This is a genomic window from Endozoicomonas sp. (assembly GCF_965196975.1).
Taxonomy (GTDB): domain Bacteria; phylum Pseudomonadota; class Gammaproteobacteria; order Pseudomonadales; family Endozoicomonadaceae; genus Endozoicomonas.
This window is the reverse complement of the sequence record NZ_OZ239981.1, coordinates 5549216-5664558: the sequence shown is the minus strand read 5'-3', so window position 1 is coordinate 5664558 and position 115343 is coordinate 5549216. Positions and strand designations below refer to the sequence as shown.

Below are 115343 nucleotides of genomic sequence, written 5' to 3'. Positions count from 1 at the left end.
TGCAAATTGAAGTTTCTATAGATTCAGGCAACATGCTGAATCTTGAAGATAGTTTACAGCGTGCACTCAATGAAGCCGGGCAGCTTGGAACAAAAGAGTTATTGGGGCTATTTGAATCACCCAATAAAGAACCTATCGTCGTTAATCAGCAGAAGTGGAACTACAAAGGAAAGGTTCTTAAGCACTATGAAACCTTATACGGTCGTATACCTTTGGAGCGCTCCGTATATCAGGGTGTCAGAGGTGGCAGTACTCTGGCAGCACTTGATCTTCGTGCCGGTATTATTGGTTCAGCTACCCCCAAATTTGCCAAGTCTATCGCCTGGAAATACAGCCAGATGCCAGCGCCTGCGGTAAAAGAAGATTTTGAGACCAACCATCAAAGGACGCTTTCAAATTCTTATATCAAGCATTTATCGGACAGAGTAGGTGCATTAATTGAAGACCAGCAAGACACTCACTACCACCTTCCTCCACTAAAAGAGCCTGTTGAAACAATAGCCATTGGTCTGGATGGAACCTGCATGCTGCTTTGTGAAGAAGGCTGGAGGGAAGCCATGTGTGGGACATTGAGCCTATATTCTGCAGATGGAGACAGGCTCCACACGATATATACAGCCAGTTCGCCAGAGTATGGTAAACAAAGCTTTATGAGCAAGCTCGACGAGGAGATTGCAGATCTAAAACGACTCTACCCAAATGCCACATACATCGGGGTAGCTGACGGGGCTAGAGAAAACTGGAGTTATTTGAAACAACATACCTCTGGGCAGATACTCGATTTTTATCATGCATCTGAATATTTAGCTGGAGCAGCGGAAGCACTGTTTCCAACCAGTAAGGCGAAGCGACACCAGTGGCTTGAAGACAGGCTACATAGTTTGAAAAACAAGCGTGGAGCAGCCAAAAAAATCCTTCAGGAAATTGAATCAGCCGAGCTCCCGAAAAAGACAATCGCACTGACAGAGAAGCGCTACAAAGCTGTGAGCTATTTTACAAACAATCACCAGTTAATGAATTATCATCAGGCGCTTAAACGCCATTGGCCAATAGGTTCAGGAGTTACTGAAGCGGCTTGTAAGACTCTGGTAAAGCAACGATTATGTGGTTCTGGAATGAGGTGGAAAGCAACAGGAGCGGAAGTGCTTTTGACAACAAGAGCACTGATCCAGAGTAAGGGGCGCTGGGAACAACTTTGGTCTGAGTTCATGACTGGAAAGGTTGAAGCTAACCTATGAGTCAGTTATCAAATTGAGAGAGCACCCCATAGGAATGATATTTAATTATTAGCCTTTGCTTGCTTGCTTTATTTATTTAACGGCTCTTTTTTGTATGACCAGCTAATTAAAAACTCCCCATGCTGACCGGGTACCCACAAAGGAACCCACAACATGGCCAGCAATAACAGTGTACTCAATATCGTTATCCGGGCTCGGGATTTAGCCAAAGGAGCCCTGACTAAAGTCACTACCCGTTTACGCTCTATGGGTAGAGCCAGCCAGCAGACCGAACACCGCTTTGCCAGCTTAGGTCGCAGCATCCGCAACCTGGTACTCACCAGCGTGGGCTTTTACGCCATCAAAAAAGCCATGCAGGGGGTATTGAATACCGGGGATCAGTTTGAACGGCTGGAAGTGCAGCTGAACGCCATCATGGGCAGCATGGTCGAAGGCGAGCAGGCAATGGCGTGGATAAAGGAGTTTACCAAGAACACCCCATTGGAGCTGCAGGAAGTCGCTGACGCCTTTACCGCTTTGAAAAACTTCGGGCTAGACCCGATGGATGGCACCTTGCAGGCCATTGTTGACCAGACCTCCAAGCTCGGTGGCGGCATGGAGCGTTTGAAAGGGATCAGCCTGGCATTAGGGCAGGCCTGGGCAAAGCAGAAGCTCCAGGGCGAAGAAATCCTGCAGCTGGTCGAGCGAGGGGTGCCCGTTTGGTCGTTATTGGAAAAGGTCACCGGCAAGAATACCCAAGAGCTACAGAAGCTATCCAGCGCCGGCAAGCTGGGCAGAGAAGCCATCAAGGGACTGATCGACGAGATCGGGAAAAGCAGTGCGGGAGCCGCCAAGGCCAATATGGGGCTGCTGAGTGGTCTGATGTCGAATATGGCCGACCGCTGGACAGAGTTTAAAGACAGTATCGCCGATGCCGGATGGCTTGCTTACGTTAAGACGCAGCTGACCGCATTCGGTAACAAACTGGATGAGCTGGGGAAAAACGGCAAGCTGCAGGAACTCGCGCAAAAAATCAGCGACGGGTTTATCAGCATGGCGGAGTCAGTACGGTTGTCTTTGTCTTCTATTTCCTTTGAACAATTCGTCCAGGGAGCCACAGAAGCCTTTAACAGCGTCAGCACCGTCCTCGGCAAGATGCGCTCTGCTTTTCAATTCACCAGTAACACCATTAAATTTTTCTTTAATAGTTTTCTGGTTGCGGTCAAAGGGTTTGCGTCAGCCTATACCGGCATCTTATACGGGGTCGTGAAAGTTTGGCAGGAAGTCACCGACGCCCTGGGACTGGATAGCATTGCTGAAAAATTGAAAGGAACAACGGACTACCTTAAGTCGCTGACGAAAGAGTTTGCCTCACAGGCCGCCGACGATGCCAACGACGTTAAGGACTCGCTGACCGGAATATGGGACACCTTTGCAGAAGAAAGCGAAGCCGCTATATCCAAAAGCACCGACACGGTTAAGACGATGACCGATAGCCAGAAAGTGCTCTGGCAAAATTACGCCGATGAATTAATCGCAAAACAAAAAGACATCCAGGAGGAGGTGACCAAAACCGCTGACACCGCCAAACAGTCGTTCAAGGACGCCGCCGATGCGATGGCACAGATCAGCAACGCCGACACCCGCACCGAGCTGGCCAGCCTGGGTGTGGCATTGGCCGAAGCCTTTAGTCGGGGAGAACTCTCCCTCGAGGAGTACACCGCCGCCACCGAAGCGAGCCGCCAGAAATTACAGCAGCTGAAAGATCAGGCAGAGATGACCGGTGACGCCTTAAGTCAGGTGGGCAAAACCACCGCAGAGATGAGCCAGCAGCACAACGCCGCCATGGGTGAGAGCGCCACCATAGCAGGAGCGATGGCAGGTCACTATAACAACCTGAACGCCGAATTGCAGGGGATGAGTAGCAGCGCCCGGGAAGCTTTCGAGAAGATGAACAGTGTCGGGGATATCGACACCAGCGAAAGCCAAGACAGCGTGGCAGCATTAAAAGAGCAGCTACAGGGAACCAATGAGGAACTCAACAAGCTCCAGCATAACTATTCCTTTGACATTACCGGCATCGATGACTGGATGACCGTCACCGCCCAGAACGCCGCCTATGTGAAAAAGCAGTTTTTGGAGCAGAAGATCGCTCTGGAGGAGTTACTGACCGGGTACGACAACGGCGAAGTGTCCGCACGACGGATGGCCAGAGAAGGCCAGAGTGCTGCCTATTCTATGCAGCTATTGAACGAGCAAGACCTGAGCCAGCTGGACAGCGCCATCCAGCAGGCCGAGTCGAGCATGGAGTCACTGAACGACAGCGCCAGAAGCACCCTCGAAGGCCTACAGAACGAATTAGACCGCCTCCAGGGTAAGCAAGAGCAGATCGAAAAGCGCCAGTATCAGAGCCGCCAGCGAGACCTGAAAAGCCAGCTGGAAGAAGCCAAGGCCGGTGGCGACCAGCAGAGTATTCAGGATTTGAACAAAGCCCTGCGAGTGAACGAGGCCATCTACCGGGAGAAACGTAACCAACTGGCCGAAGAACAGAGAGCCGAGCAGCGGCAGAAACTGCCCAGTCAGCGGGAAAATTCACGCATTAACCCGCCACAACAAAGCGCACACAGTAAACAGGCCGAAAAGATTATCCGTCTTGAGTACCCCGGCGGCAGCGTCAACGTGGGCATCAACCGAAGCGATGAACGCAAATTGCTGGACGCCCTGAGAAACGCCGGATTGAGATCCGTGTAAGGAAGGCCTATGCAACTGGATAGCATCACACTGCCCGATGATTTGCTGTGGATAAACGAATTTGACTGGAACCCGGTGGAGCAGAGCCAGGAACGCACCTTAACCGGTGCTTTATTGGTTCAGGAGCAAAGCAAACAGTATGGTCGATCCATAGAGCTCTCTGGCGGACAGGATGCCGGATGGGTGACCCGCAGCACCGTGGCCAGCCTGCTCACCTTGAGCGAAACCGCCAATAACGTCATGACTCTGACCCTGCCCGACCTGCGGCAGTTTTCGGTAATTTTTGATCGAACCTCGGGCAGCCCGGTGGAAGCGCAACAGATACTGCCCTTTGCGTTTCCCGATGACGACTACCAATACAGCTTGACCCTGCGGCTGCTGACAGTCGAAACGCCTGCAGCATAAAACCCGTTCAGAAAAAAAAGGTGACATGGATGGCCATCAATAACAATGACGTGAAACTTTTTGAAAGCCAGCGCCTGACCGATGAGGAGGACGGTGGCGGACGGGTGACCGGCAACGAAGTGATCGACGGGAACGTGAATAATTTATTCAGGGACATTTCACGATTAGACAGAACCATCGGTGACGTGGCACTGCGTAAAGCGTTTATTGGGATCAGTACCGACAACAGCGATGCCTATTTAGGCAGCCACCTGATCCTCACCGAACCGCCCAAAGACCCCAACGTCAGCGTCCTCCTATTCAATACCGACGACCAGACCGATGAGCGAGCCGACGCCCGCAACCGGATCGAGAGCTATGTGGTGCCGGGCATTGAAGCCAGCTGGCTCCCCATTGGTGACCAGCTGCAGGGACAGCGAACCATCGTCGGCTATCAGCGGGAGGAGCTGGCCATTCCCGAGATCGGCGAAGTGTACAAGATCACCACACCGGATGAGCAGGTCAGCCAGTTTGTTCGGATTACCGGCCTTACTCACCAAGTGGCCACGTTTACCTATAACCAGGGCGGCAAGTTTGTGGACTTTACCCGGCGAAAGCTGGAGATGGACACCAGCGTCCCATTGATCACCACGTTTATCGGAGCGCAGCCTTTCCCCGGTGTCCCTGAAGAACCGACCAGCAGTGTCCACACCACCCAGATCGCCGACACCTCCCGCTATTACGGCATTCAGTCGGTAAGTGCTAACATCACCGCTGGTGACCTGACCATCAAGGCGGCGAGTGTTTACAACGCACTGGTGCCCAGCGCCAAAGTGGAAAGCCCGCTATTGGATCAGTATGGCGGTTACACCGGCAAAACGATGGTGGCGACTTCAGCCAACAGCAGAAGTGTCTCCTGCCGCTTTGTTCATATCAGCGGAAACCAGAGCCGAACGTATCTACAGCGAGGCGTCATGCCCAAAACTCTAAGTCTTTCATTGGAGGGTGGCACCTTTGAAGATGACGGAGCTGGCAACTTAACGCACAAAAGTGGCAACAACAGTTACAGCCAACTAACCATTGATTACGAGCTGGGCGAGATCAACGTATGGCGTACTAGCAGTTACACGACGGCCACCAGTTCAGCCAACTACCAGCCTGCAGTGGCCATTACCGGGGCTGCTGTCAGTGGAGCCATACCCATCACCAACCAGAACCGGGGCTTTAACTACACCCTGAACATGGCAGATGCGAAACCAAGACCGGGCACCTTAGTGGTGAGCTATATCGCCCTGGGCAAGTGGCAGGATATACGGGATACAGGAGCAGGCCAGCTTTCTGGCTCTGGCTCAGGAAGCATTATTTTTGCAACCGGATCCGCAGCCATAACCCTGGATGCCATGCCCGACCCGGACAGCGCCATCGTATACAGCTATGTGGCGCAGAACGATGACGAGGTGACCATTCGCACCGGCAGTGTGTCAGCAGATGATATGACCTTCAGGCACACGGTGGAGAAACCCGGCATCAAGCCCGGCAGTCTGACCGTGACTTATATATCCAACAGCCAGAATAAAACCCTTACCGACCAAGGCAACGGCCTGCTGACCGGCGACGGCAATGGCGCTATCCACTATGCCCCGGGAGAATTGAGCTTTCAGCTGGACAACCTGCCTGACACTGGTACCGAGATACAAGTGGATTATCAGGAAGGCACCAGCGCCGGTGGTCAGGTAAATGTTGCCATCGATGGCCAGGGCGTGATGAGTGGCACAATTCCCGGTGCTCCATTACTTCCCGGTTCCATACAGCTGCAGTTTCTGGTGGAGCAGCTATCCAACGTGCCAAGCGATGCCGGGGGGGAAAATTTCGAGACTTATGAAACCACCACCACCGTGACAAAGCAGCTTGATGACGATACCACTGGCGGCTGGCGTGGTGTTACGGGCACGATTGATTATCAGACCGGTGCTTTTACGATTCTGGCGTTGCAGGATTACACCTATACAGAGTTCACCAACATCCGGCAGACCTCAGGTGGCGCTACCTTCTATCGAGTGGAAACCACTAATACAACCCTAAAGCAGACCTTTAACGGCAGCAGCATCACCGCCATCGCCCAGGCCAGCAACCTGAGCCATGCCCCCTACAGCGAGACATTACCATCGCCAGAGCTGACCCTGGATTTATTGCCTTTAATCAGCGATACCCTACTGCCGGGGAGCGTGGTTTTTACTTGGAACGGCGAGACCTACTATGACCGGGATGGCCAGGTTTTCACCGATATCAGCACCGAAACCAACGCAGGCCTGCAGGTAGGCAGCATTGACTACAGCGGTGGCGTGGTTACGTTAGCCACTTATCCACAGGGCGGCTTTACCAGCGCCACCATCGAAGCAGCCGCCACCATCGGCCCGGGTTTCAAAGTAGACGCCGTCGCATTTCGCACACCGGGCTCGCCGGTCAGATTGGGCAGTTTGCAGCTAACTGCAGTGCGAGTGGATAACGGCGATATTATCACCGCCAGCGCCGACTTTAACGGCGAGATTAACACCAGCGAAGTGCAGGGGAAGATCGACACCACCACCGGCTGGTGTGAGATTCAATTTACCGACGGCGGCGCTCCTGAAAAGAAGCCAATTTTCGTGATACCGCAGAGCATACGATATAACTGCATTGTGGAAACCAGCCTGCCGCTGGACGCCGAACTGATCGGGCTAGACCCGGTGCGTTTGCCACCAGATGGCAAGGTGCCCATCTTCAGAGCAGGCGACATCGTGGTGATCAGCCACACCAGCAGCACCGATGCCGCTACCCCCACCGCAGGCCAGGTGATCAACCTGGCTCGTGACCATCAGGCCGACATTGTTGTGGAAGACAGCAGCGGGGCTCTGCTGGCCAGCGATCAATACACCGTCGATAGAGAGGCGGGTTCTATTACCTTTGCTGACCCACTGAGCCTGATCGACGACCAGAGCAACCCACTGACCGCCCCCTTTACCATTAAAGACCGGGTGGAACACATGAGCGTCCTCAGCGACGTTCAGATCAACGGTGATCTTTCTATTATTTCGCCTGTCCCTTGGGATTTACCCGCAACCGAAACCACAGTAAGCAGTGCGGTCGTGTATGGCGATCTTCAGGCCAGAGTGAAAAACTTTTTCAGCCAGAAGGTATGGGATAACGGCGACCCGAACTGGACAGACAACCGGATCGGTGACCAGACCACCGCCCAATACAACACCATCAACTATCCAGTGGAGGTGACCAACAAGGGAGCCATCTATGGCAAGTGGGCGATCATCTTCACCAGTGGTTCAGCATTCCAGATCGTAGAGGAAAAGCTAGGGATCATAGCAACCGGCAACATCATTGCTGATGTAGCACCGCTGAACCCGGAAACAGGCGTGCCCTTCTTCACTATCCGGGCTGATGGTTGGGGAACTGGCTGGGCAGCAGGGAACGCTATTCGATTTAATACCGATGGTTGCCTTGCACCTATCTGGATTTGTCGGACGGTTCTCGCTGGTCAGGGAACGGAAACCAATGATGATTTTACGCTTCAGATCAGGGGGGATGCTGACTAATGGCTGGAATATGGTTTCCCGAAGATAACGTTGCAGGAAAGCTATCTACGCCTCGAATTTATGCTGCAGATAATGAGGCGTTTAATTCGTCTGTTTCAGAACTTCATTTTGTAATGACGTTGATTTTGCATGAGTCAACGGCGACAAAAAGTGTTCCGCTTTTAAATGTATAGAACTTACGCATTGACAGCTCTGATAAAAGATGGTCTCAGCCAGTCTTTACCATCAGAGAAGCTCTTAATGAAGTCCCAAATAGCATCCTTGAGCGCATCATTCTTAACGCGATAGATGCTACTGAGAGATTCAGATACTTTCTTGGCCTGAAGGCAGGCATACCCAAAGATAGAGGCAAAAATATGGTTCCTGACCTGCTGCTTTCCTCTCACCTGAAAGCGCTCAATACTGCAGAGTTGTTTCAGCGCCCGGTGATACTCTTCGATCGCCCAATGGTGCAGGTGAAGTTCATTAAAGCCTACCTGTGGTGATACCTCTGATCCAGCATGGGGTGTGTAGACGACGTAATGGCGCAGCTCGTTTTTTAGCCGCGTCCGGTACAAACGCACAGAACCAAAATTACGTAGCCAAACGGTTATTCCCTCTTCAGGAATCTCCAGGCTCTGCACTTGTTGGTAGTCACCCTTTTGGATAGAAACAGTACGGTTGCTTTTAACGGCAAACATAAAACCCAGACCGTTGTTTTTCACAGTCTTCAGGTTTGCGGCACTGCTATACCAGGAATCCCCCGTAACAAATGCAGGTCGTAAGCCCCATACAAGTACTTCTTTCAGCATCTCGAGAAAATAATCATTTTTGGACTTTCCGTCCGCAGAGTCATAGATACGGAAATTGACAGGAAGGCTATAGCCTTTGATATCGGTGTAATAGAGCGTTATGAGATTAATGCCCTTGACGGCTTTATGATGCTTGCCCGAGTAATGATAGCCGATGAATGCCGTGTAGTTACTGTACGGCTTATCCAGCACCGTATCATCAACCGATAGCGTGCCCCCATCAAGAATCAGCCTTGCGGCTACTTCCATGAAAAGGTCATTGGGAGCAAAGTCTTCACGTTGTAGAAAACGGTTAACGCTGTGGTGTGACATATCTCCGATCTCACTAAGGCGAGTACAGGTTGCTGATTTCGGCTCACACAATAGAAACCCTGTATATTTCGGCAAATCACACCCAGCTGTTGTAGGTCTTGTTATCTTTCTACGCACGACGACATCCGCTATTTTTTGCTGATCTAGCAATTTTTACAGCTGCCTGTCAATGCGAAAGTCCTAATGTAGATGGCTTCGCAACGTCAAATGGCAGTTCTGTGTATCGGACAGATATATGGGTTGAAAATGGGGTTTTACATTATCGAACGGAAAGGTCTAGTGATGGCCGTGTAGGAACAAAGGGAGAATCAACTACCCTATTGCCGACAGGTGTGCCTGTTGAAATCGTAATCACTATGAATGCGAGCCGGAGTTATACGCCTGATAAGTTGGTAATGCACATCAATGGCACACGAGATACTGTTGTTAATTTGCAATCGAGCAAAAACTATACCTTTCCCTGGTATAGTTATCAGGAGGTTTCACTGGGCTACGCGTCTAAGACGAATACCTTTGCAGCAGGTCTATTAATTACAGACTTTCACCTATCCAACATTTATAACGCATCGCCACAAAAAAATACGTCAGCAATTAGTACCTATCAGACGATATGGAACTCTGATTTTGAGAATGTGGCTGAACCTCTAAAAATCGCTACCCGGCGCAATAACATAGACAGCAGCCTAAGTTGGGCTAATAGCGATGATACAAAGGTCATCTGGACAGATGGAAATACCATCCCGACGACAGGTGGCGGTGGTGATGCCGGAGCCGGGGGAATTATTATTCCCGGCAATGGGAACACCACACAGGTTCAGGGCGTCATTACAGAGAATGACCTTTTTGTTGCCCGGAGAGTCATGGCTATTACCGAGGCGCAGCTGGCAGTGACCGATAGCGAACTGACCAAACATGCTGTTCTCGATAGCACTGTCAGCAGCGATGTTGATGGAACCTATACCCTGGATACCAGCCCCTATGAAGGCACCGTCTTTGTTATCGCCGCCGATGATTACGGCACCGTCTGGCAACCTGACACTGCTTATGCCGTAGGCGACGTGATCAGGCCGCCGACCTTTCAGGGCTATGTCTATCTTTGCACCCTGGCAGGGACCACCAGCAGCACCGAACCCGTGTGGTGGCTGGATACCGATGGCAGCCAGAGCATCGGCACCGCCCAATTTCAGGCGAAGCCATTTAGCCGACCGTTAGCCCACGGCCCGATCCTGCCGACCATTCTCCCCAGTGCATAACGATGGCTTACGACCCCTCCGCAAGCACCGATTTTATATTCAGCGAACAGGCCTACCAGCCTGCGGTGGATTTCGCTTTTTATCCACAGAAGACATACGCCTTTACCACACCGCCCTCCGTTGTCCGTTTTTGCCAGAGTCACTGGCAGACCAGCCAGCCACAGCAGCGTGACCAAAGCGCCGCTTATGGCAGCAGCCTGACGATAGATGCCACCAGAGCGCAAAGCAGTCATCAGGCCACACCGCTGGAAGCCCATGCCGTCGGGCTTTTCTGGGGCGAGGTGGCGAGTTTGCACGAAACCGTACAAATTAGTCATGGCCAGAGCCAGGGCAAAGAGAACCGCATTAGTGGACACTGGCAGCAGTCGCCCACCAAGCAGAGCCACCAGCGCCAGGGATGGGACAACAGCCTCCAGCCCCAAGACCAGCGCACCGAGCATGACTGGCAGACGCCAGCCGAGAAAGACGCTCTGCGGCTGGCCAGCTTTCACCGTGTGGATGAATTCAGCCCACCTCACCAGCAGGAAAACCTCGGCTACCGGATCCCCGAAGCCAGCCTGCTGAATTTCCAGTTTGCCGGGCAGAGCTACACACCGGCCACCAGCCCTGACGTGTTTTTCAGGATGGGCAGAGCCATCGAGCAAAAAGTTATCCAGCCAAGGGACAGTCGAACCGGTTTCAGCTTTCAAAGTAATCGAGACCTGGACGAACCGGTGGTGATTCCCTGGGGCTTAGGACAGAAAGCCAGGGATGAAAGTGTTACCGGCAACTATGGCGGCGAAACCGACCCGAACGTGGTCGAGAAACCACAACCCGAGCAGCCAGAGATCAGGGAGAGCTATTTACTTATGAACGTTATCAGCGTGGTCACCTTACCAGAGCGCACCCCCATCGAGCTGAACGATGTAGAAATAGAACTGGATATAGACAGCTTCAGCTGGAGCCTGACCGGACAGCTATGGGGAGCGTCCAGCCTGGCCATGATAGAACCGGATGCCAGTGGGCCGAAGCAGGTAGAGATAAACATCAATGGCTGGGTTTGGGTATTCATTATTGAGCGATACAGCACAGATCGCCGATTTGGGCATGAACGATACACCGTGACCGGCAGCAGTCGAAGCCAGCTGCTCGCCGCCCCGTATGCACCGAAGCGCAGCAAAAGCAGCGCCAGTGACATCAACGCCAAACAGGCCATCACTGAGGAGCTGGCCAATACCGGCTTTACCGCCAGCTATCCCGACCTGAACGACTACAGTACCCCTGACTGGATCATTCCCGGCGGCACCTTCAGCTATCAGCACCAGACGCCCATGGAGGTTATTGCACGACTCACCACCAGCGCCGGATCGGTGGTGATTCCAGCCCGAGATAGCGACCAGCTGAACATCCAGCCCCGTTATCCCGCCAGCCCATGGAACTGGGGCACCGCCACGATGGACAGGATTATTCCCGCCAGTATGGTCATCAGCCTGAGCGCCAGCTGGCGACCCGAACCACAATACAACGCCGTCTATGTTTCAGGCACCCATGCGGGCGTAGCGGTCAACGTGAAACGCAGCGGAACGGCAGGGGATGAACCTGCGCCAGATATTTTGGAAGACTGGCTGACAGAGACCCAGGTCAACACCGAGCGAGGCCGGAACGAACTGGCCAAAGGCGGTCACCAGAGCATCACCACCATCGAACTGCCGCTGACCGACACCAACACCGCCCCCGGACTCATTGAGCCAGGGATGCTGGTCGAGGTTCAGGATATAACCGGTGACTGGCAAGGGCTCTGCTTGCGAACCCATATCAGCGCCTCAGGGGGATTAAACGCCGTTATCCAGAGCGTAGAACTTGAAAGGCATTATTAGAGAAAGAGGATGCCCGGCCTAAGGAGTAGAGCCGGGACTTAGGTGCCTGCTGGATATCGGACAGTCACAGTAAACAGCATAGGACGCAGAATGAAGGCCTTCACAACAAAACGATATGTGGTCAAACAGAAAGTACAGACGTGCAACAGAGCATGGCTGGAGGAGGTATTCAGCAGCCCCTGCAAACGAACCGCCGTACAAAGCTATCACCAGCTGTGCGATGAATGGCCTGATAGTTACTTTGAATTGACGGAAACAATAGACACCGAAACCTGCCTGGCTTTCACCCCTCACAAAGGATAACAACATGGCCACCACCAACATCTGGCAGCAATTCAAATCCCTGATACCCGAAGGAGCCAGAACCGTCGTCACCATCACCAGCAACAACGGCGACGGAACCAGCAGCGCAACATTGAGAGATGGAACGAGTATCAGGGTTCAGGGAGAAAATGTCGAGCCGGGTGGAAAGGCATTAATTAAGCAGGGAATAATTAGTAGTCAAGTGCCTGATATACCAACATATGAGGCTGAAATTTAGAGACTAAAAACGAAAAATATCTGTTTGCTTATCAATTAGTTAAAGTATTCGGTTTCCTAAAAAAAGTGACAGTAACTATTTGATATTAATATAGATGTCACTGCCTTGAGGGGGCAGTGCCTGTATGGGCGTACGAGTTCGAGTCTCGTCTTCGGCACCAAATAAAAGCTGTGAGAATTATTCTCACGGCTTTTTTTGTATCTGGAATAAATGTCCAGTATTGCTTTCCCCTTTTTTGTTCTGAATATGACCTTCAATCAAAACTCGAAAGTTTGAACTTTTGAGCAGTTTCTTTTTTTGCTTACCTCTCCTCAGCTTGGTTAAGCATCAATTTTACTCTTCAGGTATATCATCATTTAACTGGATATTTTGGAAATCTAGTTTTTAATTCAAGTAATGATAGATAGCCGATATGTATATCCAAATAACAAACTGTCATTATCCTTATTGGCCGAGGCTGCATGTTACGTTGAGTCATGCTGCCGATATAACACAATACCCGGCAGATGGTTTAGCTTCAGTGCAGTGTGTGGATAGTGCTTGTTATGAAAGTGTTAGTGTTCAATCTGTAACTTTACCGATGCGAATCTGTGGTTACATCTGCTTATCTGACAACTGGCTAAGTCGACCTGACATTTGTGAGGAAATCTGTCCTGAGGGTTCTGTTGACAGCGTAGCCTCTGCTTTAACTCCAAGTCCTCCTGCCGCGACTTTTCCCCAGAACCTTTTTGACCGGCCTGGCAGGCAAGATAAGAACGGTTATTCATGTAGTGTGTGTAATCGCCATTTAAAGTCTTTAAAGGGGGGTTAAGGGGCATATGATGATACATACTGGAGAAAAGCCATTCGCTTGCAACGATTGTGATAAACGGTTCAGGCAACAGATTCATTTGAAAAATCACTTTCGTTCTCAGCACAGCGAGTTAAAAGAGTATAAGTGTGAAATATGTGAGTATACGCTTTCGCCCCGTCCCGCGCTCTGTATGCATATGAAAAGCAAACATCCTAAGTAATGCTTTAGATTATCAGTCAGAGTTGCTACTAAGGTCTTTATTGATTTTGTGAATCATCCCCTGTGTAACCTGCTCTTCACCAAACATAACACAGGCTGCAAGGCAGCAAGCTGTGGATAACCGGAAGCCACCGGCCTGTTGGGTTTTGTAGTGCCAGCCATAGCGCGTAAGCGATTTATAATTACAGTTAATCAGATATGTGCTGCTTTTATCGTGTGATTCGGGTGTTACGTGAATAATGCCGAAATTGCCCTGTAGAGAAAATGTTTGTCTGTCCTGACGGGAAAAAAACTGAATCAGATCGCTGAGATTCATGCTCAAGTCTCTTTTTATTACCTAATGTTCTCAGCGTATTTATTAAGCATCACTCATGCCATTATGACCTATTGCCTTATTTCCCACGGTATTCATCAGGTTTTTTCTTTCTGGTTATAACCTTTTTTATGGGTAAGGGATGGGGTTATGTAACGTAGAGAAACAACGGGTGAATATGGGCAGAGTCTCTTTTATCTTAAATAGATATAAAGCTTATATTTTTTATAAAAATATAAGCTTTATTCAGTGGGGTGACCGGTTGTTTTGCTGAAATAACGTACGCTTTTAATCCGTGCTCAGATTTCCACTATTCAGCATACTGTTGATGATCTCTGCATCGGTACTGCCCAACAGTGAAAGATCTACGCCCTGCAGAGTGATTTTCTGGGTGATATCACCGCCAGCCGTGTCGCGAACTTCAACAATGGGGTTGGCTGGGTCAGCCTGATCAAATGAAAGGTATTGGGTCAGGTCATTATTTTCTTCATCAACCAGAATGCTACTCAGATCCAGGCTATCGCCTTCGGACATATTGAAATCAGTAATAGTATCTTGAGCCGGGATGGCTGCAGTACCAATATCGCCAATATTAAACTTGAAGTAACTATTCAGCACCCTTCATATAAATCTGGAATTTTCTGATTTTTCGACCATCATCTTATACTCAATTTTTCTAACAAATCTCCAGTATGGAACCAGACTTCCCAGCTACTCCGTTTACCGAAGCTCTCCTTAAAGAGAATGAAGAGCTTCGGACCGAGAATGCGCTTTTACGGGAACGTTGCAGCGAACTGGAAGAAAGGGTTAATAAAAACAGTCAAAACAGTAGTAAGCCACCATCGTCAGATGGTTATCAAAAGCCCAGTAAAAAAGGGAGTGATAAAGGTGATACATCTTCCAAAGAAGCCCCCTGCTCCTCACAGGAAACACCGAACCCCAAAAGCCTTAGACCATCTTCAGGCAATAAACCAGGTGGCCAGAAAGGTCATCAAGGCTCTTGTTTGAGACGTGTCGCCTTACCCGATTATGTCAGGCATCTGAAGGTTGAAAAATGTTGCTGTTGCCAGTCTTCGCTTATCGATATTAAACCCACCAAATACATTGAGCGACAGGTTTTTGATCCAGGTAGACCCGGAGAATTTGAAGTTACCGCGTACTGGGCAGACGTTAAAGTATGTCCTTGTGGTAAACGGAACACCGCTGAGTTTCCCCAAGGAGTGAAAGCCGCTGCTCAATACGGAGAAGTGACTCAGGCAATGGCTGTTCATTTAAACCAGTATCACTTCATCCCATATCACCGGGTGTCTGAGTATTTCAATACTATTTATTGCATGAGTGTCAGCGCAGGCTCTGTTGCCAATTTTGTTGCCTATACCCATGAGAACCTGGCCTCTACTGAGCAGAGTATCCGCGATGCTTTACAAGAAAGTCCGGTTGCAGGAGCGGATGAAACTGGCATGCGGGTTGACGGTTCACTGTGGTGGTTACACATTATGCGAGATGACCAATGGACGCTTTACTACCTCTCAGAAAGGCGAGGTTGTGAAGCAATGGATGCAATGGGCATCCTGCTGACTTTTGCAGGCATTCTGGTTCACGATCATTGGAAGTCCTACTTTGCCTATGCGGCAGTGCATGTGCTTTGTAATGCCCATCATCTGAGAGAGCTTCAGGGAGTTGTCGATAGGGATGCGAATAAGCTGGCTCTGCGGCTGATGAAATTGCTTACGCTCTCCTGGCACTTCTGCAAGAAATACAAAGCAGCCGGTCTGACTCAAATGCCTGGTGCAATACAGCTTCGCATTGAGACGATATACGACCAAATCCTTCAAAGGGCTCTCACGAAGGAAACCGCTTATATGGAAAAACAACGACAGGTGCTTGGACGTAAGAAGGTCAGGAATACCAAGGCCTACAACCTGTTCAAAAGGCTTATTGAGTTTAAGGTTGAAACGTTGCGCTTCATGTCGGACTTTTCAATTCCCTTCGATAACAATGGCAGTGAACGTGATGCCAGGATGGCCAAACTTAAGCAGAAGATCTCAGGCTGCTTCAGAAGCGAAGACGGAGGTACCATGTTTACCCGAATCCGAAGCTATTTATCATCTGCTAAAAAGCAGGGGTTGAACATATTTCAGGCGCTTCTTAAAGCGGTTCGAAATTACAACAATACGCCTTTGCTGGGTGCTGAATAGTTACAGACAAACTTGAGCTTCTTATTGGGAGAAAAGCGAATTTTTCCGGCAAATATATCCTGGCAGCGTTTGGTTGTGGTACGGCATGTCAGGTGATAACAATTGTTGATGTTGATACTGGTAAAATTGCGATGCCGGTAAGTTCATCGGATGGCTCATGCTATTTGAAAGACAGTAGTCTATTGATTATTAATCCCTACATATCAAAAACATATGACGAAGATCTGCCAGACTGGGCTTTTACCTACTACTACATCTTTGAGGGTGGTCATTTAAAGCTACTGCATCAAACAAAAGAACCGTTTAATGGCGAATGCCAAACAAGTTAGAGGTTATCTCTAAAGGTTTAAATCCCATGGATAACACGGTGAACAGCCCATGGGATAGTTAGAGAAATGCTGGGAAATGCGGCCTAAGAAAGTGTGGTTACTTTGTTAATTATTTAAGCGCTTGTTTGATTCTTAACTATCGCTCTTAATAGTCATCATGTATTCAGGGTGTTTTCATGTAGGTAAAGAGGCTGGCGATATTCCCGTTTTTCTTAAATGCTCAGATTTCTGCAGCTGGCAGGTAGATATTCCACATACTGTCCAATTGAGAGCATCGTCAAAAATAAACTGAAGGGAAAATAAAAGGCCCCTGAGTTCAGGGGCTGATTCTTAGTGAAGGGAGCTGGAGATCAGGAAGTCATGTCGTCAAAGAACTTTTTCACGCCATCGAAGAAGGACTGCTTTTTAGGCGACTGGTGACCGGCACCTTCTTTTTTGAAGGTTTCATCCAGCTCCTTGAGCAGCTCTTTCTGACGCTCGGTCAGTTTTACTGGCGTTTCAACCACAACGCGGCACATGAGATCACCGGCACTGCCACCACGCACTGGTACAACGCCCTTGCCGCGCAGACGGAACAACTTGCCGGTCTGCGTTTCTTCAGGAATCTTCAGTTTCACTCGACCTTCAAGGGTCGGAACTTCCAATTCGCCACCCAGTGCTGCGTCCACAAAGGTAATGGGTACTTCGCAGTACAGATGCTTGCCATCACGCTGGAAGATCGGATGATCGGCAACACTGACCTGAACATAAAGGTCACCGGCTGGGCCACCATTGCTGCCGGCTTCGCCTTCACCCGCGAGGCGGATGCGGTCGCCGGTATCAACACCCGGTGGGATTTTAACAGACAGTGTCTTGTATTCCTGAACGCGGCCTTCACCGTGACAGGCATGGCAGGGATCTTTGATCATTTTGCCCGTGCCACGGCAGTCAGGGCAGGTTTGCTGAACAGAGAAGAAGCCCTGTTGCATACGCACCTGACCAATGCCCCCACAGGTGGTACAACCAACAGGCTGGGTGCCTTTTTTCGCGCCGGAGCCGTCACATTCAGTACAGCTGACCAGAGTAGGAATACGAATTTTCTTGGTGACACCGCGAACGGCCTCTTCCAGGCTCAGTTCCAGCTGATAGCGGAGGTCTGCACCTCTTTGTACAGAGCTGCGACTGCGGCCACCACCTGCACCGAAAATGTCACCAAAGACATCGCCAAAAATATCACCAAAGTTACCACCGGCAAAACCGCCAGCCCCGCCCATGCCACCCATGCTTGGGTCAACACCAGCATGGCCATACTGGTCGTAGGCGGCTTTTTTCTGGCCGTCGGAAAGAACTTCGAAAGCTTCATTAATTTCCTTAAAGCTCTCTTCAGCCTCTTTATCACCAGGATTTCGGTCCGGATGATGCTTCATGGCCATACGACGATAGGCCTTTTTGATGTCCTTGTCCGAAGCGCTCCTGTCTACACCCAGCACTTCGTAATAGTCGCGTTTTGCCATCAGTAAAACCCTGAGCTAACTGCATTCACCAGTCGAGCATGAAAACACAGAACTCACTGGATTCATGGTCAAGTCTGACAAAGCCTTCATTTTTGATATATACGACAACGCGGGAGTTAAACCCATCGTGTCTTCTGGAACCGTATTGCACTGGTAACCAGGACTGAAATCCATCGTTAATGCTACTTACCATAGTGACGACTATGGCTCGTTGCTTCGTTGTCTTTCAGTTCAGCTAACCGTATACGAGGTTAGAAGACTTGATCGGTATTAATCCCGCGTTGTGGCCAATCCAATCATCAGTCATTGATGATTGCTATGGTCTTACTTCTTATCATCCTTTACTTCTTCAAACTCAGCATCAACGGCGTCGTCTGCAGCGGAGTCGCCTTTGCTGCCTTCGCCACCTTCAGCCTGGGCTCCACCCTGTTGTTGCTGAGCTTCCGCATACATCTTCTGAGTCAGGCCAGCAGACGCTTCAGACAGAGCCTTGGTCTTGGCTTCGATCTCTTCTTTATCGTCACCTTTGGCGGCTACTTCCAGCTCTTCAACGGCTTTGTTGATAGCTGCTTTCTCTTCTTCAGTCGCCTTGTCGCCCGCTTCTTCAAGCATTTTGCGAGTAGCGTGTGCAAGGCCGTCGGCCTGGTTACGGGCAGCTGCCAGCTCTTCAAACTTCTTATCGTCTGCTGCGTTGGCTTCTGCATCCTTAACCATTTGATCGATTTCTTCGTCAGACAGACCAGAAGATGCCTTGATGACAATAGACTGTTCTTTGCCAGTTGCCTTGTCTTTTGCAGAAACATTCAGAATACCGTTGGCATCCAGGTCGAAGCTGACTTCGATCTGTGGCATACCACGCGGTGCTGGAGGAATGTCTGCCAGGTCAAAACGGCCCAGGGACTTGTTATGAGTAGCCTGCTTACGTTCACCCTGCAGAACGTGAATGGTTACTGCACCCTGGTTGTCATCAGCCGTAGAGAACACCTGAGACTTTTTGGTCGGGATGGTGGTGTTCTTTTCGATCAGCGGAGTCATGACACCGCCCATGGTTTCAATACCCAGGGTCAGCGGAGTTACGTCCAGCAGCAGAACGTCTTTAACGTCACCGGCCAGAACCGCTGCCTGAATGGAAGCACCCATGGCAACCGCTTCGTCAGGGTTAACGTCCTTGCGAGGCTCTTTACCAAAGAACTCGGCCACTTTCTGTTGAACCAGTGGCATACGGGTCTGACCACCCACCAGGATAACCTCGTCGATGTCAGACAGGTCGAGGTCAGAGTCTTTCACCGCGATACGACATGGCTCCAGGGAGCGGGCAACCAGGTCTTCTACCAGAGATTCCAGCTTGGCACGGCTGACTTTCACGTTCAGGTGCTTAGGACCGGTCGCATCGGCAGTGATGTAAGGCAGGTTGACGTCAGTCTGCTGAGTAGAAGACAGTTCAATCTTGGCTTTTTCAGCGGCTTCTTTCAGACGCTGCATGGCCAGTGGGTCACCTTTCAGATCGATGCCCTGGTCTTTCTTGAATTCGTCAGCAAGGTATTCGATCAGACGCAGGTCGAAGTCTTCACCACCCAGGAAGGTATCACCGTTGGTGGCCAGTACTTCAAACTGGTGCTCGCCGTCTACGTCTGCGATTTCGATGATGGATACGTCGAAGGTACCGCCACCCAGGTCATAAACCGCGATGGTCTGGTCGCCTTTCTTCTTGTCCATGCCGTAAGCCAGGGCAGCAGCCGTTGGCTCGTTAATAATACGCTTAACGTCCAGACCAGCAATACGGCCAGCGTCTTTGGTCGCCTGACGCTGAGAGTCGTTGAAGTAGGCAGGAACGGTGATAACGGCTTCTGTTACTGACTCACCCAGGTAGTCTTCAGCCGTTTTCTTCATCTTCTTGAGGATTTCAGCAGAGATCTGAGGTGGGGCTTTCTTGTCGCTCTTAACCTCAACCCAGGCGTCGCCATTGTCCGCTTCGATGATCTTGTACGGAACCATCTTGATGTCTTTCTGAACCACTTCGTCTTTGAAACGGCGGCCAATCAGACGCTTGATGGCAAACAGGGTGTTGTTAGGGTTGGTAACGGCCTGACGTTTTGCTGGCTGGCCTACCAGAATTTCACCATCGTCGGTGTAAGCGATGATGGAAGGTGTGGTACGTGCACCTTCAGCGTTTTCAATAACCTTTGCTTTTTCGCCATCCAGGATCGCCACACAGGAGTTGGTGGTGCCCAGATCAATACCAATGATTTTACCCATTTTGTCTTTCTCCATTGCTCTGAAGCCAGAGCGGAATTCTTTGAAATCAGTGATCGCTTCCCAGTGGTTTCAGCAGAGGCGGTGTCTGGTGAAACAGCGTCTATGTGGTGATTACCACGATCTTGGTTTGCTATATGGGAGCGGCATTTTCTTTTTCAAGGGGCTCTTTCAAGATTCTCGTCCTTGAAACAACCCGACAGTGAAATTTACTTAAGCTGCTTTGGAAACCACAACCATGGCAGGGCGGATAACTCGACCGTGCAGTGTGTAGCCCTTCTGGAAGACGTTCATCACGGTGTTTGGCTCCATGTCTGGGTTTGGCACCATGGAGATGGCCTGATGGAAATTCGGGTCGAACGGCTGACCTTCAGGGTTAACCTGCTCAACATTGAATTTTGCCAGGGCATCCAGCAGCTGTTTGTGGGTCAGGCGCATGCCTTCGAGCATGGTCTCATGCTGACCTTCACCCTGTTCTGCGCTCTCAATGCCTTTTTCCAGACTGTCGACCACAGGAATCAGTTCATTGACGAACTTCTCCAGTGCGAATTTGTGCGCTTTCTCGACGTCCTGCTCTGCGCGTCGCTTGGTGTTCATGGCTTCGGCATGGGCACGCAGAGTCTGATCCTTGGACTGAGCAAGCTGCTCTTCGAGTTCTTCAATACATCTGGCGGTATCGTCGATGGCCTGTTCTTCAATTTCCGGAGCTTCCTCCAGAATAGGGTCAACGACGGCTGCTTCAACATCTGCAGAGCTTTCAGCCTCAGTGGCTTCAGGCTTCTCGACCTGATCTTCTGCCTTGGTGTTTTCTACAGTCATTCCAACGTTTCTCCGGATTTCAATCCAGCCTGATATGCTGGCTGGAACGTGTCTTCGTGTTTTGAGCCGTGGCGCTTCTGTATGGCCCCAGGGCGAAAGTAAATATCAACTGATAGCCTAATATGGGGGTCATGGCAGCTTATTCAAGGGGAAATTTTCTTTACCAATTCGGGTTTTAAGTTTACTGTATAAATAAACAGTAACCCGATATTCAATTGGGATCGTGAGAGCTGCCATGCTGAACCAAATTTCCATCAGCAACTACGCCATCGTTGACCACCTGAACCTGGACATTAACCCCGGGATGACCGCCATTACCGGCGAAACCGGTGCCGGTAAATCCATTATGCTGGATGCACTTGGGCTGGCCCTAGGAGGCCGGGCTGACAGCGACTGTGTGCGGGATGGTGCTGACCGGGCCGATATCCGAGTCTGTTTTGACCTTCAGCGCATACCTGCCGCCAGAGAGTGGTTGCAGGAGCGGGATTACGATGGTGAGAGTGGCCGTAATGAATCACCCTCTACGGAATGTATTCTTCGTCGGGTTGTCACTCGCGAAGGTCGTTCCCGCGGTTATATCAATGGCATACCTGTCACGCTTTCCGAGTTGAAGGGGCTGGGGGAGTTGTTAATTGATATTCACAGTCAGCATGCCCACCAGTCACTCTTGAAAAAGAGCAATCACGCCGAGCTGCTGGATGAATTTGCCGGCTCGTTGGCACTCTCTCGAGAAGTTTCAGGCATCGCTGCGGATTATCGCCAGACCCGTGAACAGCTTCATGCATTATTATCGGACCAGCAGGACAGGGAAGAGCGGGTTCAACTGCTGAGCTATCAGTTGAATGAGCTGGAGCAGTTAAGCCTTCAGCCCGGTGAAGTTGAGCAATTGGAGCAGGAGCATCGCCAGCAGTCTCAGGCCGATGCAACCTTATCGGCTTGTCATCAGGTTACCCAGGTCTGTACCAGTGATGATGGTGATAACCTGCTGCAGCAGCTCTCTTTCTGTCTGCATCGCCTCAGTGAATTGCAGATTGAACATGCGGCCATCAATAACTCTCTGGATATGCTGTCATCTGCTCAGATCCAGGTAGAAGAAGCGGTTGGCGAGCTGAATCATTTTATTGATCACTTTGATGCCGATCCGGAAAGAGCCCGTGAAATTGAAGACCGGCTCAGTGCTATTTTTGATCTGGCCCGGAAGCATCGTGTCCAGCCAGAAGAGCTGCTGGAAAAACAGCAGCAGATCAGCGAAGAACTGGAAAAAGTTCAGTGTCATGACGAGCAGGTAGCCGGTCTGGAACTTTCCCTGGAACAGCTGCAGAAAAAACACAACCAGTTGGCAGAAAAACTGTCGGCCAAGCGCAGAGCTGCTGCGAGAAAACTGGAAAAGCAGGTGTCTGAACGGATCGCATTGTTGGGCATGCCCAAGGGTAAATTCTGCGTTGAGCTGACAGAAATTCCTGATCGTACCGTTGCTTCTCAGGGTTTTGAATCCATTGAGTTTCTGGTAACTACGAACCCGGGGCAGTCTCCGCGCCCTCTGGGAAAAGTGGCTTCCGGTGGTGAGCTTTCCCGTATCAGTCTGGCGATTCAGGTGATTATTGCGCAAACCGCGTCAACCCCAACGCTGGTATTTGATGAGGTGGATGTAGGTATCGGGGGTGGCACTGCAGAGATCGTGGGCAGTATGTTGAGAGAAGTGGGTAAAAGCGGACAGGTGTTGTGTGTTACCCATCAGCCTCAAGTGGCCTCCCAGGCTCATCAGCACCTTCACGTCAGCAAAAAAGTCAGCCGTAAAGCGTCCAGTACCCGTATTCTCAAACTGGATGGCGAGCATCGTGTCCATGAAATTGCCCGAATGCTGGGTGGTGTGGAACTGACCGCGCCGACGTTGAGTCACGCCCAGGAAATGCTGTTTCAGGCTCAGGCATAAAAGAAACCCCCGGCAAATGTCGGGGGTAATCTCAAAGGTTAGAAAGCCTGGTTACTTCTAGTCTTCTTATTCTGATGTTTATTTTTTCTTCTTTGGTCGTACATAGATCACTAAATTGTGATCCACGATTTCAAAACCGTGTTCTTCAGCAATGGCGTGCTGACGCTTTTCAATCTCTTCGTCAATAAACTCGATAACGTCTCCGGTTTCCATGCACACCATATGGTCATGGTGCTCTCCGCGGGAGAGCTCAAACACGGAGTGACCGCCATCAAAGTTATGGCGAACCACCAGACCGGCACTCTCAAACTGGGTCAGCACCCGGTAGACTGTTGCCAGACCCACATCCTCTTCTGCTTCCAGCAGAGCCTTGTACACATCTTCCGCCGACATATGCTTGTCTTCGGCGCCTTCAAGGATCTGCAGAATCTTCACTCGAGGCAGGGTGACTTTAAGTCCTGCTTTGCGCAACTCTTGATTTTCCAACACGTTTCCCTAACCCTTTGCAAGATAATCCTGCTATTATCACATTTTCGTGCAGCTTTTTCATTTTGCTCTGCGAGCAGGCTGCTAGTCATTTTTGAGCAAGATAGTGGAAGTCTGAAACCGATGCAAAAAACCACGATCGCCCTGGCCGCCTCACTTTTTTCAATCACCCTTCTGACAGGGTGTGCCAGCTCCACGGACAGTGGTTCAAAGCTTATCAGTTTCCCCGGTGCCTATAAAATTGATATTCAGCAGGGAAATGTCATTACCCAGGAAATGGTTGACCAGCTCCGTCCGGGTATGACTCGTGCTCAGGTGCAGTATGTTATGGGTACCCCCCTGCTGGAAGACACCTTTAACAGCCATCGCTGGGATTACGTCTACAGCCTGCAGCCCGGTGGCAAGAGCCGTGAACAGAAAACGGTAACGCTGTTTTTTGAAAACGACCAGCTCCGTTCTATTCAGGGTGACCTCAGACCCGGGAGTAATCAGCAGTAATCACTGCTGATACTATTTAATCCGGAAGAACACTCTCAGTTCTTACCTTCCTAAGTTGACTTCTTCTGTTTTGCCTGTTCAGCCCTGCGTTTGCGAACCTCTTTGGGGTCGGCAATCAAGGGGCGGTAAATCTCTACCCGTTCGCCTTCTCTCAGTGCCTGCTCTTCGGGCTTTAATACAGCCTTGCCAAAGATGCCAAGCTTCGCCTCATCCAGGTTAATCTCCGGAAAGTAATCGATGATGCCTGACGCTCTGGCTGCTTCGAGGACAGTCGTTCCCTCTTTGACCTTCAGCGCAATAATCTTTTGCTCATGGGCTCTGGCATAGGCCACTTCCACGTGGATAGTGGGTTCATCCATTAACATCTTAGCCATAAATCTGCTTCGCTCTCTTGCCAAAGGCATCCACCATGGCGTTCATCATCTGGCCGATCAGCCCTCCCAGCGTTGCCTGAGTCAGCTTATTGCTCATCTCAAACTCAAGCTCCAGAGATACCTTGCTTCCATCGTCGCCCAGGGGCTGAAATGTCCAGACACCGGATAAGTGTTTAAATGGCCCTTCCAGCAGCTGCATCTCAATAGACTTCCCGGGGATCATTTTGTTCCTTGTGGAAAAGCTATGACGCAGACCCGCCTTGGCCACTTCCAGGGTGGCTTCCAGCTGCTCACCTTCCTGACGGTCAATGCGGCCACCGGCACAACCCGGCAGAAACTCTGCATACGACTCAATATCACTGACCAGATCATACATCTGTTCAGCGGAATACATGACCAGTGCGGAACGGGAAATCCTTGGCATAGAAAGAGCCTTTCATAAAAAAGGCCGGATAGGATAACCCATTCCGGCCCTCGGATTAATAGACAGTATTTAGAACAGGGTAGTAATCAACACCGTCAACACACACAGCGGTACGATCACACGAATCATGGCGCGCCACAGGTTGAAGACGCCCACACTCAGGCCCAGCTCTTTCATCAGTGTAGAGCGCTTCATTACCCAGCCTGCAAAGATAGAGATCAGCAGGCCACCTACAGGCAGCAGGATATTACTGGTGAAGTAATCCAGCAGATCAAAGAAGTTCTTGTCGAACAGTGTGAAGGTCAGGTCACCGCTCATGGAGAACACGGTACCCAGGCCAACAAACCAGATGGCCGCACAGAGAATCACCGTCGCAACGGTACGGCTGAGCGGTGTGCGCTCGATCAGCCAGGCCAGAGCCGGTTCAACCAGGGAGATAGCAGAGCTCAGTGCAGCGATACCTACCAGAACAAAGAACAGGAAGCCAAACAACTCACCCATGGGCATGTGAACAAAGGCAGCCGTCAGGGAGACAAACAGCAGGCCAGGGCCAGCAGAGGGCTCCAGACCGTAAGCAAAGACGATTGGGAATACAATCAGGCCGGAGATAATGGCCATCAACGTATCCAGGGCAGCAACGTTAATCGCGGTTCTTGGAATCGAGTTATTGGCTGGCATATAGGCGCCATACGCCATCAGGCAGCACATGCCCAGGCTCAGGGTAAAGAACGCCTGACCTAATGCAGCAACAAAGGCTTCACCGGTAACCTTGGAGAAATCCACGGAGAACATAAAGTCAAAGCCGCGCATAAACTGTCCGGTTTCCAGCATGCTGTAGCCCAGCATGACCAGCAGCAATGCAAACAGGGCGGGCATCATCACCTGCAGACCTTTCTCAAGACCTTTGTGAATGCCGCGGGCGGTAATCACCAAGGTGATCACCATAAAGGCGGTGTGCCAGAAGATCTGACGAGATGCAGACGACACAAGTCCACCAAAGGCATCGCCAACCTGATCGGTGGTCATGCCGCTGAACGCACCGGTCACAATGTCCCAGGCATAAGAAAGGGACCAGCCAGCGATCACACTGTAGAAAGAGAGAATCAGGAAGCCGGCGAGCATGCCCATCCAGCCGATAATGCCCCACAGTTTGGAAGCGCCCAGGTCACTGGTCAGCTTGCGAATGGCGTTAAGGGGGCTAAGCCGGGTATGACGACCAATAGCTGTTTCCGCCATCAGCAGTGGGACACCCATAATGGCGATGCACAGCAGGTAAAGCATAACGAAGGCACCACCACCGTATTGTCCGGCGATGTATGGAAATTTCCAGATATTGCCCAGGCCGATGGCAGAGCCTGCCGCGGCGAGCAGAAAGGTCCAGCGATTAGCCCAGGTTTTTTTCGATGTCGTTGGATTTTGTCCAGACATGAGTTCCCCAATGAGTCGAATTATTTTACTCAGAGGCCGTTTGAAAGGCAGGTATGGTTAGACAACACAGAATAATAATTATTATGGATAACCCGCTGTGATACAGCAGAGATCATCTTTATCAATCATGGCCAGTTGTCGAAAACCAGAACAGTCACACTGCATTTCAGACGGCTTCTTGCTTCTTGAACAATTGCCACGCGAGATTTTCACGGGAACAGCACAATCCCGGCAAACCTCCAAACCGAACAATCAGCGATAAAGACTACCTTCAGGGCCTGTTGATGTTTCGTTGCGTGCTCAGCGAAACAGGGCGTTCCTATGACTAGACGCTGCATTGCAGTAATACCCTAAAGGCCAGTTGCCTTTCAAAATGTCGCAACGACGTCATAGGGGCGCCCTGATTCGTCCTCCGGATGGCCCAGAAAAGTGCCATCTGCTATGTCAGACTTGCTTGATGTAGCGTAACTACGGTCTGCGCAAGTCTTTCGCGCATGTGACACTTTTCTGAGCCACTGAGTCTCGTAACGAAACGTCAACAGGCCCTGATAAAACAGCCTGCTGATGGAAGAGCGGAGAAGATCAGACAGGTTTGGTCGCCATTGTACCGGTTAGGCACTACATCTCAACCGTTTTTGCCGTCTAACCGGTCAAAATAGAGTTTTTTGAATATTGTGGTTATTAAATGCAGAAATATTCACTATGCTAAACATTCGTTGATCCGGCGCTATTGTCGAAACCGGTCCGGATCCCCCAGAATTAGTGACTTTACGATAAGCTGCTCCTATAATCCGCGCCATGGCAAAAAGTTCAAAGAAAGGCAAACAGGGCGACTCATCCATCGTCGTCAACAAGAAAGCCCGTCACGATTTTCACATCGACGAGACTTTCGAAGCAGGTATTTCCCTCGCAGGATGGGAAGTGAAAAGTCTCCGGCAGGGCAAAGTCCAGCTGATAGACAGTTACGTCCTGCTGAAAGATGGCGAAGCCTGGTTGATTGGCGCCCAGATCACACCGTTGATCACCGCATCCACTCATGTTGTGGCGGATCCTCTGCGTGACCGTAAACTGCTGCTGAACCGCAGAGAGCTGGCAAACCTGTTCTCGGTCACTCAGCAGAAAGGTCATGCCTGTATCGCGACCAAACTCTACTGGAAAGGCCACCTGGTCAAATGCCAGATCGCGCTTGCCCGCGGTAAGAAGGAGTTTGATAAGCGTGCAGCCACCAAAGAGCGCGAGTGGAACATTGAAAAGCAGCGGGTCATGCACCGCGGCTGATAACCCCATCAGGCACACAGCTTCACTGTGTGCCGCTAATCTACCTCCTTTCTTCCTCTTCCTCCTGGCATTACGGTTTCTTAAGACTTCCTTCCCATAACCATTCGACACTCTCAAAATCAGCAGATGCCCTGGAGCTACAACGAAGTCTTATAAACGCTTAGTGCTCTTCGTGTTCTTTGTGGTTAAAAAATACTTTCGAGATAATCATCTCTCTCTTTGGGCTCCGTCCTGGTTCAGAAGCTTTTATAGAAGTCATTTTTAGTCTTTTTCCAGAAAAATTTAACGACAATGGCATTTTTTGCAGTGTAAAAGTACTTATGTACTAAACACAGTTGCTTTTGTTATTCGCTTTTGGCATAAATACGACAGAGTTTTGTTACTGGGGGCGATCAGGATTCGACGACGGTTACGAAACCTAAGGTGCATGTCGAGGGCGTAGCGGCTCTCGTAAATCAAAACGCTACAAACGTAGAGTTGCTAACGATAATAGCTTCAACGGAGCAATGGCTGCCTAATAACAGCCTTCTCCCGATCACTCTGTCTTGTCTGTTGGGTGGAAATTGATCGTTACCGAAAATAGAATCGCCACATCGGTCTTCCTGGAACCGGTGGGTTAAATCCACAGGATCGCGCAGTGTCACCCTGACCGTTGGGTCGTTCTGCGTTAACTTAATAACGGAAACTAAGCATGTAGAGCCGAAGGCGTAGAGCTGGCGGACGCGGGTTCAAGTCCCGCCGCCTCCACCAAATATAAACCCCGTAGATCATTGATTTACGGGGTTTTTCTTTTTGTGCTGTTTGCTTAGATTGGTGAAGTGTCGAAAAAGTGTCCAGATTATTTTAATTCCAGTCAGTGGATGTATGAACTGGTGACCAGCCAGCACAATAGACTTTATCGTTTTGGATAATTGATAAGTATTTCTTTTGGGCAGAGCGTTCGTTTTCGAATATCTCATACTGATCATAAAGGTTTGTGTCGCCCTCATACAGTTTGGTTGACCAGTACACGACGTATGTTTGCTCTATCAATGGCTCGAGTTTTCTGAGTAAGCGTATATCTGTTGAAAGAGCATATTGATAGACAGCTTCTTCGGGAGAGGTACGTTGTCTCCAAAGTTCCAATGACTCACGGTTGAAGTCAGGGAAAATGAACTCATGATCAAAATCATACTCATCACAGTATTCCTTGAGTAGGTTTCGGTAATGATTTAGTGTCATAAAGGAGTGTATGAGTTTACGAATTTTCATGTTTTTCTCTTATTTGTAGAGTGTACTCCAGAATAGAAGCCATAAAGCCCCAACAAAGGGCTAGGATGTTTAAGTTCGATTTGACCAGAATCAAAATGTCGCTCTCTTGGCTTAAGTAAAAGTATTTGAGTTCATTTGTGTTATAGCCAGCTAGTTATCTTGATATCTATACTTGTATTTTGAATAACTAAGGAGTTTATGAGTGAAGAAAACCATTAAAGTGGTTGGAGCAATTATTCGAGATGATAGTAATAGAGTTCTTTGTGCCCTACGCTCATCACAGATGAGCTTGCCCAACCTTTGGGAATTTCCTGGTGGAAAAATTGAGGAAGGTGAACAACCAGAAGAAACCCTTTGTCGAGAGATTCGTGAAGAGCTTTCCTGTGATATAGAGGTGGCGGGTATGGTCGAAAATACCACACACGATTATGGTGGTTTCATCATTAATCTACGTACATTTCATGCCAAAGTGGTTGGTGGTGAGCCGGTTGCCAGCGAACACGCTGCATTATTGTGGCTGCCAGTGAGTAGCTTGCAAAGTTTAGTTTGGGCTCCAGCTGATATCCCAGCTGTTGACCGGTTGGTCGTTCAGCAACAGGAAGCTGTAACCCGTTCTTGAAGAATGGCCTGAGATCTCAGGCCAGATGCCTACTCAGTAAGGTCTTCAAAAATACTCAGCGGTACGGCGTGCTGTAATTTCCAGACGATGCTCATGGGTTTGTCTCCCGAGCTGCTGACATAATCAACCTGTCCAAGATACATAAAAGGTAAGGTTATGTTGTACTGCTTGACTTGCTTTCGAACAAAAAGGTGGATCTGGTAGTTTTCCTGTTTATGGTGGATGAAGTGCTGACCAACGCTTGAGCTGTGCGATGTCTGGTTCTGGCTTTGCCAGTGGAAGGTCCTGGGATCCATAAAGTAATCTTTATAATGAAGATGGGCATCGACATCTTCGTCTTTATTTAAATTAATAAACAGAAAGTAGTTCTGGCCTATCCGTTTTACGCCTTCACGCCAAGTTCCCCGTTTTGCAGTGTCGCCAGAAAGGAACTGAATATCGTTCCGAGTATAGTTCTGGTAGCGAATAAAGCGCTCACCCTCAGCCAGGAACGCTTCAGGTTTAAAGTGACGCCTGAAGAATTTTAAACCATACCTTATACGCTCCCGGATATAGCTTTGTGTAAATTGGGTGCTATGAATCAAAGCAATGATCTGGCTGTCTATTTCCAGGGCACCATTATTTATGGAGCCAATAGCCCATGTCATTTTTCCATGACATAGAGTCAGGGACTTCATTGCTGACGTGATCAACGCTTCATGCTGCTCGGTGCGTATACTTTGGTTAAAATAACGAGTTAGCTCATGAATAATGTCATCAGTATTAATTATCGCGCGTTTTTCTTCCGTGGCTAGGTGCAGGGCAATAAATTCATAAGGCCACTTCAATGGGCACATAGCTTCCAGTCGTTCAGCGACCTCTTGGAGAAGTTGGTTTTCCTGAAGCTCAGGCGGGTTACCTTCTTTATCATGACACTGATTTTTCGTATTAAAGAGCGAGCCAAACTTTGAAAAGAAGAAGTTTGGGTTTGGGGCATTTTCAGATGTGTAGAAGTCCATTAATTCTGGTGAGATGCCCAGATCCTTTTTGAACTGGATATACAATTTTTTTAGATATTCAATTTTGTCCAGACGAATACTATCCAGTTTGGAAATTATTTTCTCTTTGGCAACTTCATCCAGCTCTACGTAGCAGCCTGCTGGTAAGTCGGCAAATTCATTGGTAACTGCTCTTTTTAGTGTTTCTTTATCGAAATCCCTTCGACCACTTTCCCCACTCAGAGCCAGAGGTACCATGTAAGAGTTCTGATAATTTCCAATGAAATCCAGAACGGTAACGTACTCCTTTCCTTCTGCTTTCCGTAGTCCTCGTCCAAGTTGTTGAATAAAAATGGTGGATGATTCAGTTGGTCTCAAGAACAACAATAAATTCACCTGAGGAATATCGATACCTTCATTGAAGATATCAACGGTAAAGATTGCTTCTAAGGGGTGGGTAATATCTTGTAAATTTCTGATTTCTCTCTGGCGCTCCTGAGGATCAGAGAGACCGGTTAAAACGGTGCTATTTATACCTCGCTCATTGAATGAACGACTCATAAACTCCGCATGGGCTCGATTTACACAGAATCCAAGCATGCATCGACGTTGGCCATGAAAGCTGAATTTGCGAATCTGCTCGATAATGTAATTAACTCGCTCTGGAGTGTTGAGTTTATTGACCAGCTTAGCTTCAACAAACTGGCCGCCTGCTTGCTTTTCTATCTGGTCGTAGTCAACGGTTTCATCCGCCACTCCGAAATAGTGGAAGGGGGCTAGCAAGTCGAGCGATAGAGCTTCTTTCAAGCGAATATCACAGACAATATTATAGTTGCATAGCTTGAGAACATCTCTACCGTCCATACGTTCGGGTGTGGCTGTCATTCCGAGCAGGAATCTGGGCGTAAAATAGTTGATAATTTTTTGGTAGGTATCAGCTTGCGCATGGTGAAACTCATCAACGACCATGTAGTCAAACGTATCTGGTGAGAACTGTTGCAGATTGCTGTCTCTGAATAAGGTTTGCACGGTACTGAAGATAAATTGTTTGTCGGTTTCTTTACTTTTTCCCGTAAACTTGCCGCAGAGAGCCCTTGTGCCAAATACGGTGGAGAAGGCCTCGATTGCACCTTCCAAAAGTTCATCCCGATGGGCAATAAACAGAACCTGCTTCGCATTGCATTGGTGAGCATCAAATGCTGCGAGAAACGTTTTTCCAGTACCAGTTGCGGCGATAGCGACCGCACGACTTTCACCTTTTTGGCGAGACAGAGCCAAGTTATCAAGCGCCTGCAGCTGCATTTTATTTGGGCTGATGCTCAGTGGAGTATGGTGTTTTTTTGGCAACTGGCTTTGCTTGAGAAAATCAAATGTGCTTTTGGTTTTGACTTCCTCTGCTGCGTGTCCTGAAAGGTACGCTTCATATTGCTCAATAAAGCTCTCAGTTAGAGGAATAGACTCTTCTGAATCCCAGAGGGATTCAAAACGGGTAATGGCTTGATCATAGATATCAGAAGAGCTGGAGCGAGGGATTTTTACATTCCATTCTTCACCACTTTTAAGTGCAGCATGGGAGATATTTGATGACCCTATCAGTGCGCAGCTATTAATGTGTGTTTGCCGCTCAAAAAGATAGGCCTTTGTATGAAAAGACTCTCTGCCTGCAGAGTATACTCTGGTTTCTATGTGCGGTTGCTCAAGGAGCTTTCTGAGTGCAGAGGGCTCAGTGATGTTCATATAAACCGAGGTTAGAATTCGTCCCTTTTTTTCCCGCTGACGAAAGTATTCTAGAGGGCTTAGTAGTAGCTGAAGGCCAGATGAACGAATGAAGCTCACCATGAAATTAAAGTTGTCTGAGGTTTGCAGCTCGAACTTGAGATTCTTAAAAAAATTGGTTTTTGCCGTTTTGTCGTTTGTTATCAAAGAGGGAGAAATTAAGGAAAAGTCATCATAGAGTGGTAGCTGAATGCTCTCATCTTCTGAAAAAAGTACACGGCGTAACGGTAGGCTTAAGTTCTTTGAACCAGAATCAATCGTTGTGGCAATAAGTTGTGCCAACTGGATGCTATCTTCAAACTGGTCTGAATTGGCAAAATGAGACAACTTATCTGAGAGTTGGGTGCTGATGTATTGGGTAAGGGCCGTCACATAAGCATTAGCAGGGACTTTAAAAGTTCGCTGGTTCTCAGGATACGCTTTGCTGTCAGACTGAAGCTCTTCGGAAATGGACATTGGACACTGAGATGTTGAATGCAAAGCATTATGGTACCAGGAATAAATTTATATGGTATTCGTTTGGACGAACCAAAAATGCTGACCTAATTTAATAGCTCGAATAAAAACTCTAAGTTCAGGATTAGGCTCGTGTTGTTGTATCAGCAAGCATTTGGTCGTGGCTTTAACCTTGGGTAACTATTCAGCACCCTTCATATAAATCTGGAATTTTCTGATTTTTCGACCATCATCTTATACTCAATTTTTCTAACAAATCTCCAGTATGGAACCAGACTTCCCAGCTACTCCGTTTACCGAAGCTCTCCTTAAAGAGAATGAAGAGCTTCGGACCGAGAATGCGCTTTTACGGGAACGTTGCAGCGAACTGGAAGAAAGGGTTAATAAAAACAGTCAAAACAGTAGTAAGCCACCATCGTCAGATGGTTATCAAAAGCCCAGTAAAAAAGGGAGTGATAAAGGTGATACATCTTCCAAAGAAGCCCCCTGCTCCTCACAGGAAACACCGAACCCCAAAAGCCTTAGACCATCTTCAGGCAATAAACCAGGTGGCCAGAAAGGTCATCAAGGCTCTTGTTTGAGACGTGTCGCCTTACCCGATTATGTCAGGCATCTGAAGGTTGAAAAATGTTGCTGTTGCCAGTCTTCGCTTATCGATATTAAACCCACCAAATACATTGAGCGACAGGTTTTTGATCCAGGTAGACCCGGAGAATTTGAAGTTACCGCGTACTGGGCAGACGTTAAAGTATGTCCTTGTGGTAAACGGAACACCGCTGAGTTTCCCCAAGGAGTGAAAGCCGCTGCTCAATACGGAGAAGTGACTCAGGCAATGGCTGTTCATTTAAACCAGTATCACTTCATCCCATATCACCGGGTGTCTGAGTATTTCAATACTATTTATTGCATGAGTGTCAGCGCAGGCTCTGTTGCCAATTTTGTTGCCTATACCCATGAGAACCTGGCCTCTACTGAGCAGAGTATCCGCGATGCTTTACAAGAAAGTCCGGTTGCAGGAGCGGATGAAACTGGCATGCGGGTTGACGGTTCACTGTGGTGGTTACACATTATGCGAGATGACCAATGGACGCTTTACTACCTCTCAGAAAGGCGAGGTTGTGAAGCAATGGATGCAATGGGCATCCTGCTGACTTTTGCAGGCATTCTGGTTCACGATCATTGGAAGTCCTACTTTGCCTATGCGGCAGTGCATGTGCTTTGTAATGCCCATCATCTGAGAGAGCTTCAGGGAGTTGTCGATAGGGATGCGAATAAGCTGGCTCTGCGGCTGATGAAATTGCTTACGCTCTCCTGGCACTTCTGCAAGAAATACAAAGCAGCCGGTCTGACTCAAATGCCTGGTGCAATACAGCTTCGCATTGAGACGATATACGACCAAATCCTTCAAAGGGCTCTCACGAAGGAAACCGCTTATATGGAAAAACAACGACAGGTGCTTTGACGTAAGAAGGTCAGGAATACCAAGGCCTACAACCTGTTCAAAAGGCTTATTGAGTTTAAGGTTGAAACGTTGCGCTTCATGTCGGACTTTTCAATTCCCTTCGATAACAATGGCAGTGAACGTGATGCCAGGATGGCCAAACTTAAGCAGAAGATCTCAGGCTGTTTCAGAAGCGAAGACGGAGGTACCATGTTTACCCGAATCCGAAGCTATTTATCATCTGCTAAAAAGCAGGGGTTGAACATATTTCAGGCGCTTCTTAAAGCGGTTCGAAATTACAACAATACGCCTTTGCTGGGTGCTGAATAGTTACAACCTTGGAATAGATTTGCCAGGCTCATTTATTGATCAAAGTTACAAGAATGATGAGTGCCCATGCTTTGTTTGCCGCTTAGGTGAGGAGTCATTTTTTTTATGGGTGGATTTTGAGATGCCTGAAAAGCGAGAGGATCCAAAGAACCAACGGTATACCCTTGACTTGCATATTAAGGGGCAGTTTTATCGAAGAATATTGCAAACTGATTGTCAGGAAGAGGTTGCTGGATTCCTTAAGCGGTATAGCTCTTGTGAATAAGCAATTTACAAGTCAGGCATGCAAATAGGTTTTCCATGTTTGTTGGCGAGATTTGAAGGTGGCTGTGCCTATTTTAATCTTGTAACCCTGTTCCCAACCGGTCAACACGATCACTACAATCCCTCCTTTTGACCATTTAGTTCATCAGGCAGGCTTTTGTCATTGAAACTTAGTAAACGACTCAAACAGATCGATTCCATGGTGGAACCGGGTTATACGCATATCTGGGACTGCTGCTGTGACCATGGCTTGCTTGGGGCTGCATTGTTATCAAGGCAGGCTGCTGAGTGTATTCATTTTGTGGATATTGTGCCTGAGTTGATGGCGGAGCTGGATCGTAAGCTGGAGCGTTTTTTCCCCCATAGTGCTTCAGCCTGGGAAACCCATTGTCTGGATGTGAAAGCCTTACCTGTGGATCAGTATCAGGGGCGGCACCTGGTGATTATTGCCGGTGTGGGTGGTGATTTGATGGTTCAGTTTATCCATGCGCTGGTTCAGCGGTATCCGGGTCATTCAATGGATTTCCTGCTTTGCCCTGTCTATCACCAGTTTATGGTACGACAGCAGTTGATCGAACTCGACTTCAGCCTGAAGCAGGAAGTACTGGTGGAAGACAACCAGCGGTTCTATGAGATTTTTCTGGTGTCTTCGGTCAGTGATGGACAATCAACAATCAGTCCCTTTGGTGATGACATATGGAAGGCCGATACCGCAGGGCAGGCTGAAGTGGGCAGACGGTATCTCAACAAAACGATCGCTCATTACCAGAGGATCCAACGAGGCAGTGTCGATAACGTCCAGCCCATTATTGATGGGTATCAGCGTGTGATGATTGCAGAGCCGTGAACTGTTTTCATACCCATCGTCTTTCAAAGAACGATTTTGCTGGCATCGCTCTCTCTTTTGCCGCCGTGTAGCGACTTGAAATCCTTTGGGTATATTCTTTAGCGGTCTATTCTGATCTTTATCGATAATTTGTGAACCCGATCCTTTTATTACTATTGCCCTGTTAATCAATAGATTATAAAAAGCGCGGGCAAATGAAATGTGTAAGGAACAGAAATTTGTTCAAGCGTAAATTATTACAACTGGCTACTTCCGCCGTACTGGTAGCAATGGGTGCGACGGCACAGGGCTCTACTTTACAGGCCAGTGGTTCGGCCATGGTCAATCCCGACAGTGGCGTGGTTGTGGGCTACTGGCATAACTGGTGCGATGGCTCGGGCTATCAGGGTGGTAATGCTCCCTGTGTGAAGCTGGACCAGATTGACCCCATGTACAATGTGGTCAACGTCTCGTTTATGAAAGTGTACGACACGGCGGCAGGTCGTATTCCAACGTTCCATCTGGATCCAGCTGTTGGTCTTTCTGAGCAGCAGTTTATTAACCAGATTGCTGAACTGAATAATCAGGGCCGCTCTGTGCTGATTGCCCTGGGCGGTGCTGATGCCCATGTTGAATTGCAGGCGGGTGATGAACAGCCTTTTGCGGATGAGATCATCCGGCTGACTGACTACTATGGCTTTGACGGTTTGGATATCGACCTGGAGCAGGCTGCTGTTACCGCGGCAGATAATCAGACAGTAATTCCAGCAGCGCTGCGCATTGTGAAAGACCATTACAAAGCGCAGGGTAAAAACTTCCTGATCACCATGGCGCCGGAGTTTCCTTACCTGATCGATAGTGGCAAGTACGTTCCCTATCTTGAAAATCTCGAAGGTTATTACGACTGGATCAACCCTCAGTTTTACAACCAGGGTGGCGATGGTATCTGGATTGATGGGATTGGCTGGATTGGTCAGAACAACGACGCATTAAAAGAAGAGTTTATTTATTACATCTCAGACTCTCTGGTAAACGGCACCCGTGGTTTTCATAAGATTCCACACTCCAGACTGGTTTTCGGTATTCCAACCAGTAATGATGCCGCTGCTACTGGTTTTGTGAAAGACCCTCAGGATCTTTACAACGCCTTCAAGCGACTGGAATCACAGGGGCAGGGGCTGCGTGGTGTGATGACCTGGTCGATCAACTGGGATATGGGCACCGACGCCTCCGGTAACGCTTACAATGAGCAGTTTATTAAAGACTACGGTCCATTTATCCACAGCAACTCACCAACGCCACCGCCGGTTGAGGGTAAGCCGGTATTGAAAGGTGTTCAGAATGTCCGTGTTCTGCATCGCAGTGATTTTGATGCCATGGCCGGAGTCTCTGCCATTGATAATGAAGATGGTGACCTGACGGGGGAAATTCGCATTGATGGTTATGTCGATACCCACGAGATTGGCACCTATGCTCTCACTTATCGTGTAACGGACAGTGACGGTAATGCAACGTCTGTCGTTCGATCTGTTGAAGTCTACAGTCTGAAGCCCGTTTTCTCTGGGGTAGACAACACAATTATCCAGCTCAATACCCCATTTGATGAAATGGCGGGTGTTACGGCTACCGATGCTGAAGACGGTGATCTGACATCGTCAATCCGTGTGTCAGGTTCTGTAAATACGTCCGTTGTTGGTGTTTATAGCGTGAACTATTCCGTGACCGACAGTGCGGGCCAGACGGTTTCTGCTGAGCGGAAAGTCACCGTATCGGATGGCACCAGCTGCGCGAACCCCTGGGATGCAGGTTCCATCTATTTGAAAGGCGATGAGGCTTCTCATAACGGAAGTCTGTGGCAGGCTGGCTGGTGGACCCAGGGTGAAGAGCCTGGTACGACTGGAGAGTGGGGCGTATGGCGTAAAGTCTCTGACAGTTCCTGCGGTGGCGGCGGTCAGCCAGATCCCGAAGCTGAAATCACCGTTTCCGGCGTTGCTGCTGAATACTCGGCGGTTGATGGTCTGGTGAACCTCTCGCTGCAGATTGCTGTCAATGAAGCTATGGATCTGCATGCGGTGATCACAGACTCGAGCGGCAATGTGGTCAGCAATGCCAGTCTTTCCGTAACGGGCAACAGCAACCTTGCGATGAGCATCAGCAATGCGGAAGCGGGTCGTTATACCCTGAAGGTAAACGGAACCACTGCAGACGGTGAAACGGCAAGCTATGAGGCTGGATTTACGGTGAAGGTCGAAGGCGGTGTAACACCGCCTCCGGGTGAGTACCCACTGTACGATGCCAATACCAGCTATGCAGCGGGCGATATTGTGGTTGGCAGTGATAATGCCCTCTACGAGTGTAAGCCCTGGCCTTACACGGCGTGGTGTTCCAGCCCGGCCTATGCACCAGGCAGCAGCCAGTACTGGCAGGATGCCTGGATCAGGTTGTAATTTTTGGTCAATAGAAAGCGGTGAGTGATTACCGCTTTTCTTTCTTGTAAGAAAGTTTCAGGATAGCTGATTTGTATAAAGTACTATGCTGCTTCGTTTTACCCAGTTAAATATAAGATGATATGAAAAGCACTATTGAGAATGGCGCAGAATACCTGTCCACAACCTTCAGCGATGGTGACTTTGCCCATGGGAAATTCCAGGGGGGCGAGTTCGATGCCTGTACCTTTGTGAACTGTGATTTCAGCGAGGCGGTGTTTGAAAAGTGCCGCTTTATTGATTGTGAATTTGAAAAGTGCAATCTCAGTCTGGTTAAGCTGAACTACAGCCGTTTTTCTGATGTTGCTTTCAAAAGCAGCAAACTGGTTGGTGTTGATTGGACTAAAGCGGCCTGGCCCAATATCTCCGTGGCCTCACCCATCGCGTTTTTCCAGTGCATTCTGAATGATTCATCCTTCTTTGGTCTGGATCTGGCCGAGATCAGAATGGAAGCGTGTAAGGCACATGACGTTGATTTCAGGGAGGGCGATTTCCGTGATGGCGTATTTGATTATACCGACTTTACCCATAGCCTGTTCAGTAACACTAATCTGACGTCTGCCAGCTTCGCCGAGTCGACCAGTTACGATATCGATATCCATATAAATAAGATAAAGAATGCCCGATTTTCCCGTCATGAGGCGATCCGGTTGCTGGCCAGTCTGGATATTGAGTTGCTGGATTGAGATGCATATGTCTGAGGTCTACCTCACAACCTTGACTGTGTTGTTTTGTCAATGCAGAGTGGGTGAGGTGTGCAATGTGGCATTTAAGCCATGTTGAGTTATCCAAATGATAACAAAAGGACTTTATGTATATTTATAACATCAAAAAATATTCATGGTTTTTAATTCTTGTTTTAGGTGTTGCCCTTTATTTTGTGGAGCCAGCTATTCGTGGGGAGGTAAGGCAGGGGACTCCGGGAGCTACATCCCGTGGATCTTTTTCTATCACTTTGAAAGTAGAGCCCTGTGTTCAGGAGATTGTTAAGCCCGATCCTGATAATCCAGAGAAACGCTGTTTTTCATCCCCTGGTATTCACTCCGTTGTGATTAGTTGTGAAAGTGATCCTGCTACGAGCTTTGTAGTCTATCCAGAGGAGGATCAGTTCTGTCTTAGTGAAGAGCTTCAGGATGCTTTTATCAAAAGCTTTAAGCAGCAAAAGTATCCTGGCAATGAGCCTATCATTATTGCTCCTGAATGATGATCAGATATGTTCCTGAACTAAGAGTAATTTAATACGGCGCCCGAAGTAACGGGTGATCAGGTATGTTTATAACTCAATGCAGTAGGAAGGCCTTTTTGGGGATGGTCTATAGTACATGACACCTGTTTGGTAAAAATATCCACATTAAGCACGATCCCTAGAGGAATTCGTCTCGATGAGCGTATTAGATATTGCAAAAGAAACTGGTGTTACCACTGCTGTATTGAATAACCCGCCTGCCAATGTGCTCACCATTGACCTGATCAATGAGATCAACCAGTTCCTTGCTTCTGTGGATAAGGATCCGGACACAAAAGTCGTGATCTTCAAATCTGCAAACCCCCTGTTCTTCTCTGCCCATTTTGACTTGAATCTTATTAATGGTACTTCGGATGGGCAGGCAGGCTGCATGGCATTCAGCCAGATGATCAAGAGACTGAAACAGCTTAAGCCGCTTTCCATTGCCATTGTGGATGGGTGTGCACGCGGTGGTGGCGATGAGTTTGTTATGGCCTGTGACCTGTCGTTTGGTACTGAGAATGCCGTCTTTGCCCAGCCGGAAATCGGCGTCAATATTCCCACCGGCGGGCAGGGTGGTGTGCAATACGCCCGTCGTATGGGGCGCAGTAAAGCGCTGCAGTCATTATTAACCGGGCGTGATCACTCTGCTCAGGAAGCTGAGCGTTTAAATATTATTACCAAATATGTACCCAAAGCGGAGATGGATCGTTTTCTTAATGATCAGCTTGCCATCATTAATGGCCTCGATCTTCGTGATATCGCCATGTATAAGGCTATTGTGGCGACGTCTATTCTTGATGAAGAGGCGGGTGTGGAGCTGGAGCTTAAATACTTTCTGGATCGTGCCAGAGAGGAAAAGTCGCAGACCATTTTCAAGGCATTCCTGAACAATGGCGGACAGACGGAGCGGGAAGCGACTGACTTTATGGGTATCTTTGCCGATACGGTGGCTGAGTTGAGCCGATAGTCTCAGGGCAGATATTAAGGGCTCCCATAAATGCTTATGAAGGGGCAATGCCAGTAGAGTCAATACTTGCCTCTGACCCATTAATCCATTCTGGGAGCCTGAGCATGCTGTGGGGATTCTTTTTTGAACCACAGAGCTCACAAAGAGCACAAAGGAATAGAAAAGCTCTTCTTCGTAGTATTTGTGGCTCCATCGATTACTCATGCAAACAGGGCGTCAGTGCTTAATGTTTACATCCCCCAACGCTTTACTCTCCATTGTATTTGCTGTTCTTCCGATAGAAATGTCCATGCCACAATACGAGTCAGCTTTTGCCCCTGCACCATTTTAATCGTTCGGACATCAACGGCATTCACTTGCCTGAGAGATTTATACAGTGCTGGCAAGTTTTCCTGCTTAAACACAAGAGTTGAAAACCAGAAGCAATTTTCAGGCTTTGCTGAGCTTTCGGCAATCATTCGCTGAATAAATTCAGCCTCACCACCAGGGCACCAGAGCTCTGCTTTTTGACCACCGAAGTTCAAAACGGGCTTAATGGCATGATTTTTTGAGGAAAGACCTCTATTCCTGCCGCTGCCTTTTTTACTGGCATTGGCCCTTAGATTGTGAACCTTGCGTTCAGATCCTGCAGTTGCCTCTTCTAATGACGCATGGAATGGAGGGTTACATAGGGTGAAATCAAAGACATCGTGATCGCTTATTATCCCGATAAAAATATTATCTGGGTTTTTCTGCAGTCGGCACTGAATAGCGCCGGTCAATGAACGGTTAGACTCAACAATCAGTGTTGATGACTTTACTGATAATGCATCAATATCTGAGCCTGTAAAACGCCAGCCATAAGTTCGATGACCAATGATCGGATAAACGCAATTAGCACCCATGCCAATGTCCAGGCCACGAATATGCTTGCCTTGAGGAATAACCCCTTTGTTAGAGGCGGCTAATAAATCAGCCATATAGTGAATATAGTCAGCGCGACCGGGAATCGGTGGGCACAAGTAACCTGGTGGAATATCCCAGTTCTCGACCTTATAAAAATGGTGTAATAAGGCTTTATTCAGCATTTTTACCGCAGCAGGATCGGAAAAATCAACCGACAGATCACCAAATTGATTGTTGGCCACAAATGGGGATAAGCCGGGGCAGCTTACTATCAACGCATCAAAATCATAACGCTGATTATGAAGGTTACGAGGGTGTAGGCCTTCTTTCTTCTGCACTGGCTGATTTTTCTTTGGGGCCATTACACATTACCAATGGGGTGTGATTTCATAGAGCTGGATAGTTGACAGCGATTGGGGGGCGGATATCGTGCAGGTGCTGAGCACGTTAATCTCAACGCTGCTTATAACAGCAGAAGGCTATCTTTAGTCTTGCATTTCATCAAAAATTAAGACTATCCAACCCTGGTTTTGTGATCAACAGGCATAACTCCACTTTATAACAACTCACTTATCCACCCACGCCCGGTTTCTGTTAACACATATCGCTCCTGTGCAACTGGCTTGTGGATAAAGCCTATGGCTTTCTTGTTCTTTCCTGAGGGAAGAACCAGCATCCTCAGTAAGTCCCTTACCTTATCCGGACCAAAACCGGTTCGTTCACACAGCTCCTCCAGACGCATGGGGGAATCTTTTAAAATCAAGAGGATAACCAGTTGTCCCATGGTAATGTTGTAGTTGTGGGAAATACTGATGTATTTTTCCAGCCTGGCTAGATTGTCAATCAACTGTGCGGTCATTGCATAAAATACCTGAAGAAAAGCTGCCTGTTGTCGTGTTGCTTTGCTGATTATCCATAACAAACCATCCAGAATTTATGTGGACAATCTTGTGGATAAACCGTTAGGTGATCATTGAGAGCATGAATTCATGTGGCGCTGTTAAAATTGATTATTTTTTGATCAAATTTCGAGTTTATGCTCTGATGCAGGCCTCACACTATACCAGTCTCTGCTCAAGGAATGATCGGTATATGTACTAAGATAGAACTTACGCATTGACAGCTCTGATAAAAGATGGTCTCAGCCAGTCTTTACCATCAGAGAAGCTCTTAATGAAGTCCCAAATAGCATCCTTGAGCGCATCATTCTTAACGCGATAGATGCTACTGAGAGATTCAGATACTTTCTTGGCCTGAAGGCAGGCATACCCAAAGATAGAGGCAAAAATATGGTTCCTGACCTGCTGCTTTCCTCTCACCTGAAAGCGCTCAATACTGCAGAGTTGTTTCAGCGCCCGGTGATACTCTTCGATCGCCCAATGGTGCAGGTGAAGTTCATTAAAGCCTACCTGTGGTGATACCTCTGATCCAGCATGGGGTGTGTAGACGACGTAATGGCGCAGCTCGTTTTTTAGCCGCGTCCGGTACAAACGCACAGAACCAAAATTACGTAGCCAAACGGTTATTCCCTCTTCAGGAATCTCCAGGCTCTGCACTTGTTGGTAGTCACCCTTTTGGATAGAAACAGTACGGTTGCTTTTAACGGCAAACATAAAACCCAGACCGTTGTTTTTCACAGTCTTCAGGTTTGCGGCACTGCTATACCAGGAATCCCCCGTAACAAATGCAGGTCGTAAGCCCCATACAAGTACTTCTTTCAGCATCTCGAGAAAATAATCATTTTTGGACTTTCCGTCCGCAGAGTCATAGATACGGAAATTGACAGGAAGGCTATAGCCTTTGATATCGGTGTAATAGAGCGTTATGAGATTAATGCCCTTGACGGCTTTATGATGCTTGCCCGAGTAATGATAGCCGATGAATGCCGTGTAGTTACTGTACGGCTTATCCAGCACCGTATCATCAACCGATAGCGTGCCCCCATCAAGAATCAGCCTTGCGGCTACTTCCATGAAAAGGTCATTGGGAGCAAAGTCTTCACGTTGTAGAAAACGGTTAACGCTGTGGTGTGACATATCTCCGATCTCACTAAGGCGAGTACAGGTTGCTGATTTCGGCTCACACAATAGAAACCCTGTATATTTCGGCAAATCACACCCAGCTGTTGTAGGTCTTGTTATCTTTCTACGCACGACGACATCCGCTATTTTTTGCTGATCTAGCAATTTTTACAGCTGCCTGTCAATGCGAAAGTCCTATAAGAGACAATGTCTGAAAAATAGTGAGCGCAGATCGGGAATAGATAAACGACTGTGGTATGTACGCTCCCTGAACAACGTTGACTGTTGGGAGCGTGTATTAAAGAAGTTCAGCGGTTAAGAAAAGCCCAGATTCTGGGAAGGGATTCGGAACCAATGAGTTTGATCACTTTATCAATGATAACCCTTTCAGCGTCGGTAGCGTTTTGGTAGAGGGTATTCAAGTCTTCTGCTCTTTCAAATTGATCCTTGTAGTTATTGATAGCCAGCTCAAGCATTATTCTTATTTCGTTCATTGTGCTACTCCATAGCGATAGAGGTATCCGCATTTCTTACGCAACAGGCCTGTAGAAGGTAATGATTAAGGGTAATCTTCTCAGAGCCTGCTCATCTCTGTTTTACCGTTCAAGTTACCCGCAGTAAATACGGTATTAGGAAAGAATCTATAAGGTTTTTCGAATATTATAAAAAGATATAAAAAGTTTGTTTTCTTAACCTTTATTGATTTCTCTTTCTGTTTTGAAGTCAAATTATCCACTTTTATAGTGGAGCGGTTTCACCACTGAATTTCTTTTTTACCAGAGATTCGACAGTTCCATGAAACTGACTAGTTGCGATGGCGACTTCCGGGTGCTGTAGGTATTGTTTTTTTCGATGATAGTCATGGGCAGGATCAATAATATGCACTTTGCAATGACTGGCTTTGGTTGAGTCTGTCAAAATTAGTATGCTTGGGCCTATAAGCTCTCTGGGATAGCTGTGTAGCTTCTCAGTTATTTCTTTGATCTTTAGTAGAATTAGCTTTTGCTTTTCAGGTGATAATTTACTCATGAACAATTGAAGAAAGTGTTTTGATCTATGAGAAAGAAGCAGTTTGGAATGCGTTAGTTTATTCCCTGCTATGGTCATACTCTCAATTCGCCAACCCTGTATGTTGGATCTGTATAAATAATCAAGAAATCTATGTTTTTCCCTTTTTAGCCAGGGGAATGGGTGGCTTTGCATCATTAACTCTTTTCTGGATGCGGTTCTAAACCCAACCTTAATATCCAGTTCAAGCAGCATGTCCTGCCTGAGTCCCTGCCTGAGGTTTTCCAGAATGACAAAGGGTTTCTGTGATGACGATATAAAGGTATTAAACCGTTCTCTTTCCATGGGCTCCAGAGACTCTATGCTGTCATGGGGCAAATACGGAGGAAGAACATCATTCAGACCATTCGAACGTCGACCTGAATAATTGACCAGTTCCCGTGGCTTGCACGTTTTTAAGATGTAATTTTCTGAAAGCATTATAAAAGTATCAGGGTGCCCTGCTGCTGTCTGGAGCAGAAATGGGGTACAGTTAACTCTTCTTACTTCTTTGTCTTTGAACACCCCGGAGGAGTCTTCGGTCAATGGCGGATAACTTTCACTGGCCGGCTTAAAGCAATTAAGGCAACTCAGGCAATTTAGATAGTGCATTGTATTTGAGTTTTATGGATGTGATCGCGCTCGAATTATATTGGATGCAGTAGTAGCCTGCTTGAAACTTATCGAACATTTTTCTTGGCTGGCTATCCAGAAAAGCAATGATATGTTGAAGGTTGTCCATCAGACAAAAGAGCTGTTGGTTATCATGCTGGTGGAACGAGGAAGTCTGTTGAGTGGTGGATAGAGAACTCTAATGCATCAGCTAGTGGTCATGAGAGTTGAAGGTGGAAGGTGCTTTCGATGAGGTCTTGTCAGGCTCAGGGAAACAGAAGATCAGCTGTATCTGAAATCCCTTAGGTTCATGCTATGAATACGCACTATTACTTAGGTCATGAAGGCATGAAATATTTCAAGATAAGGTAATCACTGATGAGTTTTCCTGCAGGAGTCTGTATGATAGGCATCGTTAAAAGTGATATTAGTTTTTTTATGAAAAGATTTGATGTTCCGAGCGTAGTCTCCCTACATATCCTTCATAAACAAAAATAAAACTTCTAGCTAAACGGCTTTGCCTGCAGAGCCACCCATGTTATTTGAATATCAGGATATGAGTATGTCTACCTCTAAAGGAACCGTTAAGTGGTTTAACGACGAGAAAGGTTTTGGTTTTATCAGTCAGGAAAACGGTGGACCAGACGTGTTTGCCCACTTCCGTCAGATCGCTACTGAAGGCTTCAAAACTCTGACTGAAGGTCAGCGTGTTGAGTTTCGTGTAACTCAGGGCCAGAAAGGCCTGCAGGCTGAAGAAATTCGTCCTCTGTAAGACGATTCTACTCAGTTTCAGTCTGTGACCTTTAAAAAAAGGCAGTGCTTTACAGCACTGCCTTTTTTATTGGTTGGCAATTTGTCTCTGAATATTTATTGCAGGTACTGTTTCAGTAACTGCATCAACTTATCCCGATCGATAGGTTTGGTCAGATAATCATCCATGCCACTCGTGATGGCTTCATTTGTTGATCCGGTAAAAGCGTTGGCACTGAGCCCGACGATAATGCCTTTATCTAGCCCGTTATCCTGCTCAAACTGACGGATAGTTTCTGTGGCCTCATAGCCATCGATTACGGGCATTTTACAGTCCATAAATACCAGGTCCCATTCTGAGTGTTTGCTTTTATACATATCAATGGCTTCCTGACCATTTTTAGCAAACTCGGGGGTGATGTCGATTTTTTTCAACAGTTGCTTGATGACAAACTGGTTGGCCATATTGTCTTCAGCTATCAGTATCTGTTTACCGGAAAACTCCATAGGTAACCTCAGGTTGTGGGACCCAGGGCAACAGCTAAACCCTTTCAGCCGTTAATCATTAAGCCATCTACGACATATCTTCTTTTAAGTTCGGGCTCTCGCCCACATAGAAAAGGTAAAAAAAGGCTGTCCTAACCTAAGACTAGCAAAAGGCACAGTACCCCCTCCATAAGAGGGGATAAGTCGATGATAGAGTAATAAAAAGGCACGATTTTCTGAAATTATGCCTTTTTTCTTCGGTTCGGTTTGGTAAGCAATGGGCTTAATACCTGTTCTGGCCCCTGTTCATCATAACCTGCGTTATTCAATGGCTGGCACAGTAAGGTGTGAGGGTCTTCCCATGGGCTGGTTTTTTTCTTTCCTGGGCGGGGGGAGCGGGTGATGTAGAACTCGTTGGTACCAAGCAGGCGGGCGTGTTCCTCGTTCTCCGCTCTGACAATAGCCTCTCCGCGATAGCGGCTGCTTTGCCACTTCATGGGGGCGTGATCCACAGGATATAACTTATAAATAGCCATAACGACCTCCCTGTCAGATATATTGCACTTTTTATTAATCTAGCAATGGTTTTGACGATACGTTTTTTTTTTAGGGAAAAAGTTAGAGCGGAGCAGCATTGGTAGTTTCTTAAATAGTGACTTTTACCAGAATAAACAGATGGTTATTTGTTTTACTGGCAGCGGGTCATTTTTTCAAAGATGTGTCAGGGAAGCTTTGCTGTTGATATGCTTAACTCCGCACTTTTATTAAGGGCTGATTATGATAAGAAAAACTACCTGGGCTGGTACGTCTAGCCTGATGGGAATAGTTATTATGGGTATGTTTTTGGTCGCATGCTCATCGGGAGGCTACAACGGCCCAGAGTCTGACCACTTTGATGGTGAACAATTCCATAATCAGGTCAGAACCCACGATAAAACGGTGATGGATCTTTTGAAATGGCGTTTTAATCGTGACCAGCCTGAGGATGCCTGGCAGCAGATAGAGCAGAAAGCCTCAGTTCAGGTGCCTGTTCGAAACAATCATGGTGTTCTGGCAACATTCATCAATCACGCGACGGTTCTTGTCCAGATTGGCGGGAAGAATATTCTGACCGATCCGGTATGGTCGGAACGTGTCAGTCCTGTCTCATTTATAGGGCCAAAGCGCTACCACCCGCCTGCTATAAATATGGATGAGTTACCACCTATTGATGCTGTAGTGATATCTCATAATCATTATGATCACTTGGATCTGGCAACGCTGAAGCAACTGGAAACGCACTCTCAACCCGTATTTATTGTGGGACTGGGTAATCGGAAGCTATTAGAGAGTGAAGGGCTGACTCAGGTTGTTGAGCTGGATTGGTGGCAGGATTATACCCTTGAAGGCGGTGTTGTTATTACTGGTACCCCCGCACAGCACTGGTCGACACGTACCCGTATTGATCATAATCGAACGCTCTGGCAGGGATATCTGATTGCTGATCAGCATTCCCGGGTTTTCTTTGCCGGTGATACTGGCATGGGGCCACACTTTGCGCAGATTCAGAAGCGTTTCGGCTCTGTTGATCTTGCGCTTTTACCCATTGGAGCCTATCTGCCTCGCTGGTTTATGAAAGATAACCATCTGTCACCGGATGACGCATTAGAGGCACATTATGCTCTCCAGCCACGCCAGAGTATGGCCATCCATTTTGGTACATTTAATTTGGGGGATGATGGACAGGATACAGCCAGTAATCGCTTAAAGGCACTTCTGGGAGAAGACCAGCATAAAAAGGTCAATTTCATGGTTCCTGAGCCAGGGGGGCAGATTCATCAGAAGAGTGGGTGATTTACACCTTGAGTTATAAGGCTTGGTTAAACGGCGAATTAACTGACTACTGTCGATGAAAGGGCTGTAGTCAGTTAACTTATCGCCATTGGCTAAATTAGAGACTCCCTTGCAGGAAGTATTCTGGAGACTTCTGGCAGAACAACAAAAGATCTATAGCCTTCTTTTTCCCGCTTTTTTCTCTGTTCATGGCTGGCGATTCGTTGTTGGAAACGTATCAGCACTCGTTTGGACTCCTCTAAAGTCATGGCTGAATACTCGTCTTTACCATCAAGAAAGCTTTTAAGGTCTCTTTTGGTGACTTCATCCAGATCAGAAGAGCGGAGTAACTGCTTTGCCTTTCGGGTGTAGCTGGTAAGAAAAGCCTCGTTTAACTCCCTGCGTATATCACCCATGGGCTTTTCGAGCTCAGCTTTCTTATTACGTAATTTTTCCCAGTTAGGTGCCCGTTTTAGTCCGTTGATTACTTGCGAGCGCTCATTGAGTTTCTCTTCATTCTCCCTGTGGTATTGGGCTTTGGATAGAGCAAAAGGCAGATCTTTTGTCTCACCGACAAAGCTCTTTACCTGCTGGATGGTTTTGTCATCGGGTATACGGTCACCGTCTTCGTTGATTTTTGAAACAGATTGCAGCTGGACTGTCTGTGTCGTTGGATTTTTTTGAAGATCTCTGTGACGCATTCGGATCCGGAAAATTGAACCGATTTTCTTAAGGATGTGCAGTAATTTTCCCACGTGAGTTTTTACGACTTTTCTCAGTTTGAATTTTCCACTTTTTTTCAATTTGCTACTTTTGGATTTGTATCGGTGTCCTCCGCCAATATCCGTGATGGGGGAGGTAGTAAAGTGAGTCATTTGTCCACCCTCCTTGGTTGAATGACAGTTACATTATGCGCCCCTGTTGTTGGCATTGCTAAACAGGATTGTTAGGAATACTGACATTTCCAGTGGTTGACTTGTTGTTATAGGTGACAGAGGGGTGCTCTCTCTGAATGATTGAAACAATAGTGCTCTATTTTCACAGCTACTATGGGAACACCACTCATAATAGTTAACTGTCATGCCCGCTTCTGTTATTTCCAGCTCTACCAAAAGCATCGTTTTGCAAATTGAAGTTTCTATAGATTCAGGCAACATGCTGAATCTTGAAGATAGTTTACAGCGTGCACTCAATGAAGCCGGGCAGCTTGGAACAAAAGAGTTATTGGGGCTATTTGAATCACCCAATAAAGAACCTATCGTCGTTAATCAGCAGAAGTGGAACTACAAAGGAAAGGTTCTTAAGCACTATGAAACCTTATACGGTCGTATACCTTTGGAGCGCTCCGTATATCAGGGTGTCAGAGGTGGCAGTACTCTGGCAGCACTTGATCTTCGTGCCGGTATTATTGGTTCAGCTACCCCCAAATTTGCCAAGTCTATCGCCTGGAAATACAGCCAGATGCCAGCGCCTGCGGTAAAAGAAGATTTTGAGACCAACCATCAAAGGACGCTTTCAAATTCTTATATCAAGCATTTATCGGACAGAGTAGGTGCATTAATTGAAGACCAGCAAGACACTCACTACCACCTTCCTCCACTAAAAGAGCCTGTTGAAACAATAGCCATTGGTCTGGATGGAACCTGCATGCTGCTTTGTGAAGAAGGCTGGAGGGAAGCCATGTGTGGGACATTGAGCCTATATTCTGCAGATGGAGACAGGCTCCACACGATATATACAGCCAGTTCGCCAGAGTATGGTAAACAAAGCTTTATGAGCAAGCTCGACGAGGAGATTGCAGATCTAAAACGACTCTACCCAAATGCCACATACATCGGGGTAGCTGACGGGGCTAGAGAAAACTGGAGTTATTTGAAACAACATACCTCTGGGCAGATACTCGATTTTTATCATGCATCTGAATATTTAGCTGGAGCAGCGGAAGCACTGTTTCCAACCAGTAAGGCGAAGCGACACCAGTGGCTTGAAGACAGGCTACATAGTTTGAAAAACAAGCGTGGAGCAGCCAAAAAAATCCTTCAGGAAATTGAATCAGCCGAGCTCCCGAAAAAGACAATCGCACTGACAGAGAAGCGCTACAAAGCTGTGAGCTATTTTACAAACAATCACCAGTTAATGAATTATCATCAGGCGCTTAAACGCCATTGGCCAATAGGTTCAGGAGTTACTGAAGCGGCTTGTAAGACTCTGGTAAAGCAACGATTATGTGGTTCTGGAATGAGGTGGAAAGCAACAGGAGCGGAAGTGCTTTTGACAACAAGAGCACTGATCCAGAGTAAGGGGCGCTGGGAACAACTTTGGTCTGAGTTCATGACTGGAAAGGTTGAAGCTAACCTATGAGTCAGTTATCAAATTGAGAGAGCACCCTGACAGAGTAGATAGCTATATTTGCAACTCATTCTTTGATTTGTAACCGGAGATTGGTACGGTTTGTTGATAAATTACGCTTTTATGGCGGCGCTGAATCCGTCATTATAGTGCTCCCGTTGGTTGAGGCCGATGGTATGTTGGTTTTCAAGGGTGTCACAGAAAAACTATTGCTCTGCGTATTTTTTCTGAGGTGCCCAGAGTTATTTGGGCAAGGCAGTCGATGACAGCAGAAAAAAGTAATATTTCTGACCAGAGCATCCAGGAACAGGAAAAGCAACTGGCACCTGAACAGGATGGTTCCGCTATGAGTCAAGAGCTTCCGGAAGAGGCCAGGAAAATTCTTGAAAGGCTGCATAACCGGCCTGAAAGCGACGTGATGAATTCAGAAGCACTCCGACTGGTAAGAATTCTCTGGCCGAGTGCTTTTAATGTGTCGGACCCCAGACCTCTCAAGATCGGAATTCACAAAGAGATGGCAGAGGAAAATCTGCTCCCTGAGCATATTATTCCAGTTGCGCTTCGATTTTTTACATCTATGGAGCGTTATCTTGAGAAGATCAAGCCCGGTGCTACCCGCATTAATCTTCAGGGGCAGGCGGCAGGTCGGGTGAAACTTCGTGAAGCCGTTGATGCGGAAATCAAACTCTATACTCAGAGCAGTGACTTTATCACAACGAGAGACCGGGTCATTATCAAGAAGATTCGCTTACTTTCTGTGAACAAGCATGCTTGAGCAATCCTCCCTGCTTTGTAAGTGTAAAAACTGCTTTTCTCCCTCTCTGTAATGGCTATAATCCGGCTTATATTGAGGGAGTAGCCTGCCTTAGTCAGTTTTGACTGACAGGTGTATACATCAACATGCATTGACCGTTCGGTCATGGTGTATACGATGCTTGCTAAACAGCAGCATTTGGCCAGACTCAGATGATGGATGCCAGCAAGAGGGCCTGGTGCCTGTCGTCTGGTTGGCATGCCCTCAGTGATTCCTACTCATGATTTCCATCCTTCAGTTTGTTCTGGCAGTTGCCGTTGGTTTCACTCTGCTGTGCTGGAGTGCAAATCGCCTCGTTGAAGTTGCATCTACTCTGGCATTTCGTCTGGGTATGCCTCTGCTGACCATCGGCGTTACGGTGGTTGCTTTTGGTACTTCTGCTCCTGAGTTAATGGTCTCTTCTGTTGCTGCATTTAATGGCTCAGGAGGTATCGCCATTGGTAATGTGGTTGGTTCTAATATCGTCAATATCGGTCTGATTCTGGCGATTGGTGGACTGATTGCTCCTTTGGTCGTCAAGGCACGGATTGTCTACCGCGAACTTACTATCCTGTTGATTACGACGGTAGCTGCTGCTCTGATGTTAATGGACGGTACGCTGAGCCTGTGGGATGGGATTATTTTTTCGGTTGCCTTTTTTGCCTATAGTTTCTATCTGCTGAAGTCTTCAACTGGGCAGGAAGCCGAGCAGGATATACCCGTGCTTCCAATCAGTACTCCCAGGGCTTTTGCAGAGTCTCTGGTTATGCTGGTGATTCTTGTGCTGGGTTCTCAGCTTCTGGTTTGGGGCGCTAAAGGTATTGCCCTGGCGATGGGAGTTAACGAGCTGATTATTGGCCTGACTCTGGTGGCTTTTGGTACCAGTCTTCCTGAACTGGCGGCAGTGGTCGTCAGTGCTCGCAAGGGACTTCATGATATGACGGCAGCTACCGTTATTGGCTCCAATATCTTTAATATCCTTGCTGTGCTTGGGCTGTCGGGGATTATTGGGCAGGATATAGTTGTGGACGCTTCAGCTCTGCGGATTGATATTCTGACCATGGTGGTGATAACGGTGCTGTTGGCTGTTGTTGTCTACTTGAGCAAAGCCACTTTTGATGCTGAAAAAGAACATGGAAACTCGCCTGCCAGCATCTGGAAAGTTTCTGGATATAAGTGCCTGCTACTTTTGTTTACTTTTGTAGCTTATACAAGCTGGCTGATCATCAAATCTATATAAGTGTTCAGAAGCTTGAGAAGTATGTTTTGAGCAGCAGGTATTGCCAGAAAATACCTGCTATTTATATGTGGTTGTATTTTGATCAGTGTGCAAAGGTGGCCTGAATTGAAAGGCCTTTGTGAACTATCCCGAGTGTTGTCACAAGTTTATCCACAGTTGCTGTGGATAAACTGTTTTCGGAAATCTCATCGGGCAATAATCATCAGATAACGCAGTTGTTCCCGGTGAAGCATCCAGCGAATAAACCAGACCTGCAGGCGAAGCCTGATCCACATTTTTGAACGTGTGAAGGATGAAAGGTTTTGATAATGCTGACCAAACCAGAAGCAGAAACCGGAGAGAACATCATCCGTAATATCCATGATCTCAACTTGCTCGAACTCATGTTGTTTAAGGAGGTTTGCATAGGTCTCTTTGATGGGCATATCTTCAACAAGAAGACCTGATATGCGACCAAGCTTGTTTATCAGCCGCTGTTCCCGGCGATCCTGAAATGGACGGGCCAGTACCATATCAGTGAAGGCCAGCGTGCCTCCTGACTTAAGTGCTTTTCTGGCATGGCTGAAGAAATGAGCACGGGACTCAAGATGGTAAGCACAGTCCAGAGCAACTAATTTGTCACAGCTATTTTCCGGCCTTTCTGCCAGTGCTTTTTCACCACCTCTAACCAGTTTCAGTGAATTGAAGTGCCCACAATGCTCCAGTGCCTGCACCATATGCTGTTCATCACTGGCAATCGCCGTCAGGTGCTGTACCTGGTAGTAATCCAGCCAGACCAGTAATTGATCATGGCTGGTGAAACCAACATCAAGGATTTCATCCTGACTGGATAGGCACGCTTTATCGGCAAGCAATCCGGCCATTTCAGAACATGCCTGACGGTATTGGGAAGTATCTCTCCAGTAACCCAGCAGGCGCCAGCCTGAAGAGGGATGTATCGGGTTGTTCAGCAGCCACTGGTCAACCTTCAGTTCACGTTCACGGCTTGAGGATGGCCACCAGATTCTTATAAAAAGCGCCAGTGCTTGTGCCATGAGACCTGACATGAATAACCATGTCAGCAGCACTCCGAGAAGAAAAGAAAGAATTGGCATAAGTTAAATTTTCATTATTTCCATGTTTTTCTACTTTAAGTGCGGATGATAGATAGAACATCCAGTATTTGCCAGAGTTGTGTGTTATCAGCTATTCATCCTTTTTATGTTGAAGTTAGAGCGTATTGAAGAAATACGTTTTCTTTCGGGAGGATATTTCTGCAGATTCCCTGCTAGCCGTTGATTAGCAAAGGAATTTTTTATTTTTTTGCTTTTGGCCAGTCTTTGTTCTGCAAAAGCGCGCTTTCTGTTAAAAATCCTCTGCTATCCTTGTGTGATGTAAAAAATCATCGGGGTTTAAATGAGTACGATTGTTTCAGAAATTACTACAGTCATATGGGAGTACTTACTGATCTATTTACTGCTGGGTGCAGGTATCTATTTCACTGTCAGAAGCCGTTTTGTTCAGTTACGTTATTTTTTTCATGCCTGGAAGCTGATGCTGGGGTCGCGCAAGACATCCAGGAATGAAATTTCCTCATTTCAGGCTCTTTGTACCAGTCTTGCAGCGCATGTAGGCACAGGTAATCTGGCAGGTGTCGCCATTGCAATTTTTATTGGCGGACCCGGTGCCGTTTTCTGGATGTGGATCGTTGCTCTTTTGGGGATGGCGTCCAGTTTCGTCGAAAACACGCTGGCACAACTCTATAAAACCAACAACAAAGACGGAACTTTTCGTGGAGGCCCTGCCTACTACATAGAAAAAGCACTGGGTTTGCGCTGGCTGGGCATCCTTTTTTCAGTGCTGTTGTTAACGACCTTTGGCTTTGTCTTTAATGCGGTGCATGCCAACTCGGTATCTCAGGCCGTGTCTGGTCATATGGCGATAAGCCCTCTATTTGTCGGTCTGGTCATTGCCGGTGTTACTGCCTTTATTATTTTCCGAGGGATCCACTCCATTGTTCGTTTTGCTGAGTTAGTGGTTCCTGTCATGGCCTTGGCTTATCTACTGATTGCGTTTGGTGTTGTGGCTTTTCGTTTTGATGAGATGCCTGCCGTTATTACGCTGATTTTTGAAAGTGCATTTGGTCTGCATTCAGCTGCCGGTGGCGCGATTGGTTATTCCGTGGCGCAGGCGATGATGCAGGGTATCAAGCGTGGTCTCTTTTCCAATGAAGCCGGTATGGGCAGTGGCCCTAATGCTGCAGCAACCGCAACACCCAAGCCTAATCATCCGGCGACTCAGGGTATTGTATCGATGGTCAGTGTCTTTATTGATACGATTGTGATCTGTACAGCGACTGCAGCCATTGTGTTGTTATCCGGCCAGCTTGACGCGGGAAGTACTCTGAATGGTATCCAACTGACTCAGGCTGCGTTGGGCGGTATTGTTGGTGGTTGGGGACAGTGGTTTATTTCTGTTGCCGTTATCTTTTTTGGCTTTACTTCCGTTATTGCTAACTACTATTACGGTGAATCAAACCTTCTGTTCATCCGTAATGATGCCCGTTTATTACTGGCTTATCGTGCTACGGTCGTATTTCTGGTTTTTCTTGGGTCGATCGCTTCTCTTGAGATGGTGTGGATGGTCGCAGACCTTGCCATGGGGCTTATGGCACTGATCAACCTTGTGATCATCGTGTTGCTCAGTGGTCCGGTTATGCAGGTATTGAGGGATTACGATTTACAGACAAGATCAGGTATTTCTCCCGAGTTTAACCGCAGTCGTTTTCCTTTTCTGGACCGGACTATTGATAAGGACGTCTGGGTTAATAAATCTGAGTCTGGAGACTCTCTCGATGGTATTGGTAATGGCGATTTTCAGGAGTCAAAATCCTGTTAGCAATGTTTGAGTTTGCTGTACTGGAAAGCCGAACCTGATTATGCAGTGTTCGGTTTTTTTTTCGGTTTATCCTCTGATGTTGATTGATCTTTCTCAGGGATTGCTTATTTGAGGAATGGGGTTGAAACGGTAATCTTTGCTCCCATCTTTTATTTCGGCTGAAAATAAGCAATGAAATATTTTTACAAATAATGTTATTTAACTGATATCCGATTTATTCATTCTTTGTTTCTTACTGAAAAACTTGTTTTATAGTTTGTTATTCTGAAATAGTTGTTTTTTTTAGTTTTTTTTAAGGAATGTTCCATTTTACCGTAAAGATATTCTAAAGATTTGTTCAGGCTTTCAATGGCATTGATTGCTGTTTGTGCGTATTAGCTTTTCGGCTTGTGCGTATTTTTGTGTTTGATAGTTTGAGTCGGATTAGGTGTCTGAAGGCTTGTTTTTAAAAGGGTTCAGAGTGTTTTTAGAGTATTTTTATCATCTGTCTCTTAGGTGTTTGTCCTTATTACCTAAGGTTTATTCCCTAATGTTATAAATTTTAATTTGAAATAAAAATCGGGAATACACAATGCGCCGGAAATTTTATGAATAACTTAATAGACTCCATCAATGGTCTGCTATGGGGCAGCATTCTCATGTACCTGCTTTTGGGTGCAGGCCTGCTTTTCACGGTAAAAACCCGCTTTGTCCAAATTCGCCGGTTTACCCTGGCAATGAAAACCATGCTGGGAAGTCGTGCGACTGATTGTTCTACTCACGTTTCTCCGTTTCAGGCGTTTTGTACAAGTCTTGCCGCACGAATCGGTACTGGCAACATGGCCGGTGTTGCGGTCGCCATTACCATGGGGGGACCAGGTGCTGTTTTCTGGATGTGGCTGATTGCGGTTCTGGGGATGTCTACCAGTCTTGCAGAGAATATTCTTGCCCAGCTCTACAAGACCAATAACGGTGATGGTACGTATCGTGGTGGTCCGGCTTATTACATTGAGAAAGCCCTGGGGCAGCGCTGGTTAGGTATTATCTTCTCCATTTCCCTGATTATCGCGTTTGGATTTGCTTTTAACAGTGTGCAGTCTAACTCCATTGCTGCAGCATTCACCGGATACGGTATTCCTGCTGAAGCAATCGGTATCGGCCTGGCGATGGTCAGTGCCCTGATCATCTTTGGTGGTATTCGTTCCATTGCCAAAGTCGCTGAGATGATTGTACCGATCATGGCTTTTGGTTATCTGGGGGTAGCTCTGGTCGTGGTGTTTATGAACATCGGTGAGCTGCCTGCAGTATTTACTCTGATCATCAAGAGTGCCTTTGGGCTTGAAAGTGCTGTCGGTGGTGGTGCTGGCTATGCGGTATCCCAGGCAATGCAGCAGGGCATCAAGCGAGGCCTGTTCTCTAACGAGGCTGGTATGGGGAGTGCCCCTAACGCAGCCGCGACAGCCCATTCAAATCATCCCGCTAATCAAGGTCTTATGGGGATGCTGGGTGTTTTCATGGACACCATCATCGTATGTACAGCAACCGCTTCCATCATTTTGATGTCCGGCGCAATGGATGGCACTACCGTTACCGGTATTGAGCTGACCCAGCTGGCTCTGGTCAGTCAGGTTGGCCCAGTTGGAAAGCACCTCGTAGCTGCGGCTATTCTGTTGTTTGCTTTCAGTTCGATCATTGCCAACTACTATTATGGTGAATCAAACCTGCGCTTCATCATGGACAATAACTGGCTGGTGAATGTATACCGTATGGCGGTTCTGGGTATGGTGATCTGGGGAGCAACCAGCAACCTGCCAACCGTATGGGCATTTGCCGACGCTTCCATGGGGGTCATGGCGCTGATTAACCTGACGGCTATTCTGGTGCTGTCTGGTATTGTTGTTCAGGTTCTTAAGGACTTTGATGAGCAGGTGACATCCGGTGTGACGCCTGTATTCAATCGTCGCAAGTTCCCATTCCTTGATAAAACCATGGATGCAGACGTATGGACCGAGCACAGCTCTGGTCCAGTAGAGAGTACGGATAAGGCTAAGGTTAAACGTACTGCAGTTGCAGATGTTTAATGCTGATCTAAATAGTTAGAACCATACAGGCCGTTTTTTAACGGCCTTTTTTGTGTTTAAGGCAAAGCTGGAGCAGGATTGCTGTGGATTGTCCGGATAAATAACCGGGTCTCAGTAAGTTCAATATCTGCAATAGACAGGTCCTGATAGTTTATTGTTTCATCCTTTTTGAGTCGAAGACCGTCGAAGCTCAGTTCTCCCAGTGAACTTGGAACACGGAGCCGAATCAGGCCGTTTTGATTGATTTCAACGGTCGAAAATTTAGGATCGAATTCAAATGTGGAAGCAGAGGCTGCTACCAGGAGAGGCTTAAGCAGTATTTCCAGAGTGCTATCAACTGGCTCAGAGCATTCTTCCGAAAGCAGTTTGTAAACCGGAGTGAGCAGAACCATTGACAGGGACACGGATAAACGAAGCTGGCTCTGGCTGGAAAGTGCTCTGCGTAACTGCCAGCGGGATATCATGCGGTGTTCTATCAGGTACTCACCAAGACGCTTGTCATCGCTTTGTGAAAAATGAATAGCCTCATCAAGCTGCTCAGGGGATAGATATCCTTTTTTTATCAGAATCTGGCCCAGCCTTGAGTTGTGGTATGCTTCTTTCCGCTTCTGATCTTCCATCGTAAAAGTCCATCATCTTGCTGAGGCATTGCTTTCAATATCGGCCAACGGGATAATGGTTTTATCATTGCGGATGGTCGCAAAATTGCAGCGCGAAAATTACTTTTGCCAACTACTATCGTCGTGACTCGTAGAGAACGGGTTGTGAATGTTTTCTTCAACAGGCTCATTCATGTCAAAAAATACAGAGAGTTTTGCTTTTGAGCAGTCATTGGCTGAACTGGAGACATTGGTGCAGAAAATGGAGTCCGGGGATATGAGCCTGGAAGACTCTCTGAAAGCCTTTGAACAGGGTATTAAATTGACTCGGGACTGCCAGAAAGCATTGACAGATGCAGAACAAAAAGTCCACAAGCTGCTTGAGCAAAATGGCGAACTGACCACTGAGCCGTTTGATGCAGCAGGTGGCGAACCTTCTGCGGATAGAGGTTAGTGAAGATGGTAAGCCCTGTACCGCTTTCAATATTTATCGATCAGTGTCGTCTGCAGGTTGATGATGCACTGTCTTCGGTTCTACCTGATGAAAGCAATGTTAGCCCCCGCTTGCTGGAAGCCATGCGATACAGTGTCTTTAACGGCGGTAAAAGAGTCCGGCCGACACTTGTCTATGCCGCCTGTCATGCCTTCGGTGGAGATGTTAAGCAGGCAAACCCTTCGGCCTGTGCTGTTGAATTGATTCACGCCTACTCACTGGTTCATGATGACCTGCCTGCAATGGATGATGATGACCTGCGCAGAGGGAAGCCAACCTGCCACAAGGCATATGATGAGGCGACCGCTATTCTTGTGGGGGATACGCTTCAGAGCCTGGCTTTTGAAGTACTTGGTAACGGCCAATTGTTTCCTGAATCGAAGCTGGCTGACAGTGTTCGATTGCAGCTGGTTAATATCCTTAGCCAGGCGTCGGGATTGGCTGGTATGGCTGGTGGCCAGGCTATGGACCAGTGTGCAACCGGTAGCGCTCTGAATCAGCAACAGCTTGAGCTCATGCACAGTCACAAAACAGGTGCTCTGATTCGGGCCAGTGTCCGTATGGGGGCATTGTGTGCCAGACCGTTGAAAGGCGATGAGCTGAAGTCGCTGGACCGCTATGCGAGGGCTATTGGTCTGGCTTTCCAGGTTCGGGACGATATCCTGGACGTTATTGCTGATACTGATACGTTGGGTAAGCATCAGGGGGCGGACATGGCTCTGGGTAAACCGACTTACGTTTCTTTGATGGGGCTCGAGCAGGCCAGAGCTTATGCTGAAGAACTTCATCATACTGCAATCAGTGCCCTTTTCGGGTTTGACCATTCCGCTGATTTTCTTCGTCAGATTGCCGATTACATTGTTCGAAGAAGCTATTAAAACCACTGTTGGCTTCTTCACATGGCCAACCTGTCTCTTTGTCAAATCAACGGGCTAGGCGGCACAATAAGACTGTGCGATGCTATTCCTGTCAGGTTGGGTGTACAATGCCAGCCGGCAGATTAGCCCAGACGTTATTACGAGCACATGTTTCACGAGATACCCAAGACACTGCCTGATACTCCTTTGCTGGATCAGGTAAATAATCCGGAACAACTTCGCGCACTTGAAGAATCCCAGCTGCCACAACTGGCCAGGGAGCTGCGGGAGTTTTTATTGTATTCCGTTGGGCAGACAGGGGGGCATTTTGGTGCCGGACTTGGCGTTGTGGAGCTGACCATTGCGCTTCACTACATGTTCAATACGCCAGAAGACCGACTGGTCTGGGATGTCGGCCATCAAGCATATCCTCATAAAATTCTGACGGGCCGTCGGGATAGAATGTCCTCCCTTAGACAAAAAGATGGCCTCGCCGCCTTTCCAAAAAGAGAAGAAAGTGAGTTTGATACTTTTGGTGTAGGGCATTCCAGCACCTCTATCAGTGCTGCCCTGGGGATGGCAATTGCAGCCCGGGCCAAAGGTGAAAACCGACGTGCTGTTGCGGTTATCGGTGATGGCGCCATGACGGCGGGTATGGCCTATGAAGCCATGAATCACGCAGCGGATGTAAAGGCCAATATGCTGGTGGTTCTTAATGATAACGATATGTCCATCTCCAGAAGTGTGGGTGGTCTTTCCAATTATCTGGCTAAAGTACTTTCCAGTCGGACTTACCATCACATTCGTGAAGGCAGTAAAAAGGTTCTGAATGTCATTCCTCATGCCTGGGAGCTGGCAAGACGAACCGAAGAACACGTTAAAGGGATGGTCATTCCCGGAACGCTGTTTGAAGAGATGGGCTTCAACTATATTGGTCCTATTGATGGCCATGATCTGCCCATGCTGATTCACACTTTGAAAAATATGAGAGACCTCGACGGACCTCAGTTTTTACATGTAGTGACCCAGAAGGGAAAGGGGTTCAACCCGGCCGAGCAGGATCCTATTGGCTACCATGCCATTACCAAGCTGGAGCCCCAGACAACAGAGACCCCGAAAGTGGTTGCTCCCAAGAAGCCCAAGTACGCCAATGTTTTTGGACAGTGGTTGTATGATATGGCAGCGGCGGATGAGCGGTTGATGGGCATCACGCCAGCAATGAAAGAAGGCTCTGACCTGATCCGTTTTGCGGATCACTTTCCGGAGCGTTATTTTGATGCAGCGATTGCTGAACAGCACTCTGTCACACTGGCGGCGGGAATGGCCTGTGAAGGCCTCAAACCAGTGGTTGCTATCTACTCTACTTTCCTGCAGCGTGCTTATGATCAGCTGATTCATGATGTAGCTGTTCAGAACCTGGATGTACTATTTGCGATCGACCGTGCGGGAATGGTGGGTGAAGATGGTCCAACCCATGGTGGATGCTATGACATTGCCTATCTGCGCTGTATTCCCGATATGCTGGTGATGACGCCGGGTGATGAAAATGAAACCCGACAGTTACTGTCTACTGGTTTTCTTTATAACGGACCAGCATCGGTTCGTTACCCTCGTGGAACAGGGCCTGGTGCTGAAATTTGCTCTGATCTAGAGCCTTTGCCTATTGGTAAAGGTGAAATTCGCCGTAAGGGAAGTCGAGTAGCGCTTCTTGTGTTTGGAACATTACTGGGGAACGCCCTGGCTGCTGCTGAGTCGCTGGATGCAACGGTTGCGAATATGCGCTTTGTTAAACCTCTGGACGAAGCGCTGATCAAAGAGCTTGCTGCTAACCATGAGCTGTTGGTTACCATCGAGGAAGGGTGTGTTGCCGGTGGTGCAGGCTCAGGAGTGATCGAATATCTTCAGAAGCAGGAAATTAATGTGCCTGTTCTGAATCTTGGTATTCCTGATACCTACATTGAAGCGGCAAGCCATAAGGAACAGCTTGCTCAGTGTGGACTGGACAAAGAGGGTATTATTTGTTCGGTTCGTGACCGGATGGAGCGGATAAAGCTGACGTCATTTCATCTTGGCAAGACAGCAACTTCAGCTTTGGGATAGTTTGTCCTGAACAACTGTCCTTTTCATGGCAAAGGCAAAGAGGTATCAGAAGCTTATTGAAAAGCGTTTTCTAATCACCTCTCTGCCGTGCCAGTGAAAAAATATGGAAAAAAGGGAGCCATCTGGCTCCCTTTTTATTTGTTTGTTCAGGCCATGTTGTACATGTGCCCCAGTTTCCACACCTTGGTGGCCAGGTAACGCTCATTATGAGGGTTTTGGCCTGTCTGGTGAGGAATTCTTTCGGCAACCTGAATGCCCAGGTTGGTGAGAGATTCAACTTTGCGTGGATTGTTGGTCATCAGTTTCAGGCTGGAAACACCAAGATGATCAAGCATGGTTTTGCACATGTCATACTTGCGCATATCCGGCTCAAAACCCAGTTCTTCGTTAGCCTGAACCGTATCCATGCCACTGTCCTGAAGGTGGTACGCACGAACCTTGTTCAACAGACCAATGCCGCGGCCTTCCTGGCGCAGATAAAGCAATACACCTCGACCTTCTTCAGCAATACGCTCCAGGGCTGCTTGAAGTTGTGGACCACAGTCACAGCGCATGCTGAACAGTGCATCCCCGGTCAGACATTCGGAATGAACCCTGGCAAGTACCGGTTCCCCCTGACTGACATCCCCCATGGTTAATGCCAGATGCTCCTTGCCCGTACCACTGTCTTCGAAGCCATACATGATGAATTCGCCATAGGGCGTGGGTAAGCGAGACTCTGCAACAAAACTAACAGACACTCACTGCTCCTTAAGTAATTCGTGACCGGATTGTATCAGTCTGTGAGGCTTCTAGCGAGTATGGTAATAAGGCATAGAGATAGAGAGAACTACAGGCTGACCTGGGTCAATAGACTAATAATTCGCCTCAATTTGCATCACTCCGCGATGTTCTGACAATTTGACGTGTTTCAGGAAGCTCGTGCCTAATAATACGATGTCAGGGTAGGAGCCTTCGATAATGGTTGCTTCTGCGTGGTTTACCCGGATGCTTCCCAGGGAAACGCTCTGTAAAGTCACCTGATAACCATCAACAAGATCGCTGGCGGTTTCCACTTTAATGGGATTTCCTGCTTGAAAATTAATGCCCAGACGTTTGGCGTCCTGGGAGTTGATGGCCAGGACATTAGCACCAGTGTCCACCAGAACATCAATAGGGTGATTATTAATCCGCCCGCGGGTGATGTACTGCCCGCGGTTATTTCGGGATATTTGGATGATGGCTTTTTCTGGTTCTTGAATGCCTCCGTTCATATCCCGGCTGAGCTGATAGGTTATGGCTTTGTCATTAACTTCCAGAATTGCGCTGGTGCTGGTGGCTTTCAGAAGCTTTACTCCTGCCACCGATTTTCCATTGGTAGTCAGCAAATGTCGCTGACCATCAATCATGACCAGAGCTTTATTTGAAAAAAGGCCAACAACGCGAATATTGTTGGCATAACTGTAGCTAGCTATGATTAGGGCTAGCAGAAAGGCTGAAAATCTCATTATCGATTCTTTTTTGTAATTCTTGCTTTTAATGATAACAGAGGCTTAAGCCAGATTGTGGTCTCAGGTTATGTGAGAACTTCCTTCAGGTAGAAATAGTGAATGGCCTGCAGGGATATAAATGCAAAGACACCGGCCACCAAGTCATCCACCATAATACCAACACCGCCATGAACTTTTTTATCCAGCCAGCTGATAGGCCAGGGCTTCCAGATATCAAACAGCCTGAATAGAACAAAACCCAATAGAATCCAAAGCCATCCTGCTGGAGCGGCAATCATGGTTATCCAGAAGCCGCAGAATTCATCCCAGACGATAGCGGGATGATCGTGAACTCCCAGATCTTTTGCCGTACGTCCACATAGCCAGAAGCCGATCAGTGTCGCGACGACCAGCACTCCAAGATAGACCCATAAAGTCAGTCCCTGCAGTAACAGGTAAAAAGCCACTGCTGCAACGGTACCGAAGGTACCAGGTGCTTTGGGTGCCAGCCCGCTACCGCAGCCAAAGGCAAGAAAGTGAACAGGGTTTTTCCAACAGGTCTCTCTTGGTGTTATGGGGCTAGTCATGGACTTTATATTCTTTCGGCATTCAAAAGTGAGAGTAGGCGGTTTCCGTTAGCAGGTTACCCTGAGGGTCCCTGATAACCCCAGACTCATCGTTAATCTGGCCAATGCAGGTAATGCGACAGTCATCTGACAGCTTGGACGGCAGAGTCTGAGCCAACGTGCGAGGGATTGTGAAGCAGAGCTCATAATCGTCACCACCAGTCAGGGACAGGCTAAGAGCGGTATCTTGATCGTGGAACTGACCAAGGGCTGCAGATCTGGGGACCAGCTCAGGCGCGATTTCTGCCCCCACGTTGCTGGCTTCAAGGATATGCCTGAGATCACCCAGCAGCCCATCTGAAATATCCAGAGCTGAGGTAGCACCTGCCTGACGCAGCCATTGCCCGGCAAATAGACGGGGGGATGGGTACCAATAGCGATTTAACAGGTATTTAAGGCTTTCGTCACCACAGGTCTCCGGAGTATCGCCGTTCAGAACCGAGGGCAGAGCCCCTGCTGCATCACCCAGTGTGCCAGTAATGCAGATAAGGTCACCAGGTTGGGCACCGCTTCGTAATAACGCCTGCCCTTTGGGGATAAGGCCCTGAACCTGCAGAGAGATTGTCAGAGGCCCTTTCGTGGTATCTCCACCAATCAGTGGAACTTTAAATCGCTGGGCAAGCTGAGCCAGGCCTTCAGAGAACTCTTTCAGCCAGAGTTCAGAAACCCGGGGCAGGGTCAGACCGAGGGTAAAACTGTGCGGCTCTGCCCCCATGGCTGCAAGGTCACTGAGGTTGACTGCCAGAGCTCGGAAACCAAGGGCAAAAGGATCGCATTCCCTGGGAAAGTGAACTCCTTCAACCAATGTGTCCAGGGATTGGGCAAGCTGCATACCTGAGGGGATGTCAAAGAGCGCGCAGTCATCACCAATGCCAAGAATACTGCTGGTATATTGCCCTTGAATCTGTGAGATCTCAGGGCGAGCAAAGTAGCGTTTTATCAGCTCAAATTCACCCATTACACCAGTGGCCATAAATCCCCGTTAAATGGTCAAGTCGTCTTCAGTGCCTAACGTCAGTCATAGCGTAAGCAGCTTATCAAAACGGATAATCTGTCTATTTTTTACGGTAGGCTTGCACTTCCTCAGAACGCAGGCGTGGTGCCAGCTTGTCGAGGATGCCGTTAATATAGCGATGGGAGTCCTGGGCACCAAAGCGCTTAACCAGTTCAATGGCTTCGTTGATCACAACCCGGTAAGGAACATCCTTCCGATTGATCAATTCAAAGCAACCAATACGCAGGGCTGAAAGCTCTACTGGATCCAGTTGACTCAATGGGCGGTCAAGTACGGCTGCCATCGCTTCATCAAGCTGGTTGGCCTGGTTGGGAACACCATGAATGATGGCACTGAAATAGCCGTCATCCACTTTACTGAAATCATTGTCAGTGCGGAATTGCGCTTCAATCTGGTTCAGTGGTGATTTGGCAATTTGCCACTGATACAGAGCCTGAAGGGCCAGCTGTCGTGCTCTTCTGCGAGCCGATGGGTTGAGCCGGTCTGCGCTCTTCTTTTGAAAGGGGGTGCCTTGTGGGTTATTCATTGGCGAGGTGCTCACCTCAAGCCTCCAGTTTCTATAAAAGGGATACCATTTGAAAGGCGTAGGCCTTTCTACCCTTGCTGCCAGATTTTGTGTATGGCCACCGATTGGCTTTTACAGTCAGAGCATCAAAGGGGAGAATTTCATCTTCCAGATTAACCCGAGACCGCTTTTTAACACATTCGTTAGCAACGCAGTCAAAGTGCGGTGTACCACCAAAAACTGCAATAGCAAAGGCAATTATTGCATTAAATACAGATGGGCGATATCTGATCAGTTTATATGATCAGATATCGCCCATTGTGATTTCTTTACTCTGTTGTGAGGGCCTTCCTATCAGATGAGCCTTTACTCACCGAAAGGAAGGTACTCCACAACTTCCAGATCAAATCCGGAAAGTGCTGCAAAGCGGATTGGCGAGCTTAGCAGGCGCATCTTGCCAACGCCCAGGTCCCGAAGAATCTGAGAGCCGGTACCAATAGCCTGATAGGCTCTGGACATGCCATCAGAAGAGGTGCGTTCATTGGCGTCAATAAAGCGCTCCAGGGCCATCCCCAGGTCCTGATGACTGCCGGAATCCAGGAGTACAACTACTCCAGCGCCTTCTTCTGCGACTCTGGCCATGGCTTTATGAAGGGACCAGCTTGGGCGAGCGCCCTCACTATGGGCTGCCAGAAGGTCACGGAACGGTTCCATGGCGTGGACACGGACCAGTGCAGGGGAGTCTGGAGTAATATAGCCTTTGCTGAGCGCCAGATGTTTGCAGTCGCTGATGCTGTCCTGATAAACCGAAAGATCAAACTGGCCAAAGTCTGTGTTAATGACGCGCTGCTCAACCTTCTCTACGGTTTTTTCATGGAGGATCCGGTAGTGGATCAGGTCGGCAATGGTGCCAATTTTCAGGTCGTGCTTTTCTGCAAACGCTTCCAGGTCAGGACGGCGAGCCATTGAGCCATCTTCGTTCATGATCTCAATAATGGCTGCTGCAGGCGTCAGTCCAGCCAGACGGGAAAGATCACAACCGGCTTCAGTGTGACCTGCGCGGCTCAATACACCACCAGGTCTGGCGCGAAGTGGGAAGATATGGCCTGGCTGAACAATGTCTTCCGGGCGTGAAAGTGGGTCAACAGCGGTTAAAATGGTCTTGGCTCGATCCTGTGCGGAAATACCAGTGGTAACGCCTTCAGCCGCCTCAATAGATACGGTGAATGGTGTGCCATATCCAGACTGGTTGTCAGATGCTCCCACCATTTGAGGCAGACCAAGGAAATCACAGCGATCTCCGGTCAGTGTCAGGCACAGAAGCCCCCTTGCCTCACGGGTCATGAAATTAACAATTTCCGGGGTGATTTTCTCCGCAGCGATGATCAAATCACCTTCGTTCTCACGGTCTTCATCATCCATCAGTATGACAGGCTTACCGAGGCGAATGTCCTCTAGAAGTTCTTCGATGGAGTTCAGCTGCATAATGTCCCTCTGATACCCGGTGGTTTCCGGCGCAATTTTTTTCAGCCCAGGCGTGAATCGGCTCGTGGCTAACGATTAGCACAAGGCTGTGTAATGGCCTAAGGCTGTTGACAGTCATATGGCTGTGAGTGCGCTATTCTACCTTTTTCATCATGTGTTAACAGCTGTTTCCAGCAACGTTTCCACTTTTTTACGGCTATTAACGTTCAAGTGAAAAAAATGGGTCATAAAGGGGCTTGTGATCGCTATTTTGAGATGGGTCGTACTGTGATTTTCCAGTCATCACCAACGGCTCGAATATCTTTAATAACAACCTTCTTTTTTTCAGCCATGCTGTGCAGTGGCAAATTAAATAGAGGCCTTGCTTCTGAGCCCATCAGAACCGGTGCCATGAAAACGACCAGCTCATCAATCAGGTTTTCAGCCATCATACTGCCAGCAAGTTGAGCTCCGGTTTCCAATAGCACTTCGTTACACTCTCTGCGCCCCAGTTCTGCTAATAGTGCTGGGAGGCATACTCTGCCATCCGTTATGCCTTCAGCTTTGTCTAAAACCAGCACTTCTGCGCCAGCCTGTTCCAACAGGGCTTTTTTCGCAGGGCAGAATTGTGAGGTGGTTACGATCAGGCAATTTCCAGGGCCTGAAACGACGTTGGCATCAACGGGTGTTTGCAGTGTTGAGTCCAGAACCACTCGCAGGGGCTGGCGTTTGCAGATCTCTTCTGCATTGGCTAAACCCAGTTCACTGGGGCGAACCGTCAGAGAAGAGTTATCTTTAAGAATCGAGCCTACACCAGTGATAATTGCACAGCTCTGTGCTCGGAGTTTCTGCACTTCGCTGCGTGCCACGGGGCCAGTAATCCATTGGGATTCACCACTGGCCATGGCGGTTCTTCCATCCAGACTCATGGCCAGCTTGGCTCTGACCAGAGGCATGCCAGTTGACATGCGTTTGAAAAAACCTTCATTCAGGGTTCGTGCTTCATCTTCAAGAACGCCGGATCGGGTTTCTATTCCCGCTTTCTGAAGCATGGCCATGCCTTTACCGGATACTGAAGGGTTTACATCCTGTATTGCCGCAACAACCCGAGTGATACCCGCAGCCTTGAGTGCCTCTGCGCAAGGTGGTGTTCTGCCAAAATGGCTGCAGGGTTCCAGAGTTACATACGCTGTGGCCCCTCTGGCTTGTGTTCCTGCCATACGAAGTGCATGCACTTCAGCGTGAGGCTCTCCTGCACGCTCATGCCAGCCTTCACCGACAATCTGACCGTTAGCATTGACTATTACACAGCCAACTCTTGGGTTTGGCATGGTCGTATACCAGCCTGAGCGGGCCAGCTGAATAGCTTTGGCCATAAAGCGACTGTCATTAGCTTCTAGTGACATTCATACCTCTTGGTGCTTAAGCACACAGAAATGATATTCGTTACTACTTTATCTATTAGACCGTTTTATAAAACTTTTGTGCTAATTGTTAGCCGCTGGCATGGAAATTTCTGGATGATACCTGTTCCGGACTTTACTGAATATCAGGTTGTCAGAATAAGGAGCAAATGATTCAGCCTTTCTAGGCTTTTTTGTCAACTAAGATTAGCCCACCATTTGTCCGGACTTAGGCATGAATCATGATCAGTCTCAGATTATTATGGCTTTTTACTGCTGCGTTGTTTTTTATAATCCCAATAAATTTAAAAGCAGAAGAACTTTACTCTGTAGACAGTACTATTGATCAAATGTGTCCTCACTTGGAGGAGACTCCGATGGGTATGTATATTCAACATCAGGAAAGCCCCAGAACGTTTCGGGTTCTAACAAGGGACATCTTTTCACGACTTGCTTCACATGCACCCGGTCTTCTACTTGCATCCTCTCAAGGTAGTTGGCTCTTTCTACTCTCGCTCGCGGCACTCTGGGATACTGGAATTTCAGTAGACAGTTATGTAAAGCCTGATAACACTCCCCCCCGGTCGGCTACACAAGGGTTTGTTGTTGACTTTATAAGTAGCGCAGGTGCAGTTGCAGTAAATCCTGGATGGGGGACAGGTGTCATTTTTCCTGCGCTTTTGATATGGAAATACCTTACAAGAACAGCAACCATCAATACGGCAGATATTGCTGAGTATAAAAAACAGGTAGCCTTTAAAATCACTCAAACCACTCCTTTGATAAATAATATCAATCAATATAACGGGCGGTTGAGAATGTGCTCTAAGGTTAGTTTTGATGATGACCCTGCCTCTTTTCCACTTGCAAAATTTGTTTCAGGCCACAGGCAAAATGATTTGCCGTTAATGGCGTATGTTTATCCTCATCTTGATCCTTGTCGAAATATTGATACAAAGAATGCACAAGGCCATAGAAAGTGTCAGCACTTTCGAAAAGTACGGAATCTTTATGAAAAGGTCAGCAAACTTAGCATAAAGTCCCGCTTCAAATTCCATCATAAGTTCACGAGAGGAGTGGTTTCCAGTTTGGTTAATGAAGAACTGGGCTTAACGATGACATTGCTCAGACCTCAGGCCAATTTAGATAAAATCACCTTTGATGAAGAGATGCTGATTCCAGAGGATGGCTGGAGGTTGGTAGAGTTTAGTGATTATGATGACTATGAGGAGATGCTTAATGCTTCAAATGATAATTTCCAGTATTTTGTTACCGTAGTCGGTAGAAAAAAGTTGTAACTATTCAGCACCCTTCATATAAATCTGGAATTTTCTGATTTTTCGACCATCATCTTATACTCAATTTTTCTAACAAATCTCCAGTATGGAACCAGACTTCCCAGCTACTCCGTTTACCGAAGCTCTCCTTAAAGAGAATGAAGAGCTTCGGACCGAGAATGCGCTTTTACGGGAACGTTGCAGCGAACTGGAAGAAAGGGTTAATAAAAACAGTCAAAACAGTAGTAAGCCACCATCGTCAGATGGTTATCAAAAGCCCAGTAAAAAAGGGAGTGATAAAGGTGATACATCTTCCAAAGAAGCCCCCTGCTCCTCACAGGAAACACCGAACCCCAAAAGCCTTAGACCATCTTCAGGCAATAAACCAGGTGGCCAGAAAGGTCATCAAGGCTCTTGTTTGAGACGTGTCGCCTTACCCGATTATGTCAGGCATCTGAAGGTTGAAAAATGTTGCTGTTGCCAGTCTTCGCTTATCGATATTAAACCCACCAAATACATTGAGCGACAGGTTTTTGATCCAGGTAGACCCGGAGAATTTGAAGTTACCGCGTACTGGGCAGACGTTAAAGTATGTCCTTGTGGTAAACGGAACACCGCTGAGTTTCCCCAAGGAGTGAAAGCCGCTGCTCAATACGGAGAAGTGACTCAGGCAATGGCTGTTCATTTAAACCAGTATCACTTCATCCCATATCACCGGGTGTCTGAGTATTTCAATACTATTTATTGCATGAGTGTCAGCGCAGGCTCTGTTGCCAATTTTGTTGCCTATACCCATGAGAACCTGGCCTCTACTGAGCAGAGTATCCGCGATGCTTTACAAGAAAGTCCGGTTGCAGGAGCGGATGAAACTGGCATGCGGGTTGACGGTTCACTGTGGTGGTTACACATTATGCGAGATGACCAATGGACGCTTTACTACCTCTCAGAAAGGCGAGGTTGTGAAGCAATGGATGCAATGGGCATCCTGCTGACTTTTGCAGGCATTCTGGTTCACGATCATTGGAAGTCCTACTTTGCCTATGCGGCAGTGCATGTGCTTTGTAATGCCCATCATCTGAGAGAGCTTCAGGGAGTTGTCGATAGGGATGCGAATAAGCTGGCTCTGCGGCTGATGAAATTGCTTACGCTCTCCTGGCACTTCTGCAAGAAATACAAAGCAGCCGGTCTGACTCAAATGCCTGGTGCAATACAGCTTCGCATTGAGACGATATACGACCAAATCCTTCAAAGGGCTCTCACGAAGGAAACCGCTTATATGGAAAAACAACGACAGGTGCTTGGACGTAAGAAGGTCAGGAATACCAAGGCCTACAACCTGTTCAAAAGGCTTATTGAGTTTAAGGTTGAAACGTTGCGCTTCATGTCGGACTTTTCAATTCCCTTCGATAACAATGGCAGTGAACGTGATGCCAGGATGGCCAAACTTAAGCAGAAGATCTCAGGCTGCTTCAGAAGCGAAGACGGAGGTACCATGTTTACCCGAATCCGAAGCTATTTATCATCTGCTAAAAAGCAGGGGTTGAACATATTTCAGGCGCTTCTTAAAGCGGTTCGAAATTACAACAATACGCCTTTGCTGGGTGCTGAATAGTTACAAAAAGTTTTATGTTTTTCTGGGAATTGAAATTGAACCTGCAGCAGATAGATATGGGATGATGGCATCTACATTGGTTTATTTATCTCCTTTTGCCTCAGCCAGTGAACATCCTTCAGTGGCGACAGTATCTATTGAGTTTGACAGCCGTAAGGATGCATTGCGCTTCACCGAGGACCTTGTAGGCGTTTTGGGTAATACCAGGCAAAGAGCGCTTTTGTTTAAGATTGAGCCGACTCAACAAGTAACCGGTTCAGAAAGGTGATCTGGCTTGGTATAGAGTGAAAGTGTCTGATTGAGACACTTTCATCATGCGTTTTATTTTTTCGTAACTATTCAGCACCCAGCAAAGGCGTATTGTTGTAATTTCGAACCGCTTTAAGAAGCGCCTGAAATATGTTCAACCCCTGCTTTTTAGCAGATGATAAATAGCTTCGGATTCGGGTAAACATGGTACCTCCGTCTTCGCTTCTGAAGCAGCCTGAGATCTTCTGCTTAAGTTTGGCCATCCTGGCATCACGTTCACTGCCATTGTTATCGAAGGGAATTGAAAAGTCCGACATGAAGCGCAACGTTTCAACCTTAAACTCAATAAGCCTTTTGAACAGGTTGTAGGCCTTGGTATTCCTGACCTTCTTACGTCCAAGCACCTGTCGTTGTTTTTCCATATAAGCGGTTTCCTTCGTGAGAGCCCTTTGAAGGATTTGGTCGTATATCGTCTCAATGCGAAGCTGTATTGCACCAGGCATTTGAGTCAGACCGGCTGCTTTGTATTTCTTGCAGAAGTGCCAGGAGAGCGTAAGCAATTTCATCAGCCGCAGAGCCAGCTTATTCGCATCCCTATCGACAACTCCCTGAAGCTCTCTCAGATGATGGGCATTACAAAGCACATGCACTGCCGCATAGGCAAAGTAGGACTTCCAATGATCGTGAACCAGAATGCCTGCAAAAGTCAGCAGGATGCCCATTGCATCCATTGCTTCACAACCTCGCCTTTCTGAGAGGTAGTAAAGCGTCCATTGGTCATCTCGCATAATGTGTAACCACCACAGTGAACCGTCAACCCGCATGCCAGTTTCATCCGCTCCTGCAACCGGACTTTCTTGTAAAGCATCGCGGATACTCTGCTCAGTAGAGGCCAGGTTCTCATGGGTATAGGCAACAAAATTGGCAACAGAGCCTGCGCTGACACTCATGCAATAAATAGTATTGAAATACTCAGACACCCGGTGATATGGGATGAAGTGATACTGGTTTAAATGAACAGCCATTGCCTGAGTCACTTCTCCGTATTGAGCAGCGGCTTTCACTCCTTGGGGAAACTCAGCGGTGTTCCGTTTACCACAAGGACATACTTTAACGTCTGCCCAGTACGCGGTAACTTCAAATTCTCCGGGTCTACCTGGATCAAAAACCTGTCGCTCAATGTATTTGGTGGGTTTAATATCGATAAGCGAAGACTGGCAACAGCAACATTTTTCAACCTTCAGATGCCTGACATAATCGGGTAAGGCGACACGTCTCAAACAAGAGCCTTGATGACCTTTCTGGCCACCTGGTTTATTGCCTGAAGATGGTCTAAGGCTTTTGGGGTTCGGTGTTTCCTGTGAGGAGCAGGGGGCTTCTTTGGAAGATGTATCACCTTTATCACTCCCTTTTTTACTGGGCTTTTGATAACCATCTGACGATGGTGGCTTACTACTGTTTTGACTGTTTTTATTAACCCTTTCTTCCAGTTCGCTGCAACGTTCCCGTAAAAGCGCATTCTCGGTCCGAAGCTCTTCATTCTCTTTAAGGAGAGCTTCGGTAAACGGAGTAGCTGGGAAGTCTGGTTCCATACTGGAGATTTGTTAGAAAAATTGAGTATAAGATGATGGTCGAAAAATCAGAAAATTCCAGATTTATATGAAGGGTGCTGAATAGTTACATTTTTTCTTATCGATAACAATATGACTGAATGAGCCATCTGCATTAATTTTGAAGGCTTTGCCAAAACCAACAGTGTATTGCCCATTTTGGGGCTTCAGGGCAAAGAGGTGGAAGTCTGGCAGGTTACGCAACACTTCAACCGTATTACCAAATTTTTCCTGAATCAGGTCCAGCCAGTGATCACATCTCTCGGTTCCTCGTGGCAGCTCTTCGGCCTGACAGTGGAAAAAGACGCGCTCGCGGGCAAACAGGTTTTTGGTTTCTGACTCTGGGGCTGCAAACAGGATTGAACAGACAGGATTGGCCTGAAGATTGGGAGTGTGATGCGCCAGCTCACTGATGAATATATAAAAAGTGCCATCTTCCCCGCGAAGGTACGGGGTGTAGCTGATTTCCGGCTTTCCATCCGGTGACAAGGTTGAGAGAGTTAACGTTTTATGGCTATTGACCAGCTTCTGACAGCTCTCAGCAATGGCCACAAGCTCTTCTCCTTCGATTACTGCTACTTTCTTACTCATGATTACCTTAAATGAGAATCAACATCATTAGCGGCGTACTATAACCTATTGTTATCTCTATTGCTTCTTCATTAATGAATAGTGGGGAATGGCGGAGAGAGTAGGTTAAGTTATCAATATTCTGCTCCCTTCCAGTACTATATAGGTATTAGAGCAAAGTGCTTGATGCCAACTGTACTCATTCAGGCTATCACCTGATGTAATAAAACTGCTTATTAATCAAATGGATGACTTTGACCCGCCTGAGCATTCTCCTATTGTCTAAGATTAACTAGATAAGACCAAAATAGTAGAGCCTTTAAGAACAAGCTTTGGCAATGAGTGGTGGATGTAAAGGAGTACACCGGGCCATGAATTCTGAGAATAATAACAACTTCCATACCCTTGATGACTCTGAAGTCATACCAAAACTGGAATTCCGCTCAGATGACTCCCTGCAGGATGTGTTGGACATCAGCCAGCTTCTTCCAGAGAGCGGGGTCAATTCCTCTAACCTCAAACAGTTTGTCAAAATCAGCTCATCAGGGGTTTTCGTAGACTCATCCGGTGCCGGGCAGTTTTCCGCAGATAATCAGGTGGCTCGGTTTGCTGCAGGTAATCCACCTCTCAATGCCATGGTCGCTGTTCAGATCGCCGACACGTCAGTCATTCATTTTGATCGCTCCGTTACTGCCAACGATCCCCTGGCGGATGATCTATCTCTTGAAGACATTGATCTGAATGAGCTGAATGAAGTTACTGGTACTGCTCAGCAGGATATGCTGGTCGGCTCTGCTTCTGCTGATGTTTTATATGGGGCCAAGGGAGATGACGTACTGGAAGGTGGAGCGGGTAACGATGTGTATATTGGTGGAGCGGGTGCTGACCGATATGTGCTGAATGACCCAGACTCTGTTGAAATTCTGGACTTCAAATCTACCCGCTTTGAAAAAGATGTGTTGGATGTAAGCCAGTTACTTCCGGAGGGAGTTGATGCCAGTAACCTCAGCACCTTTTTAAAGATCACTGAAAACGGCGTCTTTATTGATGAGTCAGGTCTTGGGGATTTCAGCGAAGACAACTTGGTTGCCCGTTTCACTGAAGAAAGTATTTTTTCCCGAAACGTGATCATTGTTGATATCGGTAATAATATTCAGGTGGTTTTCAATGTGTTTGCGCAGGCTGGTGTCCGCTTAGAGGAAGGAGAGTCATTCCAGAGTTCAGAAGTCTTGGCCAGCCGAACCGATAAATACAACCCAAGAGCTTCCAGTTTTGAGCCGGACAGTGGTCCAGATGGTAATACCAATACTGCATTTCTCCGAAGCCGTGAAGGAGAACTGTTTAATTTCCGCCTGGATGAGCAGCAGATAGAAGAAGCCCATGGTTATGATGGCGACGAAATTCTGGATGCGACTCAGGTTGCTGAAAGCTCTCAGGCTAAAAACGATGATGTAGCTGATCATAAACTCTGGACCTATGGTCGTTCAGGCAGTGACACGCTTCAGGGTAATGCGGATGGCGTTTACCTGGATGGTGGCCTCGGCAATGACCTGATTGATGCAGGCCGAGGGCGTAACTTTGTCACTGGTGGTGCGGGACAGGATGAATACGTGCTTCAACTGGAAACCACAACCGATGACGATTTAAGGTCAGACCTTTTATACGACTACACAAGTATAGAGGGGCATCGTGATCTGATTGACTTGCAGCATATTCTGCCGTTAGAGGCGACAGCCGAGAACATCCACTCTTATGTCAAGGTAACTGATGTTGGTATCTATGTAGATGTCACTGGTGCAGCAAGGTTTGATAAGTCGAATGAGCTGGGTCGCTGGGGTGAACGCGTTGATATCGATAACCTGATCACTCTGAGGCTGGCAGATGGTTCCAATATTGAACTAAACCGTGATGATGCGCTGTCTGAGTTTATTGCTGATGAGAATGGCGGCCTGCTGCGAGGTGGGCAGGGAAGCGATATTCTCCGAGGGCAATCCGGTGATGACATTATGGACGGCGATGGTCTGTCGCAGGAAAAAAGTGCAGACCATCTCTATGGTGGCGCAGGAAACGATCAGCTAACGGTTGATGGTCTGGATTTAGCTTCAGGAACCGTAGAAGGGGGAACTGGATACGATACCGCCAGACTTCAGGGCGCAACCGGAGACACTCTCGATCTTGACTTGAAAGCCAGAGGAATAGAAAGGGCCTTTGGTGGTTTCAGTGATGATGTGTTGGATGGTTCCGGGTATACCGAGCAGTCTGGTTACAACAGAAATACCGGGGAATTTGAAGGTGACAGTGCGCAGCGTCTTGGCCTCTATGGAAAATATGGTGATGACACCCTGAAAGGCGGTGTGGGGAATGATTACCTGGATGGTGGTCAGGGCGATGATGTGATTGCAGGAGGCCTGGGAAAGGACTTTCTTGCCGGTGGGGCTGGCAGCGATACATTTATCCTCAGTGATGATGGTGAAGTTGACACTATTTGGGATTTTTCCTCGGGTGGTGGACAAAGGGACGTTCTGGATATCAGTGCATTTGTGCCTGAAGGCTTTGAACTGGTGGATCTGGATCAATACTTCAACTTTGATAACCAGTTTGTGTACTTTGATCAAACCGGTCAGGGGCGATTCACGTACGATCAGGCCATTGCCAAATTTGGTGGTGCATCTGCACTAGGCTCTCCAGTTTCTATCATCCTTGGGGATGATATGACCATTGTCCGGGATCTCAATGGTCGGCTTCATGCAACCACGTTGCGCGATACGGTCGAAGAAGATGGCAGTTACACCATTACCGAAGCGAGTTTGTTCGGTGCGGTTTATGGAAATGGTAACCCGGATTTAAGTCTTTCCGGTCTTGAGGTCACCAATGGTTCCGGTGAGTTGGTGAACAACCAGGATGGCACCTATACCTTTACACCCACTCCGGACCTTGGTGGTGTGGATGCCGAATTTGGTTACACCGTGTCCGATGGAGAATCTGACATTGATGTCGTGTTCTCTCTCGGGATTACCGCTGTCGCCGATGCACCAATACTGTCAATCACTGACAGTGATGGCAATGATATGGCGGGACAGGCTTATTACACAGAAGCTGGTGGCAGTGTTGAACTTAACATTGCGGCAGAAACGCTGGATCAGGACAACTCTGAAAGTGTGACCGTGACGGTTGATGGGTTGCCAGAGTCGTCAGTTATACACTTCGATGGTCAGGCTATTTTCGAGGAACAGAGCAATGGTTTGACCAGCTATGCGGAAACTGAAGTAACCGTCACATTTCAGGGAGAGTCTGCTGGTTTTCAGAATGCTGCTGGCTATTACATGGTTAATGCTGATGGTTCCATTGGTGACGTTCATCTGGTTTATGAAAATGCCTCTCAGCAGGGGGGGGGAGGCAATCTGGTTCCTGGTCAGGAATCATTCAGCTTTAATGTTGGAGAAGGTGAGAGCTTCAACCTGTTTATTGTTCCCAATGGCTACAACTACAACGACTTTTCTCAGCTTCAGGACGGTACCTTTGAATTGAGGTCTTCTGATGGCTCACCTGTCACCATGCAGACGAATGATCCGCAGTTGGTATTTGTGGGTAATGATGGCTCAGAAACGGTCATTCAAAGTCAATTTGGAGATGCTGTCTTCCATGGTAGTGCCAGTAACAACCTTAATGAAGATGGTATTGTGCATGTTCAAACAACGTTAAACAGTGATGGAGACATTGTTTATGGCTTTGAAGATTTATACGGTGGTGGTGATAATGACTTTGCAGATTTTAATTACACCATTGATATGGGAGCTGCCAACAAGCAAATATATGCCGGCTCCGTAGTTGTTGGAAATGATGGGCCTGCAGTCATTCCAACCCCAGCTTTGCAGCAAACCATGCAAATCGATCTGGCAGAGGGGCATAATGGTCAGTTGGATGTAGTCGTAACCGCAACTTCTTCTGAGCCCTCGGCAGAAGGAGAGGCATCAGTCTCTCAAACCATTCATATCAATGCTGGCGCAGAACTGCAGGCTTCGGATCTGGAAGCATCAACCTCAGAAGACAGCAGCTTAACCATTCTTGAAGCTGACCTGGTGAACACGGTTACCGGCTGGGGGTACTCAGATCTCAGTGTGTCCAATGTGCAGGTGATCAATGGTGCTGGTGATGTGATCAACAATCAGGATGGGACCTTTACATTCAGGCCGGGTTATAACCTGGGTGGAACAACGGCCCAGTTAAGTTTCACGGTGACTGATGGAACCTATCAGACCAGCGGAAGCTACGCTATCGAGATTGCGGCTGTTGCAGATGCACCAAAACTGTTAATTAAGGCGCAGAGCGTTGATGAAGTGATTGTGCCTCTAACAGATGCGGATTTCTCCAATGCCACTGGAGGCGTTGTTTTTGATGCAACTGTTAGTGACTATCAGTCAGTGGGTGGTGGTGTCATTCGCAATGTATGGGATGTTAATGAGATGGGTGCTCTCTCAATTTGATAACTGACTCATAGGTTAGCTTCAACCTTTCCAGTCATGAACTCAGACCAAAGTTGTTCCCAGCGCCCCTTACTCTGGATCAGTGCTCTTGTTGTCAAAAGCACTTCCGCTCCTGTTGCTTTCCACCTCATTCCAGAACCACATAATCGTTGCTTTACCAGAGTCTTACAAGCCGCTTCAGTAACTCCTGAACCTATTGGCCAATGGCGTTTAAGCGCCTGATGATAATTCATTAACTGGTGATTGTTTGTAAAATAGCTCACAGCTTTGTAGCGCTTCTCTGTCAGTGCGATTGTCTTTTTCGGGAGCTCGGCTGATTCAATTTCCTGAAGGATTTTTTTGGCTGCTCCACGCTTGTTTTTCAAACTATGTAGCCTGTCTTCAAGCCACTGGTGTCGCTTCGCCTTACTGGTTGGAAACAGTGCTTCCGCTGCTCCAGCTAAATATTCAGATGCATGATAAAAATCGAGTATCTGCCCAGAGGTATGTTGTTTCAAATAACTCCAGTTTTCTCTAGCCCCGTCAGCTACCCCGATGTATGTGGCATTTGGGTAGAGTCGTTTTAGATCTGCAATCTCCTCGTCGAGCTTGCTCATAAAGCTTTGTTTACCATACTCTGGCGAACTGGCTGTATATATCGTGTGGAGCCTGTCTCCATCTGCAGAATATAGGCTCAATGCCCCACACATGGCTTCCCTCCAGCCTTCTTCACAAAGCAGCATGCAGGTTCCATCCAGACCAATGGCTATTGTTTCAACAGGCTCTTTTAGTGGAGGAAGGTGGTAGTGAGTGTCTTGCTGGTCTTCAATTAATGCACCTACTCTGTCCGATAAATGCTTGATATAAGAATTTGAAAGCGTCCTTTGATGGTTGGTCTCAAAATCTTCTTTTACCGCAGGCGCTGGCATCTGGCTGTATTTCCAGGCGATAGACTTGGCAAATTTGGGGGTAGCTGAACCAATAATACCGGCACGAAGATCAAGTGCTGCCAGAGTACTGCCACCTCTGACACCCTGATATACGGAGCGCTCCAAAGGTATACGACCGTATAAGGTTTCATAGTGCTTAAGAACCTTTCCTTTGTAGTTCCACTTCTGCTGATTAACGACGATAGGTTCTTTATTGGGTGATTCAAATAGCCCCAATAACTCTTTTGTTCCAAGCTGCCCGGCTTCATTGAGTGCACGCTGTAAACTATCTTCAAGATTCAGCATGTTGCCTGAATCTATAGAAACTTCAATTTGCAAAACGATGCTTTTGGTAGAGCTGGAAATAACAGAAGCGGGCATGACAGTTAACTATTATGAGTGGTGTTCCCATAGTAGCTGTGAAAATAGAGCACTATTGTTTCAATCATTCAGAGAGAGCACCCGTTCAACAAACATCTGCCCCAACCTTTAGAATAAGCAACCCACACCTTCACAGAAATCCTGGCACTTAATTCATATCAGTAAACTTCAGAAACCTTCTAAATCCCAAGCTATAGAAAACAACTGCCCCCTCGTTACGTTAAGAATACGCAGCTCATACTTGGCTGAATATGAAAAAGAAAATGGTTAAGTTATGTAAATAATCAGGTAAGCTATGGCCGATCATAAAATTAAAGTACTTTAGTACCACCAAAAAGAGCCCAGCCTAAAAAGAAAAACGCCGGCTCAAAGGACTGCTCAAATGCTTTGTGGATATTTTTTGAGAAAAAGAGTTTTACTCCCTTTATTCTCAATAACGCTGTACACAGCCTCAGCTACCGCCGAAGAAAAACCTCCTGTTGCTGTTCAAATACAACCGGTTCAATATCAGGAGTATTCTCAACCCATCCAGACCAGTGGAATACTGTCGTACAAGTCCCAGCAGACGCTCTCGTTTAAGACCTCTGGCCCAGTGACGCAAATACGGGTCGAAGCGGGAAACACCGTCACCAAAGGACAACTGCTGGCCAGTCTTGCACTGGATGAAATCAACGCTCAGGTCGATGAAGCGGAAGCCAGAGTGTCACTGGCCAAAAAAAACCTGGAGCGTTTCCAGCAGCTCCATAAAACCAATGTGCTTTCTCTTGAGAAACTCCAGTCCGCTGAAACCGAACTGACCATTGCTGAAAGTAAATTGCTCATTGCCAAGTTCAACCGTGCCTATTCAAGCATCCATGCATCTGCAGCAGGCCTGGTATTGCAGCGCCATGTAGAACCCAATGAGCTGGTATCACCTTACCAGCCTATCCTGGTGGTTGCTGATGAAAGCAAAGGATGGGTTATCCGAAGCAGTGTTACGGACCGGGATATTGTTCGTATAGCTATCGGCGACACAGCATCTATTTATTTTGATGCCCTGCCGGCTCAGGCTTTCGAAGGAACCGTCACTCAAATGACACCTCTGGCAACGAGCACAGGTACTTTCGAGATTGAAATCAGTCTACCTGTCGGTAACTCACAGCTTCGCTCCGGCTTTGTTGGGCAAATTGATATACAACCCTCCTCAGGTACAAAGGTTGCCCTGATTCCTGTAGCTGCAATTATTCAGAGTGAAGTAAACGACCTGAAACAAACCGCAAAAGTCTTTCTTCTGGATCAGCAACAACAGACTGCGGAGCAACGTACCGTCTCCCTCGCTTATCTTGACGGACGTATGGCTGCAATCAGCGATGGTATTCAACAGGGCGAACCCCTGATTACCACAGGAGCTGGATTGCTCAGGCATGGCGAAAAGGTCAACGTCATTGCCAGTGATAAAGCCTATGTAGATACACTTTTAGATAAAAAAGCACAGCAGGAGCAGTAACACCATGAAACTGCCCGCTATCGCCATTGCTCATCACCGCTTTACCCTGGTGATCATTCTGCTGATGGTTGCCCTGGGTGTGGTATCCCTGAACTCCATGCCCCGCTCGGAAGACCCTCAGTTCAAATTTTCGGCAGCCATGGTCCGGGTTGTTTATCCCGGCACCAGCCCACTGGATATGGAGAAACTGATCGTTGATCCTGTCGAAGAGGCCATTAACGAGCTGGATGACATAAAAGTCCTCAAATCGAATATTGAAGATGGGCTGGCCGTTATCCAGGTCGAGTTTCTGTACGGCACCGATCCACAGGATAAATACGACGATGTTGTTGCAGAAGTGTCTCGCATCAGAGACTCGCTGCCAGACGACATCGCCGTGCTTGCCATTGACCGAATCTCACCGATTGATGTTAATGTTCTTCAGGTGGCAATGACCACCGCGAACGGAAAAGCTGAACACGATTATCTCACATTAAAATTCCTCGCAGAAAAGCTGGAAAAGCAGTTTGAACGAGTACCTGGCGTCAAACGTGCGACTGTTGAAGCACTGCCTGAGCAACAGATTCATGTCAAAGCCAACCTGATCAAAATGAAAGAGCTGGGTATTGGTCTGGAAGATCTGGTTCAGTCTATCCAACGCTCTGGCACCAACCTGCCTGGCGGACACTTACTGGCTGGAGAGCGTCGCTTTACTGTCCGTACCAGTGGTGATTTCCGTACTATCGAGCAGATCAACAGAACGGCTGTTCATTCCGCTCCCGGCAAGATTATCTATGTTGAGGATATTGCAGAGATTGAACTGACCAGCTCACTTCCGACCTATGAGGCTCGATACAATGACTCAAGGGCTGTTTTTATCAGCGTGGTTCAGCGGGAAGGCAGCAATATTTTTGATGTCATGTCAGGTCTGAATGCAGTACTGGATAACTTTCGCAAAGATTTACCTGAAGGTATTGATGTAGTACTTGCCCATGATCAGGCGGAGTCTGTTGATGAACGGGTTTCGCAGTTTTTTGACAGTTTGCTGCAGGGCCTTGTACTGGTTGGCCTGCTCACGCTTTTCCTGCTGGGTGCACGTTCAGCCATTGTCGTTATTCTGGCCATCCCCATTTCCGTGCTGATTGGTCTGGCCTGGTTGGATATTGCCGGTTTTGGCTTACAGCAGATGTCCATTGCCGGACTGGTCATCGCCCTTGGCCTTCTGGTCGATAATGCGATTGTGGTCACCGAAAACGTCAGCCGTTTTCTCAGGGAAGGCCTAAGCCCAAGAGAAGCAGCAGCCAAAGGTGCCAGTCAGGTTGGCTGGGCTGTTGTCAGCGGCACATTGACCACGGTACTGGCCTTTGTCCCGATACTGGGGCTACAGACCGGAGCGGGCATATTCCTCCGGTCCATGCCGGTTACCGTTATCCTGACCCTGATTGCTTCTCTGCTGGTTGCGCTGATGCTGACGCCGCTGCTCGCCAGCCTTTTCCTGAAAAGACATGCAGGCAAACAAACCGAAGATACGACAAATAAAGATCCGGTCTTGCTGCGACTGGTTCAATCATTTGCTCGTAATGGTTACCGGACAGCGCTTGTTTACTCTCTGAAGCACCCGTGGCAGATATTGACCATTGCCATTATGGTGCTCGTTGGCTCGATACTGCTGGCAGGTCAGCTGGGAGTCAGTATGTTTCCAAAAGCAGAAAAGCCCATGTTCCTGGTGAATATTGAGCTGCCGGAAGGTTCAGGTTTTGATCAGACGCGGGACATGTCGATTCGGGTTGAAGAAATCCTGAAACCATACCCACTGGTTCGCTCCATTGCCACCAATATTGGCAAAGATAACCCACGTATTTACTACAACATTTTCCCTAAACGACAAGTACCGAATTACGCTCAACTGGTAGTGCGGCTTCATACCGGAAAGCTCAGTGAAGTTGAACCATTTGTGGATGATCTGAGAACTCAGTTTGCCCTGATCCCCGGTGCCCGAATTACTGTTAAGGAACTGCTTCAGGGGCCTCCCTATGAAGCGCCGGTTTCCATACGGGTTGTGGGTGATGATCTCAGCAAAGTACTCATTGCTTCACGGGAAGTTGAGCAGATCATGCTCGACACGCCTGGCACTGTGAATGTTGACAATCCGATCGATAAACCAAAAATTGATCTGCACGTGAATATCAACCGGGAGAAGGCGGCCATGTACGGCGTGGCCATTCAGTCTATTGATGAAGTCATCCGGGCCAGCCTGGTTGGGATGACGGTCAGCCAGTTCCGGGATGAAGCGGGAGAAGATTATCCAATTATTGTGCGCTATCAAGGCCATCAAACAAGGGCTAGCAGTAATGACTCGGGATACCGTCCCAGAATAGAAGACTTCAACTATATGGTTGTGAAGTCTGCCTCTGGGCAGCTGATTCCCATTCGACAGCTGGTCACTCTGGAAATGAGAAGCGCCCTGCCCCGTTTTCAACACCATATGACAGAACGTATGGCCAGGGTAACAGCAGACCTGAAAGGTGATTATCAGGCTGACCCGGTGACTAACACCATTGTCGAAAAGCTGGACCAATACGACTGGCCGGAAGGTGTGAGCTATCAGGTAGGCGGGGAACAGGAGCAGCGAAAAGAGTCCTTTGCCGGCATGACCAAAGTATTGCTGATTGCCATGCTGGGCATCTTTGCTGTACTGGTCTTACAGTTTAACTCCTTCTCACAGCCTGCCGTGGTGTTTACTGCCATTCCTTTTGCCGTGACCGGAATGGTCCTTGCTCTCTGGCTGGCAGGATACACTTTCTCGTTTACGGCCTTTATAGGTCTGACCTCTCTGGTGGGTATCGTGGTCAATAACTCCATTATTCTGGTGGATTATGCCAACCTGCTTCGTAAGGGCGGACATAGCCTGAAGGACGCAATCATTGAGTCAGGGCAAACCCGCATGCTCCCAATATTGCTCACCACCATGACGACGATTGGTGGCCTGTTGCCATTGACGCTGTCTAACTCGGTCATGTGGTCCCCCATGGGCTGGACAATTATCGGTGGACTGATGGTATCCACACTACTGACCCTGGTCGTAGTACCGGTACTTTACTACCTGTTCAGCAAAATGCAGGGGAAAACCGTATAAGAACCGTAAATATACCCGTACAAACTCTTAAGGCTTGTGTAGAATTATTCTTATAAATGATAAAAACGGGCTTTAGCTATTTGAGCAGCCATAAGCAGTTCAAACGACAGGAAATCGCCGAATTGGTGAGATTTCTATACCCAAAGGATTTCAAGTTGCTACGCGGCGACAAGTAAGTGAAGCCCCGTGAGCTTACGAAGAGTAAGTGATCGGGTAGAGCGAACGCAGCCAACAAAGTAGCAGCTTGAAAGGCGAAGGGTATAAAGTAGATAGCAGCCCCATATAGCCAAGAGGTAACAGTATGTCAGAGCACCCCGTCGATCGCTCAACCTTTGATCAGGTCATGGTTCCCAATTATGCGCCCCAGGCCATGGTGCCAGTGCGAGGGAAGGGGTCACGAGTTTGGGACCAGGAAGGGAAAGAATATCTGGACTTTGCAGGCGGCATCGCCGTCAATGCCCTGGGGCATTGTCACCCGGCACTGATTGATGCCCTGAAAAAGCAAGGTGAAGAACTGTGGCATCTGAGTAATATTTATACCAATGAACCAGCTCTTGAACTGGCTCAACAGTTAATCAACAACACCTTTGCTGACAAAGTCTTCTTCTGTAATTCCGGCGCAGAAGCCAACGAAGCCGCTTTTAAACTGGCCAGAAAGTACGCCTATGATAACTTTGGTCCGGAAAAGCATGAGATCATCTCCTTCTACCAATCGTTCCATGGCCGAACGCTCTTTACGGTGACCGTAGGCGGTCAAAAGAAATACTGTGAAGGTTTTGAGCCTGTTCCTGGCGGTGTTCTGCACACGACCTATAACGACCTTGATGCACTGAAAGCCCTCATTTCTGACCGCACCTGTGCCGTTGTCGCTGAGCCCATTCAGGGGGAAGGAGGAGTTATTCCTGCCGACCCTGAATTTATGAAAGGCGTCAGAGAACTCTGTGACCAGCATAATGCTCTGCTGGTTTTTGACGAAGTTCAGTCCGGCATGGGCAGAACCGGTGAGCTGTTTGCCTATATGGGGCTTGGTGTAATACCTGACATTCTGACCAGCGCCAAGTCCCTTGGCGGTGGCTTCCCTATTGGCGCCATGCTAACCAATGACAAGGTGGCAGAAAGTTTTGGTTTTGGTACGCACGGCAGCACATACGGCGGCAACCCACTGGCCTGTGCAGTAGCGCTGGAAGTGATCAAAATCATTAATGATCCACAGCTACTGGATAACGTCAGTAAAAAGCATGACCGCTTCCGGAAACATCTTGAATCCATAAACAGCAAATACGGTATTTTTGCCGACATCCGTGGTAAAGGCATGCTGATTGGTGCTGAGCTGGTTGAGAAGTATCATGGTAAAGGCAAAGATTTTCTTGCTGCTGCCGCAAATGAAGGGTTGATGATGCTGGTTGCCGGGCCAAATGTTCTTCGCTTTGCACCATCACTCATTATTCCTGATGAAGACATTGATGAGGGTATGGCACGTCTGGAAAGAGCGGTTGCTCAAGTAGTTTCCGCCTGAGAGCCCTGAACACCTCTGCCCTTCAGCAGAGGTGTTTTAGCCATACATAGACCCAAAGAATTTCAGGTTGCTACACGTTGGCAAGTAAGTGAAGCTCCGTGAGCTTACAAAGAGTAAGTCATCGGGCCAAGCTGGCGTCCCAGTGAGCGCAGTCAACAGTGTAGTAGCTTGAAAAGCGATGGGTATAGACCTCAGAATAAATAAAACGAGGCATACCAATATGGTTAAGCCGACAAGTAACACGCTTCCTCAAGAGATTCTCCCCTGGCTGGATTTACTGAATGATCAGCATGATGAAATGCTGGCCAGAGCCATCGAACTGGCTGAAATCAACTCTGGCAGTCTGAACCAGAAAGGCGTTAATCAGGTTCTGGAAAAACTGCAGGAGTTCACCACTCATCTATCAAAAGACCATGAACGCATACCTGTCGCCCCGTGGGAGGTCGTAAACGACAGTGGAGAGATCATTCAACACCCGCTGGGTGATGCCTTAAGAATTCGCAAACGTCCTGAAGCCCCCCTGCAGGTCTTTCTGTGCGGTCATATGGATACCGTTTTCCCGAAAGACAGCCCTTTTCAAAAGGTTCGCTGGCTGGACGATGACACCATCAATGGTCCCGGGGTTACTGACTTAAAAGGCGGCATTCTGGTGATGCTCAAGGCACTGGAAGTGCTTGAGCAAAGCCCATGGGCTGATCAGATCGGCTGGGAGATATTATTTAACCCCGATGAAGAGATTGGTTCACCTGGTTCAGCCACCTTGATTCAAGAGGCTGCGCAACGCGTCCATCTGGGCATGATATTCGAACCCTGCTTTCCTGATGGCAACCTTGCCGGTCAGCGTAAAGGCAGTGGCAACTTTACCGTTGTCAGTCACGGGAAAGCGGCTCACGCCGGTCGTGAACACCATCTGGGCCGAAACGCCATCCGAGCCCTCTGCGATTTTGTGTCTGCCATGGACGATCTGAATGGTCAGCGGCTAGGGATCACCTTTAACCCCGGCTACATTCATGGTGGTGGCCCGACCAACATTGTCCCCGACCGCTGTATTCACAAGTTCAATATTCGCCTGGAACAACCGGAAGATGAACAGTGGTGCCTGCAAAAGCTTGAAGAAATCATTGAAGGTATCAACAGGCGTGATGGCATTCAGCTGGAACTGCACGGTGGATTTACCCGCAAACCCAAAGTGCTTAGCCCTGCCAACGAACAGCTGCTCTCCCTAGCCAAAAACATCGGGTATGAGCTGGGTATTCCACTAGACATTAAACCTACAGGGGGGTGTTGTGATGGTAATAACCTTGCCTCAGCAGGTATCCCCAATATCGATACTCTTGGGGTTCAGGGTGGGGCCATCCATAGTGATCAGGAATATTTAAACGTTAAAAGTCTGGTACCGAGAGCACGCCTCAGTGCCGCCCTGTTACTGACATTGGCCTATAACAGCGCAAATGGAGATCAGCTGGATTGGCTAACAGGAGGTGAAAAATGAAACTTACCATTGAGCAGTTACTGGATGCCATGTGGCAGGATTATCTGGCACTGACTCCGGATGCCAAACCTATCCACCAGCTATTTGCCAACCTAAACCAAGGTATGGTGGTCAATGACCATATTGCCCTTCGCACCTTCAATCTCGACAAAGTATCCCTGGATAAAATAGCAAAACCATTTCTTGATGCTGGCTACCAGGCCGTTGATGACTATCAGTTCCCGGCTAAAAAGCTCTATGCCAAATACTACCAGCATACCAATGACACTCTGCCCAAGGTTTTTATCAGTGAGCTGAAGGTTGAGGAGCTCCCTAAGCACTGTCAGGAGATTATCAAAGACTTGGTATCCCAGGTTTCAGAAGACTCGGTAAGCCAACAGGGCTTCTGCTATTCCGGTCGCCCCTGGAATATCAGTGAAGAACAGTATCAGAAACTCGCCAGTGAAAGTGAGTATGCCTCCTGGGTTGCTGCCCATGGCTTTCGCCCCAATCACTTTACGGTATCCATTAATCATTTGAGCTCACACCCAGATATTCAAAGTGTCAATCAACTGTTGCAGGACAATGGTTATGCCATGAATACCAGTGGAGGTCTGATTAAAGGGTCACCGGATGTTTTACTCGAACAGTCCTCAACACTGGCTAAAGAGATCGAAGTCAGCTTTACCGATGGTATTTTGAAAATACCCGGTTGCTATTACGAGTTTGCCCTGCGATACCCAATGCCCGATGGTCAGCTTTACCAGGGGTTTGTGGCAGCGTCTGCGGATAAGATTTTTGAAAGTACCGATGTCAGCCCGAAATCCTGAGCTGACCCTGGCAGCTTACTGAATGAATGGCTTTCAGGAGGTTGAATCCTTATCTTTCGTTTACTGAATCTTGAAACAATACCAGTTACACTACGCTGTTTTTTAGAGAAGACAGTGTAGTTGCTGGCCAACGTTGCCCAGCCTCCCTCCTTCAATCACCAGATTACCAGCCAGATCAATGATTTAGGCCTAAACAAAGTTAAAGGTAACCTAACTTATGCGAGCCATATCGAAGCCAGAGCTATTTCTGTTGGTGGCTTTCTTTTTTGTGCTGCCAATCTATGAAGGCCCAAAAAACCTGCTGTTAGTGATTTATATCATTACCTGGTGTGTACAAAGCTGGAGAGCAAAGGATTTTGGCGGAAAGCTTCGCTCCTGGGAATGGGTTCTTGCTCTGTTTCTAGCAACAGGCTTTATCTCAGCCTACACCAATCCATTTGGTTGGGAGAAGCCAATAAGCGGAGCCCTGACGTTCACCAAATTGATTTTACCAGCAATACTGATTTCAAGAACCTCAATACCAACCCCAAAAGTCGCCCTTTTGGGTTCATCAGTCATTCTGGGAACTTTAATCGCTGTTCTTGAGTCCTGGTATGTCTGGATTCGTGATGGAGCAGAACACTCTGAGCTCAACTCCGTAGGCCACGTAAATCAGTCGGCACTTTACATTGCTATTGCCTTTGGCGTTTCACTTGCACTATTTATGATGAACAAGGGGTGGAAAAAGGCCCTGCCTCTATTGCTGACTTTTTTCTTTGCAGCAGCATTAATCATTTCGAAGTCCATGACCGCATTTGGTGTGGCTCTTGTTATGAGTGTTGCAGCTATCTGCATACAGCTCAAACCCAATGTGAAAAATGCTGTCACACTGGCACTATCTGTTATAGCAATGGGCGCGTTAGTGTTTATTGCCAGTGATCATATTTCAGCGTTGAAAAAGTTTGAGTCTAAAGCAACATACCACGCTCAAGGTGGTGATACTGGCAGCTCATTTTTAAGCAAAAGAGATGTTATTTTTAACTCCGTAATTTTTGTGCTCCCCGATTTCCCGGTGTTTGGTGCTGGCGATCGCCATTTTGATATTGCCACCAGTGAAGAGTATATGCAGTCTGTAGCTGCTCAACGGGGAATTCCATACGAAGCTGAACGCTTTTTCCATACAAACCATGGCCACAACATGGTCTCTTCGGTTCTGCTGAATAGAGGTTATATTGGATTACTGCTGATTCTAAGCTTTATCTTTATTGCAGCATGGAAGCACTTGCAGTGGCTTAAGCAATACTACTCTGACCGAAAGCTGGAGCTGGAACCAGTTATCGGAGTCATGACAGGTATTTACATCATTGTTGGAGGTATGGGTAACTCAACCCTCTATGTCGAACATGGACAACTGGCTTTCTGTTTGATTGGCCTTTCCCTGGGATACCTTCAGAGACAATCCGATAGAAAAATCATCACCTCTCAGACCTATAATATTGCTGAGCACTCAATGAAAAAATCCAGCCAAAACTCTGAGGATCATGCTCTCTAGCCGGAATGAATACAATAAGCCAGCAGCGAGTAGTCTACCTTCTGCTGGCATTACAACGTTTATTAACCATTATTCTGGCATGAGTGCCGTCGTATCTATGAAGACAGCAAGGGCTTGTTTATAAGCTGCTTCATGGTAAAAACAGCAAGGCTTTGCTTATGAAAATTCTTGTGACCAAGTTTCGTAATCTCGGTGATGTTTTACTATCAACACCACTGTTTGCCAGCTTGAAAGCCATCTATCCAGACTCTGAGCTGCATGTATCCGTTAACGATTTCTGCACTCAGGTAGTAGCCGATAATCCCCATGTGGATAAGGTGATTCCATACTCCCGAGGCAAGAAAAGCAAACAAACTTTCTGGCAGCGTATTCGTGCTGAACTAGAATTTTACCGGCAGTTCAAAGGACAGTACGACCTCGTTATTAATCTTACTGAAGGTGATCGTGGTTGTATCATCAGTGCTCTATCAGGAGCATCGCGACGGATGGGCTATATCAAAAAGCCAACATTGATCAGCCGGCTTGCTCGTTTTGATACCACCTTTGAGTTTGAGTCTTCTGCACATACTGTAGAAAAAGATCTTAACTTTGCTAGAGTCCTGAGTCCTACAAAAGTTCAATGTAAAGTAACTCTAGGATGGAACACAAATCACGAAAGACACCTTGACCAGCTACTAGCTTCAATAAACCTTAAAAAAGGATATGTAATTGTTCATCCTGTATCCAGATGGATGTTTAAATGTTGGGCACCTGAAAGGGTTGCAGAATGTATTGACTTCATTCAGGAAAAGCATATGAAACAAGTACTCTTGACAACATCGCCTGACTCCACAGAAAAAGCAATGGCAAATGAAATTATTAGATTCTGCCGCCACCCACCCAAGCAGTTACCTGAACATATTACACTACAGTCTTATGCATATCTTGCTTCTAAAGCCTGTTTATTTTTTGGCATTGATTCTGCTCCAATGCATATTGCTGCTGCAACAGACACACCTGTATTAGCACTATTTGGAGCAAGCAAACCCAACCATTGGGGCCCTTGGGATAACCAAGCTGGCAGTAACTATCAGTCTATATCAGGCGTTCAGCGTAACGGCATTCATTGCATTATCTCGAACAAAAACCTAGAGGTTTATCTTAAAAAAGGTAGAAAAATATCCAAAGGAATGATGGCTATAAGTACTAATTCTGTAATACAAGAAATTAATAAGACCCTATCAAGAATAGACGAAACTGACAAAGCAGTTCAAAGCAGATAAACTACGCGATGACCTCAAATATACAGACATCCATTAGCCGCCCATTTTTGAATGGGCTCAGTTCCAGATAATTGTTGGAACTTTTCCACAGCACCACTAAGTGCCTGCTTTAATGAGGATAGGTGTAATTTCTGGAATATCCTGATTTTCTGGCTTCGAGAGAGTGTACCAACGCTTAACCAGAACTGAGCCGTTTGAATGGGTGGTATATTGGAGTGTTCTATTGTTGACTAATTAGCTATTACTCAGTGGCTACTTTTTTTATAGGCAATATAGTGGACTCGACTATTCATATATTCATCATCAATCTGCAACGTTCAGAACAACGCAGAACTCATATGCAAAAAATGTTGGCTGAAAAAAATATTAGCGCCCATTTCTTTACAGCTATAGATTACCAACAGCCAGATTTTTCTGAAATTTGTTTTCAGTATAATGACAAGAAAAGAAAAAAAATCTGGGGGAATTCACTTGCTCCGGGAGAAATAGCTTGCTATGCAAGCCACTATAAGCTTTGGGAAAAATGCATTGAGTTAGATAGGCCGATTATAGTGCTTGAGGATGATATCATTTTATCGGAGGATTTTAGCAGTGCTGTTAATGTTATTGAAAAAACAATTGAAAGATATGAATACATAAGGCTTGCAGCCACGTTTAAAAAGCCTTTTGTAAACATAACTGCACTAAAAGAACCGCATATGCTAGTAAGATACCTTAAAGGCCCAAGAGGTACCCAAGCGTATGCTCTTTCACCATGCGGTGCTAAAAAGCTCTTGAATAATTCAAAAGACTGGGTCATGGCAGTAGATCATTATATTGACATGTCTTGGTTTCATAGACTGCCATCGTATGCTCTTCACCCCTTATGCGTGAAAAATGGCAGCTATCCAACAGATACAGGCTCCAAGGAACAGAAAAAGCCCAAATTATGGCAAAAACTCATTAGAGAATGCTACGCCGCATACACCAATATAAGAAGACTATTTTTTAATTTAAAGCTAAAAATCAATCATCAGTAAGTAAGAAATACCTGAATAAAAATCACGGCTTGGCAGATTATATCAATATTTACCAAGCCGGATATAAAATCCTATTATAAGCACTCCTTAATGCTTATAGTTAATAATCAATCACCCCGCCCCAAGGGGCGGGGTATGACGTTAGTTCTTTAAGCCGTTCGCCGCAAGCGGCGGGGAATATGACCCAAAGAGATTTAATACTCGCCCCTAAATATCATCTCCATATCATCAACCATCTTTTTCTTAGTGCAATTAGTTAGTGCAAACTCGCAGCTGAACGTTGCATATTTTTTCCTCATTTCAGAATCAGCAATTAATGTTTCAAGAGCCTCACGCACAGTGTCAACATCTCTGGTCTTCACCTGTAAGCCATTCTTCCCGGGATGAAGAACCTCAAGAATGCTGCCAACATCGGTGGATATGATGGGGAGCTTGCACAGCATAGCCTGCATGATTCCCTGAGGCACCCCTTCATTACCATAAGAAGGAAGACAGAAAATATCCATCGACTGTAGCCAGGGCACTACATTATCCTGGTTACCAGGCATCGTCACCTGGTCTGAAATACCAAGTTCTGCAACCTGCTGTTGAACATTGTCAAACTGTGGGCCATCACCAACAATCAACAAATGTATATCCTCTCTGGACAACTGCGCAAAAGCATTGATCAAGTATTCATGGCCTTTCCAGGAGCGCAGGGTTGCAAGAATACCGACTATGGTTTTATCCACAGGTAAACCCATAGTCTGGCGAATTTCATTTTTGTTATCTGCTGGTACAAAGCGTGATTGATCAATACCGGTAGGAATCGATTTCATCTTTTCCAGCGGAATACCATTATGGTTGTGCAATGTCTGGCGCAGCTGCTCTCCTGTAGTGACAATAAAGTCATTCCCTTTATTGTATAGCCACAATGTACTTCGGTTGTTGTGTACTGCTGTCGATAAATGGCGGGTTCGTACAATTCTTGGTCGATGTTTTTTCCAGGCAAGACAGAGTGAAACCAGCCAGCTATCGGTAGAACTGTGGGTGTTAATAACGTCAAAGTTATTCGCTGACAGATACTGATGCATCGCCCACAGAGAAGATAGCTTCTTTTTCTGAATAGGAAGAGCTACCGCCGGGATACCTCTTTTCAGAGCGGCCTCATAAATTTTTGAATGCTCAGGACAGGCGATGGTCACATGATGGCCACGCTCAATCATCCCTTCAGACTCAGTCAAGGTTCTGATTTCCTGACCACCCCATCCACAGGATGACTCTGTATGTAAAATTTTCATGCTTTTTCTCAAGTATTCAATATCTGGCTATACAGAGATAACAGCTGGTTTGTAAGCCGCTCTGAAGTGAATGGTTTAATGGTCTCCCGAGCCATCATGCCCAGGCTCTCGGCATGACCTTTATCAGAAAAGGCGTTGATGGCAGAGGATAAAGCGGGGATATCCAGTGCATCACAGCAGTAGCCATTCTGTCCTTCCTCAATAATCTCAGCCCCACCACAGCTGGTACTGGTGATCACTCCAATCCCTGATGCCATCGCCTCCAGAATAACGTTCGGAAAAGGATCATAGATTGTTGGCAGAATAAAGCCGTCAGCAGCCCCATAAAAGCGGCTGCTGTCACTTTGCATACCCATAAAATGAACACGGTCAGCACACCCCAGATCACGGGCCTTCTGCTGATATTTTCCTTCCTTCTTATCCTGGCCAACAACAATCAGGTGCGCGCTTGTTGCAGCAACGGCCTCGAGTGAAGCTGCCAGTCCTTTCCGTTCAAACCCAGACCCAACAAACAACATCACCGTTGCGCCAGCCTCAATGCCCAGTTCTTCCCGAACTTTCACACCTTCAGCCTGTTTCAGAGTTGGATTAAATTTTTCCTGATTAACACTGTTGTAGATAACGTGAACGGACTCTGGATCGATGGCAAACTCCCGGCACACTTCCTCTTTCACCATATGGGAGTTACAAATCACCGCTTTCAACTGTGGATGCTCAAACATCTGCTTCTCTGCATCCATCACATAACGGTGAAAGCGATCACTTTTCATTCGCTTCGACTGGGCGTCAGAAATGATTCTTGAGCGATGCTCAAGCCAGCATTTATGAACACCATCCCCGGCACGATAAATGGTGCAACCCGGGATGCGCTCATGGCTCTGTACAAGATCAAAACTGGAGAAGTGCTTTTGTGCTGCCCTGGCAAAACCCCGTTCACGGCTGACTCTTCCCCATTTAAACGGGTTGCAAACCTCAACGTGAAAAGAAGGGTTCTGTGCCCCCTGCCACTGTCGGGTTAATACGGTAATATCCAGCTTCTGCTGCTCTGCTTTTTGTTGAGAGAGTGCAGACAAGGCAGATGCCACAAAACGTTCAGCACCGCCATCGGGTCGATACTTCTGTCTGACAATCGCTAGCTTGATCATAAACTCAGGAGCCCCATCATTCACCGGTCTGCTTTCGGGTCTTACCCATTGCCCACAGTGCGGCATATTTATTGAACGTATACTGGGTAACTACCAATGAAAGGAGGAGTCCGTGCCCGCCATCAAGGAAGCCTTTTCTCAGTAAAAAGGTTTTGATAAAAGCCCCCAGCGCATGGCCAAAAGCAGACCCCAGACCGACTTTCTTACCTTTCAGGAAACGCTCTTCAGCCCAGCTTCGAGCATAAGCCAGTTGCTTCTGCTGAAACTGCATGTAGTCATCACAGGTACGGTGCAGAAGGTCACCCTTGAGATTGATCACTTCTGCTCCGGCAGTATCAACGGATTCGTGCACTAGGTTGCTGTTATAGGTTCTCTCGTTATTGAGATAGAGGCGAAGGACTCGATCCGGATACCAGCCACAATGCATCATATAACGACCCAGAAACCAGTTACGGCGGGCACAGGAATAGACTTTATTGGTTTGAAGCGGTTTTGACAGCACATCCAAGAGACTGAGCTTGAGTTCATCGGTTACCTGCTCATCCGTATCAAGCATGAACACATAGTTCGATGTTGCATACTGCTGGGCAATCTGACGCTGCCTGCCATACCCCTGCCAATCAGTGTGCTGATATACCTTGGCACCACAACGAGTGGCGATCTCAACCGTGTCATCGGTACTGCCAGCATCGAGAAGGATGATTTCATCCGCCCATTGCACGGAACTCAGGCTACTCTCCAGAGTAGCACTGCTGTTTTTGGCAATCAGGACAATAGAAAGGGTATTCGACTGAGACATGAGTGGCCCGGTTCGCTTTGTCAGAAGCTGTCTCGAAGATCCAGCCAGCAAAATAGACGAATCATATCGGCTTTGTGGAACCCAGTAAACGAGACGCTTTACCAGCCTGACATTTCCGCCCAATCCGCTTTCAGTTAGAATAATCCCAATTAATTTTCCATGGTAACCATTCGGTATGAAAGTCACGGTTTTCGGTATCGGCTATGTTGGTCTGGTACAGGCTGCGGTTCTGGCAGAAGTGGGTCACGATGTTGTCTGCGTCGACATTGATCAAAACAAGGTTGCTAACCTTAAGCGCGGCATCATTCCTATCTACGAGCCTGGGCTCGAGCCTATTGTAAAGGAGAACAGTCAGGCTGGACGGCTGCACTTCACTACGGATGCTGCTGAAGGTATAGCCCATGGCACATTACAGTTTATTGCGGTGGGAACCCCACCGGATGAAGATGGTTCTGCTGATTTGCAATATGTCCTCGCCGTGGCCAGTACCATTGCCGAGCACATGAATGACCGGAAAATCATTGTTAACAAGTCCACTGTCCCTGTCGGCACCGCAGATAAAGTGGCTACAAAGGTGACAGAGGTCCTGCAGAAACGAGGCGTTCAACTTGAGTTTTCGGTTGCGTCCAACCCTGAGTTCCTCAAAGAAGGGGCTGCCGTTAATGACTGCATGAGACCGGATCGAATCGTGGTCGGTACCGACAGAGACTATGTTGTTGATACCATGAAAGAGCTTTATGCCCCTTTCAATCGCAACCATGACCGTATGATTTTTATGGATGTTCGTAGCGCTGAACTGACCAAGTATGCAGCGAACTGTATGCTGGCTACCAAAATCAGCTTTATGAATGAGATGGCTGGTCTGGCTGAGCGATTGGGTGCCGACATTGAGATGGTTCGTCAGGGAATCGGTTCTGACCCCCGTATTGGTTTTCACTTTATCTACCCAGGCTGTGGCTACGGTGGCTCCTGCTTTCCGAAAGACGTTCAGGCCCTGAAAAGAACTGCAGAAGAAATTGATTTTGAACCGCTGATTCTGCGAGCAGTTGAAGAGCGAAACGCCCAGCAGAAAAATGTTCTGTTCACCAAGCTGAGTACTCACTTTAACGGTCAGCTCAAGGGTAAAACCATCGCGCTCTGGGGTTTAGCATTCAAACCCAATACGGACGATATGCGCGACGCTCCGAGCCGTGTGCTGATGGAAGCGCTCTGGAAAGCCGGAGCAACTGTTCAGGCGTATGACCCAGAGGCTATGGAAGAAGCGCAACGCATTTACGGTCTTCGGGATGATCTGACACTGTCTGGTACACCACAAGCGGCAATAAAGGGCGCTGATGCCCTGGTTATCTGCACCGAGTGGCGCCAGTTCCGTGCTCCCGACTTTGACCAGATATCAGCGTTATTAAAAGAGCCTGTGATTTTTGATGGCCGTAACATGTACGAACCAGAACGAATGAAACAGAAAGGCTTCACTTACTACGCTATTGGCCGCTAATGCGGGGCTTCTACTCAGTAAAGTGTCTTTTTTAAATAACTTTTGTAATCACAACACCCTCAGGACAAAAATGCCAGACAGCAGAGAAAAAACGTCATGGCCTTCGTGTCCTTTGTGGTTCCACCACAGGTAAACCACGATGAAATATCTGGTCACCGGAGCCGCGGGCTTTATTGGCTTCTTTACCACCAAGCGTCTCTGTGAAATGGGGCACGAAGTCGTTGGCATCGATAATCTTAATGACTATTACGATGTCAGCCTGAAGCATGGCCGGCTCAATGAACTCGCACCTCTGAAAAACTTCCGCTTTGTTGAACTCGACCTTGCTGATCGTGAGGGTATTGCAGCACTGTTCAAGCAGGAGAAGTTCAACCGGGTGATTCATCTGGCCGCTCAGGCAGGTGTCCGTTACTCCATCGACAACCCAATGGCCTATATCGACAGCAACCTTGTCGGCCATGCCACCATTCTTGAAGGTTGCCGCAATAACGACGTAGAACACCTTGTCTACGCCTCATCCAGTTCTGTGTATGGCATGAATACCAAAATGCCATTCTCAACCACTGATGCGGTTGACCACCCGGTTTCACTCTACGCTGCGACCAAAAAATCCAATGAGTTGATGTCCCACACTTACTCGCACCTCTATGGTATACCGACCACTGGCCTGAGGTTTTTCACAGTGTATGGACCTTGGGGGCGCCCCGACATGGCTTACTTCAAGTTCACCCAGATGATCAACCGTGGAGAAGCAATCCCCGTTTTTAATGAGGGCAAGCTGAAAAGAGATTTCACCTACATTGATGATATTGTGGAAGGTATCGTACGAATTCAGGATGTGATTCCGACAACGTCAGATCATTTTGACAGCACTGACCCAAGCCGCAGCTCAGCGCCCTACCGGGTTTACAATATCGGTAATAACCAGCCAGTTGAGCTGATGACCTTTATCACTGCGTTGGAAAATGCGATTGGCAAACAGGCAGAGAAACAGTATTTGCCAATGCAGCCCGGGGATGTCTATGCAACTTATGCCGACGTGAGTGATTTAATGGAAACGGTCGGTTTTAAACCATCGACGTCTATTGAAGAAGGGTTGCAAAAGTTTGCTCAGTGGTATATGAAGCAGGGGAAATAAATGATTAGTGGCTGAGCTCTCCTCTTGTGCTTAGCCACTAAGGTTGGAGAAATCACACTTGTGGCTGACAATGGTCAAGACTAGGGGATATTAATGCGTATCAAGGAACTCGTTCCCTCAAACGGCGTTGCGCCTGATCAAGTTGAGCAGAGTTCTTGAGAAACTTAAACTGGTTTTCCCATAGATTTGCAGCCTCAGCATAACCCGCATCAATCATTTCTCTTTGTAGCACCCCATCTTCAGGAAGCCCCAAAAGATTACGATCACTTCGATCCTGAGCCCTCTGCCGCTCGTCTTCGATGGCTCTATCTCTACGCTCTTTGTCAGCCTTCCTCTGTTTAAATTCTATTTCACACGAAAGTACTCTCCATGCCTCCACATAAAGCCCGCGGAATCGGTCGAATGAATCAACATCACCAGGAAATAACTCTTTAGCCCGTCTAATCCGGAGGAGAGTCGCATTATTGATGTCTTTTTTAGTGACCCCCCACTCATCTCTTGATACCCGAAAGCGGGGAATACCCAACAGTGTCGCAGCGGCTTCTACAGTCTTTGGTGAGGACCAATAGTCTCTACCTTCAGGCTGAATATTCAATAGCACAGACTTAACATTCTCAACTATTCTTTCGCCGATTGGTTTGTTGAATAACCTATTAAATTCTCGATAGTTCTCCTTCATTTCAAAATTCGTCAAAATGAGAGAATTCAGCATCACACCAGCAACGTTGATAACGACCGCGATTGAGAATGCTGCCAGCGCCGTAAAGGCTGCTGCGGCCAGAATGCTGGATGGGTTAATATTCACTAAAGCGGCAACTGAACCAAGCCCGAAACCAACCGTTGCACCGGAAGAAACTCTACTACCCACAAAGGTAAATACGCTGTTATTGACATTTTCGCCCTGATACGGCAGATGCTTCATCCATCCAAAGCTAATAAAGTCACCAACAACAGGTAGATTCTCTATGGGGATGTTACCAAGCAGCAATGGACACTGGTCTCTGGGAAAATCGCGATGTTCGGCATAATACACACCTCCTTCTACGACGGATTCACCAAACCCAACTGCGCCACCAAGCAAGGCTCCAAGTAGAGAAGAGGGTAGTGACATCAAAGAGACCATTCCCGTTGCAATCATCCCCCCCCAGACGCCAGCATAGGCTCCCCATTTACAAGCATCAGCAATTCCCAAACATAGTGTGTCAAAAGAGCATACTGCGCGTTCTTTTATGGTCTTCAGGAGGCTTGGGTTAATGGCATCCATCAGAAGCTGGGGATCCGCTGGCTCAGCAAGAAAGACATCACGAGGCCCCATTCGCCGTAAATTAGGCTCACCTCCCTCTCCAGCTGCAGGATGTAAATCCGCCACCTGAGGCATGGGTACCGCTTCGATAACTGCTTCCATATACACTTCTTAGCTACTATTTTCATCAGCCTCGTGAGGCTATAATTGTCTTAAGTACCAACACTTACTATAGAACTCCTTTTTCCGCTTGCATGATCTTACAATTCACAAAGATTGAGGTAACATCCCAAAATCTATTTGCACCAAAATAGCTAACCGATTATTAAAACAAAGGCAGTGTCTGACTATGATTGTTATTCGCCCCATACATGAGCGGGACCGTGAGGCTCTCTGGCAAATTGCTAATCAGACCGGCGCTGGATTCACCTCCCTGCAGCCCAACCGTCCCATGATTGATAATAAACTGGCATGGGCACTCACCTCCTTTAAGGAAGCCTCCCGGGAAACATCGCACAAGAAAAGTGCTTCCGAAGCAGAGCAGAAAAATGATCTCTATCTGTTTGTGATGGAAGATACCGAAACCGGTCAGGTTGTTGGTACAGCGGGTATAGAGTCCGCCGTAGGGCTTGATGCTCCCTGGTATAACTATAAGGTGAGTAAACAGGTTCATGCCTCACAGCAACTGAATGTCTACACCATGGTAGACACCCTGATGCTCTGTAGCGACCACACGGGCTTTTCAGAACTGTGTACCCTATTTTTGCACCCAGATTACCGCCACTCAAAAAACGGCGCCTTTCTTTCGAAAAGTCGCATGCTGTTTATGTCGGCATTTCCAGAACTGTTTGCTGAAGATCTTTTTGCAGAAATGCGTGGCTACTGCGATGATCAGGAAGTTTCTCCTTTTTGGGAAGCCTTGGGCCGACACTTTTTTGCCGTTGATTTTGCAGAAGCTGACCGGCAATCCACCGTCGATAAAGCCTTTATTGCCGAACTCATGCCACGTCACCCTATCTACACCAATTTATTACCAGATAATGCCAGAGAGGTCATTGGCATTACCCATGAAAGTACTACACCGGCCCGTCATCTGCTGGAATCAGAGGGGTTCCATTACACCGGTTATGTAGACATTTTTGACGCTGGGCCGCTGCTGGAAGCCCGAGTCAAAGATGTACGCTCAGTGAGGGACTCCCGACAGTACAAAGTTAAAATTGTTGACAGCAATACAACGGATGAACGCCGCTGGCTGATGGCCAATAATGAGTTAACCAATTTTCGTTGCATCATGGGCAATCTCTCTTACGAAGGGCTGGAGTTCGTCAAAATTACGAAAGAGCAGGCTTCAGCGCTTAACCTTGAAGAAGGTCAGTTACTGCGCGTAGTGCCTTTATCCAGTTAGCCCAGGGCAAACGCGTAATAGCCAACGAATAAGAGGATGAAAACCATGTCAGAAACAAAAGAACAACAATGCCTCTTCATCAATGGAGAGTGGCTTACAGCTAATGGTAAATCCTTTTCATCCGAAAACCCGGGGACAGGCAATGTGCTCTGGCAAGGCGCCAGTGCAACAGCAGAACAAGTAGATCAGGCGATACGTGCCGCTCGGGAAGCCAGTCATCACTGGGCATTTCGCTCTTTTTCAGAACGAGAATCCATAGTAAAGGCTTTTGCCAATGAACTTGAGCAGAATAAAGATGCTCTGGCAGAAATCATTGCCAGAGAAACCGGTAAGCCTCTCTGGGAAGCAAAAACCGAAGCCACCGCTATGGCTGGTAAAATCGCGATATCGATAAAAGCCTACCATGAACGTACTGGTACTGTTGAAAACGCAATGCCTGTTGGCAAAGTCATCATACGCCATAAACCTCACGGCGTTGTCGCCGTGTTTGGCCCCTACAACTTTCCGGGTCACCTTCCCAATGGGCATATTGTTCCTGCCCTACTAGCGGGCAACACAGTGGTTTTCAAACCCAGCGAGTTAACACCCGCCGTTGCTGAATACACGGTACAACTGTGGCAAAAGGCAGGGCTTCCTGAAGGGGTTCTTAACCTGATTCAGGGAGAGAAAGAGACCGGTATCGCACTGGCTGGACATCCTGAGCTTGATGGCCTGTTTTTCACAGGCAGTTCAAACACCGGCAAGATGATCCACCAGCAATACGGTGGCCAGCCCGGAAAAATACTTGCCCTGGAAATGGGCGGTAACAATCCACTGATTGTCACAGAGATGGCAGATACCAAAGCTGCAGTACACGACACCATCCATTCAGCATTTATTACCGCGGGTCAGCGCTGCACCTGCGCCCGCCGCCTTTTTGTTCCTGCTACTTCCTGGGGGGATCAGTTTGTTGATGCACTCACGGCAGCCACAGCCAAAATCAAAATAGGCCAATGGGATGATCACGAAGCGCCGTTTATGGGAGCCCTGATCTCTGAAACAGCTGCTAAACAGATACTGGCAGCCCAGGAAACTCTGCAAAACCTGGGAGGCAAAAGCCTGCTTTTATCAACACACCTTCAAGCCGGAACAGGGCTGGTATCTCCAGGCATTATTGACGTGACTGAGATCAAAGACCGCCCTGATGAAGAGTACTTTGGCCCACTGCTACAAATTATTCGCTACGATAGTTTTGAAGATGCCGTTGCAGAAGCCAATAACACACGTTTTGGCCTCTCTGCCGGATTGTTCAGTGAAGCGCCAGAGCAGTATCAGTACTTTTTGCAGAGAATACGCGCGGGTATCGTTAACTGGAACCGCCCAATTACGGGTGCCAGCAGTGCCGCTCCGTTTGGTGGCCCCGGTGACAGCGGAAACCACCGCCCCAGTGCCTACTTTGCTGCAGACTACTGCGCCTACCCGGTGGCCAGCGTAGAGTCGGAGTCACTGTGTATGCCAAAAGACCTCGCTCCCGGGCTCGATTTATAAAAAGCCCCAATGAGTTGAACCGATGATGAAGAAGTAAATAATGAAAACAATAGAAGCAAACTTTGATGGGCTGGTCGGCCCTACTCACAACTATGCCGGTTTATCCAGGGGCAACAAGGCCTCAATAAACCATGCAGGCAATGTAGCAAACCCAAAGCAGGCTGCTCTCCAGGGGCTTGAGAAAATGAAAGCCCTCAGTGAACTGGGCTTTGTCCAAGGCGTATTGGCTCCTCAGGAGCGTCCGGACATTACCACACTGAGAAGGCTGGGCTTCACGGGCAGTGACTCACGAATCCTTTCCGATGCGACTCAACAGATGCCTGCCGTTCTGGCAGCCTGCTGCTCGGCTTCCAGTATGTGGACCGCTAATGCCGCGACGGTTTCTCCCAGTGCTGACTGCGTTGATGGCAAAGTACATTTCACTCCTGCCAACTTAATCAATAAATTCCACCGGTCCATTGAGCACGAAGTCACGGGAAATATACTTAAAGCAACGTTTAACAGCCCTGAGCATTTTGTTCACCATCAGTCCCTGCCATCCACTGAATACTTTGGCGATGAAGGTGCCGCAAACCACACCCGTTTTTGCCATGAATACGGCCAGCAGGGTGTTGAGTTTTTCGTTTACGGCAAAGAGGCATTTAACCCGGAAAGTGCATCACCACAGAAATACCCTGCCCGCCAGAGTCTTGAAGCCAGTCAGGCCATCGCCCGCTTACATCAGCTTGATCCAGACAAGGTGGTCTTTGCACAGCAAAATCCTGCGGTCATCGATCAGGGTGTTTTTCATAATGATGTCATCGCCGTTGGCAACCGCAACCTACTGTTCTGCCATGAACAGGCATTTGTTGATCAGGCTGCTGTCTATGAGTCATTAAGAAAGGCTTATGGGCCACAGGACTTCCATATCGTTGAAGTGGCTGATCAACAGGTTTCAGTAGCTCAGGCGGTAGGCACCTACCTGTTCAATAGCCAACTGCTATCGCTTGGCAATGGCGGCACAATGATTATTGTTCCATCAGAGTGTGAAAATGACCCTGCTGCCTGGAACTACCTGCAAAGCCTGGTTAATAACTCAAGCTGCCCTATTACGGATCTGAAGGTCTTTGATCTTCGCCAGAGTATGAATAACGGTGGAGGCCCTGCCTGCCTGCGACTCAGAGTGGTATTAAATGAGCAGGAACTGGCAGCGACTAATCAGAACTGCCTGATAAACGACCAACTCTTTTCAACCCTCAGTAGCTGGGTCAAAAAGCACTACCGTGATCAGCTGTCTGAAAAAGATTTGGCAGACCCCCTGTTACTGGCTGAATCCCGGACAGCCCTGGACGAACTGACCGGCATTCTTAATCTGGGTTCGGTCTACCCATTCCAGAATTAATATCCATCAGCGTATTTAAGTAAAGTTTAATTTTCTACCACAAAGACACCAAGGTACGGAGAAGATCTTTCTTTGTGCCTTGGTGTCTTTGTGTTGAAAAAATGAAACTGTTAAATTCCGTGATTATTTCCCGCCAAATACCTTTTTATCTTCTGCAATCCTGTATGCCACTGCCGGATGCTGGAAAAGCCGATCAATATAAGCCGCCAGCCGGGGGTACTCTGCAGGCTCAACCTGGACTCGAGCATGGGAGAGATTAATAAAATGAGTGGCCAGTGCGATATCTGCCAACTGAAGATCAGCCCCAAATAGAAAATCCGTTTCCGGCACCTCAGATTCCAGGTAAGCACAGGTCTTTGGCAGCTTGGTTTGTAGAATTTCCTGCACTTTGACTTCGTCAGCAGGCTGATTCACCAGTTTCCTGGCAACACGTTCAAAAAAGACCGTTCCCAATACTGGCAACATCACCGTATCGGCATACTCTTCAAACCAGCGGGCCTTCGCCTTTTCTTCGGGAGCTTGTGGGTAGAGAGCACGTTCTGGATAACGGTCCTCAAGGTACTCGCAAATCACCGTTGAGTCTGCAAGCGTCACCTTGTCATCTTCCCAGGCTGGTATTTTTTTCAAGGGACTGATCTTCTCAAAGCCTTCCGGCTTTCTGAAAGGAGTAACCGGCACCAGTTCATGATCAATTTGTTTTAATTCCAGAGCCAACAGCACTTTTCGCACCATGGGCGATAGTGGCACCCCATAAAGCTTACTCATGGTCACATCCTCTATGATTCGTTTTTTCTTCAGCCAAACGCTATCCTACCGTTCACGGCAGCCTTTGCAATATTCACAAAACCAGAGCATGATCTCCCTGCCCTTATCAAGCGAGCCACTGCGCAATGAGCAAAGCACTAAAACATCTCATTCCAGACAACTTTCTCAATGAGTACTGGCAAAAAAAGCCTTTACTGATCCGGCAGGCCATTCCTGATTTCGTCTCCCCCCTTTCTGCCAATGAACTGGCCGGACTGTCTCTGGAAGAAGAGGTTGAATCACGGCTGATCCTTGAAAAAGGAGAAACGCCCTGGGAGCTTCGTCATGGGCCGTTTACTGAAGAAACCTTCAGCTCGTTACCAGAAAGTCACTGGACGCTATTGGTTCAGGCGGTCGATCACTGGGTACCGGAAGTTCACGAATTGCTGGAGTACTTTCGCTTTCTGCCCAGCTGGCGTCTGGAAGATATTATGATTAGTTATGCTGTCAATGGCGGTAACACTGGTCAACACTATGATAACTTTGACGTTTTTTTACTTCAGGCATCAGGCAAGAGGCGATGGCAGATCGGCCCCCTATACGATGACCAGTCACCAACGATTGAAAACACATCGCTGCATATCCTTTCCGAGTTTAACGTTCTTGAAGACTATGTGCTTGAGCCTGGTGATATGCTTTATCTTCCACCGGGTGTAGGTCACCATGGTGTCGCAGAGGGTGAATGCATGACCATCTCGGTCGGCTTTCGGGCTCCCAGCCATCGGGATATTCTGATGCAGTTTACCGATTTTGTATCTGATCAGCTGAGTGAAAGCCTGCGCTACGCAGACCCTGACCAGAGACTCTTAAAAAACCCCGGCGAAATCGACCGGGAGGCTGTCAATCGCGTACAGGCTATCCTTAAAAGCTATGCTGAGGATAAGCACCTCATTGCACAATGGTTTGGCCAGGCCATGACCGAACCAAAACATCCACAATCCGCAGAAGAAGAAATTGAGAATTGGGAGAGCCTGATCTCATTGTATGGGAACTCAAACCTTAGGCTCAGTGAAGGCTCCAGAATTGCTTACTGTGAAATCTCGCAACCAATGGTGTTTGCTGATGGGGTTTCACAGCATTGTAAAAATGACGAGTTACTCAGCTTGGTAAGATCACTTTGCTGCAAAGAGACTTTAGTTCCAGATACGTGGACTCAATGCATTAATGAAGAGTCCCAACTTTGGCTAATAACGCTCATAAACTCTGGAATTCTCTTTCCTGAAGAAACTTCAAAAAACTGATTTTATCAAATGCAAAAGGAGAAACATCAAATTCTGTTACCTGCTTTTTAAAAACCACTATTGCCAAATTAGCAATAGTGGTTCTTGAAGGTGCTTTTGTAATTGGATTATTTAGATATTGTCAGGTTGCATAATCCTAGTAAGGTTAATCAGCATTAATGTTGGCTGATGATCTTTATCTACTCCTTCTGTGTCACGGTTTATACCATTTAGATAATCACTTGTTGGTTGTACAAGATTATCAATGCTTGAAACCTTGCCTTTCATCTCATTCAGAACTTCATGGGTAAGTTCTGGCATACTTCTACGCAGCTCTTGATAATTTCTGTCAAACTCTTCACGTTGCTCAATTTCCTTATCGATCTGGTCAAACCCTGCAGTAATGAAGCAGTCACTCTCAGGATCCCACACGGTATAATGGCCAGAACCATTTTGACTTTTTAATGCCAGTACTGGCTTTTCATAACCATAGCCGGCCTTTAACCATTGGGTTAGTTCCTGTTTATCTTCTGAAGAAGCATTACCTATACAACGAATTTCGACACCGAGTGTTCCATCCTTTCCCCTTGTAATTACTTCGATGTCACCAAATTTGATAGGCTCGTTTCGAGTATCAAAATTATCATCATATTGACTAGGAGCTATGCCTTGGATCAGTGCATCTGGACTTAATTGTTGAGCCCAGTCATGCTCTTCAAAATACCGCCTAACGTTATCCGGTAACTGGTCAAAAAAATAGCCCGCACCAGCCAGTGCATCAATTACACAGGTTTGAGGGATAGCTACACCCTGCCAGAGATGACTGGCTTTTAATCGGCCCTCCGTAATATTTTGCAGGAATCTGACTTTTTTGTGTGTTTCTGAAATTTCATCAAACGCTTTTTGCCGCTTTTCTAAAATCTCTCGATCATGGTCTGATAAAGTGAATTCGTCAGTTTCATCTTTCCTTTCCTCTGTCATTGTTACACTTGTTATGGAGGGGTGGGATTTTACTGAGCTGGAGCTGGATGCTGTTAAGAGACTGGGAGACATCATTACCCTTGCTGGGGATTGCTCCTCCATTGACAGCGCTAACAACGTTTGTTGGATTCTTTGAGATTGAGATGTTGAAAGAAAACCTTCACCGCCACCAATTGCAAATGGGCTTTCTTCTCTGACGACACTGTCCTGATTCTGCCAAGCAAATACTTGCCAACCATCTTTAATGAGTGCTTCAAGATTATTCAGACAAAGATCTACTTCTTCATCGGTGATCACACCAACATTTCCTGCCTGCTTCATCGTAGAAATTGGTGCTATTCGAACTTTTTCCTGCAACGACTGATAATCCTCCGTCTCCAATAATGCTTCCATCTCAGCCATCACACTTCCCTGATTACTTCCACCAGTCCCTGTTTTCCATTGATCACTATCATAAGTTTGAAAAATTTTTAACGTCTGGTCATGATTAGCTGAATAAGTAATTGCAACTCCCTTGAGCTGAGGCATTTCATCAAGAACCGTTTTTGCATGATCCAAAATGGCCCTTGCCTGCTTTTGCGAATCCCCAGGAACATCCTTTTCATAATCAAGCCTGAATGGATGCAGTTGCCCCCTAGGCAAAGATAGTTCTTCCCAATCTTCATCTACTGAAGAAACGGAGCTTCGTGGGGTAGTACTGGAGCTACTGAAGCCACGATTATCATGACTGGTCAGGTCTTCTCTAGCAGTTTGCTGGTTCTCATCAAGAGGCAAAGACGTTTCATATGGACCGGATGGCCGTCTGGTGCGTATAGCACTGGCAAGAGCACCTTCCACAGCAGGAGGAAACCTGAAATACTCGCCATCACGGCCTCCAGGAGGAGGTGGTGGTCCCCTGAAAACCGGACTTTTTGGTGTGTCATCATCCCCCGAGCTTCTGCGTAATCGGCCGGGCGTGTAAGTTTGGTTGGGACCAAAAACATCATCATCTTCGTCTTCAACATCTCTTGGTAGCCCAGAATCACCTAAGGTCCGCTCGTATTCCTCATCGCCAGCCCGAGGTTTTTTGCCAGATCGACTGAGGTCTTCTCGACGAGCCATTTCCTCAGACGATTCAGGTCCGCGCTGCTTAGCCGGAGCATGAGTTGATGATGGATCACCATTATCTTGAAGCTTTGGGGGCTGAAGACCTTCTGCCGAGTTAAACATAAACATACCAGGGATATGGTGCTCAGTATGCATTAACTCTTTAGCTGTTTTTCCCATACCAGCAATATTTGCCTCCGTTGCAGCAAGCTGAGTCTCAGTTAAATCCCCACCTGCTTTAAGTGCTTCGGATCTAAGTTGAGCTTGAAGCTGGTCAAGCCGTTCATCAACGAATGGTGCTTCAAAATCAGGCTCACTTGTTAAGTCAAACTCAGCTTCCTTAGGCTTAAGATGAGGGGGACATCTCGATAAATCCGGTGGTTGCCAAGCTGAATTATTGGAAAGATCAGACCAATTCACACCTATCTCAACTCGTGGATTTTGAAATGCTCTGAACTGATTGAAAGCATCCTGCCGAGAGTCCGGATCCAGGTGTTTCAAGATGGACTCAAAACTCTGCACCCCCTCTTCCATAACTCTCTTATCATCATTATCCGTGATTTCTGCTTGGTTTTTTACACCCAGCCCATCGGCCATCTGTTTTGCAATATTCAGAATCTGTTCTAAGTCTCCCTCACAGCGCTCCAGATCATCACCAGGGGGAACTAAATGAACATCCCGATATTGAGGAGGGATATTCATAACAATGCTTAATTTCTCTAATTTTGGCTTTCTAGCCATCATTTCAGATACAACAGATCGAAAGTTCTCAGCAGCATTGCCTGAATACCAATCAATTGCTCCTGAAACATCCTTTAGTAAGTCCTTAACTGAATCTATTTGTTTGGATTCTGCATGCCTACGATAGCTATTCGATAATGCACTATTGTTCAATAACTCCTGTAGTTTCTCTTTACTCTGAGCAGCCAGTTCCTCTCCTGATTTCATCTGAGGGTGAATATTTTCAGACTGTTCTACATTTCTTTCACTCAAAGCTGAGGATTGGAAACTTGGAGAACCTTTTGATGTTTGCGGTTGAACATCAGCACCGTTATCAGTTTCCGGTGTATTTGCCGCATCAGCACCAGTCGAACTAATCGGACCAGGGGGTCGATCAGGAGGCAAAGTAGACGCCATATCAAAATCCTTTTCAAAAAAACCTTTTAAATAATTAATATTTAAGCAGATTAATAAACACAGACATTTAAATAAATATAATATCTAAATGACTATCTATCCTTACCTTCCAGCCTTTCACTAGCAAACATAATAAAATCAACAAATTAAAATTGATATTTTTTTGTCGCCATCAAAATCAAAAATACAAAAAAAATAAAAATGACAATAAAACAGCAATAAAAAACCAAGCACCTTGAATAAAAACAAAAAAAATACATATTTTTATAAGATAGTGAAACATCATTAGATAATAAAAATTATCAAACAATGAGTGTTTATCGTACTGAAGATGTGACGTATTCAGGTGACCTAATGATTACTTTATTAATAAGAAGACTACTTGCTCTTGCCATTTTTCTTTCAGCTGGCTGGTTTGGTTTTAAGTTCTATGCTGAATATCAAATAACGGACAAGTTAAATCAATTAGCATTCCTTGCATCCTCTCAAGCAATCATACGATTTGAAGATATCACAGTTCATGCAACGGGTAAGGTTTCCATTTCAAATTTTGAAATCACTCCAGTCAGCATTTCAGAAGATCCATTCCATGCAGAAAAAATAGCATTAATTTTTCCAAACACATTTGAAATGATCAAGTTGATGTACAACATTGGAATGGAAAATGATGTTGAAATGCCTGAATCATTACGAGTTCAATTCAACGGAATTAATGACCCATTTATTGATAATCAAAGTATTTATTCTGGAATAACAGATGAACGAAATAACTTCCTTAGAGAAGAGCTAAAAACAATTAGTGAACCCATCTGTGGAGATGATTATGTGCTAGGCCCTGAAGAGTTTAAAGAAATGGGCATTACCAACTTAGTAACAGGTTTTTATTGGGAGTATAATTACAATGAAGATAGTCAGAAGTTAGTAGCCAGCTTTGGATTCAGTGCTACAGATCTATACACGGCATCATTGAAAATCAATATCTCAAACCAGAAGTCTGTTGGTTTCCAAGACCTCATGCAAATGCCCCAAATCTCCAGCGTAGAAATGACATATCAAGATCAAGGTCTGGTTCCAGCAACAAACAAATACTGTGCACAGCAGTCAGGTATTTCCATCAACGAGTATATCCAGAGAAATACCAATTTACCGGATGAATACTATTTTCATACTTTAGGTATTGTACCAAATGAAGCGATGAAAAAGGCTTATATTGGTTTTTTGAAAAAGCCGGAAAGCATCAGCATTTCCTCATATCTTCCGCCAAACTTTAATCCAATGATTCTTGCTGTTTATGATACCGAGCACTGGGTATCAACCCTAGGGCTTTCTCTTAAGGTAAATAACAACACTGTTTCCCCATTTGAGCTCATTACTCCAGACCCGTCTGAGTTTATGGATGGCCAACCTGAAGATTACAATATGGCTATTGATGGATGGGATGATCTGGAAGGCATGGAAGATCCATCCATGGAAGGTGAACCTCAGATTGAGATGGAGTGGGAGCCAGAAACCGCTGACGAGGCTCCTGTTTCTTCTTCAGTTTATACTGACCAGCAATCTGTAGAAGAGGAATATCAAACAGCTTATCTTCATCGAAAGCCTCAGTCTAAGGATATATCTGTCCACCAATTACCCGATCATATCGGACGCCAGATAGAAGTCTTTGTGGAGCGGTCCAAAAGTTTCAGTGGTGAACTGCTCGCTGTTGACCGTGATGCACTGATGCTGAAAGTTCGGGTTGGTGGTGGAAGCATCACCATGCCCATCAAAATTCAGCGAATTAAGTCTATTGAGGCTAGATAAGAGGCCGGCATTTAATCACCCACAAAAAAACCGGCATTTGAAATCAAATGCCGGTTTTACTTTGAGTTATATAAGCAGTTTCGTCATTTCTGACATGGCAGACCAAAGCCAGATCCATCAGAACCCAGTTCATCTGCCGGGAAGCATTACATCATGCCGCCCATACCACCCATACCGCCCATGCCGCCCATATCAGGCATAGCTGGAGCATCTTCCTGTGGCTCATCAGCAACCATGGCTGCAGTAGTGATCATCAGGCCTGCAACAGAGGCAGCTGCCTGCAGAGCAGAACGGGTTACCTTGGCTGGATCCAGGATACCCATTTCGATCATGTCGCCGTATTCACCAGTAGCTGCGTTGTAACCGAAGTTACCAGAACCAGCCTTAACCTTGTCAACAACGACAGACGCTTCGTCACCGGAGTTGGTAGCGATCTGACGGATTGGGCCTTCCAGAGCACGCAGGATCAGCTCAACACCAGCACGCTGCTCAGCGTTAATGGTTTCAACGTTGATGGCAGACAGGGCGCGAACCAGAGCAACACCACCACCGGCGACCACACCTTCTTCAACCGCAGCACGGGTAGCGTGCAGGGCGTCTTCAACGCGGGCTTTCTTCTCTTTCATCTCAACTTCGGTAGCAGCACCTACCTTAACGACAGCAACACCGCCAGCCAGCTTGGCTACGCGCTCCTGCAGCTTCTCTTTGTCGTAGTCAGAAGAAGAGTTTTCGATCTCAGCACGGATCTGCTCAACACGGGCAACGATGTCAGCCTGAACGCCAGCACCGTCAACAATGGTGGTGTCTTCTTTGGTGATCTGTACGCGCTTGGCAGTACCCAGGTCGTCCAGAGTCGCCGTTTCCAGAGACAGGCCAACTTCTTCAGAGATCACAGTCGCGCCAGTCAGGATAGCGATATCCTGCAGCATGGCCTTACGACGGTCGCCGAAGCCAGGAGCTTTAACCGCAGTTACCTTAACGATACCGCGCATGTTGTTCACAACTAGAGTCGCCAGGGCTTCGCCTTCAACGTCTTCAGCGATGATCATCAGCGGCTTGCCAGCTTTGGCAACGGCTTCCAGAACTGGCAGCAGTTCACGGATGTTGGAGATTTTCTTGTCAACCAGCAGGATGAAAGGTGCTTCCAGATCAGCAGACATTCTTTCCTGATTGTTGATGAAGTAAGGAGACAGGTAACCACGGTCGAACTGCATGCCTTCTACGACTTCCAGTTCGTTTTCCAGACCACTGCCTTCTTCAACAGTGATCACACCTTCTTTGCCTACTTTTTCCATGGCTTCAGCGATGATCTGGCCAACCAGCTCGTCGGAGTTGGCAGAAATAGTACCTACCTGAGCGATGGACTTGCTGTCAGTACAAGGAGTAGACAGGGCTTTCAGCTGTTCAACAACGGCGATAACCGCCTTGTCGATACCACGCTTCAGGTCCATTGGGTTCATGCCAGCGGCAACGTACTTCAGACCTTCGTTCAGGATGGACTGAGCCAGAACGGTAGCGGTAGTCGTACCGTCACCTGCCTGATCATTAGCCTGGGAAGCCACTTCCTTAACCAGCTGGGCACCCATGTTCTGGAACTTGTCTTTCAGTTCGATTTCCTTGGCTACGGAAACACCATCCTTAGTGATGGTAGGAGCGCCAAAGGACTTCTCCAGCAGAACGTTACGGCCCTTAGGACCCAGAGTAGCCTTTACAGCATCAGCCAGGATGTTGACGCCCTTGAGCATTTCTTTGCGAGCTTCGTCGCCGAATTTAACTTGTTTAGCTGCCATGGTTGGTGACCCTATGCACTATTTGTGAAATCGGAAAATTGCCGTTTGATTGCTGAACAATCAGCCTTCCAGAACGGCGGAAATGTCACTTTCAGACAGGATGATCAGCTCTTCACCGTCAATCTTCACGGTGTTTGAGTCTGCATACTTGCCGAAGATAACCTTGTCACCAACGCTAACGCCAACAGGACGCTTTTCACCATTGTCCAGGAACACGCCATCGCCGACTGCAACCACAACACCCTGATTAGGCTTTTCAGTTGCAGAACCTGGCAGTACGATGCCACCAGCAGAGGTAGTTTCTTCTTCGACACGACGAACGACCACGCGATCACGCAACGGACGGATTTTCATCGATTCTTTCTCCAACAGTTTGCTTATGCCGTGCAACCTTTTACAGGTTGCTCGCTATCAACGTAATGGCAGTGAAATGATGTACTATCGTTTCACTGTGGCCCGGTTTACCCGAACCTCCCAAGTATTCACCAGGGATGAAATTCACTTTGGCACTGGCCTTAAATGAAAGTTCAAAGCCTTGCCGAAGTCTTATCAGGTGTTCCACTTAGTATGGGTGGCTGGTGCAGTTTTCAAGAGGCTAATGGAAAAAAAACTGACTTTTTCACAAAACTCAGGACTTGCACTCCAGATAGACTGATAAATTCGTTAAATGTTCAGAAATCAGGGCTAATCAATTACTGACGCTTTTGACTTCCAGAACCACCATCATCCTCTTCACGGGTATAGTCCCCATCAATGGTGTGGTTAAGATGGGTTTGCTCGTGATGCCATGATGGCTCACGCCGGTACTCAGCCTCGTAGATATTGGTTTGTTGAACCTTAACCCCACTGACTTTCAGCCAGCGGCGGATGAGCAGCCGACGAACCGGTGGAATCAACAGGAATATCCCCAGGACGTCAGTAATAAAGCCGGGGATCAACATCAACAGGCCGCCCAGGGCAATGGCCAGATTTTCCAGCATTTCCATAGCGGGCAGTTCGCCTGCAGCCATCTTCTGGCGGGCCCTTAACGTTGTTTTGAAGCCCTGACGGCGAATCACTTCGATACCAATAAATACCGACAGAATAACCAGGGCAACCGCATTCCAGGCACCGATGATGCTACCCACTTTGATCAGCACCACCATTTCCAGGATGGGTAAAAGAATAAACAGTAGAAAGAGGAAGCGCATAAGAGGCCCCGTTAATCATTGGAGCCTCCTATATAGAGGCGGTGTCGTTTTTTTTCAAGGGTTGCCAGCTCAGAGTGGCATCAAGCCGCTTTGGCCATGGCCACCAGCTGCTGGCGAACTTCCATGGCACTGACCGCATTCTCTGGAAATGGAATACGGACCACTTTCCTGCCCAGCAGGATATGCATGCCTTCTGAGTCGACCCCGGCCATTTTTGGACTAACCCCTTCAGGAATAACGACTTTAGCAGCCAGACAATACTTCACCATGGCATCCACATGATCTTCATTCATATGATCAATCATGCCTTTGCCCACTTCACCAAAGAATGGATTCGCTTTGCAAAGCAACTCATTTTTCACCCAGAAAATTTTACCAAAACCACCGATAAAGCGAGCCTTCACCAGCTTGATGCGGTAGAAATCAAAGTTATGGGTGTTGCTGTAGTTTCTGGCCTGAGGGAAATAGTTGAAGTAGTGCTCAGCAACGTCTTCAGGGTTTTCTATTTTTTCGGCGTCTCCCATCCAGGTCAGGCGCCCGGCTGTGTGCACGTCGTCAGTATCCGTGTCACTGACAATAAGCGAAACCCTTGGGTTTTCTTCGATATTTTTAGTGTGCTGGGCAATCGTACTGATTTGAATGATTGGGCAACCATTCGCGTCCAGGCAATAAGGCATGACAGAACCAAAGGGATAGCCCGGAACATCCTTGGAGTGCGTAGACAAAATGCCGTGGTATTCCCCCAGCAGCAGTTTTCTGGCCTCACATGCCGCTGCTTCCTTGGTATCCATCATAACTAAACTCCTGTGGGTGTTTATTCATTATCGTTTATTGACAGTGTAACTGTTGAAAAATCAGCCACTGATGATGTGTTGACCGCATTATATGGTAATGAGTTTTATTATCAATAACCATTATAGATGTTGTCTTTTATTCAGTTTCGTTTCAGGATGATCACTGTACCGTCCACCAATGAAGTATAAGAACAATTATGAACATCAAAGATAAAAATATCCTGATCACAGGTGCTGCCAGAGGGCTCGGCCTGGCAATGGCCAGCTGGTTTGCAGAGCGTGGTGCCAACATAGGCCTTATCGATCTGGACACCCCCGAACTTCATGAAGCAGCCGAACTCTGTCGTTCAAAAGGTGTTAATGCTGTAGCACTGCCAGCCAATGTTGCTGAAGAGGCTCAGGTTGAAGCAGCGGTCCAGAAAGCCTCAGCAGAACTGGGTCCATTGAATGGCCTGGTAAATAATGCTGGAATTCTCAGGGATGGTCTGCTGATCAAAGCCAAAGATGGCAAAGTGACCGACAAACTCTCCTTCGACAAATGGCAGGCCGTCATAAATGTTAACCTGACTGGTGTATTCCTCTGCGGCCGTGAAGTCGCAGCCAGCATGATTGAAAGCGGCTCACAGGGTGTTATCGTCAATATCGCCAGCATTGCCCGTGAAGGGAACTTTGGACAAAGTAACTACTCTGCCGCCAAAGCGGGTGTTTCAGCCATGACGGTAACCTGGTCCAAAGAGCTGGCCAAATACGGCATCCGTTGTGCAGCCATTGCTCCCGGTGTTATTGAAACGGAAATGACTGGCAGCATGAAGCCAGAAGCCAAAGCCAGATTAACCGCTGGTATTCCGGTTGGACGCATGGGAACACCGGAAGAGATTGCCCAGACCGTTGGTTTTATTTTTGAAAATAATTATTACAACGGGCGTGTTTTAGAGTTGGATGGTGGTTTGAAGCTCTGAAAAATGAAGGTATTCAGCGCAATAGTGCAATGGATACCTTACCTAAACGACAACGAGCAATTAACTGCAATAAAAATCGATATGATAAATCAATGAGTTAGACATTGATAAATATACAAAACGTGCCCATCTGGTAGCTAAAACAGGGTTTTCTAGAAACTTTACGGACACTCATAACAAGTATCTTTAAACACTGAAAATTATCTTGCATATCTACTGCAAGAAAAACATGCCTATTGCTACTTTACAGTGGAGTAGAAACATATTGAGGCGACTCTGCAGGCACTTCTATAACAAACCCATCATTATCACGAGACTGCTGCTCACGAGAGGGGCCACCACCCTCAACCGTTAAAGAATCACCTCTGATCTTATGATAAAGATGATTTACTTGCGTTGCGGCGAACTTACCACAAGGAGCAACTGCATTCTTAGTCCAAGCATAAGCAATAACCAGTGCTTGCCAAAAGGTTGGATTCGCATCATAAGGTACTAGCGCAGAAACTGCGGCAAAAGGCATTTCTTTTTCGGATAGCCATGAATAAATTTTTGTCAGATCCCACAATTTCACATCAATACCCAGCACTTCTTCAAACTCATGAACCGCATAGGATGCCAACGCAAAAACAAGCATCTCTTTGGTCCAGTCGCCTACTGCTCCCGAAAAAGCTTCAGCCTTCCTTGCCAGCCAATCAGTGTCGTTGAGTCTCTTTTCGATGTGTGCAATCAAGCCAACCACACCTTTGCTGCCATAATATGCCGCAATTGGCACCGCTACTCCTGCCCCCCCACTGAGAGCAATCGAGGCTACAGCAGTACCAATGTTTGCCCCGGCAATAAGATATGGCGCCATAGTCACGCCACTTAAAACACCAAGCTCCCCCCCTTCTCGCACAGCCTGAGTGGCCACATATTTCACAACATTCCCTAAATTTCCATATAAGCTATCAGAATTTTTTGCAAACCGTTCCTTATACTTGTTTTCCAAAGTCCTCTTCCTGCCTAGCTCATCGTTAGCTCTTTCCATTGGGCCTGCAGTAACTCTTTCGGTTGAGTCAGCTGTAGTTCTCTCGGTTGAGTCAGCTGTAGTTCTCTCTGTTGAGCCAGCTGTAGTTCTCTCGGTTGAGCCAGCTGTAGTTCTCTCGGTTGAGCCAGCTGTAGCTCTATCAGGCTCATGTGTTATATTTTTCCTTCTTCTGAGATTACTAGTATCGTGACCTCTGTCTTCGAG

The 115343-nt window shown here is 47.4% G+C and carries 93 protein-coding genes, 1 other RNA gene and 1 pseudogene (2 of these 95 running past the window's edge); 51 read left to right on the top strand and 44 right to left on the bottom strand.

What is annotated here, in order from left to right:
- The 5 genes from ACOCLE_RS25050 to ACOCLE_RS25030 form a co-directional block, all read left to right on the top strand.
- On the top strand, positions 1 to 1238 hold the 3' portion of the coding sequence (locus ACOCLE_RS25050) for an ISKra4 family transposase (protein WP_419532972.1). The gene continues 43 nt to the left of window position 1, outside the view; 1238 of the gene's 1281 nt are visible here — the last part of the coding sequence; the start codon falls outside the window, past its left edge; the stop codon is at positions 1236 to 1238.
- Positions 1239 to 1391: 153 nt separating this feature from the next.
- Entirely contained in the window at positions 1392 to 3968 is a 2577-nt protein-coding gene (locus tag ACOCLE_RS25045; RefSeq protein ID WP_419534731.1) for a tape measure protein, read from the top strand.
- Positions 3969 to 3977: 9 nt separating this feature from the next.
- Entirely contained in the window at positions 3978 to 4373 is a 396-nt protein-coding gene (locus tag ACOCLE_RS25040) for a hypothetical protein (RefSeq protein WP_419534730.1), read from the top strand.
- 29 nt (positions 4374 to 4402) lie between these two features.
- Positions 4403 to 7939, top strand: coding sequence for a hypothetical protein (locus ACOCLE_RS25035; RefSeq protein ID WP_419534729.1), 3537 nt, complete (start codon positions 4403 to 4405; stop codon positions 7937 to 7939).
- The gene (locus tag ACOCLE_RS25030) at positions 7939 to 8112 is read left to right on the top strand and encodes a hypothetical protein (protein ID WP_419534728.1); all 174 of its coding nucleotides are present in this window, start codon (positions 7939 to 7941) and stop codon (positions 8110 to 8112) included. Before ACOCLE_RS25035 ends, ACOCLE_RS25030 begins: the two co-directional genes overlap by 1 nt.
- A gap of 3 nt (positions 8113 to 8115) precedes the next feature.
- Here ACOCLE_RS25030 and ACOCLE_RS25025 read toward each other — a convergent pair whose 3' ends face one another.
- A complete protein-coding gene (locus ACOCLE_RS25025; protein WP_419533005.1) occupies positions 8116 to 9159 on the bottom strand; it encodes a transposase in 1044 nt (347 codons plus the stop codon).
- On the opposite strand from ACOCLE_RS25025, the gene ACOCLE_RS25020 reads away from it, so the two are divergent.
- From ACOCLE_RS25020 to ACOCLE_RS25010, 3 genes are all read left to right on the top strand, one after another.
- On the top strand, positions 9141 to 10295 hold the full coding sequence (locus ACOCLE_RS25020; protein ID WP_419534727.1) for a hypothetical protein: 1155 nt from the start codon (positions 9141 to 9143) through the stop codon (positions 10293 to 10295). The genes ACOCLE_RS25025 and ACOCLE_RS25020 overlap by 19 nt on opposite strands.
- Positions 10296 to 10297: 2 nt before the next feature.
- A complete protein-coding gene (locus tag ACOCLE_RS25015) occupies positions 10298 to 12151 on the top strand; it encodes a hypothetical protein (protein ID WP_419534726.1) in 1854 nt (617 codons plus the stop codon).
- A gap of 307 nt (positions 12152 to 12458) precedes the next feature.
- Positions 12459 to 12692, top strand: a complete 234-nt coding sequence (locus tag ACOCLE_RS25010; RefSeq protein ID WP_066018792.1) for a hypothetical protein — start codon at positions 12459 to 12461, stop codon at positions 12690 to 12692.
- Positions 12693 to 13717: 1025 nt separating this feature from the next.
- Here ACOCLE_RS25010 and ACOCLE_RS25005 read toward each other — a convergent pair.
- Together ACOCLE_RS25005 and ACOCLE_RS25000 are read right to left on the bottom strand one after the other, a co-directional pair.
- A complete protein-coding gene (locus ACOCLE_RS25005; protein ID WP_419534725.1) occupies positions 13718 to 14026 on the bottom strand; it encodes a hypothetical protein in 309 nt (102 codons plus the stop codon).
- A gap of 279 nt (positions 14027 to 14305) precedes the next feature.
- Entirely contained in the window at positions 14306 to 14635 is a 330-nt protein-coding gene (locus tag ACOCLE_RS25000) for a type I secretion C-terminal target domain-containing protein (RefSeq protein WP_419534724.1), read from the bottom strand.
- Positions 14636 to 14709: 74 nt separating this feature from the next.
- On the opposite strand from ACOCLE_RS25000, the gene tnpC (ACOCLE_RS24995) reads away from it, so the two are divergent.
- Positions 14710 to 16215, top strand: a complete 1506-nt coding sequence (gene tnpC / locus ACOCLE_RS24995; protein ID WP_419532963.1) for an IS66 family transposase — start codon at positions 14710 to 14712, stop codon at positions 16213 to 16215.
- A gap of 92 nt (positions 16216 to 16307) precedes the next feature.
- Positions 16308 to 16544: a hypothetical protein gene (locus ACOCLE_RS24990; RefSeq protein ID WP_419534723.1), complete on the top strand. Its 237-nt coding sequence runs from the start codon at positions 16308 to 16310 to the stop codon at positions 16542 to 16544.
- 350 nt (positions 16545 to 16894) lie between these two features.
- On the opposite strand, the gene dnaJ is transcribed toward ACOCLE_RS24990, so the two are convergent.
- From dnaJ to grpE, 4 genes are all read right to left on the bottom strand, one after another.
- Positions 16895 to 18037, bottom strand: a complete 1143-nt coding sequence (dnaJ, locus tag ACOCLE_RS24985) for a molecular chaperone DnaJ (protein ID WP_419534722.1) — start codon at positions 18035 to 18037, stop codon at positions 16895 to 16897.
- A gap of 25 nt (positions 18038 to 18062) precedes the next feature.
- Positions 18063 to 18230, bottom strand: coding sequence for a hypothetical protein (locus ACOCLE_RS24980; RefSeq protein ID WP_419534721.1), 168 nt, complete (start codon positions 18228 to 18230; stop codon positions 18063 to 18065).
- A gap of 131 nt (positions 18231 to 18361) precedes the next feature.
- Positions 18362 to 20293 (bottom strand): molecular chaperone DnaK, encoded by a 1932-nt coding sequence (dnaK, locus tag ACOCLE_RS24975; RefSeq protein ID WP_419534720.1) that lies wholly within the window; start codon positions 20291 to 20293, stop codon positions 18362 to 18364.
- 210 nt (positions 20294 to 20503) lie between these two features.
- Positions 20504 to 21109, bottom strand: coding sequence for a nucleotide exchange factor GrpE (gene grpE, locus ACOCLE_RS24970; RefSeq protein ID WP_419534719.1), 606 nt, complete (start codon positions 21107 to 21109; stop codon positions 20504 to 20506).
- A gap of 235 nt (positions 21110 to 21344) precedes the next feature.
- Between grpE and recN the strand changes: the two genes are divergently transcribed.
- The gene (gene recN / locus ACOCLE_RS24965) at positions 21345 to 23042 is read left to right on the top strand and encodes a DNA repair protein RecN (RefSeq protein ID WP_419534718.1); all 1698 of its coding nucleotides are present in this window, start codon (positions 21345 to 21347) and stop codon (positions 23040 to 23042) included.
- A gap of 78 nt (positions 23043 to 23120) precedes the next feature.
- Here recN and fur read toward each other — a convergent pair whose 3' ends face one another.
- Positions 23121 to 23531, bottom strand: coding sequence for a ferric iron uptake transcriptional regulator (gene fur / locus ACOCLE_RS24960; RefSeq protein ID WP_139117266.1), 411 nt, complete (start codon positions 23529 to 23531; stop codon positions 23121 to 23123).
- 120 nt (positions 23532 to 23651) lie between these two features.
- On the opposite strand from fur, the gene ACOCLE_RS24955 reads away from it, so the two are divergent.
- Positions 23652 to 24026: an outer membrane protein assembly factor BamE gene (locus ACOCLE_RS24955; RefSeq protein ID WP_419534717.1), complete on the top strand. Its 375-nt coding sequence runs from the start codon at positions 23652 to 23654 to the stop codon at positions 24024 to 24026.
- Between the two features lie 50 nt (positions 24027 to 24076).
- On the opposite strand, the gene ACOCLE_RS24950 is transcribed toward ACOCLE_RS24955, so the two are convergent.
- The 3 genes from ACOCLE_RS24950 to ACOCLE_RS24940 all read right to left on the bottom strand — a co-directional run bounded on the left by ACOCLE_RS24950 (position 24077) and on the right by ACOCLE_RS24940 (position 26252).
- Positions 24077 to 24400, bottom strand: a complete 324-nt coding sequence (locus tag ACOCLE_RS24950) for an RnfH family protein (RefSeq protein WP_419534716.1) — start codon at positions 24398 to 24400, stop codon at positions 24077 to 24079.
- Complete coding sequence (locus tag ACOCLE_RS24945; protein WP_419534715.1) at positions 24393 to 24824, bottom strand: type II toxin-antitoxin system RatA family toxin; 432 nt, start codon at positions 24822 to 24824, stop codon at positions 24393 to 24395. Before ACOCLE_RS24945 ends, ACOCLE_RS24950 begins: the two co-directional genes overlap by 8 nt.
- Positions 24825 to 24893: 69 nt before the next feature.
- A complete protein-coding gene (locus tag ACOCLE_RS24940) occupies positions 24894 to 26252 on the bottom strand; it encodes a sodium-dependent transporter (RefSeq protein WP_419534714.1) in 1359 nt (452 codons plus the stop codon).
- 798 nt (positions 26253 to 27050) lie between these two features.
- Here ACOCLE_RS24940 and smpB point away from each other — a divergent pair.
- Positions 27051 to 27530 (top strand): SsrA-binding protein SmpB, encoded by a 480-nt coding sequence (gene smpB / locus ACOCLE_RS24935; protein ID WP_066014543.1) that lies wholly within the window; start codon positions 27051 to 27053, stop codon positions 27528 to 27530.
- A 384-nt stretch (positions 27531 to 27914) separates the two neighbouring features.
- Positions 27915 to 28280: a transfer-messenger RNA gene (ssrA, locus tag ACOCLE_RS24930) on the top strand.
- 93 nt (positions 28281 to 28373) lie between these two features.
- Here the strand turns inward: ssrA and ACOCLE_RS24925 are convergent.
- Positions 28374 to 28781: a hypothetical protein gene (locus ACOCLE_RS24925; protein ID WP_419534713.1), complete on the bottom strand. Its 408-nt coding sequence runs from the start codon at positions 28779 to 28781 to the stop codon at positions 28374 to 28376.
- 202 nt (positions 28782 to 28983) lie between these two features.
- Between ACOCLE_RS24925 and ACOCLE_RS24920 the strand changes: the two genes are divergently transcribed.
- A complete protein-coding gene (locus tag ACOCLE_RS24920) occupies positions 28984 to 29400 on the top strand; it encodes a (deoxy)nucleoside triphosphate pyrophosphohydrolase (protein ID WP_419534712.1) in 417 nt (138 codons plus the stop codon).
- A 29-nt stretch (positions 29401 to 29429) separates the two neighbouring features.
- Here the strand turns inward: ACOCLE_RS24920 and ACOCLE_RS24915 are convergent, their stop codons facing one another.
- Complete coding sequence (locus tag ACOCLE_RS24915) at positions 29430 to 32609, bottom strand: DUF3427 domain-containing protein (protein WP_419534711.1); 3180 nt, start codon at positions 32607 to 32609, stop codon at positions 29430 to 29432.
- A gap of 265 nt (positions 32610 to 32874) precedes the next feature.
- On the opposite strand from ACOCLE_RS24915, the pseudogene tnpC (ACOCLE_RS24910) reads away from it, so the two are divergent.
- The 6 genes and pseudogenes from tnpC (ACOCLE_RS24910) to ACOCLE_RS24885 all read left to right on the top strand — a co-directional run bounded on the left by tnpC (ACOCLE_RS24910) (position 32875) and on the right by ACOCLE_RS24885 (position 40151).
- Positions 32875 to 34380, top strand: a pseudogene (gene tnpC, locus ACOCLE_RS24910) (IS66 family transposase).
- Positions 34381 to 34843: 463 nt separating this feature from the next.
- Entirely contained in the window at positions 34844 to 35491 is a 648-nt protein-coding gene (locus tag ACOCLE_RS24905) for a tRNA (adenine(22)-N(1))-methyltransferase (RefSeq protein ID WP_419534710.1), read from the top strand.
- A gap of 218 nt (positions 35492 to 35709) precedes the next feature.
- Positions 35710 to 37917, top strand: a complete 2208-nt coding sequence (locus ACOCLE_RS24900; RefSeq protein WP_419534709.1) for an immunoglobulin-like domain-containing protein — start codon at positions 35710 to 35712, stop codon at positions 37915 to 37917.
- Positions 37918 to 38039: 122 nt separating this feature from the next.
- A complete protein-coding gene (locus ACOCLE_RS24895) occupies positions 38040 to 38642 on the top strand; it encodes a pentapeptide repeat-containing protein (protein ID WP_419534708.1) in 603 nt (200 codons plus the stop codon).
- A 125-nt stretch (positions 38643 to 38767) separates the two neighbouring features.
- Positions 38768 to 39160 carry a hypothetical protein gene (locus tag ACOCLE_RS24890; RefSeq protein ID WP_419534707.1) on the top strand — a complete coding sequence of 131 codons (393 nt, stop codon included), beginning with the start codon at positions 38768 to 38770 and terminating at the stop codon, positions 39158 to 39160.
- A 178-nt stretch (positions 39161 to 39338) separates the two neighbouring features.
- Positions 39339 to 40151, top strand: coding sequence for an enoyl-CoA hydratase/isomerase family protein (locus ACOCLE_RS24885; protein WP_419534706.1), 813 nt, complete (start codon positions 39339 to 39341; stop codon positions 40149 to 40151).
- Positions 40152 to 40381: 230 nt separating this feature from the next.
- Here ACOCLE_RS24885 and rlmF read toward each other — a convergent pair whose 3' ends face one another.
- From rlmF to ACOCLE_RS24860, 5 genes are all read right to left on the bottom strand, one after another.
- Complete coding sequence (gene rlmF / locus ACOCLE_RS24880) at positions 40382 to 41398, bottom strand: 23S rRNA (adenine(1618)-N(6))-methyltransferase RlmF (protein WP_419534705.1); 1017 nt, start codon at positions 41396 to 41398, stop codon at positions 40382 to 40384.
- 194 nt (positions 41399 to 41592) lie between these two features.
- Positions 41593 to 41895 (bottom strand): hypothetical protein, encoded by a 303-nt coding sequence (locus tag ACOCLE_RS24875; protein WP_419534704.1) that lies wholly within the window; start codon positions 41893 to 41895, stop codon positions 41593 to 41595.
- A gap of 250 nt (positions 41896 to 42145) precedes the next feature.
- Complete coding sequence (locus ACOCLE_RS24870; RefSeq protein ID WP_419533005.1) at positions 42146 to 43189, bottom strand: transposase; 1044 nt, start codon at positions 43187 to 43189, stop codon at positions 42146 to 42148.
- A 176-nt stretch (positions 43190 to 43365) separates the two neighbouring features.
- Positions 43366 to 43533 carry a hypothetical protein gene (locus tag ACOCLE_RS24865; protein ID WP_419534703.1) on the bottom strand — a complete coding sequence of 56 codons (168 nt, stop codon included), beginning with the start codon at positions 43531 to 43533 and terminating at the stop codon, positions 43366 to 43368.
- Between the two features lie 262 nt (positions 43534 to 43795).
- On the bottom strand, positions 43796 to 44650 hold the full coding sequence (locus ACOCLE_RS24860; RefSeq protein ID WP_419534702.1) for an inositol polyphosphate kinase family protein: 855 nt from the start codon (positions 44648 to 44650) through the stop codon (positions 43796 to 43798).
- Positions 44651 to 45278: 628 nt separating this feature from the next.
- Here ACOCLE_RS24860 and ACOCLE_RS24855 point away from each other — a divergent pair.
- Positions 45279 to 45488 carry a cold-shock protein gene (locus tag ACOCLE_RS24855; RefSeq protein ID WP_066016878.1) on the top strand — a complete coding sequence of 70 codons (210 nt, stop codon included), beginning with the start codon at positions 45279 to 45281 and terminating at the stop codon, positions 45486 to 45488.
- 95 nt (positions 45489 to 45583) lie between these two features.
- Here ACOCLE_RS24855 and ACOCLE_RS24850 read toward each other — a convergent pair whose 3' ends face one another.
- Together ACOCLE_RS24850 and ACOCLE_RS24845 are read right to left on the bottom strand one after the other, a co-directional pair.
- On the bottom strand, positions 45584 to 45973 hold the full coding sequence (locus ACOCLE_RS24850; RefSeq protein WP_419534701.1) for a response regulator: 390 nt from the start codon (positions 45971 to 45973) through the stop codon (positions 45584 to 45586).
- A gap of 221 nt (positions 45974 to 46194) precedes the next feature.
- Entirely contained in the window at positions 46195 to 46488 is a 294-nt protein-coding gene (locus ACOCLE_RS24845; protein WP_419534700.1) for a hypothetical protein, read from the bottom strand.
- 301 nt (positions 46489 to 46789) lie between these two features.
- Here ACOCLE_RS24845 and ACOCLE_RS24840 point away from each other — a divergent pair, with 301 nt between their 5' ends.
- Positions 46790 to 47785, top strand: a complete 996-nt coding sequence (locus tag ACOCLE_RS24840) for an MBL fold metallo-hydrolase (RefSeq protein WP_419534699.1) — start codon at positions 46790 to 46792, stop codon at positions 47783 to 47785.
- Between the two features lie 92 nt (positions 47786 to 47877).
- On the opposite strand, the gene ACOCLE_RS24835 is transcribed toward ACOCLE_RS24840, so the two are convergent.
- Positions 47878 to 48639: a hypothetical protein gene (locus ACOCLE_RS24835; RefSeq protein WP_419534698.1), complete on the bottom strand. Its 762-nt coding sequence runs from the start codon at positions 48637 to 48639 to the stop codon at positions 47878 to 47880.
- A 205-nt stretch (positions 48640 to 48844) separates the two neighbouring features.
- Here ACOCLE_RS24835 and ACOCLE_RS24830 point away from each other — a divergent pair, with 205 nt between their 5' ends.
- The 3 genes from ACOCLE_RS24830 to ACOCLE_RS24820 all read left to right on the top strand — a co-directional run bounded on the left by ACOCLE_RS24830 (position 48845) and on the right by ACOCLE_RS24820 (position 52146).
- Positions 48845 to 50125 (top strand): ISKra4 family transposase, encoded by a 1281-nt coding sequence (locus tag ACOCLE_RS24830; RefSeq protein ID WP_419532972.1) that lies wholly within the window; start codon positions 48845 to 48847, stop codon positions 50123 to 50125.
- A 250-nt stretch (positions 50126 to 50375) separates the two neighbouring features.
- On the top strand, positions 50376 to 50888 hold the full coding sequence (locus ACOCLE_RS24825; RefSeq protein WP_419534697.1) for a ProQ/FINO family protein: 513 nt from the start codon (positions 50376 to 50378) through the stop codon (positions 50886 to 50888).
- 259 nt (positions 50889 to 51147) lie between these two features.
- Positions 51148 to 52146: a calcium/sodium antiporter gene (locus tag ACOCLE_RS24820; RefSeq protein ID WP_419534696.1), complete on the top strand. Its 999-nt coding sequence runs from the start codon at positions 51148 to 51150 to the stop codon at positions 52144 to 52146.
- Between the two features lie 185 nt (positions 52147 to 52331).
- Here the strand turns inward: ACOCLE_RS24820 and ACOCLE_RS24815 are convergent, their stop codons facing one another.
- Positions 52332 to 53192: a methyltransferase domain-containing protein gene (locus ACOCLE_RS24815; protein WP_419534695.1), complete on the bottom strand. Its 861-nt coding sequence runs from the start codon at positions 53190 to 53192 to the stop codon at positions 52332 to 52334.
- A gap of 349 nt (positions 53193 to 53541) precedes the next feature.
- Between ACOCLE_RS24815 and ACOCLE_RS24810 the strand changes: the two genes are divergently transcribed.
- Both ACOCLE_RS24810 and ACOCLE_RS24805 read left to right on the top strand, forming a co-directional pair.
- Positions 53542 to 55023 (top strand): alanine/glycine:cation symporter family protein, encoded by a 1482-nt coding sequence (locus tag ACOCLE_RS24810; RefSeq protein ID WP_419534694.1) that lies wholly within the window; start codon positions 53542 to 53544, stop codon positions 55021 to 55023.
- Between the two features lie 587 nt (positions 55024 to 55610).
- Complete coding sequence (locus ACOCLE_RS24805) at positions 55611 to 57083, top strand: alanine/glycine:cation symporter family protein (protein ID WP_419534693.1); 1473 nt, start codon at positions 55611 to 55613, stop codon at positions 57081 to 57083.
- Positions 57084 to 57139: 56 nt separating this feature from the next.
- On the opposite strand, the gene ACOCLE_RS24800 is transcribed toward ACOCLE_RS24805, so the two are convergent.
- Positions 57140 to 57703: a hypothetical protein gene (locus ACOCLE_RS24800; protein ID WP_419534692.1), complete on the bottom strand. Its 564-nt coding sequence runs from the start codon at positions 57701 to 57703 to the stop codon at positions 57140 to 57142.
- A gap of 172 nt (positions 57704 to 57875) precedes the next feature.
- Between ACOCLE_RS24800 and ACOCLE_RS24795 the strand changes: the two genes are divergently transcribed.
- The 3 genes from ACOCLE_RS24795 (at position 57876) to dxs (ending at position 61132) form a co-directional block, all read left to right on the top strand.
- Complete coding sequence (locus ACOCLE_RS24795) at positions 57876 to 58136, top strand: exodeoxyribonuclease VII small subunit (RefSeq protein WP_419534691.1); 261 nt, start codon at positions 57876 to 57878, stop codon at positions 58134 to 58136.
- Positions 58137 to 58141: 5 nt separating this feature from the next.
- Complete coding sequence (gene ispA, locus ACOCLE_RS24790) at positions 58142 to 59053, top strand: (2E,6E)-farnesyl diphosphate synthase (RefSeq protein WP_419534690.1); 912 nt, start codon at positions 58142 to 58144, stop codon at positions 59051 to 59053.
- Between the two features lie 147 nt (positions 59054 to 59200).
- Positions 59201 to 61132 carry a 1-deoxy-D-xylulose-5-phosphate synthase gene (gene dxs / locus ACOCLE_RS24785; protein ID WP_419534689.1) on the top strand — a complete coding sequence of 644 codons (1932 nt, stop codon included), beginning with the start codon at positions 59201 to 59203 and terminating at the stop codon, positions 61130 to 61132.
- A gap of 146 nt (positions 61133 to 61278) precedes the next feature.
- On the opposite strand, the gene ribA is transcribed toward dxs, so the two are convergent.
- The 7 genes from ribA to ribD all read right to left on the bottom strand — a co-directional run bounded on the left by ribA (position 61279) and on the right by ribD (position 67617).
- Entirely contained in the window at positions 61279 to 61872 is a 594-nt protein-coding gene (gene ribA / locus ACOCLE_RS24780) for a GTP cyclohydrolase II (RefSeq protein ID WP_419534688.1), read from the bottom strand.
- Between the two features lie 114 nt (positions 61873 to 61986).
- Entirely contained in the window at positions 61987 to 62520 is a 534-nt protein-coding gene (locus ACOCLE_RS24775) for a retropepsin-like aspartic protease family protein (protein WP_419534687.1), read from the bottom strand.
- 167 nt (positions 62521 to 62687) lie between these two features.
- A complete protein-coding gene (locus ACOCLE_RS24770; RefSeq protein ID WP_419534686.1) occupies positions 62688 to 63188 on the bottom strand; it encodes a phosphatidylglycerophosphatase A in 501 nt (166 codons plus the stop codon).
- A gap of 22 nt (positions 63189 to 63210) precedes the next feature.
- A complete protein-coding gene (gene thiL / locus ACOCLE_RS24765; RefSeq protein ID WP_419534685.1) occupies positions 63211 to 64200 on the bottom strand; it encodes a thiamine-phosphate kinase in 990 nt (329 codons plus the stop codon).
- 82 nt (positions 64201 to 64282) lie between these two features.
- Positions 64283 to 64768 carry a transcription antitermination factor NusB gene (gene nusB / locus ACOCLE_RS24760; RefSeq protein WP_419534684.1) on the bottom strand — a complete coding sequence of 162 codons (486 nt, stop codon included), beginning with the start codon at positions 64766 to 64768 and terminating at the stop codon, positions 64283 to 64285.
- 345 nt (positions 64769 to 65113) lie between these two features.
- Positions 65114 to 66232, bottom strand: coding sequence for a bifunctional 3,4-dihydroxy-2-butanone-4-phosphate synthase/GTP cyclohydrolase II (ribBA, locus tag ACOCLE_RS24755; protein ID WP_066016000.1), 1119 nt, complete (start codon positions 66230 to 66232; stop codon positions 65114 to 65116).
- Between the two features lie 245 nt (positions 66233 to 66477).
- Positions 66478 to 67617: a bifunctional diaminohydroxyphosphoribosylaminopyrimidine deaminase/5-amino-6-(5-phosphoribosylamino)uracil reductase RibD gene (gene ribD, locus ACOCLE_RS24750; protein ID WP_419534683.1), complete on the bottom strand. Its 1140-nt coding sequence runs from the start codon at positions 67615 to 67617 to the stop codon at positions 66478 to 66480.
- Between the two features lie 374 nt (positions 67618 to 67991).
- Between ribD and ACOCLE_RS24745 the strand changes: the two genes are divergently transcribed.
- The 3 genes from ACOCLE_RS24745 to ACOCLE_RS24735 all read left to right on the top strand — a co-directional run bounded on the left by ACOCLE_RS24745 (position 67992) and on the right by ACOCLE_RS24735 (position 70771).
- Positions 67992 to 68912: a hypothetical protein gene (locus ACOCLE_RS24745; RefSeq protein ID WP_419534682.1), complete on the top strand. Its 921-nt coding sequence runs from the start codon at positions 67992 to 67994 to the stop codon at positions 68910 to 68912.
- A gap of 85 nt (positions 68913 to 68997) precedes the next feature.
- Positions 68998 to 70503: an IS66 family transposase gene (gene tnpC / locus ACOCLE_RS24740; protein WP_419532963.1), complete on the top strand. Its 1506-nt coding sequence runs from the start codon at positions 68998 to 69000 to the stop codon at positions 70501 to 70503.
- Positions 70493 to 70771: a hypothetical protein gene (locus tag ACOCLE_RS24735; RefSeq protein ID WP_419534681.1), complete on the top strand. Its 279-nt coding sequence runs from the start codon at positions 70493 to 70495 to the stop codon at positions 70769 to 70771. The genes tnpC (ACOCLE_RS24740) and ACOCLE_RS24735 overlap by 11 nt, the downstream gene beginning before the upstream one ends.
- A gap of 67 nt (positions 70772 to 70838) precedes the next feature.
- Here ACOCLE_RS24735 and tnpC (ACOCLE_RS24730) read toward each other — a convergent pair whose 3' ends face one another.
- Positions 70839 to 72344 (bottom strand): IS66 family transposase, encoded by a 1506-nt coding sequence (gene tnpC, locus ACOCLE_RS24730; protein WP_419532963.1) that lies wholly within the window; start codon positions 72342 to 72344, stop codon positions 70839 to 70841.
- A gap of 63 nt (positions 72345 to 72407) precedes the next feature.
- Positions 72408 to 72953 carry a HugZ family protein gene (locus tag ACOCLE_RS24725; RefSeq protein WP_419534680.1) on the bottom strand — a complete coding sequence of 182 codons (546 nt, stop codon included), beginning with the start codon at positions 72951 to 72953 and terminating at the stop codon, positions 72408 to 72410.
- Between the two features lie 350 nt (positions 72954 to 73303).
- On the opposite strand from ACOCLE_RS24725, the gene ACOCLE_RS24720 reads away from it, so the two are divergent.
- On the top strand, positions 73304 to 77416 hold the full coding sequence (locus ACOCLE_RS24720; protein ID WP_419534679.1) for a cadherin-like domain-containing protein: 4113 nt from the start codon (positions 73304 to 73306) through the stop codon (positions 77414 to 77416).
- An 8-nt stretch (positions 77417 to 77424) separates the two neighbouring features.
- On the opposite strand, the gene ACOCLE_RS24715 is transcribed toward ACOCLE_RS24720, so the two are convergent.
- On the bottom strand, positions 77425 to 78705 hold the full coding sequence (locus ACOCLE_RS24715) for an ISKra4 family transposase (protein ID WP_419534678.1): 1281 nt from the start codon (positions 78703 to 78705) through the stop codon (positions 77425 to 77427).
- Between the two features lie 400 nt (positions 78706 to 79105).
- On the opposite strand from ACOCLE_RS24715, the gene ACOCLE_RS24710 reads away from it, so the two are divergent.
- The 8 genes from ACOCLE_RS24710 (at position 79106) to ACOCLE_RS24675 (ending at position 90935) form a co-directional block, all read left to right on the top strand.
- Positions 79106 to 80191 carry an efflux RND transporter periplasmic adaptor subunit gene (locus ACOCLE_RS24710; RefSeq protein WP_419534677.1) on the top strand — a complete coding sequence of 362 codons (1086 nt, stop codon included), beginning with the start codon at positions 79106 to 79108 and terminating at the stop codon, positions 80189 to 80191.
- A 4-nt stretch (positions 80192 to 80195) separates the two neighbouring features.
- The gene (locus ACOCLE_RS24705) at positions 80196 to 83306 is read left to right on the top strand and encodes an efflux RND transporter permease subunit (protein WP_419534676.1); all 3111 of its coding nucleotides are present in this window, start codon (positions 80196 to 80198) and stop codon (positions 83304 to 83306) included.
- Between the two features lie 301 nt (positions 83307 to 83607).
- Positions 83608 to 84822, top strand: coding sequence for an aspartate aminotransferase family protein (locus tag ACOCLE_RS24700; RefSeq protein WP_419534675.1), 1215 nt, complete (start codon positions 83608 to 83610; stop codon positions 84820 to 84822).
- A gap of 220 nt (positions 84823 to 85042) precedes the next feature.
- Positions 85043 to 86314 (top strand): hydrolase, encoded by a 1272-nt coding sequence (locus tag ACOCLE_RS24695; RefSeq protein ID WP_419534674.1) that lies wholly within the window; start codon positions 85043 to 85045, stop codon positions 86312 to 86314.
- A complete protein-coding gene (locus tag ACOCLE_RS24690) occupies positions 86311 to 87123 on the top strand; it encodes a DUF1338 domain-containing protein (protein WP_419534673.1) in 813 nt (270 codons plus the stop codon). The genes ACOCLE_RS24695 and ACOCLE_RS24690 overlap by 4 nt, the downstream gene beginning before the upstream one ends.
- A 253-nt stretch (positions 87124 to 87376) precedes the next feature.
- A complete protein-coding gene (locus ACOCLE_RS24685) occupies positions 87377 to 88654 on the top strand; it encodes an O-antigen ligase family protein (protein ID WP_419537260.1) in 1278 nt (425 codons plus the stop codon).
- Positions 88655 to 88812: 158 nt separating this feature from the next.
- Positions 88813 to 89916 (top strand): putative lipopolysaccharide heptosyltransferase III, encoded by a 1104-nt coding sequence (gene rfaQ / locus ACOCLE_RS24680; protein ID WP_419534672.1) that lies wholly within the window; start codon positions 88813 to 88815, stop codon positions 89914 to 89916.
- A 275-nt stretch (positions 89917 to 90191) separates the two neighbouring features.
- Complete coding sequence (locus tag ACOCLE_RS24675; RefSeq protein WP_419534671.1) at positions 90192 to 90935, top strand: glycosyltransferase family 25 protein; 744 nt, start codon at positions 90192 to 90194, stop codon at positions 90933 to 90935.
- A 194-nt stretch (positions 90936 to 91129) separates the two neighbouring features.
- Here ACOCLE_RS24675 and ACOCLE_RS24670 read toward each other — a convergent pair whose 3' ends face one another.
- From ACOCLE_RS24670 to ACOCLE_RS24660, 3 genes are all read right to left on the bottom strand, one after another.
- Entirely contained in the window at positions 91130 to 92158 is a 1029-nt protein-coding gene (locus ACOCLE_RS24670; RefSeq protein ID WP_419534670.1) for a glycosyltransferase family 4 protein, read from the bottom strand.
- Positions 92159 to 92223: 65 nt separating this feature from the next.
- The gene (locus ACOCLE_RS24665; protein WP_419534669.1) at positions 92224 to 93360 is read right to left on the bottom strand and encodes a glycosyltransferase family 4 protein; all 1137 of its coding nucleotides are present in this window, start codon (positions 93358 to 93360) and stop codon (positions 92224 to 92226) included.
- A 16-nt stretch (positions 93361 to 93376) separates the two neighbouring features.
- Positions 93377 to 94159: a glycosyltransferase family 2 protein gene (locus tag ACOCLE_RS24660; RefSeq protein ID WP_419534668.1), complete on the bottom strand. Its 783-nt coding sequence runs from the start codon at positions 94157 to 94159 to the stop codon at positions 93377 to 93379.
- Positions 94160 to 94334: 175 nt separating this feature from the next.
- On the opposite strand from ACOCLE_RS24660, the gene ACOCLE_RS24655 reads away from it, so the two are divergent.
- Entirely contained in the window at positions 94335 to 95654 is a 1320-nt protein-coding gene (locus ACOCLE_RS24655) for a UDP-glucose dehydrogenase family protein (RefSeq protein ID WP_419534667.1), read from the top strand.
- A 139-nt stretch (positions 95655 to 95793) separates the two neighbouring features.
- Positions 95794 to 96792 carry an NAD-dependent epimerase gene (locus tag ACOCLE_RS24650; RefSeq protein ID WP_419534666.1) on the top strand — a complete coding sequence of 333 codons (999 nt, stop codon included), beginning with the start codon at positions 95794 to 95796 and terminating at the stop codon, positions 96790 to 96792.
- 100 nt (positions 96793 to 96892) lie between these two features.
- Here the strand turns inward: ACOCLE_RS24650 and ACOCLE_RS24645 are convergent, their stop codons facing one another.
- A complete protein-coding gene (locus ACOCLE_RS24645) occupies positions 96893 to 98197 on the bottom strand; it encodes a hypothetical protein (protein ID WP_419534665.1) in 1305 nt (434 codons plus the stop codon).
- A gap of 187 nt (positions 98198 to 98384) precedes the next feature.
- Here ACOCLE_RS24645 and astA point away from each other — a divergent pair, with 187 nt between their 5' ends.
- From astA to astB, 3 genes are read left to right on the top strand one after another with little or no spacing between them, the layout of a single operon-like run.
- Positions 98385 to 99440: an arginine N-succinyltransferase gene (gene astA / locus ACOCLE_RS24640; RefSeq protein ID WP_419534664.1), complete on the top strand. Its 1056-nt coding sequence runs from the start codon at positions 98385 to 98387 to the stop codon at positions 99438 to 99440.
- A 45-nt stretch (positions 99441 to 99485) separates the two neighbouring features.
- Positions 99486 to 100967, top strand: coding sequence for a succinylglutamate-semialdehyde dehydrogenase (gene astD, locus ACOCLE_RS24635; RefSeq protein WP_419534663.1), 1482 nt, complete (start codon positions 99486 to 99488; stop codon positions 100965 to 100967).
- 40 nt (positions 100968 to 101007) lie between these two features.
- Positions 101008 to 102348, top strand: a complete 1341-nt coding sequence (gene astB, locus ACOCLE_RS24630) for an N-succinylarginine dihydrolase (RefSeq protein WP_419534662.1) — start codon at positions 101008 to 101010, stop codon at positions 102346 to 102348.
- Between the two features lie 123 nt (positions 102349 to 102471).
- Here astB and ACOCLE_RS24625 read toward each other — a convergent pair whose 3' ends face one another.
- Positions 102472 to 103113, bottom strand: coding sequence for a glutathione S-transferase family protein (locus ACOCLE_RS24625; RefSeq protein WP_419534661.1), 642 nt, complete (start codon positions 103111 to 103113; stop codon positions 102472 to 102474).
- A 125-nt stretch (positions 103114 to 103238) separates the two neighbouring features.
- On the opposite strand from ACOCLE_RS24625, the gene ACOCLE_RS24620 reads away from it, so the two are divergent.
- A complete protein-coding gene (locus ACOCLE_RS24620) occupies positions 103239 to 104393 on the top strand; it encodes a JmjC domain-containing protein (RefSeq protein ID WP_419534660.1) in 1155 nt (384 codons plus the stop codon).
- Between the two features lie 111 nt (positions 104394 to 104504).
- Here ACOCLE_RS24620 and ACOCLE_RS24615 read toward each other — a convergent pair whose 3' ends face one another.
- Entirely contained in the window at positions 104505 to 107576 is a 3072-nt protein-coding gene (locus ACOCLE_RS24615) for a hypothetical protein (RefSeq protein ID WP_419534659.1), read from the bottom strand.
- A gap of 309 nt (positions 107577 to 107885) precedes the next feature.
- Between ACOCLE_RS24615 and ACOCLE_RS24610 the strand changes: the two genes are divergently transcribed.
- A complete protein-coding gene (locus ACOCLE_RS24610) occupies positions 107886 to 109379 on the top strand; it encodes a hypothetical protein (RefSeq protein ID WP_419534658.1) in 1494 nt (497 codons plus the stop codon).
- Between the two features lie 146 nt (positions 109380 to 109525).
- On the opposite strand, the gene groL is transcribed toward ACOCLE_RS24610, so the two are convergent.
- The 4 genes from groL to ACOCLE_RS24590 all read right to left on the bottom strand — a co-directional run bounded on the left by groL (position 109526) and on the right by ACOCLE_RS24590 (position 113153).
- On the bottom strand, positions 109526 to 111169 hold the full coding sequence (gene groL / locus ACOCLE_RS24605) for a chaperonin GroEL (protein ID WP_066014043.1): 1644 nt from the start codon (positions 111167 to 111169) through the stop codon (positions 109526 to 109528).
- A 60-nt stretch (positions 111170 to 111229) separates the two neighbouring features.
- Entirely contained in the window at positions 111230 to 111523 is a 294-nt protein-coding gene (locus tag ACOCLE_RS24600; protein ID WP_020581047.1) for a co-chaperone GroES, read from the bottom strand.
- Positions 111524 to 111861: 338 nt separating this feature from the next.
- The gene (locus tag ACOCLE_RS24595; RefSeq protein ID WP_419534657.1) at positions 111862 to 112359 is read right to left on the bottom strand and encodes an FxsA family protein; all 498 of its coding nucleotides are present in this window, start codon (positions 112357 to 112359) and stop codon (positions 111862 to 111864) included.
- Positions 112360 to 112439: 80 nt separating this feature from the next.
- Positions 112440 to 113153, bottom strand: coding sequence for a HugZ family protein (locus ACOCLE_RS24590; RefSeq protein WP_419534656.1), 714 nt, complete (start codon positions 113151 to 113153; stop codon positions 112440 to 112442).
- A gap of 197 nt (positions 113154 to 113350) precedes the next feature.
- Between ACOCLE_RS24590 and ACOCLE_RS24585 the strand changes: the two genes are divergently transcribed.
- Positions 113351 to 114112, top strand: coding sequence for an SDR family oxidoreductase (locus tag ACOCLE_RS24585; protein WP_419534655.1), 762 nt, complete (start codon positions 113351 to 113353; stop codon positions 114110 to 114112).
- Between the two features lie 244 nt (positions 114113 to 114356).
- On the opposite strand, the gene ACOCLE_RS24580 is transcribed toward ACOCLE_RS24585, so the two are convergent.
- A protein-coding gene (locus tag ACOCLE_RS24580) for a hypothetical protein (RefSeq protein ID WP_419534654.1) crosses the window boundary here: on the bottom strand, positions 114357 to 115343 show its 3' portion. The gene runs 1002 nt beyond the window's last position; the window shows 987 of its 1989 coding nt (coding positions 1003-1989); the start codon falls outside the window, past its right edge; it ends in the stop codon at positions 114357 to 114359.

What these genes read in the sequence shown, in the direction of transcription:
- ACOCLE_RS25045 (WP_419534731.1), top strand. Translation starts at nt 1,392, where the DNA reads ATGGCCAGCAATAACAGTGTACTCAATATCGTTATCCGGGCTCGGGAT.
- ACOCLE_RS25040 (WP_419534730.1), top strand. Translation starts at nt 3,978, where the DNA reads ATGCAACTGGATAGCATCACACTGCCCGATGATTTGCTGTGGATAAAC.
- ACOCLE_RS25035 (WP_419534729.1), top strand. Translation starts at nt 4,403, where the DNA reads ATGGCCATCAATAACAATGACGTGAAACTTTTTGAAAGCCAGCGCCTG.
- ACOCLE_RS25030 (WP_419534728.1), top strand. Translation starts at nt 7,939, where the DNA reads ATGGCTGGAATATGGTTTCCCGAAGATAACGTTGCAGGAAAGCTATCT.
- ACOCLE_RS25015 (WP_419534726.1), top strand. Translation starts at nt 10,298, where the DNA reads ATGGCTTACGACCCCTCCGCAAGCACCGATTTTATATTCAGCGAACAG.
- ACOCLE_RS25010 (WP_066018792.1), top strand. Translation starts at nt 12,459, where the DNA reads ATGGCCACCACCAACATCTGGCAGCAATTCAAATCCCTGATACCCGAA.
- tnpC (WP_419532963.1), top strand. Translation starts at nt 14,710, where the DNA reads ATGGAACCAGACTTCCCAGCTACTCCGTTTACCGAAGCTCTCCTTAAA.
- dnaJ (WP_419534722.1), bottom strand. Translation starts at nt 18,037, where the DNA reads ATGGCAAAACGCGACTATTACGAAGTGCTGGGTGTAGACAGGAGCGCT.
- ACOCLE_RS24980 (WP_419534721.1), bottom strand. Translation starts at nt 18,230, where the DNA reads ATGGTAAGTAGCATTAACGATGGATTTCAGTCCTGGTTACCAGTGCAA.
- dnaK (WP_419534720.1), bottom strand. Translation starts at nt 20,293, where the DNA reads ATGGGTAAAATCATTGGTATTGATCTGGGCACCACCAACTCCTGTGTG.
- grpE (WP_419534719.1), bottom strand. Translation starts at nt 21,109, where the DNA reads ATGACTGTAGAAAACACCAAGGCAGAAGATCAGGTCGAGAAGCCTGAA.
- recN (WP_419534718.1), top strand. Translation starts at nt 21,345, where the DNA reads ATGCTGAACCAAATTTCCATCAGCAACTACGCCATCGTTGACCACCTG.
- ACOCLE_RS24955 (WP_419534717.1), top strand. Translation starts at nt 23,652, where the DNA reads ATGCAAAAAACCACGATCGCCCTGGCCGCCTCACTTTTTTCAATCACC.
- ACOCLE_RS24950 (WP_419534716.1), bottom strand. Translation starts at nt 24,400, where the DNA reads ATGGCTAAGATGTTAATGGATGAACCCACTATCCACGTGGAAGTGGCC.
- ACOCLE_RS24945 (WP_419534715.1), bottom strand. Translation starts at nt 24,824, where the DNA reads ATGCCAAGGATTTCCCGTTCCGCACTGGTCATGTATTCCGCTGAACAG.
- ACOCLE_RS24940 (WP_419534714.1), bottom strand. Translation starts at nt 26,252, where the DNA reads ATGTCTGGACAAAATCCAACGACATCGAAAAAAACCTGGGCTAATCGC.
- smpB (WP_066014543.1), top strand. Translation starts at nt 27,051, where the DNA reads ATGGCAAAAAGTTCAAAGAAAGGCAAACAGGGCGACTCATCCATCGTC.
- ACOCLE_RS24925 (WP_419534713.1), bottom strand. Translation starts at nt 28,781, where the DNA reads ATGAAAATTCGTAAACTCATACACTCCTTTATGACACTAAATCATTAC.
- ACOCLE_RS24915 (WP_419534711.1), bottom strand. Translation starts at nt 32,609, where the DNA reads ATGTCCATTTCCGAAGAGCTTCAGTCTGACAGCAAAGCGTATCCTGAG.
- ACOCLE_RS24905 (WP_419534710.1), top strand. Translation starts at nt 34,844, where the DNA reads ATGGTGGAACCGGGTTATACGCATATCTGGGACTGCTGCTGTGACCAT.
- ACOCLE_RS24895 (WP_419534708.1), top strand. Translation starts at nt 38,040, where the DNA reads ATGAAAAGCACTATTGAGAATGGCGCAGAATACCTGTCCACAACCTTC.
- ACOCLE_RS24890 (WP_419534707.1), top strand. Translation starts at nt 38,768, where the DNA reads ATGTATATTTATAACATCAAAAAATATTCATGGTTTTTAATTCTTGTT.
- ACOCLE_RS24885 (WP_419534706.1), top strand. Translation starts at nt 39,339, where the DNA reads ATGAGCGTATTAGATATTGCAAAAGAAACTGGTGTTACCACTGCTGTA.
- rlmF (WP_419534705.1), bottom strand. Translation starts at nt 41,398, where the DNA reads ATGGCCCCAAAGAAAAATCAGCCAGTGCAGAAGAAAGAAGGCCTACAC.
- ACOCLE_RS24875 (WP_419534704.1), bottom strand. Translation starts at nt 41,895, where the DNA reads ATGACCGCACAGTTGATTGACAATCTAGCCAGGCTGGAAAAATACATC.
- ACOCLE_RS24865 (WP_419534703.1), bottom strand. Translation starts at nt 43,533, where the DNA reads ATGCTTGAGCTGGCTATCAATAACTACAAGGATCAATTTGAAAGAGCA.
- ACOCLE_RS24855 (WP_066016878.1), top strand. Translation starts at nt 45,279, where the DNA reads ATGTCTACCTCTAAAGGAACCGTTAAGTGGTTTAACGACGAGAAAGGT.
- ACOCLE_RS24850 (WP_419534701.1), bottom strand. Translation starts at nt 45,973, where the DNA reads ATGGAGTTTTCCGGTAAACAGATACTGATAGCTGAAGACAATATGGCC.
- ACOCLE_RS24845 (WP_419534700.1), bottom strand. Translation starts at nt 46,488, where the DNA reads ATGGCTATTTATAAGTTATATCCTGTGGATCACGCCCCCATGAAGTGG.
- ACOCLE_RS24840 (WP_419534699.1), top strand. Translation starts at nt 46,790, where the DNA reads ATGTTTTTGGTCGCATGCTCATCGGGAGGCTACAACGGCCCAGAGTCT.
- ACOCLE_RS24835 (WP_419534698.1), bottom strand. Translation starts at nt 48,639, where the DNA reads ATGACTCACTTTACTACCTCCCCCATCACGGATATTGGCGGAGGACAC.
- ACOCLE_RS24830 (WP_419532972.1), top strand. Translation starts at nt 48,845, where the DNA reads ATGCCCGCTTCTGTTATTTCCAGCTCTACCAAAAGCATCGTTTTGCAA.
- ACOCLE_RS24825 (WP_419534697.1), top strand. Translation starts at nt 50,376, where the DNA reads ATGACAGCAGAAAAAAGTAATATTTCTGACCAGAGCATCCAGGAACAG.
- ACOCLE_RS24820 (WP_419534696.1), top strand. Translation starts at nt 51,148, where the DNA reads ATGATTTCCATCCTTCAGTTTGTTCTGGCAGTTGCCGTTGGTTTCACT.
- ACOCLE_RS24815 (WP_419534695.1), bottom strand. Translation starts at nt 53,192, where the DNA reads ATGTCAGGTCTCATGGCACAAGCACTGGCGCTTTTTATAAGAATCTGG.
- ACOCLE_RS24810 (WP_419534694.1), top strand. Translation starts at nt 53,542, where the DNA reads ATGAGTACGATTGTTTCAGAAATTACTACAGTCATATGGGAGTACTTA.
- ACOCLE_RS24805 (WP_419534693.1), top strand. Translation starts at nt 55,611, where the DNA reads ATGAATAACTTAATAGACTCCATCAATGGTCTGCTATGGGGCAGCATT.
- ACOCLE_RS24800 (WP_419534692.1), bottom strand. Translation starts at nt 57,703, where the DNA reads ATGGAAGATCAGAAGCGGAAAGAAGCATACCACAACTCAAGGCTGGGC.
- ACOCLE_RS24795 (WP_419534691.1), top strand. Translation starts at nt 57,876, where the DNA reads ATGTCAAAAAATACAGAGAGTTTTGCTTTTGAGCAGTCATTGGCTGAA.
- ispA (WP_419534690.1), top strand. Translation starts at nt 58,142, where the DNA reads ATGGTAAGCCCTGTACCGCTTTCAATATTTATCGATCAGTGTCGTCTG.
- dxs (WP_419534689.1), top strand. Translation starts at nt 59,201, where the DNA reads ATGTTTCACGAGATACCCAAGACACTGCCTGATACTCCTTTGCTGGAT.
- ACOCLE_RS24775 (WP_419534687.1), bottom strand. Translation starts at nt 62,520, where the DNA reads ATGATTGATGGTCAGCGACATTTGCTGACTACCAATGGAAAATCGGTG.
- ACOCLE_RS24770 (WP_419534686.1), bottom strand. Translation starts at nt 63,188, where the DNA reads ATGACTAGCCCCATAACACCAAGAGAGACCTGTTGGAAAAACCCTGTT.
- thiL (WP_419534685.1), bottom strand. Translation starts at nt 64,200, where the DNA reads ATGGCCACTGGTGTAATGGGTGAATTTGAGCTGATAAAACGCTACTTT.
- nusB (WP_419534684.1), bottom strand. Translation starts at nt 64,768, where the DNA reads ATGAATAACCCACAAGGCACCCCCTTTCAAAAGAAGAGCGCAGACCGG.
- ribBA (WP_066016000.1), bottom strand. Translation starts at nt 66,232, where the DNA reads ATGCAGCTGAACTCCATCGAAGAACTTCTAGAGGACATTCGCCTCGGT.
- ribD (WP_419534683.1), bottom strand. Translation starts at nt 67,617, where the DNA reads ATGTCACTAGAAGCTAATGACAGTCGCTTTATGGCCAAAGCTATTCAG.
- ACOCLE_RS24745 (WP_419534682.1), top strand. Translation starts at nt 67,992, where the DNA reads ATGGGTATGTATATTCAACATCAGGAAAGCCCCAGAACGTTTCGGGTT.
- tnpC (WP_419532963.1), top strand. Translation starts at nt 68,998, where the DNA reads ATGGAACCAGACTTCCCAGCTACTCCGTTTACCGAAGCTCTCCTTAAA.
- tnpC (WP_419532963.1), bottom strand. Translation starts at nt 72,344, where the DNA reads ATGGAACCAGACTTCCCAGCTACTCCGTTTACCGAAGCTCTCCTTAAA.
- ACOCLE_RS24725 (WP_419534680.1), bottom strand. Translation starts at nt 72,953, where the DNA reads ATGAGTAAGAAAGTAGCAGTAATCGAAGGAGAAGAGCTTGTGGCCATT.
- ACOCLE_RS24720 (WP_419534679.1), top strand. Translation starts at nt 73,304, where the DNA reads ATGAATTCTGAGAATAATAACAACTTCCATACCCTTGATGACTCTGAA.
- ACOCLE_RS24715 (WP_419534678.1), bottom strand. Translation starts at nt 78,705, where the DNA reads ATGCCCGCTTCTGTTATTTCCAGCTCTACCAAAAGCATCGTTTTGCAA.
- ACOCLE_RS24705 (WP_419534676.1), top strand. Translation starts at nt 80,196, where the DNA reads ATGAAACTGCCCGCTATCGCCATTGCTCATCACCGCTTTACCCTGGTG.
- ACOCLE_RS24700 (WP_419534675.1), top strand. Translation starts at nt 83,608, where the DNA reads ATGTCAGAGCACCCCGTCGATCGCTCAACCTTTGATCAGGTCATGGTT.
- ACOCLE_RS24695 (WP_419534674.1), top strand. Translation starts at nt 85,043, where the DNA reads ATGGTTAAGCCGACAAGTAACACGCTTCCTCAAGAGATTCTCCCCTGG.
- ACOCLE_RS24690 (WP_419534673.1), top strand. Translation starts at nt 86,311, where the DNA reads ATGAAACTTACCATTGAGCAGTTACTGGATGCCATGTGGCAGGATTAT.
- rfaQ (WP_419534672.1), top strand. Translation starts at nt 88,813, where the DNA reads ATGAAAATTCTTGTGACCAAGTTTCGTAATCTCGGTGATGTTTTACTA.
- ACOCLE_RS24665 (WP_419534669.1), bottom strand. Translation starts at nt 93,360, where the DNA reads ATGATCAAGCTAGCGATTGTCAGACAGAAGTATCGACCCGATGGCGGT.
- ACOCLE_RS24660 (WP_419534668.1), bottom strand. Translation starts at nt 94,159, where the DNA reads ATGTCTCAGTCGAATACCCTTTCTATTGTCCTGATTGCCAAAAACAGC.
- ACOCLE_RS24655 (WP_419534667.1), top strand. Translation starts at nt 94,335, where the DNA reads ATGAAAGTCACGGTTTTCGGTATCGGCTATGTTGGTCTGGTACAGGCT.
- ACOCLE_RS24650 (WP_419534666.1), top strand. Translation starts at nt 95,794, where the DNA reads ATGAAATATCTGGTCACCGGAGCCGCGGGCTTTATTGGCTTCTTTACC.
- ACOCLE_RS24645 (WP_419534665.1), bottom strand. Translation starts at nt 98,197, where the DNA reads ATGGAAGCAGTTATCGAAGCGGTACCCATGCCTCAGGTGGCGGATTTA.
- astA (WP_419534664.1), top strand. Translation starts at nt 98,385, where the DNA reads ATGATTGTTATTCGCCCCATACATGAGCGGGACCGTGAGGCTCTCTGG.
- astD (WP_419534663.1), top strand. Translation starts at nt 99,486, where the DNA reads ATGTCAGAAACAAAAGAACAACAATGCCTCTTCATCAATGGAGAGTGG.
- astB (WP_419534662.1), top strand. Translation starts at nt 101,008, where the DNA reads ATGAAAACAATAGAAGCAAACTTTGATGGGCTGGTCGGCCCTACTCAC.
- ACOCLE_RS24625 (WP_419534661.1), bottom strand. Translation starts at nt 103,113, where the DNA reads ATGAGTAAGCTTTATGGGGTGCCACTATCGCCCATGGTGCGAAAAGTG.
- ACOCLE_RS24620 (WP_419534660.1), top strand. Translation starts at nt 103,239, where the DNA reads ATGAGCAAAGCACTAAAACATCTCATTCCAGACAACTTTCTCAATGAG.
- ACOCLE_RS24615 (WP_419534659.1), bottom strand. Translation starts at nt 107,576, where the DNA reads ATGGCGTCTACTTTGCCTCCTGATCGACCCCCTGGTCCGATTAGTTCG.
- ACOCLE_RS24610 (WP_419534658.1), top strand. Translation starts at nt 107,886, where the DNA reads ATGAGTGTTTATCGTACTGAAGATGTGACGTATTCAGGTGACCTAATG.
- groL (WP_066014043.1), bottom strand. Translation starts at nt 111,169, where the DNA reads ATGGCAGCTAAACAAGTTAAATTCGGCGACGAAGCTCGCAAAGAAATG.
- ACOCLE_RS24600 (WP_020581047.1), bottom strand. Translation starts at nt 111,523, where the DNA reads ATGAAAATCCGTCCGTTGCGTGATCGCGTGGTCGTTCGTCGTGTCGAA.
- ACOCLE_RS24595 (WP_419534657.1), bottom strand. Translation starts at nt 112,359, where the DNA reads ATGCGCTTCCTCTTTCTACTGTTTATTCTTTTACCCATCCTGGAAATG.
- ACOCLE_RS24590 (WP_419534656.1), bottom strand. Translation starts at nt 113,153, where the DNA reads ATGATGGATACCAAGGAAGCAGCGGCATGTGAGGCCAGAAAACTGCTG.
- ACOCLE_RS24585 (WP_419534655.1), top strand. Translation starts at nt 113,351, where the DNA reads ATGAACATCAAAGATAAAAATATCCTGATCACAGGTGCTGCCAGAGGG.